Source organism: Pseudomonas sp. 05N36 (assembly GCF_056397385.1).
The window spans coordinates 1-111166 of the sequence record NZ_JBFTNH010000014.1; the positions used below are offsets into that span (position 1 = coordinate 1).

Below are 111166 nucleotides of genomic sequence, written 5' to 3' on the forward strand. Positions count from 1 at the left end.
GCCAGAGGTTTGCCAGAGGTTTCAAGAAGACTCAGGCCCTGGTAATCCTTGCCCGCAAACTCGCCCGGGTGGCGTTCGCCCTGATGAAAAACCAGAGCGAATACCGACCGAATCGACCGCTGCAGGGTTGTCCTGCAACATAGAATCTCCCACATTGGATTGATGTTGCTCAGCCAATGGTGGTTCAACTCTGGCCCCCTGTGGGAGCGGGCTTGCCCGCGAAAGCGATCTGTCTGCTGTTAAGATGCCGGCTCTTTCCCAAAGAGCCGGCATCAATGCTTTCTCCTCCCAGCGACTGGCTCCCCCATGCCCCGCTTGAGCGTCTTCATCTCGACTGGCTCGCCACCGCTGGTATCGAGGTGGCAATCCTGCGTCTGGACCGGATCGACCCGCTGATCTCCGGCAACAAGTGGTTCAAGCTCATTGAGCATCTCAGGGTGGCCCACGAGGCCGGTGCCGAGGGTGTGATCAGCCTGGGCGGTGCCTGGTCCAATCATCTGCATGCGCTGGCGGCAGCGGGTAAACGCTTTGGCTTTCCTACCGTCGGCCTGTTGCGCGGGCATCCGCAAGGCACCCCGACGGTGGAGGATTTACAGGCCTTTGGCATGCACCTGCACTGGTTGGGTTACGGCGGTTATCGTGCGCGCCACGAGCCGGGTTTCTGGCAGCCATGGCACGCGCAATACCCGCAGCTGCATCCGGTCCCCGAAGGCGGGGGCGGTCTGCTCGGTGCGCGCGGTTGCGGGCAGTTGCTGACTCAGGTCGGCGAACAGTTGAAGGCGTTGGGCTGGAATGACCATGACGGCTGGTGGCTGGCCTGTGGAACCGGCACCACGCTGGCCGGGTTGGTGCTGGCCGAGGCGGGGAGGCATCCGGTGTATGGCGTGCTGGCGGTGCCCGATGATCATGGGGTAGCGCAGCAGGTCGAGGCAATTCTCGGCGAATGCGGCTTGCCGGACGGGGGATATGAGCTGTTCGACGGCAGTTGCGGCGGATTCGCCAAAGTCGTCCCGCCGTTTCTGGAGTTTATCGAACACTGCGAGCGGGCCAGCGGTATCCCGTTGGAGCCGCTGTACACCGGTAAAGCGCTATGGGCACTCAAACAACAGGTTGATGGCGGATTTTTTGCCGCCGGCACACGTTTGATCTTCGTGCACACCGGCGGCTTGCAGGGGCGTCGGGGTTTTGCGCCGCTCAGTCAGGGCTGACGCGCTTGGGCATCATTCGCAGCAGGGTGTTATCGCGTACTACGTAATGGTGATACAGCCCGGCCACGGCATGCAGGCCGATCAGCCAATAGCCGAGGGTACCGGCCAGTTCATGCCAGCCCTTGATCTGCTTGGCCAGTGCTTTGTCCTCGCTGATCAGCAACGGCAGGTCGATGCCGTAGAACATCACCTGATGACCGTTGGCGCTGGTGACCAGCCAACCGAGAATCGGTGTGGCGATCATGAAGATATACAACGCCCAGTGCATCAGCCGGGCAAGCACTGTTTGCCATGGGGGCGATGCCGGGAAGATTTGCGGAGCGCGCCCCAGGCTGCGGGCGAACAGCCGTAACCAGACCAGTGCGAACACGGTCAGGCCGAGCATGTAGTGCGTTTCCGTGATCAGGGCTCGGCCGCCACTGCCCCTGGGAAACATCCCCCGCAGTTCGATACTCGCGTAAACCAGCGCCAACAGTACCAGCATCAACCAGTGCAGCATGATTGATACGGTGCTGTAGCGTGATTCGGAATTCTTCCAGGGCATACGGTTTTTCCTCGCTTATCAGGTCTGAAGCCCCCGTTCTTGTATGACGGAGTGGGTTAACTGTAATCCTGTTTGCGAGGATTTGCCTGAGTCAGATCAGGCTACGTACCTTATCGAGCGCTCTGCGACAGACTATTGGGTAGAAAAAAAGCGCCAGCCCCGGTTCAGGGGCTGGCGCTTTTTTTGGCACTTGACGCGGTAATCAGCTGCTTTGCGGCATCTCACCGTTGGCCAGGCGCTTGTTGATGTCGGCGATCACTTCCGGCAGATCGATGATGGTGTCGATCAAGTAGTGCGGGCGCGAACTTTCGAACAGGGCATGAATACGCTTGCGTTCGCTGGCCAGTTTGTCGCTGCCCAGCGCTCGATAGCCGTCGTAGGTCAGGCCCAGCGCGTTGCCCGAGCAGATCAGCGCGACGGTCCACATGCCGGCGCGGCGACCTTCGAGAATACCCGGCACGGTGTCGTCGATCTTCACGCAGGCGGCAACATCGTCGATGCCCAGGGCGATCACGTTGGACAGCGCTTGCGCCGGCCATGGGCGGCCATTCGGCACTTCGTCGGTGGCGACTACGTGGTCAGCCACATATCCATTGGCGGCGGCCAACTCAGCGACTTTGTCCATGACTTGCTTCGGGTAACCGGAGCACGAACCGATTTTGATCCCTTGCTGGCGCAGGTTAGTGATGGTCTCCAAGGCACCCGGGATCAGTGCCGAGTGCTCGGCGATTTTATTGATTTGCAGCGGCATGAAGCGTTCGTAGATGGCCGTCACGTCATCGTCGCTTGGCGTACGGCCGAAAACCTTGCGATAGCGTTCGGCCACTTCGGGCTGATCGCAGAGTGTACGAATGTGATCCCACTTGCCCATGCCCATCGGCCCGCGTGCCTCTTCGATGGACACCTGGACATCGAATTCGGCAAAGGCTTCGACAAAGATCCGGGTCGGCGCGAAAGAGCCGAAGTCGACCATGGTGCCTGCCCAGTCGAGGATCGCGGCTTGCAGCTTGCTTGGGTTGTTGTAGTTCATGGTAATCAAATCCTGTGGCAACTGGTTTATAGGGGAGCTGCTTTTGGTGGGAGCGAGCCTGCTCGCGATGTGGCGCTGACATTCAGCAAATGTGTTGGCTGACAGTCCGCTATCGCGAGCAGGCTCGCTCCCACAGGGACTGTGGTGAGTCAGGTATCGAGGACTTCCATTTCGCGCAGCACCTCGCCGATGGCCGCCACTGCCGCATGCATCTCGGCCTGATTGACGTGGCCGATGCAGCCGACGCGGAAGGTTTCGACCTGGGTCAACTTGCCCGGGTAGAGGATGAAACCCTTGGCCTTCACGCGTTCGTAGAACGCTTTGAACTGGTAACGCGGATCTTTCGGCGCATGGAAGGTGACGATGATCGGCGCCTGGATCGCGGCGGGCAGAAAGCTGCGCAAACCGAGTTTGGCCATCTCATCGAGCAGCACCCGGCAATTGTTTGCATAACGCTGATGCCGCGCCGGCAGGCCACCGTCTTCGTTGTATTGCCGCAGTGCTTCGTGCAGCGCCGCGACCACGTGGGTCGGCGGGGTGAAGCGCCATTGGCCGGTTTTGACCATGTAGGCGTGTTGGTCGAACAGGTCCATCGCCAGCGAGTGGGAGTTGCCGGCGGCATTCGCCAGAGCGGACTTGTTGGCGAAGACGAAACCCATGCCCGGTACGCCTTCCAGGCATTTGCCCGAGGCGGCGATCAGCGCGTCGAATGGCACGTGTCGAGCGTCGATCGGCAGTGCGCCGAAAGAACTCATGGCGTCGATGATCAGACGTTTGCCGTGCCGGGCGATGACCCGGGCGATTTCCGGCAACGGATTAAGAATCCCGGTGCTGGTTTCGCAGTGGATCAACGCCACGTGGGTGATGCTGCTGTCGGCGTGTAGCAGGCGGTCGACGTCGGCGGCGGTGGTTGGTTGGTCTTCGGCGGTTTCGAACGAACTGAAGGAACGACCGAGCACTTCGCAGATTTTCGCCAGGCGTTTGCCGTAAGCGCCATTGATGAGCACCAGCACTTTGCCGTCGCGAGGCACCAGGCTGCCGATGGCCGCTTCGACGGCGAAAGTGCCGCTGCCCTGCAACGGCACGCAGTGGTGGCTGTCGGCAGCGTTGATGATCGCCAGCAGCTGTTCGCAGACGCTGGCGGTCAATTGGTTGAAACGTTCATCCCACGAACCCCAGTCCACCATCATCGCCTGACGGGTGCGCTGCGAGGTGGTCAAGGGGCCGGGGGTGAGCAGGATGGGGGCGGCAGTACTCATTCGGGTGTTCTCGCAATCAATGGGATCAAGCTGCGGGAGATAAATTGCAATTTGCCGTTCCATCAATCAAATTGTTTGTTGTTATGCCAGCCATCAGTAAGGCCGATAGCTATGAACCTGTTCCAACTCCGTGCATTTGATGCCGTGGCCCGCGAAGGCAGCTTTACCCGCGCCGCTGCCCGTTTGTTTATCAGCCAGCCGGCAGTCACCGGGCATATCAAGGCGCTGGAGGAGCACTATCAGGTCACCCTGTTGCGGCGCACCGCGCGGCGGGTCGAATTGACGGAGGAGGGCACGAGGCTGGCGGCCATCACCCGGGCGATGTTCGGCCTGGCCGAAGAGGCGCAAGTGATGCTTGAGGCCAATCGGCAGTTGTTGACCGGTCGGTTGGAAGTGGCAGCGGACGGCCCGCACCTGGTCATGCCGATGCTCGCCAGCCTGCGTGCGCGGTATCCGGGAATCACTGTGAATTTGCGGCTGGGCAATGCTCAGGAAACCCTCGCTGCATTGTTGTCCGAGCACGCCGACGTGGCGGTGCTGACCGAGGTCGAGCCGCGCAAAGGTTTGCACTTGCAAGCCTTGAGTGAGTCGCGGATTTGCGCGCTGGTGCCGGCGGGGCACCCATGGTCGGCGCTACGCGAAGGGGTCGCGCTCAAGCAACTGGATCAGGTGATCATGGTATTGCGCGAGCCGAGCTCGATCACCCGTCGTACGTTCGATGAGGCTTGCGCCCAGGCCAGGGTCAATCCTCGGGTGCTGCTGGAGCTGGACAGCCGTGAAGCCGTCACCGAGGCGGTGGCGGCCGAGCTGGGGGTGGGCGTTGTGTCTTCGGTGGAAGTCAGCCCCGACCCGCGCGTGCGGGCAGTGCCGATAATCGGCGAAGGACTGGTCAATCGGCACATGATCGGTTGCATGGAGCGACGGCGGGATCTACGGCTGATTCAGGCGTTTTTCGACCTCGCACCGGGTACCTCGTAGCAGCTGGCGAAGCCTGCGTTCGGCTGCGCAGCGGCCGTAGAATCAGACAGTGCGGTCCTTCAGACCAACCGCGATAACAGGATTTACGACTGCTGCGCAGCCGAACGCAGGCTTCGCCAGCTGCTACATGGGGGGCGAGCATCTCAGGGGGGCGATCGTGCACCCTAGGAAGTAGCGTCCGGACGGTTCACCAGCCAGTCGAACAGCAGACGCGCTTCTCGCGGTTGGCGCTGGGCGCTGGCGGGGTTGGCGCTTTCGATGAAGCTCAGGCGTTGTTCGCTGTTCCAGTATTGCTGGAAATAATCGGCCAGCGCCACGCAATGCCCCGGATACAGCAGGCAGAGTTGTTCGGGAGTACGGGCGAACTCGCTGGCCAGGCGCTGCTTCTGTTCTATCGTCAGCGACAGGTTGCCCAGTGCCTGGCTTTTACCGGTCATCAGCACATCGTCACGGTTGAGGCTCCCCAGATCCTTGAGCCCGGGACGCGGCATGCGCACGATGTACCACGTGGTGTCGGCCAGGCGTTCGGTGGTGGCGGGAGGCCGCTCGAACAAATAGATCTCGCCGCTCCAGCCCGTTGGCGATGCCTTCCGTTCTACCGTCACCACCGGCTGCGGTTCGCCCGCTTGTGCGTCAGCGAAACCCGTGCAAAGCACTGGTCGATCAGGATCACCGTCGAGGAAACCCACGTGTACCTCGCTGCCGGCCAGTGGCAAGGTCGGGTGCCCCGTCCCTGTATGGGCGATTGGCAACCAGATGCCTGAGGAGCCTTGCCTGTCGGATTGTGCATCAGGCCACAGGCAGATGTTGATTCGCCCGTGTTCGTCGAGGTGCGGCGGCATTCCCGCCATGCCAAGGACCTCAGCCATCTGGTAACCGCTGATACGCGGTCTGGACTGTTTGAGGGCCGGGCGGAACGCGGTCGACCAGGGAATTGCCTTGAATTGATTGCGATAACCCGTTGCCTCGGACAACACCTTGTCCACGCCAGGCGTTTCGCCCTGATGCAGCACTTCGCTTAATAACCATTGATCGTTGAACGCCGGGACCGGATGCCCGGTGACTTGCAGCAGCCGCCCGCTGAGCAGTTCGGGCAATGTACTGTGGCCCTGAACCAGACGATGCAGGCTGCGCAGACGCTCGAGTTCGCGGCGACCGAGCTGGTTGCGACGGGCTTGCACCGGGTCGATTCGACCTGTCGGGTGCAGGCTGGCGAGGTAGGTCTGGTTGGCGCAGGCGTCAGGTGCAGTGGATGCGGGGTCAGCGTTGGCGTGCTGCGCAAAGGTGGTTTGCGGCCCTGTGGTCGGCCGGCTATGGCATTGAAAGAGCCGGCTGATCCGCGGCTGTTCGGCCTCCCGTGCGGAGGGGTGAAAAACGCTTTCGACCGGTCGCTGCGCAAAGCTGTCGCTGTCATCGGCGAGCACCAGCACGTGCCGGTCGTGTTGATGCTCGAAGTGATAGTGGATGCCTTCCTCTTCGCACAGCCGTTGCAGCAGGTTCAGGTCGGTTTCGTCGTACTGGAGGCAAAACGGGCGCGGCGGGTATTCACCGTTTGGCAGCTCGAAACGGTAGCTGTCGGGCGGCAGTCGATGCTCGGCCAACAACTGGCGCAAGATTTCCGGCACGCTCAGGTGCTGGAATACCCGTCGACGGCGCTGCTGCTCCAGTGTAAGCAGGCGGGGGGCGAGGTTCAGGCTGTAGCCGATCTGCTGCGCGCCGCAGTACTGCAAACCGGCGCTGTGGATGATGCCGTGGATGCCGGAGGCGGGGCTCAGGCTGAGGAATGCCGGTTGATGCAGCAGTAGGTCCAGATTCATTGCGGGCTGCGGGCCGCGCATTTCGATGTCGAATCGATAGACCTGATTGAGGGCTTCGCGACCACTGAACTGTCGAACCTGAAAGCTCAAGGCGAGTTCGGTGAGCGTCAGGATGAAGGGACTTTCCATGTCGGTGTGCATCAAACTCTCTTCTGCCATGAAGTACGGGGCACAGAGGTTACGAAACACCGGCGCTCAATAGTCACCGCAAACCTGCTTTTCAGAAAAGCCCTACAACAGGTTGTGAAGATGTCGATCGCTCACAACACTTTTTGGTCGATTGCCAACTTTTTGCCGTATAAACTTGCACAAAGCGTCGGCCAATAGATGTCTCGGCGCCACAGATCAAGAGAGTGAGTAATGGGCGCACAGTGGAAGGTTAAACACAAAGAAGCGGCAGCCAACGCCAAGGGCAAGATCTTCGGCAAACTGGTGAAGGAAATCACCATTGCGGCACGTAACGGCGCTGATGTCAGCACCAACGCGCACCTGCGCCTGGTGGTCGAACAGGCGAAAAAAGCCTCGATGCCGCGTGAAACCCTGGAGCGTGCAATCAAGAAAGGCTCGGGCCAGCTCGGCGAAACCGTGCAGTACCACCGCGTGACCTACGAAGGCTTCGCCCCGCATCAGGTGCCGCTGATCGTTGAATGCGTGACCGACAACATCAACCGTACCGTGGCAGAAATCCGCGTAGCGTTCCGTAAAGGCCAGTTGGGGGCTTCCGGTTCCGTGGCTTGGGACTTTGACCACGTGGGCATGATCGAGGCGTCCCCGGACACCCCGGATGCCGATCCGGAAATGGCCGCTATCGAAGCCGGTGCACAGGATTTCGAGCCGGGCGAAGATGGCGCGACGCTGTTCATCACCGAAGCCACCGACCTGGACTCCGTTCAGAAAGCCTTGCCTGAGCAGGGTTTCACCGTGTTGTCGGCGAAGCTCGGCTACAAGCCGAAGAATCCGGTCAGCGGCCTGACCGACGCACAAATGGAAGAAGTCGAAGCCTTCCTCGAAGGCCTCGATAACCATGACGACGTGCAGGACATGTTTGTCGGGTTGGCGGGTTAAACCGCACTGTCGATTTGTGACCTGACCTGTGGCGAGGGAGCTTGCTCCCTCGCCACGGGTTTTGTACGTGCCGTTAGTGATTTGAGTTACAGGCGGCCAACTCTTGCATGATCTCGCTGAACCCTGGACGCGCCAGCACGTCCGGCTGACAGCAGCGGCTCTGCAAATCCATCAAGCGCTCGCGGCGCTCAGCACTCAAGCCTGAGTCGATCCGCTCCAATAGCTCACCCAACAGAATCCCGAAGGCCCGCACTTCGATGCGTTGCAGCGCGCGCGTTTCAAGGGTGTCGGACGTGGCATGGAAGGACGCCGCGCCGAAGTCGCCCAACAGGCAGTCGCCGTGCTCATTCCACAACGTGTTGTGGCCGTACAGGTCGCCGTGGGTGATGCCCTGCTGATGCAGGTGCGCAGCGGCCGAGGCAATGCCGCTGGCGATTCGCAGCGCCACTGCTGCACTGAAGCGCGTGTTCTCTGCGTATACATCACGGCTGCAAGACGCCAGGCTCGGCAACGCCGCCAGATTGCGATAGCTCGGCTCGATCAGGTGCATGACCAGGCCGGCCTGAGCCTGCGGATGCCCGACAATCCGCCCCTCGACCTTGATCAGGTTGGGATGAATACCTGCGGTGATGCAGGCATTCATTTCATGCAGCGGTGAGCCGTCGCTGGTCATGTGCCCCTTGTAGAGTTTCACCGCAACCTTGCGCTCAGGCTGCGACGGTTGCTCCCACACAGCCTGGTGAATCACCCCGGAAGCGCCTTCGCCCAGTTGCTGCTGCAGGTGCAGTTGCGACCAGGGAATGTTCGCCGTGGCTTCGAGGGCAGCGGCATCGGCTTCGGTTTCCAGCGGGTTGCCGGCGTAAGCCAGCCAGGCCAGCCCGGGCAATGTCAGCAGCCACTGCGGCAATTCGGTCATGCGGTTGGCGGCGATGCGGATCAGCTCCAGCTGATGGCACTGGCTCAAGCTTGCGGGCAGGCTTTGCAGGTGGTTGCCGGCCAGCATCAATTTTTGCAGGTGCGGCCGTTCGCCCAATTCGCTCGGTAATTCGCTGATGCAGTTGTCGGTCAGGATCAGCCAGCGCAGCAGTGGCGGCAGCGCGGCGGCCGGGACTCGCTCAAGGCGATTGGCCTTGAAGCCGATCATCGTCAGTTGCGCGCATTGGCCGAGGCAGGTCGGCAGCTCGCGGAACTGATTGTCCGAGCAAAACAGCACGCGCAGATGCGTCAGGCGATGCAGGTCATCCGGCAAGCTGCTCAAGGCATTGCCGCTGAGGTTGAGCACCTCCAGGGTGTCTGCCAGGTCGAAGATTTCCCGGGGAAACTCGGTCAGGCCGCACGACAGATCCAGACGTTTGAGCCCCGCAAGCGCGCCGGCCCGCAGTTGTGCAAGGGTATGCATGAACACATCCAACCAATGAGAAGAGAACGGCAAGTCGCCCACAAAAAACGCCGCCATGATAACGGCAAAATCCGCTGCGCTGGACGCTTTATAGCGCTGGCCCGACGTCCACCAGTTGCCCCAGGCGACTGCGGGTGCGCGCCAGGTCGATGGCGTCACCGCCCAGGTGTTCACGCAGCGGTCGTTCGCCGAGCAGGATCAGGCGCTTGTCCTGGTCGTAGAGCACGTCGATCAGGTTGATGAAGCGCTGTTGGGTCGCAATCGGGCAGTCCGCCAGGTCGGGCAGTGCCTCGATGATCCAGGTATCGAAGCGTCGGCACAGTTCCAGGTAATCCATCACGGCCGTGGGTTGTTCGCACAGGTCGTTGAAGGTGAAGGCAATGGTCCGGTCCTCGCAATGCAGAGCCTGTAGCTGGCGAGTACCGACCGGCAGGACGATGGCTGAAGTGTCCGGTTGCGGCAGCTTCAAGGCCTGACGTTGCGAGGTCGTGGTTGGCCATCGGTATTCACCCTGGGTGAATACCTGCTGCGAATGGTTTTGCACCTGACTGCGATAATCGTGAGGGCCGCCGACTTCCATGACCTGCATATGTGCATGGATCAGGTCGATGACCGGTTTGAAGCGTGCATGGTAGAGCGGATTTGGCAACAAGCCCTGAGGCGGGTAGTTGGACGTGACCAACAGCAGGATGCCGCGCTGGAATAGCGCTTTGAACAAGCGTGCGATGAGCATCGCGTCGCCGATGTCATGCACGTGAAACTCGTCGAAACACAGCACCCGACAGCCCTTGAGCAGTTCATCCAGGGTGCTTGCCAGCGCATCGGTGTGTGCACGATGGCGAAACATGCCCTGATGCAGTTGCACAAAAAAATCATGGAAGTGCAGGCGTTGTTTTTCGGCCACCGGCAAGGCCCGGAAAAAACCATCGAGCAGCCAGCTCTTGCCACGGCCGACGGCGCCGTGCAGGTAGAGGCTTTGAGGTGTCTGCGCAGGGGCGCGTCTGGCCAGCAGTGCGTTCGCCAACTGGGCCATGCACTCGATCACCCGTTGCTGGCTGTGGCTGAGGGTGTAGCCCTGAGCATGGGCCTTGTGGCGAAAGTAGTCGTGGATGATTTGAGCGCTTTCACCATTGTTTTCAGGAGCGACCAGGGACTTGCCAAGGAGCCTGCGCAGGGTTGGCCAACGTGGTTTGAGTCGTGAGCGGTTTGGCGGGATAGCCAAGTGTTGTCCCCCCGTGGTCGTTATGCCGGCTCCCCCTGAGCGATGGCGGTGCAAGTTTAACCAGTCGGTGAGTTTTCCTTCCAGCTGTGTCGATGAAAGTCAGAGTGGTTCGACAAAAACAGGCGGTTGGTACAGCTTTTTACCTTTGGAGTCATGGTGCAGTCGGCCTGATTCGATGTGAGCATTAGAACTTCAGCTCTTGTTTGAGCATCTGCGTCGCCGGATCCCGGGCTTCGCTGACCATCGCGTAGTTGTACCCGGACCCCGACCAGTACTCGGCCTGCAATTCACCGTCGCTGCGACTGCCGCGTGGCAGCAGGTAGTTTTTCGGGCCTGGCGGACGGACGTAGAAACTGATCTTGCGGCCGCTCTGGTCCTCGTACATCACCATCGCTGCGGGACCTTGTTCGGTGCTCAACAACCGTCCGCTGACCGGTTTGAACCCCGAGTTGGCGAGGTTCGGCAGGCGATTGGCCTGGGAGAAGTAATGGTCAAGCCAGCCCTGCATATCGCCGTCATCGGTGACGGTGTAATCGGCCGGCAGGATGCCTTGCTGGGCGAACATCCGGTACGCCTGCAGTGCGTCGGTCATCGGTAGGGGGGCACCCACCATGGTCATTTCCCGCGCTTGCCAGCCACTCAGGCCACCGACGCTGACCGCGATCAGCAACACGGCGGCGCTGGCCAGGTGGCGGCGGGACTGTCGTTTCAGACGCTGGCGAATCACGCCGGGGTCGAGGTTCGGGTTGGACGGCTGCTGCAAGGCGCCGCTCAAGGCTGCACGCAGTTGCTGGGCGTCCTGTTGCCAGGCCTGAACCTGCTCGGCAACGTGCGGATTGGCCGCCAGGTACGTTTCCACCCGTCGCCGGTCCGCGTCGTCGAGTTGATGGTCGACGTAGGCGTGCAGGTCATTGACGCTTGGGGGCATGCTGATCATTTGAGTATCCGCAAAGAGGGGCTGGTGATTTCGCCGTCGCTGAGCTGGCGCAAGGCCTGGCGAGCGCGGGACAGGCGAGACATCACGGTGCCGGTAGGAACGTCGAGAATCTCGGCGACCTCCTTGTAACTCAAGCCTTCCACCGAGACCCAGAGCAACAGCGCGCGTTGCTCGGTGGTCAGTTTGTCGAAGGCTTGCAGCGTCGATTGCGCCAGCACCGTGCGCTCGACCGAGGGCTGGGCTTCGTCGCGACCGGTGAAGAACTCAAGCATTCGCGCATAACGCCTTGAGCGTCGATGGGCGTCGAGAAACTGTCGATACAGAATCGAAAACAGCCAGGCGCGCAAGTCGCCGTCCGGGCGTTTGTCGCCCCATCCCGACAGCGCCCGCTCCAGGCACGACTGCACCAGATCGTCAGCGTTGCTGGGGTTGCGCGTCAGCGACACGGCAAAACGCCGCAGCCTGGGGATGAGTTCACGTAACGGTTCGTCGAGATCGTTCATGGAATGCTGGCTAGTCATTACGCTTTGGATCAGGAAGACGCTCGGCAGGGGAGGTTATTCCAGCAGTGGACAAATAAATACCGGGCCATGGAATAAACCTCGGCGGGCTTCGTCTGATTGATCCTTTCCACCGGTGGCCCACGGCCCTGGAGATGTTCACATGGTTGATCGTTCACCGCCGCCACGGCCTGACAAAATCCCCTTGAGCCGCGTGAGCCTGGCTTTGCGCCTGGCCGGTATCGGCGCGGTAGTCGCCACACTGGCCGGGGCCTTTGCCTACGTCAATGGCACGTTTGACCCACAGCGTCTGACACCAAAAGCGCTGGTAGACGTGCTGGAGAAAAACAATGGCGTACACCCGGGCTTTCGGCGCAATCACGCCAAGGGCGTGTGCGTGGCCGGGTATTTTGAAAGCAGCAGCGAGGCGCGCCCGTATTCAACCGCCCAGGTCTTCAGCGCAGCGCGAACGCCGGTTGTCGGGCGTTTTGCGTTGCCCAGCGGCAATCCTTACGCGCCGGACAGCAGCGTGCCGATCCGTAGCCTGGCGTTGCGCTTCAAGCAGGCCAACGGCCAGCAATGGCGCACAGGAATGAACAGCATGCCGGTGTTCCCGGTGGGCACGCCTGAAGCCTTTTATCAGCTACAACAGGCCCAGACACCCGATCCGGCCACCGGCAAACCCAATCCTGCGAGCGTCCCGGCATTTTTTGCCACACACCCGGAAACCGCGCCGTTCCTGCAATGGATCAAGAGCGCCAAGCCATCGGCCAGTTACGTGACCGAGACCTACAACGGCATCAACGCTTTTTATCTGGTCAACGCCGCGGGTCAGCGTCAGGCAGTGCGCTGGAGCGTTGTCCCCGTGGCGCGAGATGCGGTCGGCGCCAGCGCCCCTGAAGGTGCGGACTTTCTTGAAAAGGATCTGCTCCAGCGCTTGAAGAGCGGGCCGTTGCGGTGGCAGCTGAATATCACGCTGGCCACGGCTGCCGACCCGACCAACGACGCCAGCAAGGCCTGGCTGGGTGAGCGCAAGGTCCTGAACGCCGGGACGCTGGTGCTGGAAAGCGCCCAGGCACAAAACGATGGCGAATGCCGCGACATCAATTACGACCCGCTGGTCTTGCCGAGCGGTATCGAGGGTTCCGAGGACCCGTTGCTGGCCGCACGTTCGGCGGCTTATGCCCGTTCTTACCTGCGTCGAACCGCTCAGGTCGAGCAGTTACCCACCGCCAAACAGGAGTCGCCACAATGAGCGCGCACCCTCATCATTTCGCTCCACTGGCGCGGCTGCTGCATTGGCTGATGGCGGTGATGATCATCGCCATGCTGTTTATCGGTGCCGGCATGGTCGCGTCTGTGTCCGAACGCCATGAATGGCTGATCCACCTGCACAAGCCGTTGGGCGTGGCGATTCTGCTGTTGGTGATCGTGCGTCTGTTTGTACGCTTCTCGACTCGCCAGCCGCCGTTGCCGGCAGACTTGCCGGGCTGGCAAGTACTGGCAGCCAAGGCATCGCATGGGCTGCTTTACGCGTTGATGCTGATCCTGCCGTTGCTGGGCTGGGCGATGATTTCGGCTGCCGGGGATCCGGTGATGCTCGGCAGTTCGTGGCAGTTACCCTCGATTGTGCCGGCGAATGCGCTGCTGTTCGCCTTCCTGCGCACGGCCCACGGGTATCTGGCGTACGTGCTGTTTCTGACCGTTCTGTCGCACCTGGCAGCGGCGTTGTTCCATGGCTGGGTGCGTCGTGATGGGGTGTTGCAAAGCATGTTGCACGGCAAGGATCACTGATCGGCTGGCACGATGCATCGCTCAGGTACGCCGCTTTTCAGCGTCAGCAGCCAATACACCAGCGCCACGGCATTGCCCCCTGCACCCAGCCATGGAACAGCGCCGTCGAGTGAAAAATGGCTGCACGTCGTACCGGCATGCAGCCATTTTGAGGCATCAACGCAGGGTGCCGACCATTTCTGCAATCGTCGACAACACATCCTTGCCCAGCTGCATCGAACGCTTGCCCGACCAGCCGGTGCGGGCATTCGGTGCGTCGTTGTTGTCCTTGAATGGCATCTCCAGCGTCAACGACAGGCAATCGAACTTCTCGCCGACGCTGTTGCAGGCCAGGGTCATGTTGGCTTGGCCCGGGAGGTCGCGGGTGTAGCCGTGAGTGGTCTGGAAGTCGCGGGTCAGGTGTTTCAGATGACTGCGAAAGTGCTCTTCGAGCTTGGCGATTCGCGGGGTATAGCCCGGGTTGCCTTCGCAGCCAGCAGTGAACACGTAGGGGATTTCTTCATCGCCGTGGATATCGAGGAACAGGTCGACACCGTACTTCTCCATTTGCTGTTGAACGAAGAGTACTTCCGGGCTGGTGTCCTGGCTCGCGCTCTGCCAGGCGCGGTTGAGGTCCTTGCCCATGGCGTTGGTCCGTAAGTGACCATGGAAGGCGCCGTCCGGGTTCATGTTCGGCACCAGGTACAAATCGGCACTGGCCAGCAGTTTGTTCAACTCAGGATCATTGTGCTGTTGCAGGCGTTCGATGACACCTTCCATGAACCACTCGGCCATGTGTTCGCCAGGATGCTGCTGGGCAATGATCCAGACCTTGCGCTGACCCTCGGCGCCGCTGCCTTTGCGCAACAATTGAATAGCCCGACCTTCGACGCTTTTGCCGGTGGCCAGCAGTTCGGTGCCAGCCTTGCTCAGCGCTTGGTCGATCAGCCAATCGTGGCGTCCGCGGCTGTAGGGTTCAAAGTAGGCGAACCAGGCGTGAGTTTCGGTGGCTTCGAGGCTGAAACGCAGGCAGTCGCCTTCAAAGATCGTCGGCACACGGAACCAGTTGACGTGGTCATACGAGGCCACCGCCTGGTAACCGTCCCATGCCTTGTGATAGGAAGATTTACTGGCGTTGTTCAGTCGAAACCAATGTTCCTGGCCGACGTGCAGACCACTGGCCTTGAAGTGAAACCACTGGAAATGCTGACTGCGGGTGTCGGGTTTGATGGCCAGCAGGGCCTGCAATGGATTGCTGAGGTCCAGCACCTCGATGTTGCCGCTGTCGAAGTTTGCAGTGATCTCAAAGGAGCGGTGAGCCACGGTCATAATCTATTCCTGAGTATGATTTTTATGGCTGCTACTTTACACGCAAGGGTGGGAAAACCGAGGGCAATTTGCGCGGGGATAATATGGGGGGCGTCGTCCTTGACGCAGCCGCAGCTTAGTGTTTTTGCGATTGATTCTCAAGTGCTGTTTTGGGTGGCCTAAAGCCCGTGCTTGAGCGGTTTGTTGCAAAAAGATGTTCTTTTGATATCATCCGCGCCATCGAATTCAGCAGCACCCGTCTTCATTAGCCTGAAGCCATAGCCAGAATAACTGGCAAAAAAAGACCCGGCAAAAAGCCGGGTCAAAAACCGTGATTAGCCTGATGAGGAGATATTCCAGGAGTCCGACCTAAGGTCTCTTGGTCTATCGACTGATCTCGCGATCAGCTGCATGCAATAATAATCATTATCATTTGCAAGTCAAATGTTTTCACCTGCCTTATAGGAAAATTTTTCCTGTGGCTGCCCCAAACGTCTGCGGCTTGAGTCAGATCGCAGCGTTCTCCCATCGGTTTTTCCTTTTCAATCTTTCCGGTCACCGTCCAGGGACCTGTCCACCATGGCCTTGGCCATGTCGATCATGTGTACCACTGAAAATGCCAGGTCGCGGCTTGCGCCGTGCAGGTTGTCTGCCGACTCGTAAGCGGTCGCGGCCGCACAGCGCAGCAAGTCCGATGCATGGACCAGAGCTTCTTCACTGCTGACGTTACGGTTTACATCGAAAAATCGTTCTGCGACTTCGAATTCTGAAACAGTTGGTTTCAAGTAATAATCCAGGGCGCGTTGGGCTGCCGCACAGCCCTTGAGCGAGGTGAAGTTCGTGTCGATTTCTTGTTCGGCCGTGTCTTTGCGGGTGATATCCATGATGGGTAATGCTCCGTGAGTGGGGCGATTGAGTAATTTGAATCCTAGTACAAATTGTATTTATGACGAGAAATTAAATACTACAATGTGTGTGTTGAGGGTCCGACTACGCGAAGTATTGTTCCGCCCATGGATAAATGGATTGAGTTGGTCAAGGCCAAGATGAGTGAACTCAAAATCACTCAGGAAAAGCTCGCAGAGCGTCTCGCAATGTCTCAGGGCTGCGTCGGCCATTGGCTGAACAAGCGTCGCCAGCCCAGCCTCGAGGATATGAACCGGGTGCTTCGGGAGCTGGGGCTGGGGTTTCTCGAAGTCGCCATGGTGATCAGGGAACCCGAGCTTGCGAGTGACGAGGCGCAAGAGGGCGATTACGAAGTGTCGCTGGCGCAAAAGTACAACCCGTACTTCCGTTACCCGGTCAGTGACTGGCAGGGTATCAGTGAGGTGCGCGAGGCTGCGCCGGCTGCTTACGCCAAGGGACGTCACGAGTTATCGGATTATCACGCCCAAGGCCCGGCGTTCTGGCTGGTCGTGGTCGGCGATGCGATGACCGCCCCGAGTGGCATCAGTATTGCGCAAGACATGCTGATTCTGGTCGACCCGGCGGTTGAAGCCGTACCCGGTAAACTGGTGATTGCGCAGTGGCCAGACAGCGCCGAAGCGACGTTCCGCAAATTGATCGAAGAGGGCGGTCAACGGTATCTCGTGCCGCTGAACCCGACCTATCCGAAAGCCCTGTTTACCGACGAGTGCCGAATTATCGGAGTCGTGGTGCAAGCAACTGCAAAGTTCTAGTCAGACAGGTCCTACGGCGTAGGACCTGTCATCAGACCGCGATTATTCCAGCTCCACCAACGCGCTGCCTTCGTTGACCATCTCGCCTTCCTGGCAATACAAGGCCTTCACCACACCTGCATGGGGCGCACGAATGCTGTGCTCCATTTTCATGGCTTCCAGTACCACCAGCTGCGCACCGGCTTCGACCGTTTGCCCCGGCGCCACCATTACACGAACGATGCTGCCATTCATTGGCGCGGTCAGGCCGCCCTGATGACTATGGCTGGCTTCCACCGCGGCGATAGGGTCGTAAGGTTTGATGCAGCGCAGCTCACCTTCCCATTGCAGGTACAGGGTTTCACCCTGGCGGATGGCGCGATGCTGAAGGCGCACGCCGTGATGTTCGACCAGCAATTGCTCACCGTTGAGTTCGGCGTTGCGGGTGTCGGCAGGGGCCAGGGTGATGGCCCGGTCCTGGTCTTCGCAGCTTAAGTGCAGCGTGGTTTCTGCTGGCAAGCCGGCACGGAAACCGTTGCCAACGGCCCATGGTGAACCCGGGTCATCGGCGCGTATGTGGTGTGCCTGGCTTTGCGCAAAGGCTTGAGCGGCGGCTTGCCAGAACGCATCGCTGAGTTCGTTTGGCGCTGGCAGTAATTGTTCCTGATAACGAGGGATGAATCCCGTGTCGAGCTCAGCTGCAGCGAAGGCTGGGTGTCCGATGATTCGGCGCAGAAAGCTGATATTGGTCTTCAGCCCGCCAATGGCGAACTCATCCAGCATGCTCAGTAGCCGCAAACGAGCCTGTTCGCGGTCCTCGCCCCAGGCGATCAGCTTGCCAAGCATCGGATCATAGAACGGCGAAATGCTGTCGCCTTCCTCGACACCGCTGTCGACGCGCCTGCCCGGGCCTGCGGCTGACTCGCGGTACAGCGCCAGGTGTCCGGTGGCCGGCAAGAAGTCATTACTTGGGTCTTCAGCATACAAACGCACTTCAATCGCATGGCCGAGCAACGGCACCTGCGCCTGCGTCATGGGCAGCGGCTCGCCTTGGGCGACGCGAATCTGCCACGCCACCAGATCGAGACCGGTGATGGCTTCGGTGACCGGGTGCTCGACCTGCAGGCGCGTGTTCATCTCCATGAAGAAGAACTCACCGCGCGAATCCAGCAGAAACTCCACGGTGCCTGCGCCGACATAACCGATCGCTTGCGCCGCACGGACTGCCGCTTCACCCATGGCTTTACGCAGTTCCGCGCTCAGGCCGGGGGCCGGCGCCTCTTCGACGACTTTCTGGTGACGACGTTGAATCGAGCAATCACGTTCGTTGAGGTACAGGCAGCTACCGTGCTGATCAGCGAAGACCTGGATTTCCACATGCCGTGGTTTGAGCAGGTACTTTTCCACCAGCATCCGCGAATCGCCAAACGAAGATTGCGCCTCACGCTGCGCCGAGGCCAGGGCTTCGGCCAACTGGCTGACGTCCTCGACCACTTTCATGCCTTTACCACCGCCCCCGGCAGTCGCCTTGAGCAGCACTGGATAGCCGATGCGCTCGGCGGCATCGCGGAAGGTTTCCAGGTCCTGGGCCTCACCGTGATAACCCGGTACCAGCGGCACACCCGCAGTTTCCATCAAGGCTTTGGCGGCGGATTTGCTGCCCATGGCGTCAATGGCCGAAGCGGGTGGGCCGAGGAAAATCAAGCCGGCGGCTTCAATGGCGCGCGCAAATCCGGCGTTCTCCGAGAGAAAGCCATAACCCGGGTGAATCGCCTGGGCGCCGCTGGTCTTGGCGGCAGCGAGCAGTTTGTCGATTTGCAGGTAACTGTCAGCCGCTTTGCTGCCACCCAGGTCGACGCGGATGTCTGCTTCGCGACTGTGCCGCGCATCGCGATCGGTGGCGCTGTGCACGGCCACGGTGGTCAGGCCCAGCGCCTTGGCGGTACGCATCACTCGGCAGGCAATTTCGCCACGGTTGGCCACCAGCAAGGTGGTGAGAACAGGGGCGCTCATCAACGCAGCTCCTTGGTAGTGGATTCAGGCTGCCAACTTGGCGGACGTTTCTGCAGGAACGCCCGCAAGCCTTCCTGACCTTCAGGACTGACGCGAATTCGCGCGATCGCGTTTTCGCAGTAACGGCGCAACGCCGGGTTCAGGGCACCGTTGCCGACTTCACGCAGCAGCTCCTTGCTTGAGCGCATGGCGTGTGGGCTATTGAGCAATAGATTGTTGATCCACTGTTCGACCTGCGACTCCAGTTCGCTGGCCGGATAGCTTTCGCTGAGCAGGCCGATTTCCTGAGCACGTTGGCCACTGAAACGTTCAGCGGTCAGTGCATAACGGCGCGCGGCCCGTTCGCCGATGGCTTGCACAACGAAAGGGCTGATCACCGCCGGCGCCAGGCCGATGCGCACTTCCGACAGGCAGAATTGCGCGTCATCGGCACCAATCGCCATGTCGCAGCAACTGATCAAGCCCAGAGCGCCGCCATAGGCTGCGCCCTGGACAACCGCCAGCGTCGGGATTTTCAGCTTGGCCAGGTTGTACATCAACTCAGCCAGCTCGCGAGCGTCGTCCAGGTTGGTGTGGTAATCGAGTTCGGCCGATTGCTGCATCCAGGCCAGGTCAGCGCCAGCGCTGAAATGCTTGCCACGCCCGCGCACCAGCAGAAAACGCAGGCTTGGATTGCTCTGGACCTTGTCCAGCGCGAGGATCAGTTCGCGGATCATTTCGGCGTTGAAGGCGTTGTTTTTCGCCTCGCGACTCAACCACAGCGTGGCGAAACCACGCGGGTCGGTCAGCAGTTCGAGGGTATTGAAGTCGCTCATGGTTTTCTCCAGATCACATCCGGAACACGCCGAAGCGGCTCGGTTCGATAGGTGCATTCAGCGATGCAGACAAGGCCAGGGCCAGCACGTCGCGGGTTTGCGCCGGGTCAATGACGCCGTCGTCCCACAACCGGGCGCTGGAATAGTAGGGGTGGCCCTGTTCTTCGTACTGATCGAGGATCGGTTGCTTGATCTCGGCTTCCTGGGCGTCGGAGAACGGATGACCGCTGCGTTCAGCCTGTTCGCGCTTGACCTGAACCAGCACGCCGGCGGCTTGCTCGGCGCCCATCACGCCGATTCGCGCGTTCGGCCACATCCACAGGAACCGCGGATCGTAGGCCCGTCCACACATGCCGTAGTTACCGGCGCCGAAGCTGCCGCCGATGATCACGGTGAATTTCGGCACCTTGGCGCAGGCCACGGCGGTGACCAGTTTTGCGCCGTGCTTGGCAATGCCGCCGGCTTCGTATTTCTGGCCGACCATGAAGCCGGTGATGTTTTGCAGGAACAGCAAGGGAATCCCGCGCTGGCAGGCCAGTTCGATGAAGTGCGCGCCTTTCTGCGCAGCTTCGGCGAAGAGGATGCCGTTGTTCGCAAGAATCGCGATCGGGTAGCCGTGCAGGTGTGCGAAACCACAGACCAGCGTCGTACCGAACAGCGCCTTGAACTCGTCGAACACTGAGCCGTCCACCAGTCGCGCAATCACTTCACGCACATCGAACGGTTGCTTGGCGTCGGCCGGCACCACGCCGTACAACTCGTCGCTGCCGTAGAGCGGTGCGATTGGCGTCAGTTGTTGCAGTTCGCCCAGTTTGCGCCAGTTGAGGTTGGCAACACTGCGTCGGGCCAGGGCCAGCGCGTGTTCGTCGCTGTCGGCATAGTGGTCGGCCACACCGGAAATCTTGCAGTGCACATCGGCACCGCCCAGGTCTTCGGCGCTGACCACTTCACCGGTTGCGGCTTTCACCAGCGGCGGGCCGGCAAGGAAAATTGTCGCCTGCTGACGGACCATGATCGCTTCATCGGCCATGGCCGGCACATAGGCGCCGCCGGCAGTGCAGGAGCCCATGACCACGGCGATCTGCGGGATGCCCATGGCGCTCATGTTGGCCTGGTTGAAGAAGATCCGCCCGAAGTGCTCGCGGTCCGGGAACACTTCATCCTGACGCGGCAGATTGGCGCCGCCGGAGTCCACCAGGTAGATGCACGGCAGGCGATTCTGTTGGGCGATGGTCTGGGCGCGCAGGTGCTTTTTCACCGTCAGCGGGTAGTACGAACCGCCTTTCACGGTCGCGTCGTTGGCGACGATCATGCATTCGACACCTTCGACCCGGCCGATGCCGGCGATCACTCCGGCGGCGGGGACATCTTCACCGTAGACCTCGTAAGCGGCCAGTTGGCTGATTTCCAGAAAGGGCGAACCAGGGTCGAGCAGGCGATTGATCCGCTCACGGGGCAGCAGTTTGCCGCGTGAGGTATGCCGCTCCTGGGCCTTGGCGCCGCCGCCTTGCTGGACCTGAGCGAGCAGGGTGTGCAGCGCGTCGACCTGGGCAAGCATCGCCGCGCTGTTGGCCGCGAACTCCGCCGAACGGGGGTTGAGCTGGGTGTGCAGGATTGCCATGGACAGCTCCGTTAGCGGGTTTCGTTGAAGAGTTCGCGACCGATCAGCATGCGACGGATCTCACTGGTTCCCGCACCAATTTCATACAGCTTGGCGTCACGCAGCAGACGGCCTGCCGGGAATTCGTTGATGTAGCCGTTACCGCCCAGAATCTGGATCGCATCGAGGGCCATTTGCGTGGCGCGTTCAGCGCTGTAAAGGATTACGCCGGCAGCGTCCTTGCGGGTGGTTTCGCCACGCTCGCAGGCTTGAGCCACTGCGTACAGGTAGGCGCGGCTGGCATTGAGTTGGGTATACATGTCGGCGACYTTGCCCTGGATCAGCTGGAAYTCGCCGATGCTYTGGCCGAACTGTTTGCGGTCGTGGATGTACGGGACGATSAGGTCCATGCAGGCCTGCATGATCCCGGTTGGCCCGCCGGAGAGCACCACGCGCTCATAGTCGAGGCCGCTCATCAGCACTTTCACGCCACCGTTGAGCACGCCCAGGATGTTTTCTTCCGGGACTTCAACGTCATCGAAGAACAGCTCGCAGGTGTTCGAACCGCGCATGCCCAGCTTGTCGAATTTGTTGCTGCGGCTGAAACCTTTCCAGTCGCGCTCGACGATAAATGCGGTGATCCCGTGCGGGCCCTTTTCCAGGTCGGTCTTGGCGTAGATCACGTACGTGTTGGCGTCCGGGCCGTTGGTGATCCAGGTCTTGCTGCCGTTGAGCACATAGTGGTCGCCACGTTTGTCGGCGCGCAGCTTCATCGAAACCACGTCGGAACCTGCGTTCGGTTCGCTCATGGCCAGAGCGCCGATGTGCTCGCCGCTGATCAGCTTCGGCAGGTATTTGGCTTTCTGTTCGTGGGTGCCGTTGCGGTTGATCTGATTGACGCAGAGGTTGGAATGCGCGCCGTAGGACAGGGCGACCGAGGCCGAGCCTCGGCTGATTTCTTCCATGGCCACCACGTGCGCCAGATAGCCCAGGCCGGCGCCGCCGTATTCTTCTGGAACGGTAATCCCCAGCAACCCCATGTCGCCGAATTTACGCCACAAGTCAGCCGGGAACAGGTTATCGATATCGATCTGTGCTGCACGCGGGGCGATCTCTTTGCTGACGAAGGCGCGGACCTGGTCACGCAGCATGTCGATGGTTTCGCCGAGGGCAAAGTTCAGGGTCGGATAGCTCATGGGGCACCTTCAAACTTGTTTTTATAAATGGAGAATCGGCCTGCACAGTGCGCCGAATCGACTGTCACCTTTACGTTAACGTAAGCCTGTGACGAATGGCTGTCAATCACCCTTTACGTTAACGTCAACTTGAGCGAGAGTAGAGACAGTTTCGAGGTTGAAAAACGAACCGTTTGCGTAGGAACAGCCAAGCCTGTCACCAGTAAAGGTTCAACCGTCTCACCCACTAAAAAAGACAATAGGGGTCGTCATGGATCAACACAGTGCTCCCCCACAGCACAGCTACAGCCGTGGTTCGCAGGACAAAGCCTTGCTGGCGATGACCATTGGCCAGGCGTTCGATAACACCGTCGCGAAATACCCCCAAGGCGACGCATTGGTGGTGCGTCATCAGCAACTTCGCTACAGCTGGGCGCAATTGGCCGAAGCGGTCGATTTGCACGCCAGAGCGTTTTTGGCGTTGGGTTTACAAACGGGGGACCGTCTCGGCATCTGGGCGCCAAACTGCGCGCAGTGGTGCATCAGCCAGTTTGCCAGCGCGAAGATTGGCGTGATTCTGGTCAACATCAATCCGGCCTATCGCAGTTCCGAACTCGAGTACGTGCTGAAGCAGTCCGGTTGCCAATGGCTGGTGTGTGCCGGTTCGTTCAAGACGTCCGATTACCACGCCATGCTGCAAGGCCTGGCACCGGAGCTGGCGGAGCAATCCATTGGCCGTCTGCACTCTGAGCGCCTGCCGGATTTGCGCGGCGTGATCAGCCTCGACGCACAACCGCCATCAGGCTTTTTGCCGTGGTCGCAATTGGCGGATCTTGGTGCCGGGGTGCCGGTTGAACAGCTCAAGGCACGGCAAAACAACCTGCATTTCGACCAGGCGGTGAACATTCAATACACTTCCGGCACCACCGGATTTCCCAAGGGCGCGACCCTCAGTCACTACAACATCCTCAACAACGGTTACATGGTCGGCGAAAGCCTCGGACTGACCGCCGATGATCGCCTGGTGATCCCGGTGCCGCTGTATCACTGCTTCGGCATGGTCATGGGTAACTTGGGTTGCGTTACTCATGGCAGCGCCATGATTTACCCCAACGACGCCTTCGACCCGTTGCTGACGTTGACCACTGTTGCGCAAGAGAAAGCCACCGCGTTGTACGGTGTGCCGACCATGTTCATCGCCATGCTCGATCAACCGCGCCGCGCAGAGTTCGACCTGTCGACGCTGCGTACCGGGATCATGGCCGGGGCAACGTGCCCGATTGAAGTCATGCGCCGGGTCATCAGCGAAATGCACATGAGCGAAGTGCAGATTGCCTACGGCATGACGGAAACCAGTCCGGTGTCGTTACAGACCGGTCCGTCAGACGACCTGGAACTGCGCGTCACCACGGTCGGCCGCACCCAGCCGCAGCTGGAAAGCAAAATCATTGATGAGGCGGGCAATCTGGTGCCCCGCGGGACCATCGGTGAACTGTGCACTCGCGGTTACAGTGTGATGCTTGGTTACTGGAACAACCCGCAAGGCACGGCCGAGGCGATCGATCAGGCTGGCTGGATGCACACCGGCGATCTGGCGACCATGAACGAAGAGGGTTACGTCTGCATCGCCGGACGTAACAAGGACATGATCATTCGTGGTGGCGAGAATATTTACCCACGAGAGCTGGAAGAGTTTTTCTTCACTCATCCGGCGGTAGCCGATGTGCAGATCATCGGCATTCCATGCGAGAAGTACGGTGAGGAAATCGTTGCCTGGATCAAGTTTCACCCGGGCCACCGCGCCACTGAGCAGGAGCTGCAAACCTGGTGCAAGGAGCGCATCGCGCACTTCAAGACGCCGCGTTACTTCAAGTTCGTCGAGGAGTTTCCGATGACCGTGACCGGCAAGATCCAGAAGTTCCGGATGCGCGAGCTCAGTATCGAAGAGCTGAAAGCCAATAAAGGCTAACGACAGTCCTGTGGGAGCAAGCCCGCTCCCACAGGATGCGCGGCCAAAACCCAAACACCAGACAGCACAAAGGGGAGCCGAAGCTCCCCTTTAATTTGTCGTTGCCTGCTCTTTTTTTATTATTAAGGGGCGGTCTGTTGTTGTTTTTGGCAACCGTGACCCTTTACCGCTGTTTTGGGCGACCCCCATCCGGGGTCAAGAGCAAACGTATTTTTTTGAGCGCTGATCTGCTTTTTCGCCAAGCGATCCAACCAGTTCGGGAGCTACCTGAAGGTAGTTTTATTGTTCTCTGCCCGGTTGCGGGTTACTGCAAGCAGCACCCTGAAAAGCACACCTTCTCCAAAAAAATCTGTTAGCTGCGTCTCTGCCGTGTTGTTTTTGTTATGTCAGAGTCGTTACGTCTTATTTTTATTAGGTTTGCTGCTTTTTATTCTTGTTATGCCATAGAGATAGCAGAAGCCATGCCAACTTTTAAAAGTGCTTTAAAAACAACGACTTAAAATTTTGTAGGACAAATCGTTCATGAAAATTCGGTCAGGTTGTTTCCGTGTTACTCGTTTTGTTGCGGTTGCGGTAACACCCGGATACATCACTGGGCGCTACGGGCCTTGGCCACGCGTGAACCGGTCGGGCGGCCCAGGACGTTGCAGATCTGCTGGCCGGCCAGAATCAGTTTTTCCAGGTCGACGCCGGTCTTGATACCCAGGCCGTTGAGCAGGTACAGCACGTCTTCGGTGGCAACGTTGCCGCTGGCGCCCTTGGCGTATGGGCAGCCGCCGAGGCCGGCGATGGAACTGTCGAACACCGCAATCCCTTCCAGCAGGCTGGCATAGATGTTGGCCATGGCCTGACCGTAGGTGTCGTGGAAATGCCCGGCCAGTTTGTCCCGTGGCACGTCGGCTGAAACCACCTCGAACATCTTGCGTGTCGCGCCGGCGGTGCCGGTGCCGATGGTGTCGCCGAGAGAGACCTCGTAGCAGCCCATGGCGTACAGCTCGCGTGCAACCAGGGCAACTTGCTCGGGCGCCACGTCACCCTCGTAAGGGCAGCCGAGCACACAGGACACGTAACCGCGCACACTGACCCCGTGTTGCCGGGCGGCCTCCATGATCGGCACGAAGCGCGCCAGGCTTTCGCTGATCGAGCAATTGATGTTGCGTTGCGAGAAGGATTCGGAGGCGGCGGCGAACACCGCGACTTCCTTGACCCCGGCAGCCACCGCGTCTTCGAACCCGCGCAGGTTCGGCGCCAGTGCGCCGTAGGTCACCCCGGGCTTGCGCTGGATCTGCGCGAACACCTCGGCCGAGCCGGCCATTTGCGGTACCCATTTCGGCGAAACGAAACTGCCGACTTCTATATAGCCGAGGCCAGCAGCGCTGAGCGCATCGACCAACTGCACCTTGTCCGCAACGCTGATGGGTTGGGCTTCGTTCTGCAAGCCATCGCGTGGGCCGACTTCGATCAGGCGTACGTGGGTGGGGAGGGGCATAAGGAATTCACCTGTTGTTATGAGAGCGTGGGAACGATCAGATAGCCTGCTGGCTCTTGATCGTCTGTTCCAGCGCCTGGACACAGCGTTCTTCGGCGGTGTCGAGTTCCAGTTTCATCTGCTCGATGTCCAGCAGTTGCTGTTCAAGCTGTTCACGGCGCTCGGTGATTTTCGCCAGCATGCTGTGCAGCTGTTTCTGATTGCCGCTGGTGGGATCGTAGAGCTCGATCAGCTCGCGGCATTCGGCCAGGGAAAAGCCGATGCGCTTGCCACGCAGGATCAGCTTCAGGCTGACCTTGTCACGTGGCGAATAGATACGTTCCTGGCCGCGACGCTCAGGGCTGAGCAGGCCTTGCTCTTCGTAAAAGCGAATGGCGCGAGTGGTGATGTCGAGCTCGCGGGCGAGGTCGGAAATGCTATAGGTCTGGCTGCTCATGGACGCGCTCGCAAAAAGGTCATGGCGCTAAGCTAATGTCAGGTTGACGTGAACGTCAAGGCTGTTGATCTTCATTGCCATAACCGGCCTCTTCGCGAGCAAGCCCACACTGGATCGGTGTTGAACATGGGATTTGCTGTTCGAACGGAGTTCAGTGTGGGAGCGGGCTTGCTCCGGGCGGCGATCCGACGAAGAACGATTACACGGTCTAATGTCTTACGCGTTATCCAGCTTCTTCTCATGCGCCGTCACTTGCTGGCACAACTCGATCATCTGCTCGCGCATCCAGCGGTTGGCCGGGTCCTGATCGGTGCTTTCGTGCCAGTAGAGGTGGGTCTCCACCGGCGGCACATCATTGACCGGCAGATAGAAGGCGTGCAGGTCATGACGCCGGGCAAAACGCTCGGGCACGGTCATCACCATGTCGGTTTGCTGCAACACCTGGGAGGCCATCAGGTAATGCTGCGAGCGCAGGGCGATCTTGCGCTGGATGCCCATTTTGCCCAAGGCCAGGTCGACATAACCCAGCCCGCTACGGCGGCTGGAAATGTGCACATGGGTCAGTGACAGGTAGTCGTCGAGGGTGAATTTTTCCTTGCTCGCCATCGGATGGCCCTTGCGCATGGCACACACGTAGCGATCTTCCATCAACTTGACGTGACGCACTTGCGGATCGGTGTTGAGCGGTGCATCGACGGCAAAGTCCAGGCGGCCAGCGGCGAGCTCCTTGGTGGTCTCGCGGCGTTTCGACAGAAAGCTCTCGATGATCACCGTCGGCGCCAGGCGTCGCAGGCGCTGGAACAGCGGTGGCAGGATGACCGCCTCGGTGAGGTCGGTCATGCTGATGCGATAGGTCTTGACCGCCTGCAACGGGTTGAAAATCCGGCTTTCCTGCACCGATACCCGCAGCAGCGACAGTGCGTTGCGCACCGGGCCGATGATGTTTTGTGCCATGGGTGTAGGCACCATGCCTTGCGCGGTACGCACGAACAATGGGTCGTTGAAGGTTTCGCGCAGGCGGGCCAGAGCGTTCGACACCGCAGGTTGGGTAATGCCGACAATCTGCCCGGCGCGGGTCAGGTTGGCTTCGGTGTAGATCGCGTCAAAGACGATGAAAAGATTGAGGTCGACCTTGCTTAGATTCATGGCGTTTTTGCTCTGGCTCTTGTTATAGGGGCAGGAGGGCTCGATCAGTCGATCATATATCGGTGATGAATGTTAATACACGCCGAGAATAGGCTAGGTAAATTATCAACGCTGATTTAGCATCGATTCATGGCCTCAACAACGTCTTCAACACCTCGTCAAAAAAGGTAGCTGCCCATGGATTTCGACTATTCCCCCAAGGTCCAGGAACTGCGTGAACGCGTGACTGCGTTCATGGATGCTTACGTTTATCCAGCCGAAGCGGTGTTCGAACGTCAGGTCGCTGAAGGCGATCGCTGGCAGCCGACGGCGATCATGGAAGAGCTGAAAAACAAGGCCAAGGCTGAAGGCTTGTGGAACCTGTTTTTGCCGGAGTCCGAACAGGGCGCCGGCCTGACCAACCTGGAATACGCACCATTGGCGGAAATCATGGGCCGCTCCTTGCTCGGGCCTGAGCCGTTCAACTGCTCGGCGCCGGACACCGGCAACATGGAAGTCTTGGTGCGCTACGCCAATGAAGAGCAGAAGCAACGCTGGCTGGAACCGCTGCTGCGCGGCGAGATCCGCTCGGCGTTCGCCATGACCGAGCCGGACGTAGCGTCCTCCGACGCCACCAACATGGCCGCCCGTGCGGTGCGTGATGGCGACGAGTGGGTGATCAACGGCAAGAAGTGGTGGACCTCCGGCGCATGCGATCCACGCTGCAAAATCCTGATTTTCATGGGCCTGAGCAACCCCGACGCACCGCGTCACCAGCAGCACTCGATGATCCTGGTGCCGGTGGATACGCCTGGCGTGAAGATCGTTCGTCCGCTGCCGGTGTTCGGTTACGACGATGCGCCTCACGGTCACGCCGAAGTGCTGTTCGAGAACGTCCGCGTACCTTATGAGAACGTGCTGCTGGGTGAGGGCCGTGGTTTCGAAATCGCCCAGGGGCGCCTTGGCCCGGGCCGGATTCACCACTGCATGCGCTCGATCGGCATGGCGGAGCGCGCACTGGAATTGATGTGCAAACGTTCGATCAACCGCACCGCCTTCGGTAAACCGCTGGCACGCTTGGGCGGCAATATCGACAAGATCGCCGATTCGCGGATGGAAATCGACATGGCGCGGCTGCTGACCCTCAAGGCCGCCTACATGATGGACACCGTGGGCAACAAAGTGGCGAAAAGCGAAATCGCCCAAATCAAGGTGGTGGCGCCGAACGTGGCCTTGAAGGTGATCGACCGGGCGATTCAGATCCACGGTGGTGCGGGTGTCTCCAACGATTTCCCGCTGGCCTACATGTACGCCATGCAACGTACGCTGCGTCTGGCCGATGGCCCGGACGAAGTGCACCGCGCAGCGATCGGCAAGTTTGAAATCGGCAAATATGTGCCGAATGAAATGCTGCGCAGCGGGCACTAAGCCGCGGCGCTGTACCTCACCCGCAAACACAGTGCTGCTGCGTTTGCGGGTGAGTGCATTGGCAATCCCCCCTCACATCGACAGCGCTTTCACTTCGCGGCCAAACCGCTCCCGATACACCGACGGCGGCAGCCCGACCACGCTGCGAAACGCCACGCGGAAACTCTCCACCGAACGGTAACCACATTGCAGTGCAATGGACTCGGTGTTGTGCGCGCTGCTTTCCAGTAGTTCCCGGGCGCGTGCCAGCCGTTGTTGTTGCAGCCAGGATTTGGGCGAGGCACCGGTGGCTTCGCTGAATCGTCGCAAAAAAGTTCGCTCGCTCATGGCCGCCTGGCTCGCCAGTTCGCGTACGCCCAATGGTTCATGCAGGCGTTCGCGGGCCCATTGCATGACGCGCGACAGATCGCTGCGGGGAGTGCGGCTGACGGGGGCGGGAATGAACTGTGCCTGGCCGCCAGTACGTTGCGGCGACATCACCAACCGGCGTGCCACCGAGTTGGCGACCTGGGTGCCAAAGTCCCGTGCCACCAGGTGCAGGCACGCATCAATGCCGGCGGCGCTGCCGGCGGAGGTGATCAACTGCCCCGCATCGACATACAGCACGTCGGGGTCGACCAGAATGTTCGGGAAACGCTCGGCCAGCTCCTCCGTATAACGCCAGTGAGTCGTTGCGCTCAGCCCGTCGAGCAACCCCGTGGCTGCGAGTACAAACACCCCGGAGCAGATCGACAGCAGCCGCGCGCCTCGGGCATGCGCCTGACGCAGGGCCGAAAGCAGGGCTTCAGGCACGGGTTCAGTGCGGCTGCGCCAACCGGGAATGATGATGGTCCGCGCGGTGTCCAGCAGCTCCATGCCGCCGTCGACCAAAACCTGAATGCCGCCCATGGCGCGCATCGGTCCCTGATCGACGCCGACGATCCGGTGTTCGTACCAGGGAAAGTCGAACTCTGGCCGTGCCAGGCCGAAGATCTCAACGGCAATTCCGAACTCGAAGGTGCAGAGACCGTCGTAGGCCAGAATCGCGACTAATCCGGGTTCGGTGTGCATTTGGCGGAAAATTCCCAGTGAGTGTCTTGTGCGCCACTGTAGCGGTATCGGCGAGTTGGATACAGTCCTCTCACGCCCACACACGCTTTGGAGAGCACCCATGACCAGTCTGGTTCGCGAAATTCCTGCCGCCCCATCCGCCGTTGCCCTGATGCATTTCAGCAACCGCCTGACCTTTGAAACCGACTGTTCCGACGTCTTTGGCAGCCAGCAGGCGGGTGACGTGGACTTCGTTCTGGTGGATGTACGGGGTCCACTGGCGTTCGAGCGCGGTCATGTGCCAGGTGCGATCAACATTCCTGGACGCTTGATCAGTGCTGAAGTACTGGCGGCTTACCCGAAAACCACGCTGTTCGTGGTGTATTGCGCGGGTCCGCACTGCAATGGCGCGAACAAGGCTGCGGTGAAGCTCGCGGCGCTGGAATACCCGGTCAAGGAAATGATCGGTGGAGTGACCGGATGGCTGGATGAGGGCTTTGAGCTGAGCCACCCGGTTGAACGGCCAGCCAGTGCGGCAATCGGATGCGAGTGCTGATCACGACACATGATCGAGTCAGCTCTTGTGGCGAGGGAGCTTGCTCCCGCTCGATCGAGAAGCGGTCGCAATAAAGTTGATGCGTTTATCCTGAGAGAACGCACTGACAGGTTTACGACTGCTTCGCAGCCGAGCGGGAGCAAGCTCCCTCGCCACAGGGGGACTGCTAGGCTCTGGGCGTGGCCGCACGCCACTCATCCAGCGTCGCCTGCAACCAGTCGAACACCTGGCGGTAGGCGGCGCTGTCGTCCTGATCGCGGGGCAGGGGCGATTCGTTGCCGAAGTGGGCATTGAGTAGCGCTACCGACTCGGCGTTCCATTCCGGATGAAACTGCAATCCCACGCGGGTCGAGCCGACGGCGTACATCTGCTGCTCACACTGGGCGCTGCTGGCCAGCAATCGGGCGTCGGGTGGCAGATCGATCGCATCTTCATGCCATTCCAGTACGTTCAGTGCGGACCCGTCAGCGAACGTAACCTGCGTCCAGCCGGTTTCGGTCCGGGCCATTCGCCGCACATTCCCGCCCAGGCTCAGGGCCAGCAATTGCGCACCCAGGCAAATGGCGAACACCGGCGCGCCCTGTGCGATGCTTGCCGCCAGCCACTTGCGCTCTTCTGCCAGCCACTGCGGACCTGCGTTGGCCTCATAAGGCCCGCCCAGAATGATCACCGGCGCAGCGCCTGCGGGCGGAAGCTGGCCAAGGTCCGCGCGAAACACCTTCAGCGTCAGCCCTCGGGACTCGGCCCAATCGTCAATCGCCCCGGGGCCTTCAGCGGGGTGGTGCTGGATCAGGTTCAACGAGGTCGATTGCTCGGGCATGGCGCGGCTCTCTGGTAGCGGAGGGAGGTATGGTCGGCTTTTTCCGTCGGAACGTGCGGCATCTTGACTGAAAACCAGGCGTTTCTGAAGGCCGTTGCACCGCGTTGGCGCAGGCTATTACTGCGAGAAATACCTTGGCTTATTTTCTATAACGATTTGTCGCTTAAACACAATTCGCATCTTGAGTGCAGCTCTAGACTGCCGGCCACTTCGATTTTTACCAGCCACAAGCTACTAATCGAATGCTGCCAATAAGAGTCTCCGCACACAGGAGTTATAAATGAAGAAGCTAGTGATGTTCGGTGCTCTGGCACTGTCCGTGTTGTCCCTGTCGGCCGTAGCCGAAGATGCCAAGCCGATCCGTCTGGGGATCGAAGCCGGCTACCCACCGTTCTCGTTCAAGACACCTGAAGGCAAACTCAGCGGCTTTGACGTGGACATCGGCGATGCGCTGTGTGAGCAGATGAAAGTCAAATGTACCTGGGTCGAGCAAGAATTCGATGGTCTGATCCCGGCGCTGAAGGTCAAGAAAATCGACGCGATCCTGTCGTCCATGACCATCACCGACGACCGCAAGAAGAACGTCGACTTCACGATCAAGTACTACCACACCCCGGCACGTTTCGTGATGAAGGAAGGTACCGCCATCAAGGACCCGCTGACCGAACTCAAGGGCAAGAAAGTCGGTGTGCTGCGCGCCAGTACTCACGACCGCTTCGCCACTGAAGTGCTGGTGCCGGCCGGGATCAACCTGGTGCGCTACGGCTCCCAGCAGGAAGCCAACCTGGACATGACCTCCGGCCGCCTCGACGCGATGCTGGCTGACTCGGTCAACCTTGACGACGGCTTCCTGAAAACCGACGCCGGCAAAGGCTTCGCGTTCGTTGGCCCGGAATACGAAGACGCCAAGTACTTCGGCGGTGGTGCCGGTATTGCCGTGCGCAAAGGTGATAAAGAGCTGGCGGACAAGTTCAACACGGCCATCAACGAAATCCGCGCCAACGGCAAGTACAAGCAAGTGCAGGACAAGTACTTCAAGTTCGACGTTTACGGCAAGTAATTTCACCGTTCAAAAAGGTGGCTATCGTTGACGCGGTGGCCGCCTTTTTTATGCACCTTTGAATGTCCTCGCCTCACACATTTTCTGTAGGAGCCCGCCATGCAACGTATCGACCATCAACTGCCCTGGAGCCACCTCGGCACCGAGCGCAGCCTCAGCGTGTTTCGATTTGGCGCAGGTTCGCGCAAGGTCTACATTCAGGCCAGCCTGCACGCCGATGAACTACCGGGCATGCGCACGGCCTGGGAACTGAAGAAGCGTCTCACCGAACTTGAAGCCCAGGGCCAGCTCAACGGCGTTATCGAGCTGGTGCCGGTGGCCAACCCGATTGGCCTGGACCAGCATCTGCAAAGCGCCCACATGGGCCGTTTCGAGCTGGGCAGCGGGAAGAATTTCAACCGGGCGTTCTATGAACTCAGCGGGCCGGTGGGGGAGTTGATCGGTTCGCAGTTGGGCAACGACGCCGAGGCCAACATCGCGTTGATCCGTCAGACCATGGGTCAGGTCCTCGACCGGTTGCCGGCCCCGGCGTCACAGCTGGAAGCCCTGCATCGGTTGCTGTTGCGGCATGCCTGTGAGGCTGAGATCACCCTGGATCTGCATTGCGATTTCGAGGCGGCCATTCATCTTTATGCGCTGCCGCAACACTGGCCGCGTTGGCAGTCCCTGGCGGCACGATTGAAGGCCGGTGTGGCGTTGTTGTGCGAAGACTCTGGTGGCAGTTCGTTCGATGAGTCCTGTTCGTCGCCGTGGTTGCGGTTGGCCAAGGCGTTTCCAGAGGCGTCGATTCCACCGGCCAACCTGGCGACGACCCTGGAGTTGGGAAGTATGGGGGATACGCGGGTTGATCAGGCGCAGGCCAATTGCGAGGCGATCCTCGGGTTTCTGGCAGAGCAGGGTTTTATTGCCGGGCAGTGGCCGCAAGCGCCGGATGAGTGTTGTGAGGGGATGCCGCTCGAGGGGACCGAGTATCTGTTTGCACCGCATCACGGGGTGGTGAGTTTTCTGCGTGAGGCGGGGGAGTGGGTCGAGAAGGGCGATGCGTTGTTTGAGGTGGTCGATCCGTTGAGTGATCGGGTGACGGTGGTGTGTGCCGGGACCAGCGGGGTGTTGTTTGCGCTGGATCGCGGGCGGTATACGCAGCCGGGAATCTGGCAGGCGAAGGTGGCGGGGCGGGAGACGATACGGGTTGGGAAGCTGGTCAACGATTGAGTCCGGTCTGGCTGCCCCCATCTCTTGTGGGAGCGAGCCTGCTCGCGATGGGGCCAGCCAGTCTGGCCTCAGACTCCCTTCGGCAACTCCATCAAAAACCGCGTCCATCCCTGGCCTGATTCGCAACGAATCGTCCCGCCATGGGCGCGGATGATCGACTGAGTGATCGCCAGCCCCAACCCTGCATGCTCGCTACTGCCTTCATGGCGCGCCGGGTCTGCGCGGTAGAACCGGTCAAACAAGCGCGGCAACAGCTCTTCAGAAATCCCGTTGCCACTGTTTTCAACGCTCAGGCTCAAGCCCTTTGGCTCATCGACAATCCGCACCTGAATCTCACCGTTTGGCGGGGTGAAGCGCAGCGCGTTGTCCAGCAGATTGGAGAGGGCACGGCGCAGCATGCTGCGGTCGCCACTGAGGTTGGCGCTGCCGAGGCGGGTCAGCTTGACCTGGGCGTCTTCGGCCAGTGGTGCGAAAAACTCCAGCAACAGATCCGCTTCCTCGGCCAGTTGCAGCGGTTCGCGTTTTGGTGTCAGCAAGCCGTGATCGGCCTTGGCCAGATACAGCATGTCGTTGACCAGTTGCGCCATCCATTGCAGCTCTTCGAGGTTGCCGTGCAGCGCCTCGCGGTAATCTTCCAGGTCGCGCGGGCGGGTGAGGGTGACCTGAGTGTGGGTCAACAGGTTCGACAACGGCGTGCGCAGTTCGTGGGCGATGTCGGCGGAGAAGGCCGACAGACGCTGGAACGAGTCGTCGAGACGGCCGAGCATGGCGTTAAACGTGTGAGCCAGATTGGCGAGTTCGGCGGGCATTTGATCTTCGGGCAGGCGTTGGGTCAGCGAACTGGCGGACACCCCGGCGGCCACTTCACTCATGCGTCGCAAGGGCCGCAATCCACTGCGCGCCGCCCACGCGCCGAGCAGCGCGGTGGCCAGCGCCGACAGGCCGACGGTCAACCAGATCAAATGCTGCATGCGCTGCAAAAAGTGCTGATGGTGAGTGATGTCGAGCATCAGAATCAGCTGCGCGGAATCGGTCTTGCCCGGCTCCAGCGCGGCGCTGTAGACACGATACGCCGTGTCGGCGCTGTGCAAACTGTGAAGACCGGACTGGGTTGGCAAGTCGTCGGGGAGGTTCGCGGCACTGTCGAACCACACGCGACCATCGGCGCTGCGCACCTGCAATGCCAGGTCCGGCTGATGGCTCATTTCATCCTGCAACCTGGCTTTTCGCTCGGCGAACAATCGTGGATCGTCGGCGCCGGCCAAGACACTGCGCAGGGCGATCAACTTGCCGTCGAGCAATTGCTGGTCGAGTTCAATGAAGTGCGTCTCGCTGGCGCGGCTGAACAGCACGCCGGCAAACAACGAAACCACCGCCGTGCAGGCGGCAAACAACAGCGCCAGGCGGCCGCTCAGGGACAGGCGGCGCATCAGGCGGGACGCTCTTCAAGCACATAGCCCATGCCGCGTACGGTATGAATCAACTTGTTCGGGAAGTCGTCGTCGATCTTCAGGCGCAGACGGCGGATCGCCACTTCAATGACATTGGTGTCACTGTCGAAATTCATGTCCCAGACCTGCGAAGCGATCAGCGATTTGGGTAGCACTTCGCCTTGGCGGCGCAAGAGCAGTTCCAGCAGGGCGAACTCCTTGGCGGTCAGGTCGATGCGCTGGCCGCTGCGCTCGACCCGGCGGCGAAACAGGTCCAGCCGCAAATCAGCCAGTTGCAGACTGGTTTCCTGCGACGTCGCGCTGCCGCGACGTAACAGGCTGCGCACGCGGGCCAGTAATTCGGAAAAGGCGAACGGCTTGACCAGGTAGTCGTCGGCGCCCAGTTCCAGGCCATGAACCCGGTCTTCAACGGCATCGCGGGCGGTGAGAAACAGCACCGGGATGTCCAGGCCGGCGCTACGCACCGCTTGCAATATCTGCCAGCCGTCACGGCCGGGGAGCATCACGTCGAGAATCAGCAACGCGTAATCGCCGGTCAGCGCCAGGTGCTGGCCGGTGTTGCCGTCGGCCACCAGTTCGACGTTGAAGCCGGACTCGGTCAGGCCTTGGCGCAAGTAATGGCCGGTTTTCGGTTGGTCTTCGACGATCAGCAATTTCATGGGCAGCTCGAGGTCAATGGAACAGGTGCGTTATACCGTGGCAGGCTGTCATGCAGTGCAACCTTACAAAGTTGTAATCTGGCCGTCAGCTGGCTGGCAGTGGCGCAGTAGTAGAGTTTCCCACAAGCTGAACCTTATCTTGTTGGAGGGTGATCATGTTTTTGCGTCATCGATTGGTACTTGCCGGCTGCTTGTTGGCGTTGAGCTTTCCCGTGTGGGCGTCGCCGGCACAGACCTACGATTTCGGCACACCGGCCCCGGCGGCGAAGGCTACGCGCAGCGTCGAAATCGTGATGAGCGATATGTCGTTCACGCCCAAGACGCTGGACATCAAAGCCGGTGAGACAGTGCGTTTTGTACTGATCAATAAAGGCCGGTTACTGCACGAGTTCAACCTGGGGGATGCGGCGATGCACGCTGCGCATCAACAGGAAATGCTGAAAATGCAACAGGGCGGCATGCTCACCCCGACCATGATGAAAGGCGCTTCCATGGACCACGGTTCGATGGCGGGCATGGATCACAACTCGATGCCAGGCATGGATCACGGCGCAAGCATGAAGCACGATGATCCGAACAGCGTGTTGATTGAACCGGGCAAAACCGCCGAATTGACCTGGACCTTCAAGAAAGCCAGCAATCTGCAGTTCGCCTGCAATATTCCCGGCCACTATCAGGCGGGCATGGTCGGCAAATTGACTGTCAGTCAGTAAGCACTCAAAGGCGGGAGCAAAGGCTGTTAGAATCCGCTGATTCTTCAGTCAGGTTTCCGCCATGCATCCCGCAGCCGAACATTCGCCGCTGGGCAAATCCAGCGAATACATCGCCACGTACACGCCGTCCTTGCTGTTCCCGATCCCGCGCACCGCGAAATGGGCCGAGCTGGGCCTGACGGCTGAAACCCTGCCATACAAGGGCGTGGACTTCTGGAACTGCTTCGAACTGTCCTGGCTGTTGCCATCGGGCAAGCCGGTGGTGGCCATCGGCGAATTCAGCATCCCGGCAGACTCGCCGAACATCATCGAATCGAAGTCGTTCAAGTTGTACCTGAACTCGCTGAACCAGACGCCGTTCGCCGATACCCAAAGCCTTGAAGCCACGCTGGTGAATGACCTGTCGGCCGCCGCGGGCAAGCCGGTGGGCGTGCGTATTCGCAGCTTGAACGAGGTCGAGGCTGAAGGCGTTGTAGCGCTGCCAGGCGTGTGCATCGATGATCTGGACATCAGCGTCAGCAACTACGAGCATCCGCGCCCGGAACTGCTGCGTTGCGATGATTCGCGCATCGTTGAAGAGAGCGTACACAGCCACCTGCTCAAATCCAATTGCCCGGTCACCAGCCAGCCGGACTGGGGCAGTGTCGCGGTCGAGTACCGTGGCGCGGCGCTGGATCACGCCAGTCTGCTGGCCTATCTGGTGAGCTTCCGCCAGCATTCGGACTTCCACGAGCAGTGCGTAGAACGGATCTTCCTCGACCTGCAGCGCTTGCTGAAGCCGGAAAAACTGACCGTGTATGCGCGTTACGTGCGTCGCGGCGGGCTGGATATCAACCCGTATCGCAGCACTGAAGAAGTGCAACTGCCGAACCACCGCCTGGTCCGTCAGTAAAGATCCAATGTGGGAGCGAGCTTGCTCGCGATAGCGATCCGACCATCACCTTGATGTTGAATGTGCCGCCGCCATCGCGAGCAGGCTCGCTCCCACAGGGATTGCATTGCAGGTCGCAGAAATGAAAAAGCCCCGCTATCGCTAGCGGGGCTTTTTTGTATTCGAGGAGTCAGATCCCGATGTTGCCCAGGGTCTGCACGATGTTGCGCAACACGGTGGCCAGCGCCGGATGGTCCACTTCGAAACGCTCCACGGCAAGGTTGACGCCGTCCGCCAGGCTGCTGTCCTGCGTCGCGGTTTCCAGTTTGATCTGCGCCTCAATTTTCTGCATCAGTTCTTGCAGGTGCTCACGCTCTTCCAGCGTGAGCGGCGGGTTCTGCTCCAGTTGCTCGCGCAGGGCGTTGAGCTGTTCTTGCAGTTCGCGGGCAGGCATGGCGTTCTTCCTTTTATCGATAGGCACTGGCATAGACCGCAGCGATGGGCCAAAGGTCTGCATCTGGCCTTTAGATTAATCCACTGGCGAGCGAAGTGCATGATCTTGATCAAGAACGCCCTATCAGGGCTTTTCACCCTTGTGTCGGCGCAGGCCGATGTCTGACAGGCAGGTGTCGAGTTCACCCAGGTGATCGATCACCGAATGCACGCCAAGGCCGAACAATTGCACGGTCGCCTTGCCGCGTTTGAGCTCGCGTTCCTGCTGACTCAAGGCGTGCCACTCATTGGGTGTCAGCCCGCAGAGCGAGCCACAGGACGCCAGGCCGATGGTCCAGAGCCCGGCGTTGAGGCCTGATTGCAGCAAGCGCGGTTCGCCGCTGACCAGCACGCAACCGTCCAGACGATCGATGTTCAGCGCCATCAAGGCTTGCCAGCACGCATCGGGGGACGGCCATTGCCCCCTGTTCAGCGTGTGCGGGCTGGCGGTGACCCAGTCCGGCAGCGAAGTGGCCAGCGCGAGGCTTTGCGCGTGTGGCAACTCGTCGAGCCAGGCACACGGAATGCCTTGAAGTTGCAGGCGGTTCAGCGCTTCCAGGGCGCCCGGTGTCGGGTGCGCTCGTTCAGCGGTGTCGCGGTCGTTCTGACGGCTGCGGGCGCCGAAATCCACCAGACAGCCGCTGAGACCGAAGAGCACGGCGGTCGGGTTGGGAATGCTCTGGGGGAGGGCTTGAGCGTGGGGCATTTCAACGTCCCTGAAATAATTCCGGAGATTAGGGATGCCCCATGACAGTTGAGTGACATCGGGATGAAGCGGCCGCACCAACAAGGCCGGTTCACGGGCGACTGCCTAAAAATACTTAACCACCTTATACTAGCGCGCTTATCGCCCGGGTATTGAGTCCCGCGCCAGTACGGTCCAAGGAGTTTTTTGCTATGCGCTGGAGCAATCGTCTAGCTCGACTATGTATGTGTGCCAGCGTGTTGCTGGTTCCGTTCGCTGCCCAGGCGGCGTCGGAAGATGATCCTTGGGAAAGCATTAACCGTCCGATCTACAAGTTCAACGATGTACTGGACACCTACGCCTTGAAGCCGATTGCCCAGGGCTATCAGTTCATTACGCCGACATTTCTCTCGGACGGCATTCACAACATGTTCCGTAACATCGGTGACGTCGGCAACCTGGCCAACGACATCCTGCAGGCCAAGCCGCGCGCCGCTGGCGTCGATACGGCTCGCGTGCTGATGAACACCACTATCGGCCTGGCCGGGTTCTTCGATGTGGGCACCAAAATGGGCCTGCAACGCAACGACGAAGACTTTGGCCAGACCCTTGGCCATTGGGGCGTACCGAGCGGTCCTTACGTGATGCTGCCGTTCTTCGGCCCAAGCACGCTGCGTGATGCACCGTCCATGTACGTCGATACCTACGCCAAACCCTACCGCTACATGAACGACATTCCGGCGCGCAATATGGCGCTTGGCATGAGTGTGATCGACACCCGTGCCAGCCTGTTGTCGAGCGAGAAGCTGATCACCGGCGACAAATACATCTTCATTCGCAACGCTTATCTGCAAAACCGCGAATTCAAGGTCAAAGACGGCAAGGTGGAAGACGATTTTTAAATTGTCACCCGCGCAACAACAAGAAGGCGGCCATTTGGCCGCCTTCTTTGTTTGTGTTCGTGCTCAATTCATTTTCAGGATTGTAAGCCCAAGTTTCTGGCCGCCAGCGTCCTGTTGAGTCACCCAGACCACTTCGGTCTCGGCTTCCAGGCCCTTGAGCGCCGCGTGCTCGGAATCGATGCGTACGTTCAGCGTGTCGCCCACCTGGAACGATCGGGCCGCCTGAACCTGCATACCGCTGCTCGAAAGGTCGATACAGACGGCTGGAATCAAATCGCCGGCGTGAATCAATGTGACATCCGCATCGACCCGCATGCGGATGTAGTCGCGCTTTTCACTGTAGTCACGATCGCTTTGGCTCATGGGCTCGATCCTTCCTTTGTGTTGCGGTTTTAGCTGTTCTTATAACTCCCGGTGATTTGCGATGTAAAGACGCCTGATGACCATCGGCGTGAGCTTGAAACGCCTCGCGGATGGGAGTACCGTCTGCGCCTTAGAAGGGCACCTCTGATGAACACGCTTGTAGGGCAAATGCTCGAAAGCGGTGCGACAGAGAGGCTAGAAAGCGAATCCAGTAGTGTGTGCCGGGCCGAATGCCCTGCCAGCTACGCCAACCTAATTCTGGCGCCGTTTGCCCACATGCAAAAAACCAGTGCCACGCTGCTGATAATCGATGACGACGAAGTAGTACGCGCAAGTCTCGCGGCCTATTTGGAAGACAGTGGGTTCAGCGTCCTTCAGGCCAGCAATGGCCAGCAGGGGCTTCAGGTCTTCAAGAAAAACCAACCCGATCTGGTGATCTGCGATCTGCGCATGCCGCAGATGGGCGGGCTCGAACTCATTCGTCAGGTCACCGACCTTTCGCCGCAAACGCCGGTGATCGTGGTGTCGGGTGCTGGCGTGATGAACGACGCCGTCGAGGCCTTGCGCCTGGGCGCCGCGGACTACCTGATCAAGCCGCTGGAAGACCTGGCCGTGCTCGAGCACTCCGTGCGCCGGGCCCTGGATCGTGCGCGCCTGCTGCTGGAAAACCAGCGCTATCGGGTAAAGCTCGAAACCGCCAACCGCGAGCTCGAAGCCAGCCTGAACCTGTTGCAGGAAGACCAGAACGCCGGGCGCCAGGTGCAGATGAACATGCTGCCGGTCAGTCCCTGGACGATCAACGAGTTCAAGTTCGCGCACCAGATCATCCCGTCGCTGTATCTCTCGGGCGACTTCGTTGACTACTTTCGGGTCGACGAGCGTCGGGTAGCCTTCTACCTGGCGGACGTTTCAGGGCATGGCGCTTCATCGGCATTCGTGACCGTGCTGCTGAAATTCATGACCACGCGCTTGCTGTTTGAATCCAAGCGCAATGGCACCTTGCCAGAATTCACCCCTTCAGAGGTCCTTGGTCATATCAACCGAGGCCTGATCAGCTGTAAGCTGGGCAAACATGTCACGATGGTCGGTGGAGTCATCGACGAGGAGACGGGTTTGTTGACCTATAGCATCGGCGGACACCTGCCGTTGCCAGTGTTGTACACGCCAGACAGTGTGGGTTATCTCGAAGGGCGCGGCCTGCCGGTGGGCTTGTTCAATGAAGCCACCTACGAAGACCACGTTATCGAGCTGCCACCGACGTTCAGCCTGACGCTGATGTCCGATGGCATTCTGGACCTTTTGCCAGAACCTACACTCAAAGAGAAAGAGGCTGCCTTACCTGAACGGGTAAGAACGGCGGGCGGCAGCCTGGATGGCTTGCGGCAGGTTTTTGGATTGGCCACGCTAGGGGAGATGCCGGATGATATCGCCCTGTTGGTGTTGAGCAGGAATCTTTAATGAGTACCGGTAGAATCCAGTTCGCCGAGCAGGACGGCACCTTCGTCCTGAAGTTCGTCGGTGAAGTTCGCCTGACCCTGTGTTCGGCGTTGGATGCGACTATTGAGCGGATCTTCAGCGCGTTGAATTTCAACGCGATCGTGATCGATCTGACCGAAACCCGCAGCATCGACAGCACCACCCTGGGCCTGCTGGCCAAGCTGTCGATCATGTCGCGGCAAAAGATCGGCCTGCTGCCGACCGTCGTCACCACCCACGAAGACATCACGCGGCTGTTGGAGTCCATGGGCTTCGAGCAGGTGTTCAACATCGTTGACCGCCCGATTCCGTGCCCGGAATGCCTGACCGACCTGCCTGACCAGGATCAGTCCGAAGAAGTGGTGCGGATCAAGGTGCTGGAAGCGCACAAGATCCTCATGGGCCTGAACGACTCCAACCGCGAAGCATTCCATGATTTGGTGAACGCCCTGGAGCGTCACTGATCCGCTGAATGGGTGTGGGCCTCACTGGCCCCATCGCGAGCAAGCTCGCTCCCACACTTGTCTTGCGTCGATTGCACTTGCATGGTCTGACACAGATCCCCTGTGGGAGCGAGCTTGCTCGCGATGGGGCCAGACCTGCCACCCATTGCGCTGGCGCAAAGCTCATTCAATTCCCGCGGCACAAAAAAGGGCGAACCTGTGAAGGTTCGCCCTTTTTGCGCTTGCCGGAATCAGATCACAACTTGGCTTGCAGCAACGCCTCAAGCTTTTCCTGGTCACGAGCGAACTGACGAATGCCTTCAGCCAGTTTCTCGGTGGCCATGGCGTCCTCGTTCGACGCCCAGCGGAACTGCGCTTCAGTCAGGCTCTGACGCGCTTCGCCAGCATGGCCTGGCGCCAGTTTGCGTTCCAGCTTGCCGGTGTCGGCCGCCAGCTTCTCGATCAGGTCCGGGCTGATGGTCAGGCGATCACAGCCAGCCAGTTGCTCGATCTGATTGAGGTTACGGAAGCTCGCACCCATGACCACAGTCTTGTAGTCATTGGCCTTGTAGTAGTTGTAGATGCGCGTCACCGACTGCACGCCCGGATCATCGGCACCGGTGTAGTCGTTGCCGTTGGCTTTCTTGTACCAGTCGTAGATACGGCCCACGAACGGCGAAATCAGGAACACCCCGGCCTCGGCACAGGCAACCGCCTGGGCGAAAGAGAACAGCAGCGTCAGGTTGGTCTGAATGCCTTCGCGTTCCAGTTTCTCGGCGGCGCGGATGCCTTCCCAGGTGGAGGCGATCTTGATCAGCACGCGGTCGCGGCCAATGCCGGCCTTTTCGTACAGCTCGATCAGACGGTGCGCACGCTTCAATACGGCGTCAGTGTCGAACGACAGGCGCGCATCCACTTCGGTGGAAATACGCCCCGGAATCACTTTCAGAATCTCTTGCCCGACCGCAACACCAAAACGGTCGCTGGCCAGGCCTACGTCGCCTTTGCAGTTGCTGACGCAAGCGTTCAGCAAATTCGCGTAAGCAGGAATGGCCGCCGCTTTAAGCAGCAGGGAAGGGTTGGTGGTGGCATCCACCGGTTTAACGCGAGCGATTGCCTCGAAGTCGCCAGTATCGGCCACTACGGTGGTGAATTGTTTGAGTTGTTCCAGCTTGGAAGTCATGAGCGTGCTCTATCCTGTGGGTCTGTTGACATTACCCGAGCGCTGACAGCCACTCAAGGGCGTAAATGCGTAACAACGGCCAGGGCGGCAACAACCTGAGAACAGGCGTTTGAAAGGCTTGGCGCTATCCGCTAATTACGATGTCAAAACAGACCACAGGTTCAACTGGAGTGACGGTTAACGCCCCTCCAGCAACCCCGCCGCCTGATCCAGCAACGCTAAAGGCTCTTTAGCCTTGTGAATATCCACCGACAACAACTGCCGAAACTTCCGCGCCCCCGGAAAACCGGTGCCCAAGCCCAATACATGTCGAGTGATATGGTGCATTGCACCGCCCGCATCCAGATGCGCGGCGATATAAGGCCGCAATTGCGCCAACGCTTCAGCCCGCGAAATCACCGGCGCCGTGCTGCCGAACAGTTGCTGATCCACCTCAGCCATCACATAAGGATTGTGATACGCCTCACGGCCCAGCATCACGCCGTCGAAGGTCTGCAAATGCTCGTGACAGGCCTCCAGCGTCTTGATCCCGCCGTTGAGAATAATCTCCAGCTCCGGAAAATCAGTCTTCAACTGCGCCGCCACGTCATAGCGCAACGGCGGAATGTCCCGATTCTCCTTCGGCGACAACCCTTCCAGAATCGCAATCCGCGCATGCACCGTAAAACTGGTGCAGCCGGCATCCCGAACCGTCCCGACGAAATCACACAGCTGCGCGTAACTGTCCCGTCCATTGATCCCGATCCGATGCTTCACCGTCACCGGAATCGACACCGCATCGCGCATCGCCTTCACACACTCCGCCACCAACACCGGATGTGCCATCAGGCACGCACCAATCATATTGTTCTGCACCCGATCACTCGGACAGCCGACGTTGAGGTTCACCTCGTCGTAACCGTGCTCCTGCGCCATGCGCGCGCAGGCGGCCAGGTCGGCTGGGACGCTGCCACCCAACTGCAGCGCGAGTGGATGCTCGGCTTCGTTATGGCGCAGGAAGCGCTCGTGATCGCCGTTGAGGAGCGCGCCGGTGGTGACCATTTCTGTGTAGAGCAGAGCGTGCCTGGAGAGCAGGCGCAGGAAGAAACGGCAATGGCGGTCAGTCCAATCCATCATTGGGGCGACGGAGAAGCGGCGGGTGAGGGGCGTAGGTGTAGCGATGGGTGCGGGCATCAGGGATCTGGAGTTGGTGAGGCTGGGAGGTGAGGAGTTTATCAGGAATAGGGTTGTGGAGCTGAAGTGAGTCTCGTAGTGGTTGTTCGGGCAGTTGGGTGAGGGCATGGTGGGGACAAGGCTGAATTGCTGCGAGAAAATAGATCTGTCCCTGAAGGCATAAAGAGCATGAACGCGCCATAACGAGAATTAGCTTGGATTTACGTCTGATTGAACACCGCGACGTCGGTGCGTTTTAACTTGATGTACCTGGTCCATGCGATTGCGGGGCGTTCGACAAGTATGTATGCGATGGCTGCAAAGACGATGCAGGTCGTACCGCAAGTGATAGTAGCCGGTACGTACGAAACAGTGCCAGTTGGCATGAAGCGCAGGAATAATCACAGTCACGAAACTCGCTCGATCGTATCCGAACTGCTCTTCTTTACTCCTCCATTCAAACGCATTAAAACAATTCGAACTCCCTTGTTCCAGGCGTAACGAACCCCAATTCCTCCGACGATGGCAAAGACTACCGCGAGCGCCGGTTGGTCAACGATATGACGGGCCAGGGACTGAAACTGAAAATGCGTCAAATAAATAAACAACGTTGACGATGCTATTAATGCGAGTCCCCGCGCGATGATGCCTGGTACAGGAATAGACCGGATCCAAATCAACGCGAGAACGGCAGGCACGGCCATATCAATATATTCCTTCATTGCAAATTCGTGCAATCCATGGTTGAAGATTGCCAGAATATCTTGCCCGCCCAACACAATGACAGCAACCGCGCTGACGATCAACTTTTGAATTCTTGAATTCGCATAGTTAATTGCCATTCCGAGCACCATGATCGCAAGGTAGTGCTGTGGTACTCTGTTATAAAGCTCTGCAGCATCAAACAAGTACGCGTTAATCATGACGCCAGCCACTGCCAATACGCATGATGCAATGACAAGGCAACGAAAGGGGTCGGAAGTTACTGTTTTTCTAACGCGCTCGAACGACAGGGCGAACCCAATGATTATTATCATTTGCACGAGTACTTCAATATACCAATACGCAAAGTTGTCTATGCGGTTCGGTGAGAACCAATTCGAAATCAGCAACAATGTTTGCCAGTGAATCCTGTCGAACAGCATCTGAATCAAAATAGTGTAAAGTATTGTCGGTGCGGCGATACTGGCAGCGGACTTTACAAGCGTGCGCACGTTGCCACGGTCACTTATGGTTTTAAATTGAAATCTTGCCAGGCTGAGACCGGATATTATAAACAATACCGTTGTTTCGCCTGAAACCGGCCATTTTGAAAAAATATGAAAATGCGCGACAACAATAAGTATTATAGATGTTACGCGTAAAAAAACGGGAACCTCCATTGCCCGAACTGACAGCTTCGAAACCTTGGTTTTGTTGGTCAGCTCACAAAGATCACATATTGACGTCATTTCCCATTGATCTGGCAGGTGGCCAATAAGTTCTTCAAGAACCATTGAAGCCTGAACAAACGAGAGTGAATCCCCACCCAGTTCCACGAACGATAAGTTTGCATCGGCGCGCGGGACTTCGAGTATTTCAGACCATGCATCCGCCAGTTTTAGCGCGAGTGGCGATAGAGCCTGGCGCGAGTGTACGGCAGCCGCATCCGTCTTACTGACAATCAGACGCAACGCCCTCTTATCAATTTTTCCATTCGGCGTAAGTGGAATAGCGTCCAGAAAAACGAACAACGCCGGCACCATATATTCCGGGAGTTGATTACTGACATAGTCACGCAATTCAACAGATGAAACAGACTCTATTGAAATGCAATATGCAACCAGCTTTACGATCGAACTGTCATTGACGGCCAGAGCAGTGCACTGTTTGATCCGGGGATGCCGTGATATTGCGCCTTCAATTTCAGTCAGCTCAATTCGATGACCACGAATCTTGATCTGATTGTCGCCTCGGCCCAGAAAGATGACACTGCCATCTGAAAGATAAGTGCCAAGGTCGCCGGTTCTATAGCAAATGTCGTCCTCGACATTCGCAAATGGATTCACAACAGATCTTTCCCTGGTTTGCGCAATGTCACCCCAATAACCCAGCGACAAATAGGGGCTGCGTATAAGAATTTCCCCGACTTCTCCTTCGCGGACCAATTTATTTGAGTCATCCACGACCAGCAGTTGTGCGCCTTCAATTCCTTTACCAAGCGGGATCTTGGCATTGTTGGCTTCAGGGTCTATTTGATGATACGCCATTGCCTGCGGCGTTTCCGTCGTGCCGTAAAAATTCACACTAACGGCATTTGGTGCAATGACGCGAATTTGTTCATATAACGTACTGCTTAATGCATCTCCACCCCAAAACAGGTATCGCAGAACTTTGAATTTTAGTTCATTGATTTTTGCTCCAGTTTCAATAAGCTTTCCCAGGGGGGCGTAAGGTGAATAACGGATATTCCATTTTTATGTATCCACGCCGCCAAAGCCGAAGGATCTATGACGGTTGACTGTGCCGGACAGATAATTTTTGCGCCAATGGAGAGAGGCGTAAATACGTCCCTGTATACAGGGTCATGGCCAAGCCCGGAAAGCAAGGAAAAGCAATCGTCTTTAGATAACGAATGACGCTTGGTATGCCACTCAATAAAATGAACCAAAGGCGCATGATGTGTCGCAATTCCCTTCGGTTCGCCAGTGCTGCCCGATGTAAATGTGATATACGCCGGATGACAAGGGTCAACTTCTGGCAAAACCCGTTGATCAAAGGCGAACTCATGCAGTGATTCGGTGGGAATTTCCGGGATTCTGACGACCCGCGGATAGGAACTCTCTGCCCTTGGCTCAAAGTGCTCGAGATTGAGATTGACTGTAGCCTCACCGCATAGCAGAACAACGGTAGGCTGAAGCGCTCGAATGATTTGGCCTATGCGCGCAGGTGGATATGCATTGTCGGCAACTGTGAACGTCAATCCGGCACGGGAGGCGCCGAGCATTGCATAGACCAACCCCGCACAGCGACTCGAAACAATAACAATCCGGTCGGATTCGGTAGCGCCATTTCCAATCAAGAAGGACGCAATGCCCTGACTTATCTCTTCAAGCTGACGATAGCTGCAAGTCGCGTCTTGAGAAATTACAGCAATTGCATCAGGCGAGCATCTCGCATGCTGTAAGAAGTCCATGAATATCGGACGTTCGACACAATAATCCAGACGAAGCGTTGGGTTTGGGCGGGCATCCTGCATGTTATTTTTATACTCCACCTGACCTATACGAGATTAACGTCGTGCCCCGATAATCCTGAGCGAGATGACGCTGAATTTATCGGTAGCGGTGGCAATAATATGGAGCGTCGAGCAGCCCGTTGAGTGGTTCAGGCCGTGCGATTAAACGTTAGTGCAGAGTGGCCGGCGGCGCCAGCGCGGGTCCGGAAATGGGGGCAAATTTATTTTTCTGCAGTGGCCGCTTTGGGTTTCACTCACGAACGACCGCTTTTGGCTGTGGATTGCGATTGAGAAAATTTTTACAATTGAACCCAGCTTCCAGCGCACCACACCTTCATCGGACATTTCCCGCACCCTGCATCGGTTCCAGCCGCTTTACCCCCAGTCACCTCACCGATAACCTTCCCCCCGTCGCTGCAAAATCAGCGGCCGGATGTGGAAGTCCGTTCTATCGCTAAAGGAGCCCAAGCACCCATAAATGCTCATGAAAAAGATCACCCCCAATCCCCCCGAAACCCCAGCCGATTCCACCACCCACATCTTCACCATCGCCCCCAACATCGACACCGAAACCCTGCTAATCCACGCCTCCGAAACCCTGGCATCCCTCAACGCCATGACCACCGACCTGGCCTTCGAGCTCGAAGGTTCGCGCCGTCATGTGGCGTTGGCGATGCAGCAGTTGGTGGTACTCAGCGAGTTGTTGGTGAACCGCGCCTTGGAGCACTTCGATACGCCGGACTTGGCGTCCGGGGTTTCGTCGGCTGCTCGTCACTGAGTGCTCACGCGGGTTTATTCACTGGAGGTTTTGCCATGGCTCGATACATGCCGATCACCGGCATTGATTGCACAATGGCGTCGCTGTTGATCGATACCGAAGCGCCGGTCGATGTGTTGCACGATACGGCGGCGTACCGCATTCGCAGCGTGACGCAATTGCTGGAGACGCTTTCCTTGGGCGAGGGGCTTGGTCGTGATGCGTTGCTGTTGCGGGATTTCGCGCGGGTGTTGGTGATACCGCTGCGCGATGGGTGTGATTTGATGGATGTGGTTGGGCGGCGGTTGCGGAGGTAGAGCAAAGGGGCGGCCGTGAGGTTGCCCCTTTTTGGTTGGGGTGTCCGTTCTGTAAAGCTGTCGACTCCGTGTCAGGCCCGGGCTGTGTCAGGCAATGCGTTTCTTCAAGTGAGCCGCGTACTCAGGATTTGCAAGGACTTTGTCCTCGAACGCAGCCTCGCGGGCTCGGCAGCTGCTACGGACGTAGTCGTTTTCCGTGTTTCAACTTTGTGTAGATAGCTATCGGTGCAGTCAGTGAGGGCAGGTTGATTTTTTTATAATAATTAACTTTATCTGCCCACTTGTTTTTGAAAGTGACTGATAGTCAATCTACGCTCTCATTGGCATCTCTTTCGGCCTGTTCTTTCTTTCGGTTTTTTAAATCTCTTCTGGCAGCCCAAATAAGACCGATGACTGTAACGGCGACAAGGATAATGATTTGTTCAGTAGGCATTTGCTTTCCTTCATAAAGCATTCGTTGGAATAGCGACGTCCCTGAATTCGCATAAGGTGTGTCCATGCTAATCAACGAGAGGAATGCAATTGTTAAGAATGTGTACCTCAGATGTAAAAGAATGTGATCGGAGGAGGGGGGTAATTAAAGTGTTACAGAAGTTGTAGAAAGTATGCAGGGCGGCCATTGCGGTCGCCCCTTGTTTATTTCGCGGCTTTATATCGAGCGCTGATTAACCCGCTTGCTCAATTCCTCCGCGCTTTCCTTGCGCTCCGAGTAGCGGTCGACGAGGTCGGGGCGGTCGCGTAGCAGGAGGGTGAATTTCACCAGTTCTTCCATCACGTCGACCACGCGGTCGTAGAGCGCGGAGGGTTTCATGCGGTTCTGGTCGTCGAACTCCAAGAAAGCCTTCGGTACGGAGGACTGGTTGGGGATGGTGAACATGCGCATCCAGCGCCCCAGCACGCGCAGTTGGTTGACGGTGTTGAACGACTGCGAGCCGCCCGAGACCTGCATCACGGCCAGGGTTTTGCCCTGGGTCGGGCGTACGGCGCCCATCGCCAGCGGCACCCAGTCTATTTGCGCCTTGAACACGGCGGACATCGAGCCGTGGCGTTCCGGCGAGCACCACACCTGGCCTTCGGACCACTGCATCAAGGTCAGCAGTTCCTGGACTTTCGGGTGGTCGCTGGGGGCGTCGTCCGGTAGCGGCAGGCCGGAGGGGTTGAAGATCCGCGTTTCGGCACCGAAGTGTTCCAGCAACCGGGCCGCTTCTTCCACCAGCAGGCGGCTGAACGAGCGCGGGCGGGTCGAACCGTAGAGCAGCAAAATGCGTGGCTTGGGGTTGTCGACCGCGGCGTGGTGCAGGGTGTCGGACAGCAGTGTGTCGAGGTTTGGCAGTTGATCGCTCATGCGGCGCTCCAGGCTAAAGGGTGGCGATGCGCTCGAGTTCGCGCTTGAGTGCAGCGGCGTCGAGGCGTTCGAAGGGCAACTGGAGGAAGGCGCGGCAACGAGTTTCGATGGTCGCCAGTGTGGCGTTGAAGGCGGCGGTGATTTGTTCTTCGCTACCGCTGACGTCGGACGGGTCTTCAAGCCCCCAATGCGCCTTGAGTGCGGGGCCGAAATACACCGGGCAGGTTTCGCCGGCCGCCTTGTCGCACACGGTGATGACGATGTCTGGCGGGCTGTCTGCGAAGGCGTCGTTGCCCTTGCTGCTCAGCCCGTCAGTGGCAATGCCGGCGGCCCGCAAGGTGGTCAGGCTGCGTGGCAGGACCTGGCCTTTGGGAAAGCTGCCGGCGCTCACGGCTTCGAAACCTGCCGGGGCGAGGTGGTTGAACATGGCTTCGGACAGGATGCTGCGGCAGCTGTTGGCCGTGCACATGAACAGGACTTTCATCGGTTACTCCGTAGGGCGCCGGGCCGGGGGTAGATATATGGTTTGGCGAATATACGGATTGTCGGATATCAGGTAAAGCGCGGTGAGTGACATCGGGGAGTGGATTTCATGGCCGAAACGAAAATGGGCGACCGCAACGGGTCGCCCATTTTTTCGGGATCGGCAGGGAAGGGTGACACACCGCAATGCTTCCCTGCGTGGTGCTCTGCTTTAGAGCTCCAGACCTTCCTGTATCACCGAGAGAAAGTCGTCCTCATTGAGCTTGACCGGGTCTGGTTGCGGTTGTCCGCTGCGTAGGGTTGTCTGGATCTGCCAATGGACTTCACCGTGTGCGGTCTCGGTCCGGAGTAAATACCGCTGTTGGCCTTTTGAGAGGATATCGACACGGCCCATGCCGCCAATGACGAAGCGCGCGATGGGGTCGAGGGTGATGCTGTGGTGGTTGCCCTCGATCAGCAGTTTGTCGATGGCGTAGTTGAAGGTCTCGCCGGAGGGGAGGTTTTCGATAACGTGTGTGGGGATGCGGCGAATGTTCAAGCCCGCTTCGGTCAGTGGCTCCAGCCATGCCTCAAGCTGGTGGTACATCTCATAGACCTGTATCGGCCAATGCTCAATCGCCGTGTCCGCGCAGGCTTCCGCGTCCGCACGGGTTTGTTGTTTCTGTTTCAGTTTTGCAACGAGCTCATCTGCCTTACTCATTTCGATTCCCTATCGTGATGTAAGCGTAGCGACTTCAAGGTACTTCACCTCGGTGGGTGATGACCAGTCAGAATTCGTCGCCATCAGCGGTTCGTTTTTCTGTTCATCCTGTCCAGCAGAATCTCTTCCACCAGCGGCAGTTCGTTGATCAACGGAGAACATAAGGCAACCTCAAAAGCTATTGAGCGTAGAAGCCTCAGCGTGGACTCGGCAAGGTCGCCTCAGACAGTACTTGACCGGCCAATCACCAGAATGAGACAACCAGCCGATTTGCCCCAAAGGAGAGGGTTTATGAAAAAACTGTATGCACTGGTTGCGCTCGTTGCGCTGACGATTGGCAGCGTCGGCATGAGCGACGCTCGGTCCCATCGCGATAAGCAGCAGACCGAGTCGGTGGCGGGGGTGTTTGATTACTACCTGCTGACGCTGTCCTGGTCGCCGACGTTTTGCCTGACTCATCAGAACAATCCGCAATGCTCGGGCAAAGGCTACGGCTTTGTGCTCCACGGTCTCTGGCCGCAGTACGCCAAGGGCGGTTGGCCGGAGTCGTGTCCGCCGATGGTGCCGTTGTCGCCCGCGGAGCAGAAGCAAGGGCTGACGCTGTTTGTGACGCCAAAATTGCTTCAGCATGAGTGGTCCAAGCACGGCACGTGCAGCGGTCTTGGCGCGTCGGGTTATCTGGATATGGCGGACAAGGCGGTTGGCGCGGTGAAGATCCCGGACAAGCTGAAGCCATTGAGCACCGAGATCTACTTCCCTGCGCAGGAAATTGCGCAGATGTTCCGTCAGAGCAACCCCGGGATTCCAGCGGATGGCATCGCGATTGTCTGCAACGGACCCGAGTTGTCGGAAGTGCGCGTGTGCCTGGGCAAGGACTTGTCGTTCGGGTCTTGCGGCAAGGGCGTGAAAAGTCAGTGTCGGGCGGGCGATATTCGGGTTCCGCCAATGCGTTGATAGAGGGTGTTGTCGATTTATTGGCATAAAAATGGGCGACCTCGGTCGCCCATTTTTGTGTGTTCGTTGCCTTGTAATGTGTTGCCTGTCGGTTCGTTATGCCGGCTCGCTCAGTGCCTGCACGGGCAACCCCAGCGCTGCCAGGTCTTTGCGCAGTTGCACTGCACAGGTGAACTGCAGCGCATTGAAACCTTCCCTGCGTGCACCTTCGATATTCGGCGCGTGATCATCGATAAACACCGCATGGTGGCCTTCGAACCGGTAGCGAGATTTCAGTAGCTGGAAAATCGCCGGGTCGGGCTTGATGAGGCCTTCTTCGCCGGACACCAGAATGCCCTCGAACGTGCGCAGAAAGGGAAAGCGCTGAAGGGCAATCGGGAAGGTTTCGGCAGACCAGTTGGTTAGGGCCAGCAGGCGGACGCCTTTGGCGTGCAGTTCATCGAGGATCAGCACGGTTTCTTCCAGCACACCGCCGAGTGTCTCTTCCCAGCGCTCGTGGTACGCACGAATCAGCGCCTCTTGCGACGGATGCCGCGCGATGGCTTCCTCGACCCCTTCCTGCCACGACCGGCCTGCGTCCTGGCGCTCGTTCCACTCGGGAGGGCAGACCTCGGAAAGAAAAGTCTCCATGGCCTGTACGTCTTCGCCGAAGATCTTCCGGTAAAGGTTTCTTGGGTTCCAGCGAATCAGCACGTTGCCGAGGTCGAACACAACGGTGTCGATGGTTGCGGGGCGGTTCAGAGTGTTCATGCTTTTCCTCCATGGATTGGCTTCTTAGGGAGCCCTTGTTTTACCGCATCCCAAACCGAATAACACCCTCCGTAAACAAACTGATCATCCATCTGAACGGCCCATACAGCAGCGCGCTGCCGCCTTCGATTCGGCCGGTATCGCGGTGGTTCTCCTCATCTTCCAGAATCGACTGGACCGTTTCCCAGGCCGCCACGTCGTTCCGGCTTTCAAGGTACGAGAGCTGGTTTTTCAGATGGCTCACCACGACCGACTCCACGGCCCAGGTGCAGGCCATGACGCCGCTTTTCCCGAGTAGCGCCGAGATAAAACCCATGAACCAACCCCCGGCGCCGCAGAGCCAGTAGCTCTTGCACTTGATGCCGTTGCGGCGCTGTATCTCTTCCCAGAATTGGTTCATGTGACGTTTTTCGTCTTCCATGAAGCTTTCCAGAAGAGGTACATAGTCTTTGCGTAGCAGGCGCGATACAAAGATCTGCGATCGGTAAATGTTGATAGCGCCGAATTCGCCGGCGTGGTTGACCTTGAGAATTTTTCTGGCGGTGTCCAGCGATGCGGTGCTGTCTTTATATTTCATTGGGTGTGGACATTCACTGGGCAGTATTGGTGGGAGGTATTGACGTTTCAAAGGGCATCAACAAATGCGTCGAACCTTACAGGAGAAAAGGCGCAGCGAGTTTATGACTCGCACCACAATTGCTCCTCATCGCCCCTGTAGGCTAAGCTCCCCGGCATTAAGGGATCTGGGCTTTTGCTCATGCCTTACCCTTCAAGGATGACGCTTTTGCCTACCCCCATTCACGATCCTCATTACACCCCCGGCGGCCCGCTTAAACGCTTGCCGCTGCGCAAGGCTGCGATGATGTTTGTTGCGGCGGTTTGCCTGTGTTTGTGTGGCTTGCTTTACCTGCAACTGGAACAGTCCCGGCGCTACGATTTGTCGTTGGCTGAGGTGGCGTCGTCGAACCTGACGAGGGCGATGGCGCAGCAGGCGCAGGACACGTTTCTGAGCGCGGACCTGGTGATGACCAGCCTGGTCGACTGGATTCAGGCAGAGGGTTTTGGCGTAGTGCAGAACCCGCGGCTGCAACATATCTTCGCACGTCGGGTGCAGGCGCTTGAGCAGTTACACGGGCTGTTTCTGTTCGATAAAAACGGTCAGTGGGTGGTGACGTCGTTTGAGGACTTGCCGCGTCGCGGGGGTGTGGCCGATCGCGATTACTTCAAGTTCCATCAACAGAATCCTACCTTGCTCGCGCACATTGGGCCGGCGATTCGTAGCCGGCAGAATGGCGAGTGGATCATTCCGATTTCCCGGCGGATCAACGATCAGCATGGCGAGTTCCAGGGCGTGCTGCTGGCCGGGATCAAGCTGTCGTACTTCGATCAGTTCTTCAAAAGTTTCAGCCTCGATGACAATGGCGTGATGTTTCTGGCGTTGTCGGACGGTACGCTGCTGGCCAGGCGACCGTTCGAGGAAGCGCGAATAGGCGAGTCGCTGGCACATGGGGATATTTTCCAGAAGTACCTGCCCCATGCCAGTTTCGGCAATGGGATGATCCGTTCGGTGGTGGATAACGTGATCCGGCTGTATGGCTATCGTCAGCTGGACGCCTACCCGCTGGTGGTTGCCGCGGCGACCCCGAAGGAGACGATTCTTCGGGGCTGGTACGCCAACGCCTATCAATCCAGCGTCGTTGTCGCCCTGGTGGTGCTCGGCGTGGGTTTGTTCGGTTGGGTATTTGTGCTGCAGGTTCGTAATGGTGAGCTTATCGAGTCGGATTTGCGGACAGCGCAAGAGCAGCTGGAAGTGATCGCGACTCACGATAGCCTGACCGGCTTGGCGAATCGTCGGCTGTTCGAACGGGCGCTGGACATCGAATTTGCACGGGGTGCCCGCCAACAGAGTTCGTTGAGCCTGATCATGCTCGATATCGATTTTTTCAAACGTTACAACGATGCCTACGGTCATGTGGCGGGGGATCAGTGCCTGGCGCAAGTGGCGCGCGCAGTGAAAAGTTGTTGTCTGCGCAAGTCCGACCTGGCGGTGCGTTACGGCGGTGAAGAGTTCGCGGTGCTGTTGCCCGACACTGACATTCACGGCGCCTTTACGATTGCCGAGCAGATCCGCCTCAGCGTCAAGGACAAGCACATCATCCATTCAGGCGCGCCTTCGGGGCATCTGACAGTGAGCCTGGGCTGTTATGCGTTTGTGCCCAAAGACGGGGATAGCATCGAAGTGTTTATCGAGCGGGCAGACGCGGCGTTGTATCAGGCGAAGAATTTTGGTCGAAACCGCACGGTGGTGGTGTCAATGGAAGGAAGTCCTGAAGTGGTCGTGCATCCAGAAGTGTGATGAAGGGGCGGGCGCGGTTGCACAGCGGACCCGCCTGTAATGTTTGTTTTTTATGAGGTACCGCATGAAGTATTCACCTTCGCGACGTTCATTGTTGAAGGCAGGTCTGACACTGCCGTTGATCACGCTGGTAGTTCCTGCCTGGGCTAACGCTTCAGCTGCGGATAAACCGCTGGCCGAGTTGTACAAGCAACTTGCCGAGTTGGAGAACAGTGCGAAAGGTCGATTGGGCGTTGCCTTGATCAACACTGCCAATGGTCACGAGATTCAGTATCGGGGCGGGGAGCGTTTTCCGTTCTGCAGTACGTTCAAGTTGATGTTGGCCGCGGCCGTGTTGCACAAAAGCATGGCTGAGCCGGGGTTGCTGGAAAAGCATATTGCCTATGCTGAAGCCGACCTGCTGTCTTACGCCCCCATCGCCAAACAGAATCTGAAACAGGGCATGAGCGTTGAGCAGTTGTGCGCCGCCGCGTTGCAATACAGCGATAACACTGCCGCCAACTTGTTGATCAAGGAGTTAGGTGGAGTGGCAGCAGTTAACCTGTTTGCCGAAGGCCTGGGTGATCGGGCATTCCGGCTTGATCGCTGGGAGCCAGAGTTGAATACCGCCATTCCTGATGATCCGCGCGACACCACGACCCCGGCAGCGATGGCGGYCAGCGTGCAGAAAGTGGTGTTGGGTGATGCATTGGCAGCGCCGCAGCGTGAGCAATTGGCTACCTGGCTCAAAGGCAATACCACCGGCGATGCGAGCATTCGGGCCGGCACACCGCCGGGGTGGGTTGTTGGCGATAAAACCGGTAGCGGCGACTACGGCACCACAAACGATGCAGCGGTGCTTTGGCCACAGGCAGGCGCACCCGTGGTGCTCGCGGTTTACTTCACCCAGCATCAGAAAGACGCAGAAGCGCGTCGTGATGTTCTGGCGACTGCCACCCGTTTGGTGATGGCGCACGTGTCCTGAGCAAGGAGTCATTGATGATTCAGACTGAACTGTCGAATATCGACCTCTACCTGAAGCGCCTCGGTTACGACACACCACCGTCGCCGACGCTCGACACCCTTCGCGAATTGCAGTCGCGTCATACCGCAACGTTCCCTTTTGAAACCCTGTCGACGATGTTGTGGGTTCCGGTGCCCATCGACCTGCCTTCGGTCGAGCACAAAGTCCTGCACGAAGGGCGGGGTGGTTACTGTTACGAACTCAACAACATGTTCCTCAGCCTGCTTCAGCAACTGGGGTTCGAAGCGCGGGGGATCACCGGGCGGGTGGTGATGGGCGGTCCTGAAGACGCGTTGACCGCGCGTACTCACCGTTTGAGCCTGGTCACCCTGGACGGGGTTCGTTACATCGCGGATGTCGGCTTCGGCGGCATGGTGCCCACGGCGCCGCTGCGCCTCGATACTGAAGAGGAGCAGCCGACCGGCCATGAGCCGTACTGCATCGTTCGCAAGGACAGCAGCTACGCGTTGCGCGCGAAGGTCGCGGGCGAGTGGCGGCCGATGTATGTGTTCGATCTGCAGGTTCAGTCAGACATCGATTACCAGATCGGCAACTGGTATGTCTCGACTCACCCCGACTCTCCGTTTCGGGGGCAATTGAAGGTGGCGCGCACCGGGCCAGGGGTGCGCCGCACGCTCAACAACGGCAGTTATGCCATTCACCGGATGGGCCAGGAAAGTGAACGTCGGCAGCTCGCAGACGCTGATGAAGTGATTGCGGTGCTAGAGCGCGAGTTCGACATTCGCGTGCCGCAGCATCCAGAGTTGAGGCAGGTGCTGGCGCAGCTGGTCAGCTCAAGCGAAAGACCTGACTGAGCGCTGCGTCAGGCATGGCTCAGTGTTCGAGTCGCTTTGGGTTTTGCCTTCGGGCTGTGCTCGGCTTCGAGCACCCGGTTGATTTCACTGGCTGCCGCACTCAACGTCTGCTCCAGTGATTTCAGTTCAGCAGCGGTAATTCCCTTCTTCAGGTGTTTGATGCCTGCGTCAATGGCGCAGGCAGGCGTCGGACCCTGACCTTTTGCGTTCAGCAAGGCTTGGCGCAAGGTATTGTTGATCACGGTCTGATAGCCATATCCCGCACTCTCTGCGAGCTCGCGTGCTGCCTCTATCACGGCGTCATCGAGCATGATGGTGATGCGGGTCTTGCCTTTACTGGCGGCAACCGGCCTGCGTTTGGCGCTGCTGAAATCGTATTCTTCTTTCATGGTTCAAGCCTCCAGGTATTGGCGGCGCTCATTGTGGGTGGCGATGCGAGCAGAAATGATTCGAACGAAGTTCGGATCGCGGTAGGTGTAGACAACCACCAGTACCCGGCCCACAGCATCCTTACCCATAACGATCCACCGTTGCTCATCATGGTCGCTGTCCGGGAGCGTCAGGGCATTGTTGTCGTAGAACACCGGTTCTGTGTCGGCGAGACTGATGCCCTTGTGCTTCCTTTTGTTTGCAGCGTTTTTTACTTCGTCGTACTGAATGCCGAACGTCTTCATTATGCATACTTTATATGTATAAAAAAGGCAGCGAGTGAACCGTTGATCGCTGAAGAGACTTGAAGGTTAGTCGTCGTGGGGGAGGGGCTGAGTGAAGAACTATTTCAAGGTTTTGATGTGGGACTGCAAATACCGGCCGGCAAACTGTATACAACTCTATAGACATTTGTCTTGAGTATTGAATACAGTGTGCGCATAACAAAAACCAGGGAACCCCCATACGATGAAAACGCCCTCTGTTTCACACCAACGGCCTGAGGATGAAAACCTCGGGATCGGCGCGAATATGGCTTACGGCCTGCAACACGTTCTGACCATGTATGGCGGTATCGTTGCGGTACCACTGATCATCGGCCAGGCGGCCGGGCTTTCTCCGGCGGACATCGGTCTGTTGATTGCGGCGTCACTGTTTGCGGGGGGCTTGGCGACATTACTGCAAACCCTCGGATTACCGTTTTTCGGTTGTCAGTTGCCGTTGGTACAGGGCGTTTCGTTCTCGGGCGTCGCGACCATGGTGGCGATTGTCAGCAGCGGCGGAGAGGGCGGTTTTCAGTCGATTCTGGGGGCGGTGGTCGCCGCCTCGTTGATCGGGCTGTTGATCACGCCGGTGTTTTCTCGAATTACCAAGTTCTTCCCGCCGTTGGTCACCGGCATCGTGATTACCACCATCGGCCTGACGCTGATGCCCGTGGCAGCGCGCTGGGCCATGGGCGGTAACAGTCACGCCGAAAGCTTCGGCAGCATGGCGAATATCGGGCTGGCGGCTTTGACGCTGGCACTGGTGCTGATGTTGAGCAAGATCGGCAGCGCCACGATCTCCCGCTTGTCGATCCTGTTGGCCATGGTGATCGGTACCGTGATTGCGGTGTTCCTTGGCATGGCCGACTTTTCGACGGTGACTCAAGGACCGATGTTCGGCTTCCCGGCACCGTTCCACTTCGGCATGCCGACCTTTCACTTCGCAGCAATCCTGTCGATGTGCATTGTGATCATGGTGACGCTGGTGGAAACCTCCGCGGACATTCTGGCGGTCGGTGAAATCATCGGCACCAAGGTTGATTCCAGGCGTCTGGGCAACGGTCTGCGGGCCGACATGCTGTCGAGCATGATTGCACCGATCTTTGGCTCCTTCACCCAAAGTGCCTTTGCGCAGAACGTCGGGCTGGTGGCGGTGACCGGGATCAAGAGCCGCTATGTGGTGGCCACCGGCGGGGTGTTCCTGGTGGTGCTCGGGCTGTTGCCGGTGATGGGGCGCGTGATCGCCGCCGTGCCGACATCCGTCCTCGGCGGTGCTGGTATCGTGCTGTTTGGCACCGTGGCGGCGAGTGGTATTCGTACGCTGTCCAAGGTCGATTACCGCAACAACGTGAACCTGATCATCGTCGCCACTTCCATCGGCTTCGGCATGATCCCCATCGCCGCTCCCAACTTCTATGACCACTTCCCAAGCTGGTTCGCGACCATCTTCCATTCCGGCATCAGCTCGTCGGCGATCATGGCGATCGCGCTCAACCTGACCTTCAACCACTTCACCACCGGTAACTCGGACCAGCAATCGGTCTTCGCTGCCGGTACCGAACGGACCTTGCGTTTCCAGGATCTGGCGGCGCTGCGCGAAGGGGATTACTTCAGTCGCGGCAAGCTGCATGACTGCGACGGTAACGAAATCCCGGTGGTGGTGGATTCATCCCTCGGCCCGACGGAGCATCATGCGGGGCATGCCAAAAGCAGTGAGCATGTCTGACGACACGGTGCAGAGCGGCGCCTGACCGACGACGCGCTCACCATCGATAAACAGAAGGGCAGAGGGGATCGCATCCCTTCTGCCCTTTTTGCATGGTGCGTTTCGACTGACAGTCGACAAACCTCGGTGGGGGCGCTAGGGGCGAGCGGCCTCGCTGGCGATCAGCATCATTGCCGCCGAGAGCGTGTGGCCATCGGTGATCTGGCCGGCGGTGATCATGGCCATCAGCTCCTGGCGGGTGATGAACAAAAGATCATCCACCTCGCCATCGGTTGCGTCGGTGGCTTGCGTATCGAGGTAGACCTGGCACACCGCAACCGCACTGGCAATCAGTGATGTGTTGCTGTGCAGCAAGCCCAACTCCTTGACGTTCAGCGCCTGCCAGCCCGTTTCCTCCAGCAGCTCGCGGGCCGCCGCGTCGCAGGCGGTTTCGTTCTCGTCGATGGCGCCCCGCGGGAACTCGATGGACATCCCGCCAATGGCTCGGCGCTTGAGGTTGACCAGCATCAACCGGCCGTCTTCCAGGGTTGGGACGGCCACCACGCCATTGATAGCCCGGGCTTCCTTGATGATGAAGTAGCCGTTCTCGCGGACCACGTTGAAGTATGGGGTTTCCAGCAGACACTGGGATTCGGTGACAGGCTTCATGCGCGGTATTACTCCAGAAAGCAGCGATCGAAAAGGTAGAGGTTGGCGGGTTTGAGGTTTTCCACCGTGGCTTGCGGGCGGCCGCCGTCGCCGCTCTTCTTGCGCCCGGTCTCTTGCAGGTAGCCGGCCTCGATCATCTTCAGCAGGCGCTGGCGGATGCTGGTCTTGAGCACCGGTCGTTCAAGCACCAGGGAGAATATGCCCACCGCTTCAGGCGCGCTGAACTCATTACCGAGGAACATCAGCGGCAGGCTGCTGTACAGCGACTTGGAGAACAGGCGCTCCTGCACCGAGGCCACCAGGCTGTTGTGATCGAAGGGCAGTCTGGTCGAGGCTTCGGCCACGTCCTTGAGCGGGAAAAATCCCTGGTGTTCGGCCGGCTGGACCGCCTCGCTGACGATGGCGAGGTAGAAGGTCGACGACGACCAGCAGCGCGGATCGCGGAACGCGTCGCCGACCGTGCCGACCTGCTCGATCCAGGCCAGCGGCATGCCGACTTTTTTCGAGGCACGCAGGCGCTCCACGGCGTCGTTCAGCGTGAGGTCTTCGACCCCGCCATTGACCACGATCCCGGGCAGCGCCCAATGGCCGGCGAATGGTTCGGTTTCGCGACGGTTCAGGAGGATTTCCAGCGCCTGGGTTTCCCGGCAGTAGCGCAGCACACAAAGGTCGATGGTGTGCAGGTAGGCGCTTGGATGGGGAGTGCGGTCTGGCATGTCAGCTTCCGTGGGCAGCGTAGAGGTCATAGTTTACCGGATCCATGCCGGGTGCCATCCAGTGGGTGGGCAGCGGCTCGCCCAAGGCCAGTCGTTCGCGCAGCACCGTACTGCGTACGTGGATCTGTTCTTCGACGCAGATGATGGAAAAGCGCTCCAGCAACTCCGGGCCGCGATAGAAGGTTGGCAGCAGGTCAGCCACATCCTGGCCGACTACCAGGGCAATCTGTTTGCCGTCCATGGCCAGGCTGTCGGCGAGATGGGCGAGCAGGGTGTAGCTGTAGATCGGACCTTCGACGCCGCGCGCCACGATCTGTTCGACCCGGCTGGCACGCACTTCGGCGCAGCACAGGGGCTGTACATGCTCGACGATCGATTCCAGCCAGTTCAGGCGCAGTTCATAGTCGGCCATTCGTTTGCCGTAGGGGTGCCTGAAGCTGGGGGCCACCAGCAGACGCCTGGCCTGGCATGAGGCCTCGATCATCACCTGGGCGTGCCCGGCGTGAGGGGGGTTGAAGGCGCCGCCATAGAGGGCTATTTCATACATGGCTGATCTCCCTGTTAGTGCATGACGTGTACTCTATCACTGAATCCGCTCAGGTGAAACCATCACCATTACCCTTGCGTATGTCGCATATAGGCTGGTTTCTTCGCGGAAAAATATTTTCATGGCCGGGCATTGCAACGAAAGTACATGACGTGTACCTTTTTATCCATGTAGAGGAGAGACCCGACATGAACAGCCAAACCCTGAAAACCGCTTCCTTTGATGTCGATGCGCAAAAGAGCTTCACGCCGCTGTGCCCTGATGAGCTGCCTGTGGCGGGTGGCGAGCAAATCGGCAGCGAACTGAACTTCATGGCCACCCTGGCCAGCCTGCGTGTCGGCAGCAAGGACGCTCATACGGCTCAGGCCCCGTGGGTGGTGGCCGAGCACTCGCAAATGTTCCAGTCGACCGGCCTCGAACACGCCGATCTCACCTGGGTCAGCCACTGTGTCCCCGGCACCGAAGGCTTCAGCCTGCTGGACGAATTGCCGACCCCATACGACTACGACTACTTCGTCTGGAAGGGTATCGAGCCGGACCTGCACCCCTACGGCGCCTGCTACCACGACCTGCACGGCAAGCTGTCCACCGGCGTGATCGAGTACCTGAACAGCCAGGGCGTGAAGCAGGTCATCGTCGGCGGCCTGGCGCTGGACTTCTGCGTCAAGACCACCGCCCTGCAACTGGCCGCTGCCGGTTTCAAGGTGATCATCCACTTGCCGGCCTGCCGGGCCATCAGTGAAGAGGGCGCGACTCAAGCCATTCAAGACATGCAACAAGCGGGAATCTCGGTGACTGCGACCCGCGAAGAAACCGCCAGCCTGGCAAGCGCATAAGGAAGAAAACATGGAAAGTGCATTCGATAGCAGCAACGGCGTCATCCAGAGTCTTCTGGATACCGACTACTACACCTTCACCATGATGCAGGCGGTGCTGCACCAGCACCCGAACGTCGAGGTGGAATACCAGTTCATCGTGCGCTCGAAAGAGCGGCTCGGGCACCTGATCCCGGACATTCGCAATGAGCTGGAAAAGCTCGCCGGCCTGCAGTTGCGCGAAGGTGAGCAGCGGTTTCTGTTCAATAAACGTTTCCGTGAATACCTGACACCGGACTTTGAACAGTTCCTCGGTCTGTTTCGCTTCAACCTGCGCTACATCCACGTGTCGGAAGTCGACGGCCAACTGCACATCCGCGTCCGTGGTCCGATGTTGCACTGCATCATGTTCGAGCAGCCGGTGCTGGCGATGGTCAGTGAGCTGCGCAACCGCGAGAAGTACCCGGAAGTCGAGCTGGCCGACGTTACCCGCAAGCTGTACCAGAAGTTCGAATGGCTGGAAAAAAACGCCAGCCGCGAAGAACTCGCCGAGTTTCGGGTTTCGGACTTCTCCACCCGCCGGCGCCTGTCGTTCAGGGCCCAGCGCGAAGTGGTCAACGTCATGCGCAGCGACTTCCCCGGGGTGTTCGTCGGTACCAGCAATGCTCACCTGGCCTACGAGTTCGACCTGCCGCTGATCGGCACCATGGCCCACCAATGGCTGATGGTGCACCAGCAACTCGGGCGGCTGCGCGAGAGCCAGAACGCCGCGTTGGAGAACTGGGTGCGCGAGTACCGGGGCAGGCTGGGGATTGCGCTCACCGACTGCATCAGCACTGACTTCTTCCTTAAGGATTTCGACCTGTACTTCGCCAAGCTCTATGACGGCCTGCGTCAGGACTCCGGTGACCCGATCGTCTGGGCCGACAAGGTGCTGGGGCGTTACAAGGAACTGGGCATCGATCCAAGAACCAAGGACCTGATGTTCTCCGACGGTCTCAACTTCGAGAAGTGCCTGCCGATCCTGCGTCACGTGCGTGGCAAGGCCAGATTCGGTTTCGGCATGGGCACCAGCCTGGCTTGCGATGTCGAAGGCGTCGAACCGCTGAGCATCGTCATGAAACTGGTGCGGGTGCATGGCGAACCGGTGGTGAAGTTCTCCGACGACCCGATCAAGAACGTTTGTGAAGACGCCTCGTTCCTGCGGTACGCGGCCCAGGTATTCAACGTCAGCCTGATCAATCCTCAGCTGGGAGCCTGATATGACTATGCAACAGCAAGAGCGCATTGCCCGGGAGCTGGGCATCGACCGGCAACTCGCCCGGGGCGGCGAGGCCGCTGAAATCATTCGTCGTATCGATTTCATTAAACAGGTGCTGCGCGAGTCGGGCTGCAAGGCCCTGGTGCTCGGCATCAGCGGCGGCGTCGACTCCCTGACCGCCGGCCGCCTGTGCCAGCTGGCCGTGGAGCAATTGCGCGCCGAGGATCATGAGGCGCGCTTTATCGCTGTGCGCCTGCCGTACAAGACCCAGGCCGACGAACTCGACGCCCAGGCGTCCCTGGACTTCATCCGCCCGGACCTGATCACCACCAGCAACATCGCCGACTGTGTCGACGGCCTGATGACCAATATCGCCATCGACGGCTTGCAGCCTTCGGCCGAACTCACCGACTTTGCCAAAGGCAACGTCAAGGCTCGGGCGCGGATGCTGGCGCAATACGCGATCGCCAACTTCTGCAGCGGGTTGGTGGTCGGCACCGATCATGGTGCGGAAGCGCTGATGGGGTTCTTCACCAAATTCGGCGACGGCGCCTGCGACCTGGCGCCGCTGTCCGGGTTGATCAAAAGCCAGGTGCGGTTGCTGGCCGACGCCTTGGGCGCGCCGACACATCTGGTGCGCAAGGCGCCGACCGCCGACCTGGAAGACCTGGCACCGGGCAAGCTGGATGAGGCGGCGTATGGTTGCAGTTACGAGGAAATCGATGCGTATCTGATGGGCGAAGCGGTGTCGCAGCAGGCGCAGCAGATCATCGAAAGCGCCTACATCAAAACCGCTCACAAACGCGAACTGCCTCGTGTCCCCCGGCCATAGACGTTGAAGCTGCCGCAGGTTCGGGCCGCGTCCGGACGATCTTTTGATTTTCCATCAGCCACAAAAAAGCCCCTGAATCTTTCGATTCAGGGGCTTTTCGATATTGCTGTCTGGCTCCACGACCTGGACTCGAACCAGGGACCCAGTGATTAACAGTCACTTGCTCTACCAACTGAGCTATCGCGGAATGCGCCGTATGTTACTGATTAAAAAGGACAAGTCAAGCGTCAATTGCTCGGATGGCAGATTTTCAGGTGGGCGGTGATGTTTCTGCAGGCGAGGAGGGCGTTGTCAGCCATTGGCGGTTACCAGAATCGTGGCAGAGGTCTACCATGGCCCCCCGGAAGTGGTTTCACGCGCTACCGGCCCTCAGCCGAAAAGGTACGCGTCATGACTCACCAACCATTGCTCACGTTATCAATGCTGCGCGAGGTGTTCGTATGAGCATTGCTCAGATCAGCCTGCCCAAAGGCGTCGGGCCGCATGCCGAGAAGCTCTTCGATGCGATCACTCAGGCGAGCACCGCTGATGAGCTGAATCGCGCTGGCGGCAAGGCTGAAGGGTTTGTGCTGGGGCTGGAAAGCACCAAAGCGATCAAAAGCCAGGTTGCCGAATCGTTGTATGTGGCTTATGACGACGCCGCCAGTCAGCGTTCGACCGAACTGGCAGGCTGATCGACCTTAACCGCCGAAGGTGAAGGTGCCGAGCAAGAACTTGGCGTACAGCGACGTGGCGACCAGTTGCACCAGCCACAGGGCCAGGCCGCCAAGAAATACGCCCAAGGCAACCTGCCACACCAGCCCGTTGCTGCGTTTGGTCTGGGGGCGCGGCACGAAGTGATCCAGGTCCAGGTCGTCATCGCGGTCAGCGCGTAAGTCATCGTTTTTCATGTCGGTTCTCTGAAGTATCGGAAATGCGCAGTACGTGTGCAGTCTAGAGTGCTCGTTCGCAGTGTTGATAATTATCTGCTCGCCAACGAAAAGGGGAAGCCAAGCGGCTTCCCCTTTTCTGTCGCGCGTGTGGCTTAGATCACCTGAGCGATGGCCTTGGTCACTACGTCGATGTTGCTCTGGTTCAGCGTGGCAACGCAGATGCGGCCGGTGTCCAGGGCATAAATGCCGAACTCGTTGCGCAGGCGGGTGACTTGCTCAACCGTCAGGCCCGAGTACGAGAACATGCCGCGTTGACGGCCGACGAAGCTGAAGTCCTGGTGAGGCGCGTTTTTCGCCAGCAGATCGACCATCTGCTGACGCATGCCGCGAATACGCAGACGCATTTCAGCCAGTTCCTGTTCCCATTGGGCGCGCAGTTCAGGGCTGTTCAGTACGGCCGCAACGATCGCTGCACCGTGGGTCGGCGGGTTGGAGTAGTTGGTGCGGATCACGCGTTTGACTTGCGACAGCACGCGAGCGCTTTCTTCTTTCGATTCGCTGACGATCGACAGGGCGCCAACACGTTCACCGTACAGCGAGAACGATTTGGAGAACGAGCTGGAAACGAAGAAGTTCAGGCCCGACTCGGCGAACAGGCGCACTGCAGCGGCGTCTTCGTCAATGCCGTCGCCAAAGCCCTGATAGGCCATGTCGAGGAACGGCACGTGTTTTTTCGCCTTGATCACGTCCAGCACGTTGTTCCAGTCTGCCGGGCTCAGGTCGACGCCAGTCGGGTTGTGGCAGCAGGCGTGCAGCACAACGATGGAGCCAGCCGGCAGGGCGTTCAGGTCTTCCAGCAGGCCGGCGCGGTTCACGTCGTGAGTCGCGGCGTCGTAGTAGCGATAGTTCTGAACCGGGAAGCCGGCGGTTTCGAACAGCGCGCGGTGGTTTTCCCAGCTTGGGTCGCTGATGGCAACGACGGCGTTCGGCAGCAGTTGCTTGAGGAAGTCAGCGCCGATTTTCAGTGCGCCGGTACCACCGACGGACTGGGCGGTGACAACCCGGCCAGCGGCAAGCAGTGGCGAGTCTTTACCGAACAGCAGCTTTTGCACGGCCTGGTCGTAGGCGGCGATACCGTCGATCGGCAGGTAGCCACGGGAAGCGTGTTGAGCGGCGCGAATCGTCTCGGCTTCGACAACGGCTCGCAGGAGTGGAATTCGCCCCTCCTCGTTGCAGTAAACACCGACCCCCAGGTTGACCTTATTGGTACGGGTGTCAGCGTTGAATGCTTCGTTGAGGCCCAGGATTGGATCGCGTGGTGCCATTTCGACAGCGGAGAAGAGGCTCATTATTGCGGCGGCTCTGAATGGAATGTGGAGGGACGTGTGGCGCTCCAGCCGAATGCACTAGAGCGGTGCACAAACGGGGAGCTAGTATAGAGGCCTACACCGGTCGCGGCGACAGGCGTTTCCGCTTTTCGGGCAGGTTTTTTCGGATTATTTTTCGGTCGTTAGCCTTATTGTCATGTCAATGGCTTAGGGGCATGTAGGACGTTTGCCTTGAAACTAGAGGTATTCGGCACCACATCAACGGTTATCATGATTTTTCCCTGCGACATTCGTCGTGAGCGACCTTCACCGTTCTGGCGCGCCCGTCAGCGCCGGAGTGCGTCGCTCCTTGGAAACCAATAGGTACGATATGTCTGAATTCCAGCTAGTCACCCGCTTCGAGCCAGCCGGCGATCAGCCGGAAGCCATCCGTCTGATGGTCGAGGGCATCGAGGCCGGGCTGGCGCACCAGACGTTGCTTGGTGTGACCGGTTCGGGCAAGACCTTCAGTATCGCCAACGTGATCGCCCAGGTACAGCGACCGACGCTGGTGCTGGCGCCGAACAAGACGCTGGCCGCGCAACTGTATGGCGAGTTCAAGGCGTTCTTCCCGAACAACGCGGTGGAGTACTTCGTTTCCTACTACGACTACTACCAGCCCGAAGCCTACGTGCCGTCGTCCGATACCTTCATTGAGAAAGACGCCTCGATCAACGATCACATCGAGCAGATGCGACTGTCTGCGACCAAAGCGCTGCTGGAGCGCAAGGACGCGATCATTGTCACCACGGTGTCGTGCATCTACGGTCTGGGCAGCCCGGAAACCTATCTGAAAATGGTCCTGCACGTCGATCGCGGCGACAAGCTCGATCAGCGCGCCTTGCTGCGCCGTTTGGCCGACCTGCAATACACCCGCAACGACATGGATTTTGCCCGCGCGACCTTCCGCGTGCGCGGTGACGTGATTGATATCCACCCGGCGGAATCCGATTTTGAAGCGATCCGTATTGAGCTCTTCGATGATGAAGTGGAGAAAATTTCCGCTTTCGATCCGCTCACTGGCGAAGTGATTCGCCAGCTGCCGCGTTTCACCTTTTATCCGAAGAGCCACTATGTAACGCCGCGAGAAACCCTGCTGGGGGCCATCGAAGGGATCAAGGTCGAGCTGCAGGAGCGTCTGGAATACCTGCGCTCCAACAACAAGCTGGTGGAAGCCCAACGTCTGGAGCAGCGCACCCGTTTTGACCTCGAGATGATCCTGGAGCTGGGTTACTGCAACGGTATCGAAAACTACTCGCGCTACCTCTCGGGCCGAGAGTCCGGTGAGCCGCCACCCACCTTGTTTGACTATCTGCCGGCAGACGCCTTGCTGGTCATCGACGAATCCCATGTCAGCGTGCCGCAGGTCGGTGCGATGTATAAGGGCGACCGTTCGCGTAAAGAGACGCTGGTCGAATACGGTTTCCGGCTGCCGTCGGCACTGGATAACCGGCCGATGCGTTTTGACGAGTGGGAAAGCATCAGTCCGCAGACGATTTTCGTCTCGGCGACCCCAGGTAACTACGAAGCGGAACATGCCGGTCGAGTGATCGAGCAAGTGGTGCGGCCGACCGGTCTGGTCGACCCACAAATTGAAATTCGTCCGGCGCTGACTCAGGTCGACGACTTGCTGTCGGAAATCACCAAGCGGGTGGCGCTGGAGGAACGGGTGCTGGTCACTACGTTGACCAAGCGCATGTCCGAAGACTTGACCGACTACCTTGCCGACCACGGTGTGCGGGTGCGTTATCTGCACTCGGACATCGATACGGTGGAGCGGGTCGAGATCATCCGCGATTTGCGTCTGGGCACCTTCGATGTACTGGTGGGGATCAACCTGCTGCGTGAAGGCCTGGACATGCCGGAAGTGTCGCTGGTGGCGATTCTCGATGCCGACAAGGAGGGCTTCCTGCGCTCCGAGCGTTCGCTGATCCAGACCATCGGCCGCGCGGCGCGGAACCTCAATGGCCGGGCGATTCTGTATGCCGACCGGATCACCGGGTCGATGGAGCGGGCGATTGGCGAGACTGAGCGTCGTCGCGACAAGCAAATCGCTTTCAACCTGGCCAATGGCATCACCCCCAAAGGCGTGTTCAAGGATGTTGCCGACATCATGGAAGGCGCCACCGTGCCCGGTTCGCGCAGCAAGAAGCGCAAAGGCATGGCCAAGGCAGCCGAGGAAAGTGCCCGCTACGAAAACGAACTGCGTTCACCGAGCGAAATCGCCAAGCGCATTCGTCAGCTGGAAGAGAAGATGTACCAGCTCGCCCGCGACCTGGAGTTCGAAGCCGCCGCGCAGACGCGCGACGAAATCACCAAGATGCGCGAGCGGTTGTTGACTGTCTGATTCCCGGTGCCTGAAATGGCCTCATCGCGAGCAAGCTCGCTCCCACAGTTGATCGCGTTGTCTGGGCGTGCGCGGTCCAATGTGGGAGCGAGCTTGCTCGCGATAGGGGCGCCTCGGTCTTAGTGCGCCTCGCCGGACTTCAACCCGGGCGGCAACGCCTTGGTCAGCAGGGTCGCCAGCATGCTCACCCCCAGCGCAATCCCGACAAAGTGAAACGCATCGTTGTAGGCCATGATCAAGGCCTGCTGATGGGTGATCTCACTGAGCTTGCCCAGCGCGGCCATTTCGCTGCCGAATCGATCGGTCATGCTCGCCATGCGCTCGGCCACCTGCGGGTTGGTCGGCACGATCGACTCGCGTAAATAATCGAAGTAGGTCTTGGTTCGGGCATCCAGCAGGGTCGCGAGCAGGGCGATGCCAATCGCGCCGCCGAGGTTGCGCAGGATGTTGAACAGGCTCGACGCGGAGCCTGCATCCTGCGGCAGGATGTAGGCGGTGGCGATCAGCGAAATGGTCACCATGATCAGCGGCTGGCCCAGCGCGCGGACAAGCTGGATCTGATTGAACTGTGGTCCGGCGAAGTCGGGGTTGAGCGCGCCCGAAAGAATACTCGCCAAGCCAAACAGGCCAAAGCCGAGCGTGCACAGCCACTTCGGCGAAACGAACTTCATCAGTTTCGGCACCAGCGGAATCAGGAACAGCTGCGGCACGCCCATCCACATGATCACTTCGCCGATCTGCAAGGCGTTGTAGCTCTGGATCTGCGCCAGGTACAGCGGCAGCAGATAAATCGAACCATAAAGCCCCACGCCCATGCCCAGGCTGGAAATACTCGATAAGCCAAAGTTGCGGTTGCGCAAGATGCCCAGATTGATCAGCGGATTGGGCTTGGACACTTGCACGATCACAAAGGTGATCAGGCTCAACAGGGCGATGCAGCCCAGCGTCACGATCAGGTTCGACTCCAGCCAGTCCTTGCGATGGCCTTCCTCAAGAAATACCTGCAAGCACCCCAGGCCAACGCCCAGCGTGAGAATGCCCATGTAGTCGGTGCTTTTGAGCAATTCCCAGTGGGCTGCTTTCTTCTCCAGGCCATACATGAGGCCGGCGATCATGATCAGTCCCGGCGGGATGTTGATGTAGAAGATGTACTTCCAGCCCCAGTTTTCCGTCAGCCAGCCGCCGAGGGTCGGGCCGATGGAGGGCGCGAAGGTCGCGGTCATGGCGAACATCGCCATGCCTTTGGCGCGATGGTGTTCGGGGAGTTTGATCAGCGTCAGGGTGAACGCCAGCGGAATCAGCGCGCCGCCGGTGAACCCCTGCAAGGCGCGGAACACAATCATGCTCTCCAGGCTCCAGGCCATCGAGCAGAGCAGGGAGGCGGCCAGAAAACCCAGCGAGACCCACACCGCCAGGCGTCGTGCCGAGAGCAGTTGCACCAGCCACGCGGTGAGCGGAATCATGATGATTTCCGCCACCAGATACGAGGTGGAAATCCACGAGCCTTCTTCCAGGGTCGCTGACAGCGCGCCTTGGATGTCCTTGAGCGAGGCGTTGGTGATCTGGATGTCGAGCACCGCCATGAAGGCGCCGAGCATCACGCTCATCACCGCAATCCAGTCCCTCCGGGTCGGTTCGCCGACCGGGCGGATCAGTTGATCACCGGCCATCGCCAGGGTCTTTGATGTTGACTTTGACGGTGACTGACATGCCTGGGCGGATCTTGCCGTGCAGCGGATTGTCGGCGGCAAAGGTCAGTTTTACCGGAATCCRTTGCACGACTTTGGTGAAGTTGCCGGTGGCATTGTCCGGTGGCAGCAGGCTGAACTGCGCGCCCGAGGCGGCGAACAGGCTGTCGACCCGGGCTTCGATCGGTGTGTCGCTGTAGGCATCGAAGATCAGTTCGGCTTTCTGGCCGGGTTGCATGTGACCAATCTGGGTTTCCTTGAAGTTGGCCTGAATCCAGATGTCCTGGTCCGGGACGATCGACAGCAGGTAAGCGCCCGCCTGTACGTATTGGCCATTGCGCGCTGCGCGCTGGCCGATCAGGCCGCTGATCGGTGCGTGGATTTCGCTGCGGGTCAGGTTCAGTCGGGCTTGCGCCAGATCGGCTTTGGCGTTGGCAATCTGCGCGTCGAGGCGCTTGATCTCGGCCGTCAGGGCGTTGACCTGCTGGCGCTGGCCCTGGGCGTCAGCCTGGGCCTTGGCGACTTGCGAGCGAGCGATGCGGTTGTCGGCGGAGAGGGTGGTCACCCGTTCTTCCGAGACATAACCCGGTTTGCGCAGGGTTTGCGCGCGGGACAAATCGATTTGCGAGCGGCCGAGGGTGGCCTGGCTGGCAGCGACCTGAGCTTCGCTGGCGGCGATCAGGCTGGCTTGTTGGGTCAGTTTGCTCTGGGCTTGCAGGCGCTCGGCTTCGCGGGTGGCGAGGGTCGCGTTGGCGCGGTCGACGGCGAGATGAAAGTCATCGCCTTCAAGTCGGATCAGCAGCTGGCCTTGTTCGACATGCTGGTTGTCCTGTACCAGCACTTCCTCGATGCGCGCGCCCAACTGGCTGGAGACACGGGTGATTTCACCCTGGACATAAGCGTTATCGGTGCTTTCGTAAAACCGTCCCTTGAAGAACCATTCAGCGAAGAAGCCCCCGGCAACCAGCAGGACGATCAGCAGGAAAGTGAACAGGCGACGCTTGAGTTGGGCAGGCATGAGCAGACTGTAGTCGAGAAAGTGTAAGGAGATTTATCAGTACTCGAATCTGTCATATAGCCGATAAGCGGTAAATGCCACTTATTGATAATCAGCCGTTGAGCGGTGCCAGAGCCTTTTGTAGCCCCAACGTTGGCTTAAATGCCCTGCTCACTGGAGCCGGGCGGGCAACGCCTGTTACCATTCGCCCTTTGTTTCATCTCCGCTTTTTATATTCTTTCGAGACATGCCATGACCACCGTCCGCACTCGCATCGCGCCATCGCCTACCGGCGATCCCCATGTCGGCACCGCTTACATCGCTTTGTTCAACTACTGCTTTGCCAAGCAGCATGGCGGTGAGTTCATCCTGCGGATTGAAGACACCGACCAATTGCGTTCGACCCGCGAGTCCGAACAGCAGATTTTCGATGCCTTGCGCTGGCTGGGCATCAACTGGAGCGAAGGCCCGGATGTCGGCGGCCCGCACGGTCCGTATCGCCAGAGCGAACGTGGCGACATCTACCAGAAGTACTGCCAGCAACTGGTCGATCTGGGGCACGCGTTCCCGTGCTTCTGCACCGCTGAAGAGCTGGACCAGATGCGCGCCGAGCAAATGGCCCGCGGTGAAACCCCGCGTTACGACGGCCGTGCGCTGTTGCTCTCCAAGGAAGAAGTGGCGCGCCGTCTGGCTGCTGGCGAGCCGCACGTCATCCGCATGAAGGTCCCGACCGAAGGCGTCTGCGTGGTGCCGGACATGTTGCGTGGCGACGTCGAGATCCCGTGGGATCGCATGGACATGCAAGTGTTGATGAAGACCGACGGCCTGCCGACCTACTTCCTCGCCAACGTGGTCGACGACCACCTGATGGGCATCACCCACGTCTTGCGCGGCGAAGAATGGCTGCCATCGGCACCGAAGCTGATTCTGCTTTACGAGTACTTCGGCTGGGAGCAACCAGAGCTGTGCTACATGCCGTTGCTGCGTAACCCGGACAAGAGCAAGCTGTCCAAGCGCAAGAACCCGACCTCGGTCACGTTCTACGAGCGTATGGGCTTCATGCCGGAAGCGATGCTCAACTACCTCGGTCGCATGGGCTGGTCGATGCCGGACGAGCGCGAGAAGTTCTCGCTGCAGGAAATGGTCGACAACTTCGACCTGAAACGCGTTTCCCTCGGCGGGCCGATTTTCGACATCGAGAAACTGTCGTGGCTCAACGGCCAATGGCTGCGTGATCTGCCGGTGGAAGAGTTTGCCAGCCGCGTGCAGGCCTGGGCGCTGAACCCTGAATACATGATGAAGATCGCACCGCACGTGCAGGGTCGTGTTGAAACCTTCAGCCAGATCGCACCGTTGGCCGGCTTCTTCTTCGCTGGCGGCGTGACCCCGGATGCCAAGCTGTTCGAATCCAAGAAGCTCTCGGGCGATCAGGTTCGCCAGTTGATGCAGTTGATCCTGTGGAAGCTCGAAAGCCTGCGTCAGTGGGAAAAGGACAGCATCACGGCGACCATTCAGGCGGTTGTCGAATCCCTGGAGCTGAAGTTGCGTGATGCCATGCCGCTGATGTTCGCGGCCATCACTGGCCAGGCCAGCTCGGTGTCGGTGCTGGATGCGATGGAAATCCTTGGGCCGGACCTGACGCGTTTCCGTCTGCGCCAGGCGATCGACTTGCTCGGTGGCGTGTCGAAGAAAGAAAACAAAGAGTGGGAAAAGCTCCTGGGCGCTATCGCCTGAGGTGTTTGACCCCGTGCAGGAGTCGCCGGAGGCTGCGATCTTTTGATCTTGCTCTTCGGCGTCACCCCCATTTTTCGGGGGGAGGGCGGTAAGTGATTGTTATGGCGGCAAAAAATTTTGAAAATTGTTAAAAATAAGTTTGACAGCTTTCCGATCCGCCATTAAGATTCGCCCCGTCCTCAGCGATGAGGGGCTATAGCTCAGCTGGGAGAGCGCTTGCATGGCATGCAAGAGGTCGACGGTTCGATCCCGTCTAGCTCCACCAATTTACACTTCAAGGCCTGGCCACACCGGCCTTGAAGCGATCAACACTCAGCGTTGGTCAGTTGTATAGAAGGGTTTGCGTCCCCTTCGTCTAGTGGCCTAGGACACCGCCCTTTCACGGCGGTAACAGGGGTTCGAGTCCCCTAGGGGACGCCAGTTTTACAGAAGTGATGTTGCAAGACATCGCTCCGCCGCGAGGCGAAAAATCCGGGGCTATAGCTCAGCTGGGAGAGCGCTTGCATGGCATGCAAGAGGTCAACGGTTCGATCCCGTTTAGCTCCACCAATTTTACAGTTCAAGGTCTGGCCACACCGGCCTTGAATCGATCAGTACTCAGCACTGATCAGTTGTATAGAAGGGTTTGCGTCCCCTTCGTCTAGTGGCCTAGGACACCGCCCTTTCACGGCGGTAACAGGGGTTCGAGTCCCCTAGGGGACGCCACGATTACCCGCTCTGCGGGATTTATAAGGGTCATTCAATTATTGAATGGCCCTTTTGTTTGTCTGGCGTTTGGCCAATCCCTCATTCTCCCCACACTGTTCTTCTGACCAATGGTCATATCAGCGACTTGCGAATAATTATTATGAGAATAATATTCTATTCGTAATATTCGGAGGCAACGATGAACGATAAAAAAGCTCAAACCCGTGAACGCATTCTCCAGGCCGCCAGCTCTGCGCTGATCCAGCGCGGCCCGGCAGAGCCTAGTGTGGGTGAAGTGATGGGCGCTGCGGGCCTTACCGTCGGCGGGTTCTACGCCCACTTCGAAAGCAAGGACGCCATGATGCTGGAGGCCTTCACGCAATTGCTCGGCCAGCGTCGGGCGCTGATCGCCGAAATGGACCCCTCGCTGACCGGCGAAGAACGCCGGGCGCTGGTCGCTGCGTTTTACCTGTCACGCAAACACCGAGACTCCACCGATCACGCCTGCCCGATTCCGGCGTCGATAGGGGAACTGGGGCGTCTGCCGGACGATTTTCGTCTGGCCTTGAATGAACACATCGAGCTGATGGTCGCGCAGTTGGCCGCCAGCCCGGAAGACACCGACAAAGCGCTGGCTGACTTGGCGCTGATGGTCGGTGGTTTGGCCCTGGCACGGGCGCTGGGTGCCGGTGAGTTGTCCGATCGATTGCTGCGTGCCGCCAAGTCGGCGGTGCTATGACCTGAAGCACAAGCCTTTGGAGATGAGCGATGAGCACGTTAAGTTGGGTTCGTGGCGTTAACGGCACCTTGGGCTGGGTTGCGCCGCAATGGGTGGCAAGCAAGATGCGTTCGGTGTTCATGACGCCGCGCGAGCTGCCTTTGCGTGATTGGGAAATGCCGCTGCTGGCGAACTCCGAGCGGATCACCCTGCGCTTCGGCCTTTCAGCGTTGCGCTGGGGGCAGGGCCCGACAGTGCTGCTGATGCACGGCTGGGAAGGTCGGCCGACACAATTCGCCAGCCTGATCACGGCGCTGGTAGATGCCGGCTACACCGTGGTCGCGCTGGATGGTCCGGCTCACGGTCGCTCGCCCGGTCGCGAGGCCAACGTCGTGCTTTTTGCTCGGGCGATGCTTGAAGCGGCGGCAGAGCTGCCTCCCTTGCAAGCGGTCATCGGCCACTCCATGGGCGGTGCCAGTGCGATGCTTGCCGTTCAGCTGGGTTTGCGCACAGAAACCCTGGTCAGCATCGCCGCACCGGCACGGATTCTTGCCGTGTTGCGCGGTTTTGCCCGCCATGTTCGCATGCCGCCCAAGGCGCGTTCGGCGTTTATCCGCAAAGTCGAACGGGATGTGGGTATCCAGGCGTCGCGACTGGATGTCGCCCACTATCAACTGGATATGCCGGGGTTGATCGTACATGCCGAAGACGACGTCTTTGTCTCGGTCAATGAGTCGCAATTGATTCACGACGCCTGGTTCGACAGTCGCCTGTTGCGCCTGGAGGAGGGTGGGCATCAGCGGGTGCTGGCGGATCCGCGAGTGATCGAAGGCGTGCTGTCGCTACTGTCCGGTCGTAGCTTGCAGGCGCGCCAATCGGCCTGATCATCCGTTACACTGCCCCGGTCGAATAATCTGACCGGGAGTGGGGCATGGGCTGGGATCGGGCAACGCCGTTTATCATTGACCTGCAGGTTGCTGCCGAGGACATCGATGGGCTGGGGCACGCCAATAACGCGGTGTATGTCACCTGGCTCGAGCGCTGCGCCTGGCGCCACTCGCAGCGTCTGGGGCTGGACCTGACCGAATATCGGCGGCTGGACCGGGCGATGGCTGTGGTGCGCCACGAGATCGATTACCTGTCCGCTGCCTATGAGGGTGATGAGTTGCAGTTGGCGACCTGGATCGTCGACTGGGATCAGCGCCTGAAGATGACCCGGCACTTCCAGCTGAAACGCCCGAGCGACAACGCCACACTGCTGCGGGCACAAACCACGTTTGTCTGCATCGAGCTGTCCAGCGGCAAGCCCAGGCGCATGCCGGCGGAATTCATCGAAGGCTACGGCCCGGCGTTGATCCAATGTGGGAGCGAGCCTGCTCGCGATGAACGATAACGCGGTGTACTTGATAAACCGCGCCGCCTGAATCGCGAGCAGGCTCGCTCCCACAAGGGATCAGCGATGTCCTGCGAATTCCTCGCGTAATCCAGTAAACTGCCGCACGTTTTTCGTTGAGTGTTTTCCATGCAAATTGCTTTGGCGCCCATGGAGGGGTTGGTCGACAACATCCTGCGGGACGTGTTGACCCGTGTTGGCGGTATCGATTGGTGCGTGACCGAGTTCATTCGGATCAACGATCAACTGCTCACGCCTGCCTATTTCCACAAATTCGGCCCTGAACTGCTGAACGGCGCCAAGACCGCTTCAGGCGTGCCGTTGCGCGTGCAATTGCTCGGTTCCGATCCGGTGTGCCTGGCAGAAAACGCGGCGCTGGCCTGTGAGCTGGGTTCGGAGGTGATCGACCTGAACTTCGGTTGCCCGGCCAAGACCGTTAACAAGTCGCGTGGCGGTGCAGTACTGCTCAAGGAGCCGGAGCTGCTCAACGAAATCGTCGAACATGTGCGCCGCGCAGTGCCGGCACACATCCCGGTGACGGCCAAGATGCGTTTGGGTTTTGACAGCCCCGACGGCGCTCTGGTCTGTGCCACCGCGTTGGCTGAGGGCGGTGCTGCGCACATCGTCGTGCACGCACGGACCAAGACGGACGGCTACAAGCCGCCAGCGCATTGGGAGTGGATCCCGCGGGTGCAGGAAGTAGTCAAGGTGCCGGTGTTCGCCAACGGCGATATCTGGAGCGTTGAAGACTGGCGCCGTTGCCGCGAAATCAGCGGCGTGGAAGACATCATGCTCGGGCGTGGCCTGGTGTCGCGCCCCGACCTGGCGCGGCAAATCGCTGCCGCACGGGCCGGTGAAGAAGTGCTCGAGATGACCTGGGCCGAGCTGCTGCCGCTGCTTCAGGACTTCTGGCTGCAAGCCAAGGCGCAGATGACACCGCGCCAGTCACCGGGTCGTTTGAAGCAGTGGCTGGCGATGCTGACCCGCAATTATCCCGAAGCGGTGGAGCTGTTCACCGTCCTGCGTCGTGAAACCGAGCTGGATCAGGTCTCGCGCTTGCTAGGTCTACAGGCGTGCGAAGCAGCCTGAAACCTGTGTTAAAAAAAACACAAAATAACCTCTTGAAATGCAGTCGGCGGTCCTTATCTAAGGATTACGCGATGCCGAATTCGGGTCGCGGAGACAAAAAACTTGCTGATTGTTTTCAGGAGATTTGAATCATGAGTACTGCATTTTCCATGGCTCCACTGTTCCGTTCCTCGGTGGGCTTCGACCGTTTCAACGATCTGTTCGAGTCGGCGCTGCGCAATGAGCCAGGCAGCACCTATCCACCGTACAACGTCGAAAAGCATGGCGACGACGAATACCGCATCGTCATCGCGGCGGCCGGCTTCCAGGAAGAAGACCTGGAGTTGCAAGTGGAGAAAGGTGTGCTGACCATCAGTGGCGGCAAACGTGACACCAATGAAGCTGTCACCTATCTGTACCAGGGCATCGCCCAGCGCGCCTTCAAGTTGTCCTTCCGGCTGGCGGACCACATTGAAATCAAGTCCGCGGGCCTGAGCAACGGCCTGTTGAACATCGACCTGCTGCGGGTCGTGCCGGAGGAAGCGAAAGCCAAGCGTATCCCGATCAACGGGACGCAAAAACCGGCTCTGGAACACTGAGTCATCGCGATGAGAAAGGGCGCCACTGGCGCCCTTTTTTGTGCTCGTCATTTGAGCAGTTTCAGGAAACCCTCCAGCGGCAGCGGCTGACTGTGCAGGTAGCCTTGATACAAGTGGCAGCCCAGCCCTTGCAGGAACTCGAGCTGTTCGGTGGTTTCGACCCCTTCGGCAATTACCGTCAACTCCAGGCTGCGGGCCATGGCCACGATGGCGCGGATGATTTCCGCGTCGTTCGGATCGCTGGTCGCATCGCGGATGAACGACTGGTCGATCTTCAAGGTGTCCACCGGCAGGCGCTTGAGGTACGTCAGCGAGGAGTAGCCGGTGCCAAAATCGTCCATGGCGAAGCTGACGCCAAGTTTCTTCAGGCGACGCATCTTGCTGATGGTGTCGTCCAGGTTCTGAATCACGATGCCTTCGGTGACCTCCAGCTTGAGCAGCGAATACGGCAGTCCATGACTGCTCAGGGTTTGTTCAATCCGTTCGACAAAGTCGTTCTGGCGAAATTGCCGTGGGCTGATGTTCACGCAAAGGCTGAAGTTCAGCGGATCGATCAGGCCTCTATCGATCAATTGCCTGAAGGCCTGGCAGGTCTCATCGAGGATCCAGGCACCGACCTCAAGAATCAGCCCGCTGTCTTCCAGTACCTTGATGAATTYGCTGGGCGATTGCTCCCCCAGCCGCGGGTGGCGCCAGCGCACCAAGGCTTCGGCGCCGATAATGCGACCGTCCAGAGCGTCCACCTGAGGCTGGTATTGCACGCTGAACTCACCACGCGAAAGGGCCAGGCGCAGGTCGGTTTCCATCCGCAGGCGTTCACTGGCCGCTTTTTGCATGGTGTTGTGGAACATCTGCGTGGCATTGCGTCCCGAATCCTTGGCTCGGTACAGGGCAATGTCGGCACGCTTGAGCAGGTCGGTGGGGGTTGAGCCGTGATCGGGGATCAAGGCCACGCCGATGCTCGGGGTGACTTGCAGGCGCTGACCGTCGAGGAACATCGGCTCGGACAACAGCTCGCGCAGCGTGTCGGCCAACTCGCGAACCTGTTCGCTGACTTCGTTGCGCGTACCTTCCAGGCCGCTCAACAGCACCACGAACTCATCGCCACCGAGTCGCGCCACGGTGTCTTCCATGCGCACACTGGCTTCGAGGCGTGCAGTGATGATTTTCAGCACGGTGTCGCCCACCGGGTGACCGAGCGAGTCGTTGATGTGCTTGAAGTGGTCGAGATCGAGGAACAGCAAGGCGCCGCGCAGGTTGTGGCGTTTCAGCAGGGCGATCTGCTGGCTCAGGCGATCCATCAGCAGGGCGCGGTTGGGCAGGTTGGTCAGTGGGTCGTGGTAGGCGAGGTGACGGATCTGCGCTTCGGCGTTTTTCAGCAGGCTGACGTCCCGGGCGGTCATCAGCAGGCAGGCGGTTTCGTTCAGGGTGATGGGTTCGATCGAGACCTCGACGGTGAGAATTTCGCCGCGCTTGTTGCGACCAAGCATTTCGTGGTGATGTACCCGGCCTTTGGCCTTCAACTCGGCCAGCAGGGTTGAGCGTTGTTTTTCTTCGGCCCAGATGCCGACCTGATAAACGGTTTTACCTACTACTTCGTCGGCGCTGTAGCCGGTCAAGCGGCAGAAGCCGTCGTTGACCTCCAGGTAGCGGCCGCTGTCGCGCTCGGTGATGGTGATGGCGTCGGGGCTGGAGTGAAACGCCTTGGCGAATTTCTCTTCACTGGACTTCAGTGCAGCTTCGGAGCGCTGCTGCTGGGTGATGTCGCGCAAGGTGGTCACGATGCATGGCTCGTTGCCGACGCTGATCTGACGGCTGGAAATCACGCAGGTCAAGGGCTGCCCGTCCTTGTGGTGAACGATGATCGCGACGTTGTTCAGCGCCTGTTCGCGAATCACCTGCTCGATGCGTTGCTGACGCTTCACCGAAGCGTCCCAGAGGCCGATCTCGTCGGCACTGCGGTCGATGACGTCGGTGGTGGTCCAGCCGAAGGTCTGAGTGAAGGCGGGGTTGATCTCGATGAACTGGCCGGTGTCCTGGCGCGTCACGCAGATCGGGTCCGGGCTGACCTGGAACAGGCTGGCGAATTTTTCTTCGGAGGTGATCAGGCGCTGCTCGCGCTCCACCTGGTCGGTGATGTCGAGCAACGTACCGGCCATGCGCACGGGAACGCCGGACTCATCGCGATAGAGCCGTGCACGGCTTTCCAGGTAGCGCGAACTGCCGTCGGGCAATTGCACACGGTAGGTCAGTTGATAATTGCCGGCCGGGCCTTCGCGGAGGCTGCGGTAGGCGTCACGCATGCTGTCGCGCTCATCGTCGGGAACGCCTTCGAAAAACGCATCGAAGGGCTCGTGGAAGGGCACCGGGTCCAGGCCATGCAGCTGTGCGGCACGGGCCGAGCCATAGAGCATGCCGCTGGGAATGTGCCAGTCCCACGTGCCCAGTTGCGCCGAGTCGAGGGCCAGGTCCAGGCGCTCCTGACTGTCTTTGAGCGCTTGCTCGGCGAGTTTGCGTTCGCTGGTGTCGAGGAAAGTGCTGAGCAGGTAGGGCTGGCCTTCGAGTTCAACCTTTTGCGCGCTGAGAATGCCATCGTGGACCTGGCCGTTGCTGGCGCGAAACTGCACCTCCATGCTGACCAGTTCGCCCTTGGCCTTGGTTGCCTTGACCAGTTTGGCGCGTTGTTGCGGGTCTACCCAAAGGCCCAGTTCCAGTGTCGTGCGGCCGATCACGCTGTGCACGGGCCAGCCAAACAGGCTTTCGAAGTATTGATTGGCTTCGCTGATCAGACCGTCTTCCTGACGGGTCAGCAACACCATGTTCGGGCTCAGGTGAAATAGTGTTGCGAAACGTTTCTCCGAGCTGCTCAGGGCCTGTTCGCGCTGGCGTTGATGGGTGATCTCGCGAATCACCCCGATCATCCGTGGCCGGCCTTGTTTATCCGGTATCAGGCTGCCGTTGATCTCCAGCCAGTGCAGGCTGCCGTCGGGCCAGCGGACCCGGTGATGCATCGCCTGTTCAAGCGGTGCGCCGGCAACCACGGCGTTAAAGGCTCGCAGGGTCTTGGCTCGATCCTCCACCGGCAACAGATCCAGGTATTCCATGTCGGCCGGCAGTGGTTTTTTTGGGTCAAACCCGAACAGGGCTTGAGTCCCCCGCGACCAGCTGATCAGCCCGCGTTCAATGTCCCAGTACCAGGCGCCCAGGCGTGCACCGTTCAAGGCGGCGAGCAGTTGTGGCGCGCTCTCCCAAATCTGCTCCGAGGTCCGCGGGTCGAGCGCCTGAATGCGCGGCATTGGGGGCGTGCGTGAGCGAGTGCGGTCAGCAGATTTGGGCATGGGTAACAAGCCTTGGGCTGAATTGGGTGTTTGGCGCTGGGAATTTCAACCTTAAAGGATTAGCACAACTTAGCCGTGAGTCCGTGGCAAATCGATTTGTGCGTCCAACAAGGCCATGAAAGCCCGTGCAGCATTCGACAGCGTCCGTTCGGTGTGCACGATATAGCCTAGCTGGCGAGTGAGTTGTATGCCCGGTAAAGGAATGCGTGCCACTTGATCGTCGAGCATGGTGCGCGGCAATACGCTCCAGGCCAGGCCAATGGAAACCATCATCTTGATAGTTTCCAGATAGTTAGTGCTCATCGCGATGTTCGGCGTCAGCCCCTGGGCTTCGAAAAGTCGTTGCACGATGTGGTGGGTAAAGGTGTTGCCACCGGGGAAAACCGCCGGATGGCCGGCGATATCGGCCAGGCTGACCGCGCCATTGTTGATCAGCGAATGCTCCGGGGCCGCGACGAAGTCCAGCGGGTCGTCCCATACCGGTGTGGCTTTCACCAGAGTGTGCGGCTCGGGTGCCAGGGTAATGACCGCCAGTTCGGCACGGCCGTGAAGAATTTCCTCGTAGGCGACTTCCGAATCGAGGAACTGAATATCCAGCGCGACCTCGGGATAGCGTCGGGTGAACGCCCGCAGCAACGGGGGCAGGCGGTGCAGGCCAATGTGATGACTTGTCGCCAGTGTCAGGCGGCCAGTCACTTCGCCGGTCAGGTTGGTCAGCGCCCGGCGCGTGTCATCCAGCACATTCAGAATCTGATAGGCGCGCGGCAGCAGGGCGCGCCCGGCCTCGGTCAGGCCGACTTCCCGGCCCAGTCGATCAAACAGTCGCACCTTCAACTGCTGCTCCAGCCCGGCGATGCGTTTGCTGATGGCGGGCTGGGTCAGGTGTAGCCGTTCGCCTGCGCCGGAGAAGCTGCCGGTCTCGGCGATGGCTATAAAAGCATTGAGGTTGGCCAGGTCCATGGTTGCATTCCAGTTGGTTATCCAAAGCATAAAAAATATGAATTTGAGTTATTTAATGTAACCCCATAGGATCGACCTCACAAGCCAAAGGGTTATTGAGTCGCTTCAAGCCCGGGGCATAGAAACAAGCTGATGAGGAAACGTCTGATGGCCGGCAAAACGCTCTACGACAAGCTCTGGGATTCGCATTTGGTCAAGCAGCGCGACGATGGTTCGGCGCTGATCTACATCGATCGTCACATCATTCACGAAGTGACCTCGCCGCAAGCCTTCGAAGGTCTGCGTCTGGCCGGGCGCAAGCCGTGGCGCATCGATGCCAACATCGCGACCCCGGACCACAACGTACCGACGACTCCTGAGCGCAAGGGCGGCATTGCTGCCATCGCTGACGAAGTCTCGCGTTTGCAGGTTCAGACCCTCGATGACAACTGTGACGAATACGGCATCGTCGAATTCAAGATGAATGACGTGCGTCAAGGCATCGTCCACGTCATCGGCCCGGAGCAGGGCGCAACCTTGCCGGGCATGACCGTGGTCTGCGGTGACTCCCATACCTCGACCCACGGCGCGTTCGGCGCGTTGGCTCACGGTATCGGCACTTCCGAGGTCGAGCACGTGCTCGCCACCCAGTGCCTGGTCGCCAAGAAAATGAAGAACATGCTGGTCCGCGTTGAAGGCAAATTGCCGTTCGGCGTGACTGCCAAGGACATCGTCCTGGCTGTTATCGGCAAGATCGGCACTGCTGGCGGTAACGGCCACGCGATCGAATTCGCTGGTAGCGCGATTCGCGAGTTGTCGGTCGAAGGCCGCATGACCATCTGCAACATGTCCATCGAAGCCGGTGCGCGGGTTGGTTTGGTTGCCGCTGACGAAAAGACTGTTGCCTACGTCAAGGGTCGTCCGTTCGCACCGAAAGGTGCTGAGTGGGATATGGCTGTCGAAGCCTGGAAAGACCTGGTGTCCGATGCGGATGCCACGTTCGACACCATCGTTGAGCTCGACGCTGCGCAGATCAAGCCGCAAGTCAGCTGGGGCACGTCCCCGGAAATGGTCCTCGCCGTCGACCAGAACGTGCCGGATCCGGCTAAAGAGATGGATCTGGTCAAGCGCGACTCTATCGTCCGCGCCTTGAAGTACATGGGTTTGACCGCCAATCAGGCGATCACCGACATTCAACTGGACCGCGTGTTCATTGGCTCCTGCACCAACTCGCGGATCGAAGATTTGCGCGCTGCGGCAGTGATCGCCAAGGGTCGCAAAGTGGCTTCGACCATCAAGCAAGCCATTGTGGTGCCGGGTTCGGGCCTGGTGAAGGCGCAAGCCGAAGCCGAGGGGCTGGACAAGATTTTCCTCGAGGCCGGTTTCGAATGGCGTGAGCCGGGGTGCTCGATGTGCCTGGCAATGAACCCGGACCGTTTGGAGTCCGGCGAGCATTGCGCATCGACCTCCAACCGTAACTTCGAAGGCCGTCAGGGCGCTGGTGGCCGTACGCACCTGGTGAGCCCGGCAATGGCCGCCGCCGCCGCTGTCAACGGCCGTTTCGTCGACGTCCGTGAATTGATCTGAAGGAGCGCAGCATGAAAGCTTTTACCCAGCACACTGGTCTTGTCGCGCCTTTGGATCGTGCCAACGTCGACACCGACCAGATCATTCCCAAGCAGTTCTTGAAGTCGATCAAGCGCACCGGTTTCGGTCCGAACCTGTTCGATGAGTGGCGTTACCTGGATGTCGGGCAACCGTATCAGGACAATTCCAAGCGTCCGCTGAACAAGGATTTCGTGCTCAACGCCGAGCGTTATCAAGGTGCCAGCGTGTTGCTCGCCCGGGAAAACTTCGGCTGCGGTTCGAGCCGCGAGCACGCGCCGTGGGCCCTGGAAGAGTACGGTTTCCGCAGCATCATCGCGCCGAGCTACGCCGACATCTTCTTCAACAACAGCTTCAAGAACGGCTTGCTGCCGATCATCCTGAGCGACGCTGAAGTCGACGAGTTGTTTGCGCAAGTGGAAGCCAATCCGGGCTACCAGTTGCAGATCGACTTGCAGGCCCAGACCGTGACCCGTCCTGACGGCAAGGTCCTGAGCTTCGAAATCGATGCTTTCCGCAAACACTGCCTGCTCAACGGCCTGGACGATATCGGCCTGACCTTGCAGGACGGCGATGCGATTGCCGCGTTCGAAGCCAGGCACCGCGCGAGCCAGCCGTGGTTGTTTCGCGACGCGTGATTTTGCGTAAGGCGTAATAAAGCCATCGCGAGCAGCCGAGCGTCGGCCGGCTGCTCCCACACTGGATTTGCGGTGTTCACAGAACCCCTGTGGGAGCGAGCCTGCTCGCGATGAGGCCCCAATAAACACCACAAGACTCACCCCTTAAGGACGTCACCATGACCAGCACTGCCCAGCACAGCGACGTAGTACAAAAGCAATTCGGTGAACAGGCTGCCGCCTACCTGAGCAGCGCTGTACATGCCCAGGGCACCGAATTCGCGCTGCTACAGGCCGAGCTGGCAGGTCGCGGTGATGCACGAGTGCTGGACCTGGGTTGCGGCGCCGGTCATGTGAGTTTTCATGTGGCTGCGCTGGTCAAGGAAGTGGTCGCCTACGACTTGTCGCAGCAGATGCTCGACGTGGTAGCTGGCGCTGCGGTTGATCGTGGTCTGAACAATGTGACCACCGTGCTCGGTGCGGCGGAGCGCCTGCCGTTTGCCGAGGGTGAATTTGATTTCGTCTTCAGCCGTTATTCGGCGCACCATTGGAGCGACCTCGGCGTGGCCCTGCGCGAAGTGCGCCGAGTGCTCAAGCCGGGTGGGGTAGCAGTATTTATTGATGTCTTGTCGCCGGGCAGTCCGTTGTTCGACACTTACCTGCAAAGTGTCGAGGTGCTGCGCGACACCAGCCACGTGCGTGATTATTCCGCCGGGGAGTGGTTGCGCCAGGTCAGCGAGGCGGGGTTGCATACCCGTAGCACCACGCGCCAGCGGCTGCGCCTGGAGTACAACTCCTGGGTCGAGCGCATGCGTACACCCCAGGCGTTGCGCGTGGCGATCCGCGAGTTGCAGCAGGCGATGGGCAATGAAGTTCGCGAGTATTTCGAGATTGAAGCCGATGGTTCGTTCAGCACCGATGTACTGGTGCTGATGGCTGAACGATAAGCGCCAAGCGCTGGAATTTTTCCGGGCGCGCCCATGAGCGCGCCGACTGATGACATGAGGAACGCATGAGCAAGCAGATTCTGATTCTCCCAGGTGACGGTATTGGCCCGGAAATCATGACCGAAGCGGTCAAGGTGCTGGAACTGGCCAACGACAAGTTCGCACTGGATTTCGAGCTGAGCCACGACGTGATCGGCGGCGCCGCCATCGACAAGCACGGCGTGCCGTTGGCCGACGAAACCCTGGCCCGTGCGCGCGCTGCCGATGCGGTGCTGCTGGGTGCGGTGGGCGGTCCGAAATGGGACGCCATCGAGCGTGACATTCGTCCAGAACGCGGTTTGTTGAAGATTCGTGCGCAGTTGGGCCTGTTCGGCAACCTGCGCCCGGCAATTCTTTACCCGCAACTGGCTGAAGCATCGAGCCTGAAAGCTGAAATCGTCGCGGGCCTGGATATACTGATCGTCCGTGAACTGACCGGCGGTATCTACTTCGGCGCGCCACGTGGTGTGCGCGAGTTGGAGAATGGTGAGCGTCAGGCGTACGACACCCTGCCATACAGCGAAAGCGAGATCCGCCGGATCGCCCGCGTCGGTTTCGACATGGCGCGCGTACGCGGCAAGAAACTCTGCTCGGTCGACAAGGCCAACGTTCTGGCGTCCAGCCAGCTGTGGCGCGAAATCGTCGAGCAAGTGGCCAAGGATTACCCGGATGTCGAACTGAGCCACATGTACGTCGACAACGCCGCCATGCAGCTGGTGCGTGCACCGAAGCAGTTCGACGTGATCGTCACCGACAACCTGTTCGGCGATATCCTGTCCGACGAAGCCTCGATGCTCACCGGTTCCATCGGCATGTTGCCGTCGGCCTCGCTGGATGCCAACAATAAAGGCATGTACGAACCGTGCCACGGTTCGGCGCCGGACATCGCAGGCAAAGGCATCGCCAACCCGTTGGCGACGATTCTGTCGGTGTCGATGATGCTGCGTTACAGCTTCAATCAGGTGGTGGCCGCGGACGCTATCGAAAAGGCCGTCAGCCTGGTGTTGGACCAAGGGCTGCGCACAGGGGACATCTGGTCGCCGGGTTGCGCGAAAGTAGGTACGCAGGAAATGGGCGACGCAGTAGTCGCAGCGCTGCGGAATCTGTAATCTCTCTGGCCCCGCTTGCCGCTGATGTCGGCAAGCGAGCCCACTTTTTGTAAAAGGTGTAGTTGCGATGAAACGTGTAGGTCTGATCGGTTGGCGCGGTATGGTCGGTTCCGTGCTCATGCAGCGGATGTTGGAAGAGCAGGATTTCGATCTTATTGAGCCGGTGTTTTTCACCACTTCCAATGTCGGTGGCCAAGGCCCGTCCGTGGGTAAGGATATTGCTCCGCTCAAGGACGCTTACAGCATTGAAGAGCTGAAAACCCTCGACGTGATTCTGACCTGCCAGGGTGGCGACTACACCAGCGAAGTCTTCCCGAAACTGCGCGAAGCCGGCTGGCAGGGTTACTGGATCGACGCCGCTTCCAGCCTGCGCATGCAGGATGACGCGGTGATCGTTCTGGACCCGGTGAACCGCAAGGTCATCGACCAGCAGCTCGACGCGGGCACCAAGAACTACATCGGCGGCAACTGCACCGTCAGCCTGATGCTGATGGGCCTGGGCGGTCTGTTCGAAGCCGGTCTGGTGGAGTGGATGAGCGCCATGACCTATCAGGCGGCCTCCGGCGGCGGCGCGCAGCACATGCGTGAACTGATCAAGCAAATGGGTGTGACCCACGCCGCTGTCGCCGATCAACTGGCCGATCCGGCCAGCGCCATCCTCGACATCGACCGTCGCGTCGCCGAAGCCATGCGCAGCGACGCGTACCCGACCGAAAACTTCGGCGTGCCATTGGCCGGCAGCCTGATCCCGTGGATCGACAAGGAACTGCCGAACGGTCAGAGCCGCGAAGAGTGGAAGGCCCAGGCCGAGACCAACAAGATCCTCGGTCGCTTCAAGAGCCCGATCCCGGTGGATGGCATCTGCGTGCGCATCGGCGCCATGCGCTGCCACAGCCAGGCGCTGACCATCAAGCTGAACAAAGATGTGCCGATCGCCGATATCGAAGGGCTGATCAGCCAGCACAACCCGTGGGTCAAGCTGGTGCCGAACCAGCGCGAAATCAGTATGCAGGAGCTGAGCCCGACCAAGGTCACCGGCACCCTGAACGTACCGGTTGGCCGTCTGCGCAAGCTGAACATGGGTTCGCAGTTCGTCGGTGCTTTCACCGTTGGCGACCAGCTGCTGTGGGGCGCGGCCGAACCGCTGCGTCGCATGCTGCGGATTCTGCTGGAGCGTTGATTCGCTAACGCAATGAAATAACCCGCGCCTTGAAAGGGGTGCGGGTTTTTTATTTTGGGGCCGATCAGTTCCCGTAGCAGCTGCCGAAGGCTGCGTTCGGCTGCGCAGCAGTCGTAAAATCTGAGTGCGCAGTTCTCCAGAATGATCGGCGCGATCGCATAGGCGAGGACTTTGTCCTCGAACGCAGGCTTCGCCAGCTGCTACAGGTATCGTCTATCAATTGCCTGCATTCAATGCGCCCGGTAAAGTGCCGCTCCCCCCGTTTCGCCTGAGGTAGAACCATGAACCAGTCCTTTGATATCGCCGTCGTCGGCGCCACCGGTACTGTCGGCGAAACACTCGTCCAGATTCTTGAAGAGCGCGACTTCCCGGTTGCCAACCTGCACCTGCTGGCCAGCAGTGAATCGGCAGGGCATTCGGTGCCGTTTCGCGGCAAGAATGTACGGGTGCGGGAAGTCGACGAGTTTGATTTCAGCAAGGTCCAGCTGGTGTTCTTCGCCGCCGGCCCAGCAGTCACCCTGAGTTTTGCGCCGCGTGCCACGGCCGCCGGTTGCGCGTTGATCGATTTGTCTGGCGCCTTGCCAGCGGAGCAAGCACCGCAGGTGGTGCCGGAAGCCAACAGCCAAGTGTTGGCCGGCTTGAAAAAGCCGTTTCAGGTGAGCAGCCCAAGTGCATCGGCGACCACCCTGGCCGTGGTGCTGGCGCCATTGCGCGAATTGCTCGACCTGCAGCGAGTGACCGTCACTGCCAGCCTGGCCGTTTCCGCCCAAGGCCGCGAAGCAGTCAGCGAGCTGGCCCGGCAGACGGCAGAGCTGCTGAATGTTCGCCCGCTGGAGCCGCGATTCTTTGATCGGCAAATGGCCTTCAACTTGCTGGCGCAAGTCGGCACGCCGGATGCTCAGGGCCATACGCTGCTGGAAAAGCGCCTGGTTCGAGAGCTGCGCGAGGTCATGGCGCAGCCTTTATTAAAGATTTCTGTCACTTGCATTCAAGCCCCGGTGTTTTTCGGCGATAGCTTTAGCGTGACCTTGCAGTCAGCCAAGGCTGTCGACCTGGCGGCGGTGAATGCTGCGCTCGAGGCGGCGCCGGGTGTCGAGCTGGTCGAGGCGGGCGATTACCCGACACCGGTCGGCGATGCGGTAGGGCAGGATGTGGTCTACGTTGGTCGGGTTCGCAGTGGTATCGACGATCCGGCGGAACTTAACGTGTGGCTGACGTCAGATAACGTACGCAAAGGCGCTGCACTCAACGCCGTGCAGGTGGCTGAGTTGTTGATAAAAGACCTTGTGTAAAAGATACTTGGCAACAATTTGCAAATTGATTCTAGTCGTACAGGCCGCAAGGCCTGAATGCTGGAGGCGAGCCGCCATCAGGGGCTTCCAAGGGCATCAGTGAAATAAGCGCGCGCAGAGACTCTTCGAGGCTGCGCGCAATGCCTTACGGCAGCGGTATCAACACCTTCTCGCTTGCCGAGGAAAGTTCAACAAAGGATGAGGCTATGGTTCAAGTTCGCAAACTGGTGTTAGCAATAGCGGCCGCCTCGGCGCTGTCCTCCGGTATGGCGCATGCACTCGGGCTTGGGGAATTGACCCTGAAGTCGACCCTGAACCAGCCCCTGGTAGCAGAAATCGAGTTGCTCGACGTCAAGGATCTCACCGCTGCCGAAGTGGTGCCGAGCCTGGCATCGCCCGACGATTTCGCCAAGGCCGGGGTTGATCGCCAGGCGTTCCTCAACGACCTGACATTCACGCCAGTGCTCAATGCCAGCGGTAAAAGCATCCTGCGGGTGACTTCAAGTCAGCCACTCTCCGAGCCGATGGTGAAATTCCTGGTTCAGGTGATGTGGCCAAGCGGCCGACTGCTGCGCGACTACAGCGTACTGCTCGATCCGTCCAAATTCTCGCCGCAGACGGCTGACGCTGCTGCGCAATCCGCACCGGCTCAAGCGCCGGCGATCAATGCACCGGTGACTGGCGCGAGCAAGCCTAAGCAGCACGTCACGACGCCGCGCGACACCTTGTGGGAAATCGCCGCGAAGGCGCGCAATGGCGGCTCGATCCAGCAAACCATGCTGGCGATTCAGGCCCTGAACCCGGACGCCTTCATCGATGGCAACATCAACCGGCTGAAGACCGGTCAGGTCTTGCGCCTGCCGGACGCCACGCAAAGCACCAGCCTGCCGCAGCCTAAAGCCATTGCCGAAGTCGCTGCGCAGAACACGGCCTGGCGTCAGGGGCGTCGCTCGGTTCACCGGGTGCAGGCGCAACAGCTTGATGCAACCAAGCGCGGGCATGATGTGGTCGCGCCGCAGGGGACTGCCAAGGACCGCTTGAGTCTGGTCTCGGCCGAATCCGGCAAGAAAGGCGGCAAAGGTGCAGCGGGCGATAGCAAGGCCATCGGCAACAAGCTGGCGGTAGCCCAGGAAGGCCTCGATACGACTCGTCGTGACAATGCCGAGCTGAAAAGCCGCATAACTGACTTGCAGAGTCAGATGGACAAACTCCAGCGCTTGATCGAGCTGAAGAATAATCAATTGGCCAAGCTGGAGGCAGAAGGCTCGGGTGCAGGTGCTGGTGCTGCTAAACCTTCGGCGCCGATGTCGGCTGATCTGGTTGCCCAGCCGGCGGTGCCTGCACCCGCGGCAGCGCCAGAGGCAACGCCGGCCGCAGTGCCTGCCGAGACGCCGATTCAGGCAGCCCCGGCAGCGAGTGACGAGCAAAAGTACAACGAACTGCTGACCAATCCGATACTCCTGGGTCTGGTGGGTGGCGGTGCCGTGGTGGTGCTGTTGCTGCTGTTGTTGCTGGCGCGTCGGCGCAAGGCTCAGCAGGAAGCCGAGAAGCACAAGCGCATGGCGAAGGCGCTGGCTGAAGAGTCGGACTTGACGCAAGACCTCGATCTGCCGGAAAGCAGCTTCGAAGGCCTTGAGGTGCCGCCGCCAGCCGTCAAGCTTGCAACGGCTCCAGCTCCAGCTCCAGCTCCAGCCGTGGCGCCGGTGGTAGTGACACCGCCGATTGCTGCGCCGTTGGTCGCGCCGGCGGCCGAGCGTTCGGACGATGTACTGGCGCAAGCCCAGTCGCACATCAATGCCGGGCGTTTGAACCAGGCCGCCAGCCTGCTTGAAGACGGCATCAAGCAAGAGCCGCAACGCAGCGACCTGCGCTTGAAGCTGATGGAAGTCTACGGCCAGCAGGGCGATCGCAGTGCGTTCGTGGCGCAAGAGCGTCAGCTGGTGGCCAATGGCAAAAATCATGCTGACGTTGAACAATTGAAAAGCCGCTTTCCGGCGATGGTTGCCGTGGCAGCTGTTGGCGGCATCGCTGCCGCAGCGGTGGCTGCCGAACTGGATGCGCAGTACGTCAAGGACCTGCTGCACGAGGAGCCCAAGGCGCCGGAACCTGAAGTTGCACCGGCCGATGATGACTTCGACAGCGCCTTCGACCTGAGCCTGGATGATCTGGAAGCAGCGTCGCCAGCAGTTGTTACACCAGAGCCGGCGTTGGATCTGGACGCTTTTCCGCTCGATGACGAACTGAGCTTCGAATCTGTTCTGCAACAGCAGACCGAAGCCAAGGACAGCCTGGACGATCTGTCGGATTTCGACCTTGACCTGGGCGGCGACGTACCGGGATCGACCCTGTCCGACGACGAGTTCCTGCTCAACCTCGACGACGATCTGAAAGACCTGCCAGCGGTCGAATCGCCGGCAGTCACTGAAGCGGCGCTTGACGATCTGGAGTTGCCGGCCGATTTCGATTTGTCGCTGGCAGAGGAAGCCGACGCTCACGCCAAGCCTGAGCCGGACGACTTCATGTCCGAGCTGGACGACGTCAATGCCGAGCTGGATCGTTTGTCCGGTAGCCTGGAGCATCCGCCTATCGCCGAACCAAGCTTCACCGCTGAAGACGCGGCGGCGGGGATGGATATGGGTGAGCCCGATTTCGATTTCCTCTCGGGCACTGACGAAGTCGCGACCAAGCTGGACCTGGCGCAGGCTTACATTGACATGGGTGACAACGATGGCGCGCGGGACATCCTCGGTGAGGTCCTCAGCGAGGGTAATGACGGCCAGAAGAGCGAAGCCAAGGAAATGCTCGCGCGTATGGCCTGATTGACCGATAGCGCATAACAAAAACGGCAGCCCATCAAGGCTGCCGTTTTTGTTTCAGGCCAGCAAATCTTCGTAAAACGCACCGAACGGTCGGGTAGGGTGGGCCAGCTGGATTTCGAGAATCCACAGTCCCACATTCGGGCAGGCGTCAAAATTGCCCAGATCCCCTGCGCGATAGATTGCGTGGGGGAAGTCGCTGACCCTGTGACCCTTGATGTCCAGGTTCAATACCCAGCCCATCGCGGATGCCTGTTCTTCTGCGTAGCGATACAGCTCGGGGCCGGCAACCTGGTGGGTTCGCCAATAATCGTGGACCTGATCGAACAGGCTTTTGGCGGCTGCTGCGCAGGCCTGCATTTCAGGGTCGTTGCCGGTGGTGAACGTGGCGCCACAGTCGCCTTCGTGGCGATCCCATACAACACCGAGGTCGATGAAGAAAATATCGTTTTCACCCAGCACCGGATCGCCGCTCGAAGGCTGCTTGAAGGTTTTCAGGGTGTTCTCGCCGAAGCGGATCTTGGTCGGGTGCCAGATGCGGTCCATGCCCAGTTCGGTCAGTACTTCAAGCCCCATCTGCAGGGCTTCGGACTCCAGCATGCCGGGCTTTATCCGGCGAGCCATTTCTTCGATGGCCTCCCAGGTCTTGCGTTTGGCGTGGAGCATTCCCTCCAGGCTGTAGGCCAATCCAACGGCTTCCTTTTGTATGGCGCTCATGTGTCAGGTCTCGTCAGGCTTTTGGTTTTCGTTATATGTTTGTCTATATAGCGAAACTGCGACGGCGCATGCAAATGTCAAATCGCTTATCGGGGGGGGGCGAACAAAAAACACCATGAACATGGCGTCCCGGCCCTGCGGCCTTATAATGCACGCCTTTGCGTAGATCAGCAGGCTGTCATTCCTTGGCAAATATAGATAACCCGGCCGCCGAAATGGCGGCCGACGGCTTTTTCCGGATCGCGTTGGGCGTTGAATACAAAGGCTCGCGCTATCGCGGCTGGCAGCGTCAGGCGTCCGGTGTGGCCACCGTGCAGGAAATCCTCGAAACGGCGCTGTCGAAGGTCGCGGACTCGCCGGTGTCCTTGCACTGCGCGGGTCGCACCGACGCCGGCGTGCATGCCTGTGGCCAGGTGGTGCATTTCGATACGCAAGTCGACCGCTCGTTGAAGGCCTGGGTCATGGGCGCCAACATCAACTTGCCGCACGACATCAGCGTCAGTTGGGCCAAGGTCATGCCGGCGCATTTTCATGCGCGTTTCAAGGCGATTGCCCGGCGTTATCGGTATGTTATCTACAACGATCAGATCCGCCCGGCGCACCTCAACGAAGAGGTCACCTGGAATCACCGGCCGCTGGATGTCCAGCGCATGGCCGACGCGGCGCAGCATCTGATCGGTACCCACGACTTCAGCGCTTTTCGCGCCGGACAGTGCCAGGCCAAGTCGCCGATCAAGGAAATCCATCACCTGCGTGTCACCCGGCACGGCAAGATGATCGTGCTGGATATCCGCGCCAGTGCGTTCCTGCATCACATGGTGCGCAATATCGCCGGTGTGCTGATGACCATCGGTGCCGGTGAGCGTCCGGTGGAATGGGCCAAGGAAGTGCTGGAAAGCCGGGTCCGTCGTACCGGTGGCGTCACGGCCCATCCATTCGGGCTGTACCTGGTGCAGGTCGAATACCGTGACGAGTTCGAGTTGCCCGAGCGTTACATCGGTCCGCACTTCCTGACCGGCTTCTCGGAACTTGACGGCTGACGCCCTCGAATGCATTTGCTACCATCCGGGACTTTCCCGGATTTGCCCTGAGGTTCAAACGACATGTCAGCCGTTCGCAGCAAAATTTGTGGGATTACCCGCATTGAAGATGCGTTGGCAGCGGTTGAAGCCGGGGCGGACGCAATTGGTTTTGTGTTCTATGCCAAAAGCCCGCGAGCAGTGACGGTGCAACAGGCTCGGTCGATCATCGCCGCGTTGCCACCATTCGTGACCACGGTGGGCTTGTTCGTCAACGCCAGCCGCTGCGAACTCGGTGAGATTCTCGACGCGGTGCCGCTGGACCTGTTGCAGTTCCACGGCGACGAAACCCCGGCCGATTGCGAGGGTTACCATCGGCCGTACATCAAGGCATTGCGGGTCAAGGCGGGCGACGACATCGCTGCCAGTTGCAATCTTTACGCTAAAGCCAGCGGCATTCTGCTCGATACCTATGTCGAAGGTGTTCCCGGTGGAACCGGCGAGGCCTTTGACTGGTCATTGATACCGCAAGGTTTGAGCAAGCCGATCATCCTTGCAGGCGGGCTGTCGGCGGCCAATGTGGTCGAGGCCATTGCCCGGGTTCACCCGTACGCGGTGGACGTCAGCGGTGGGGTGGAGCAGAGCAAGGGCATCAAGGATCACGCGAAGATTCGCGCGTTTATACAGGCAGTACGCACTAGCGTGTAGTCGATGTGACGGCTGGCAGTCTGCCGCCGTCCATTGCACTGTTACGAAACAGGTGTACTGCATAAGGCAGGCATGGCTGAGGGTTGTTGGGTTGTACGAAGGTCAGTCTTGCTGACCCGGCTATCCACCGATCATCGCCGCACACATGAATTTAGCTCAAGGGCATACGCGGGGCTGCGAACCAGAGCGTTCGAGCCGCCGGTACTGGAGAAAGAAAGCATGAGCAACTGGTTAGTAGACAAACTGATCCCTTCGATCATGCGTTCCGAGGTGAAGAAAAGCTCGGTGCCTGAAGGCCTGTGGCACAAGTGCCCGTCCTGCGAGGCGGTGTTGTATCGTCCAGAGCTGGAAAAGACCCTGGATGTTTGCCCCAAGTGCAACCACCACATGCGCATCGGCGCACGTGCGCGGATCGACATCTTCCTGGACGCCGAAGGCCGTGCCGAACTGGGCGCTGACCTGGAGCCGGTTGACCGTCTGAAATTCCGCGACGGCAAGAAGTACAAGGATCGCCTGACTGCTGCGCAGAAGCAGACCGGCGAAAAAGACGCACTGATCTCCATGAGCGGTACCCTGCTGGGCATGCCGGTTGTGGTGTCGGCGTTCGAATTCTCCTTCATGGGCGGTTCGATGGGCGCGATCGTCGGCGAGCGCTTCGTGCGTGCGGCCAACTACGCGCTGGAAAACCGTTGCCCGATGATCTGCTTCGCCGCTTCCGGTGGTGCGCGGATGCAGGAAGCGCTGATCTCGCTGATGCAAATGGCCAAGACCTCCGCGGTACTGGCGCGTCTGCGCGAAGAAGGCATTCCGTTCATCTCCGTGCTGACCGACCCGGTCTACGGCGGTGTTTCCGCCAGCCTGGCGATGCTCGGCGACGTGATTGTCGGCGAGCCAAAAGCCCTGATCGGCTTCGCCGGTCCGCGCGTTATCGAGCAGACCGTGCGTGAAAAACTGCCGGAAGGCTTCCAGCGCAGCGAATTCCTGCTGGAGCACGGCGCAATCGACATGATCATTGCGCGTCAGGAGCTGCGTCCGCGCCTGGGTAACCTGCTGGCACAACTGATGGGCCTGCCGACGCCTGAGTTCGTGGCTGCGCCCGTCGAGCCGATCGTGGTTCCGCCGGTGCCTGCAAACCTATGACCGAACGTACCCTTGGCGACTGGCTCGCCTACCTTGAGCAGTTGCATCCGTCAGCCATCGACATGGGGCTTGCGCGTTCGCAAGAGGTAGCCTCCCGGATGGGATTGGGCAAGCCGGCGCCTCGGGTGATCACGGTCACCGGCACCAACGGCAAGGGATCTACCTGTGCGTTCGTGGCGTCATTGCTGCGGGCGCAAGGGCTCAACGTCGGTGTCTACAATTCTCCGCACCTGCTGCGTTACAACGAGCGGGTGCAGATCAATGGCGTCGAAGCCACTGATGCGCAGTTGTGCGAAGCCTTTGCGGCAATCGACGCAGGGCGCGGTGAAATTTCCCTGACGTACTTCGAGGTGGGTACTCTGGCGGCGTTCTGGCTGTTTCAGCGTGCTGATCTGGATGCGGTGGTGCTGGAAGTCGGCCTCGGCGGACGCCTGGATACCGTCAATCTGGTGGATGCCGACGTCGCGCTGGTCACCAGCATTGGTGTTGATCACGCCGATTATCTCGGCAATACCCGTGAATCCGTTGCCTTCGAAAAGGCTGGCATTTTCCGTCAGGGCGCACCTGCGTTCTGTGGTGACCTCAATCCGCCTCAACCCCTGCTGGATAAAGTGCGCGAGCTCGATTGCCCGTTCTTCCTGCGGGGTCGTGATTTTGATTTGGGCATTACCGAGCAGAACTGGCAGTGGCGGGGTGTCGATCCGCAAGGGCGTGCGATAGAGCTGCATGACTTGCCGCTGCTTGATCTGCCGATGGAAAACGCCGCGCTGGCGTTGCAGGCTTATGCGCTGCTGGGTTTGCCATGGCAGGCCGAGCAAATTGTCGCTGCATTGAAGGCGACGACAGTGGTCGGGCGTCTGGATCGCCGCCAGTTCAACTGGCACGGCAAGCGCCTGAGCCTGATGCTGGATGTGGGGCATAACCCGCATGCGGCCGAGTATCTGGCTCAGCGTTTGGCTCGCCGGCCAATAGCCGGTCGACGGTTGGCGGTATTTGGCTTGTTGGCTGACAAGGATCTCGATGGAGTTGTCGGCGAATTGAGTGGTAGTGTCCAGCATTGGGCTGTCGCCCCGCTCGATTCTGCACGCGCGCGTCCGGTTGCGGATTTGCAGGCTGCGTTGCAGAACCTTGGGGCGTCGGTAGCATCCTATGCAAGTGTCGCGGATGCCCTGGAAGGGCAGTGCGAACTGGCAACGGCGGAAGATGAAATTCTGCTGTTCGGATCATTTTATTGTGTTGCCGAAGCCCTCGAATGGTTGGCTCGGCGCTCCACGGAGGAAGCTGCACATGGCTTTGCTGGATAACGCGTACAAGCAGCGAATGGTTGGGGCCCTGGTTCTGGTGGCATTGGCGGTGATTTTCTTGCCAATGCTGTTTTCCCGGGAAGATGAGCAGCGTCAGGTGGTGGTTCATGCCCCGGCTGCACCTCAAGCCCCGGCAATGCCGCAGGTACAGATCGAGCCCGTGGTGGTGCCGGAGCCGCAAGCGTTGCCGCAGGAGCCGGTTCCAGGTGATGACGAGATTGCTGCCGAGAAAGCCCCTTCCAGGCCGGTTGCCCCCAGTGCTCCTGTCGCACCAGCCCCGGTTGCCGCCAAACCGGTAGCGCCGGCTCCTGCCGCCAAGCCAGCACCGGCACCGACTCCAGCGCCGGCGCAACCGATCGCTGCGGCGCCGAGCAAGCCTGATACCAGTCAGAGTCGCGTCGATGCCAATGGCCTGTCGGTCAGTTGGTCGGTGCAGTTGGCCAGCCTGTCGAGTCGTGAAAGCGCCGAAAGCTTGCAGAAAACCCTGCGCAGCCAGGGTTACAACGCCTACATCCGTACCGCCGATGGCAAGAATCGGGTGTTTGTCGGGCCGTTGATCGAGCGTGCAGAGGCTGATCGCCTGCGTGACCTGCTGGGGCGGCAGCAGAACCTCAAGGGTTTTGTCGTTCGCTTCCAGCCTGAACGCGGCTAACGCTAACTGACTGATTTCAAATGCACTTGCAATCGCAGCTTACCGACAGCCATAGGCTCTGCTAAAATGCGCCGCCTTATCCGTCTGTAGGCTGCACTGTGCCATTTACCTGGGTTGACTGGGCGATCGTCGCGATCGTCGCCATCTCCGCTTTGATCAGTTTGAGCCGCGGCTTCGTCAAGGAAGCCTTATCGCTGCTGACCTGGATCATCGCAGGAGCTGTTGCCTGGATGTTCGGTGGCTCACTGTCCGAGTACCTCACCGGATACATCGAAACACCGTCGGCTCGCGTGATCGCGGGCTGTGCCATCATTTTTGTCGCCACCTTAATAGTGGGCGCAATGATCAATTACCTTATCAGCGAACTGGTTCGCGTCACCGGCCTGTCCGGGACCGACCGTTTTCTTGGCATGGCCTTCGGTGCGGCGCGTGGCGCGCTGCTGGTGGTCACCGCCGTCGGGCTCTTGAGTCTGGGCCCGGTACAGCAGGATAAGTGGTGGCAGGAGTCAAGGCTCGTGCCACAATTTCTATTGGTTGCAGACTGGTCCAAAAACCTCATATTAGGGTGGAGCAGTCAGTGGCTGGCCAGCGGTATCAGCGTACCCGCTGACATACCGTTCAAGGAGCACCTCTTGCCGACGGCCAAAACGCCGCAGTGAGATGTGTTCAGTTCAGTTTCATTAAGTAGGGGTTGCGTCGCATGTGTGGCATCGTCGGTATCGTCGGTAAGTCGAACGTCAATCAGGCGCTGTATGACGCGCTAACCGTCCTCCAGCACCGCGGCCAGGACGCTGCCGGTATCGTGACCAGCCATGATGGCCGGTTATTCCTGCGCAAGGACAACGGTCTGGTTCGTGACGTGTTTCATCAGCGTCACATGCAGCGCCTGGTCGGTCACATGGGCATTGGCCATGTGCGTTATCCGACTGCAGGCAGCTCGACTTCGGCCGAAGCTCAGCCGTTTTACGTCAACTCGCCGTATGGCATCACCCTGGCGCACAACGGTAACCTGACCAACGTTGAACAGCTGGCCAAGGAGATTTACGAATCTGACCTGCGCCACGTCAACACCAACTCCGATTCGGAAGTGCTGCTCAACGTGTTCGCTCACGAACTGGCCCAGCGCGGCAAGTTGCAGCCAACCGAAGAAGACGTGTTCGCGGCCGTCACTGACGTGCACAACCGTTGCGTGGGTGGTTACGCGGTCGTGGCCATGGTGACCGGTTACGGCATCGTCGGTTTCCGTGACCCGCACGGCATCCGCCCGATCGTTTTCGGCCAGCGTCATACCGACGAAGGCGTCGAATACATGATCGCCTCCGAAAGCGTTTCCCTGGACGTGCTCGGTTTCACCCTGATTCGCGACCTCGCGCCGGGCGAAGCGGTCTACATCACTGAAGACGGCAAGCTGCACACCCGTCAGTGCGCGACCAACCCATCGCTGACTCCATGCATCTTCGAGCACGTCTACCTGGCGCGTCCGGATTCGATCATCGACGGCGTTTCGGTTTACAAGGCTCGCCTGCGCATGGGTGAAAAGCTGGCCGAGAAGATCCTGCGCGAGCGTCCGGAACACGACATCGACGTGGTCATCCCGATTCCGGATACCAGCCGCACTGCAGCGCTGGAGCTGGCGAACCATCTGGGCGTGAAGTTCCGCGAAGGCTTCGTGAAGAACCGCTACATCGGCCGGACCTTCATCATGCCGGGCCAGGCTGCACGGAAAAAATCCGTACGCCAGAAGCTCAACGCCATCGAGCTGGAATTCCGCGGCAAGAATGTGATGCTGGTGGACGACTCGATCGTTCGCGGCACCACCTGCAAGCAGATCATCCAGATGGCTCGCGAAGCCGGCGCCAAAAACGTCTACTTCTGCTCGGCTGCGCCGGCTGTGCGTTACCCGAACGTATACGGCATCGACATGCCAAGCGCCCACGAGCTGATCGCCCACAATCGTACGACTCAGGACGTGGCTGATCTGATCGGCGCTGACTGGCTCATCTATCAGGACCTGCCGGACTTGATCGAAGCAGTCGGTGGCGGCAAGATCAAGATCGAGAATTTCGATTGTGCGGTGTTCGACGGCAAGTACGTCACCGGCGACGTCGACGAGGCTTACCTGAACAAGATCGAGCAGGCACGTAACGATGCCTCCAAGGTCAAGACGCAGGCAGTCAGTGCGATCATCGATCTGTACAACAACTGAGTTTCTACCGGCCCTGAGGGGCCGGTTTTGTATCTACCCATAAAGAACAAGGCAAGGAGTGACAGCATGAGTCAGGAGTGGGATGCCGGTCGGCTGGACAGCGACCTCGATGGCGTAGCGTTCGATACCCTGGCCGTACGCGCCGGTCAGCACCGTACGCCGGAAGGCGAACACGGTGATCCGATGTTCTTCACTTCAAGCTACGTGTTCCGTACCGCTGCCGATGCGGCGGCACGCTTCGCTGGCGAAGTACCGGGCAACGTTTACTCGCGCTACACCAACCCGACCGTTCGCTCGTTCGAAGAGCGGATTGCCGCTCTCGAGGGTGCCGAGCAGGCCGTGGCAACGGCCACCGGCATGGCCGCGATCCTTGCGGTGGTGATGAGCCTGTGCAGTGCTGGCGATCATGTGCTGGTCTCGCGCAGCGTGTTCGGCTCGACCATCAGCCTGTTCGAAAAGTACTTCAAGCGTTTTGGCATCGAAGTCGATTACGTACCCCTGGCGGAGCTTTCCGGCTGGGATGCGGCGATCAAGGCCAACACCAAATTGCTGTTCGTCGAATCACCGTCCAATCCGCTGGCTGAGCTGGTGGATATTGCTGCGTTGTCGAAAATCGCTCACGCCAAGGGCGCGATGCTGGTGGTCGACAACTGCTTCTGCACGCCAGCCTTGCAGCAACCGCTGAAGCTCGGCGCGGACGTGGTCGTGCATTCGGCTACCAAGTTCATCGACGGCCAGGGCCGTTGCATGGGCGGCGTAGTGGCTGGTCGCAGTGAGCAGATGAAAGAAGTCGTCGGCTTCCTGCGTACCGCCGGGCCGACCTTGAGCCCGTTCAACGCCTGGATCTTCCTCAAGGGGCTGGAAACGTTGAGCCTGCGCATGAAGGCGCACTGCGCCAATGCCCAGCAACTGGCCGAGTGGCTGGAGCAGCAGGACGGCATTGAGAAAGTCCATTACGCCGGCCTCAAGAGCCACCCGCAGCATGAGTTGGCTCAGCGCCAGCAGAAGGGTTTTGGCGCCGTGGTGAGTTTCGAGGTCAAGGGTGGCAAAGACGGCGCCTGGCGCTTTATCGATGCCACGCGTTTGATTTCGATCACTGCCAACCTCGGTGACAGCAAGACCACCATTACCCATCCGAGCACCACCTCTCACGGTCGCCTGGCGCCGCAAGAGCGTGAGGCGGCGGGGATTCGCGACAGCTTGATCCGCATTGCGGTCGGCCTCGAAGACGTAGCTGACCTGCAAGCGGATCTGGCGCGCGGGCTGGCTGCCTTGTGATCGAGTTGTCCACGCCTGCAAGTGGCACTAATGGCCGGGTTGCACTGGTCACCGGTGCTGCGCGCGGCATCGGTCTGGGGATTTCCGCCTGGCTGGTCAGCGAAGGCTGGCAGGTGGTGCTGACCGATCTGGACCGGGTGCGTGGCTCAAAGGTTGCCAGGGTGCTGGGTGACAACGCCTGCTTTATCGGCATGGACGTGGCCGATGAACAGCAGGTGGCTCAGGGCGTCGCCGAGGTGCTTGGGCAGTTCGGTCGCATCGATGCGCTGGTGTGCAATGCGGCCGTCGCCGATCCGCACAACATCACGCTGGAAAGCCTCGATCTGGCGTACTGGAATCGTGTGCTGGCGGTGAACCTCGGCGGGCCCATGTTGCTGGCCAAGCACTGTGCGCCTTATCTGCGTGCTCACAGCGGCGCCATCGTCAATCTGGCCTCGACCCGAGCGGCGCAGTCGGAGCCGGATACCGAGGCTTACGCGGCGAGCAAGGGTGGTTTGCTGGCATTGACTCACGCCTTGGCCATCAGCCTGGGGCCGGAGATTCGGGTCAATGCGGTCAGTCCCGGCTGGATCGATACGCGTGATCCGGCGGCGCGACGTGCCGAACCGCTGAGCGATGCAGATCATGCTCAGCATCCGGCGGGCAGGGTAGGGACGGTCGAGGATGTGGCGGCGATGGTGGCCTGGCTGCTGTCGAAGAATGCCGGGTTTGTCACGGGCCAGGAGTTTGTGGTCGACGGTGGCATGACCAAGAAAATGATTTATAGCGATTAATCGGAGTGCCGGGGCAGGGCTGGAGACGGCTTGAGGTTGGGGGTGTCACCGATTGGCGCCCGGGGAGATGACATGATTTTGTCTTTTTCAGAAAAACTTCAAGCAGGCTATTGACTTAGCTTCGGTATCTGCGTAAATTTCGCGGCCTCAGAGAAGCAAAGGGTGATTAGCTCAGCTGGGAGAGCGTCTGCCTTACAAGCAGAATGTCGGCGGTTCGATCCCGTCATCACCCACCACTTCTTGAGTCTTGCGAAAGCAGGAAGGAAGCTGTAAAAAGCCTCCACCGACGCGCAGCGGTAGTTCAGTCGGTTAGAATACCGGCCTGTCACGCCGGGGGTCGCGGGTTCGAGTCCCGTCCGCTGCGCCATATTTTCCAGATCGGGTTTTCCCGGTTTGAGATTGAAAAGCCTGCAAGCTCTTCAATCCGACAAAGGTTCACACAGACGCAAGTCTGAGCGATACGCAGCGGTAGTTCAGTCGGTTAGAATACCGGCCTGTCACGCCGGGGGTCGCGGGTTCGAGTCCCGTCCGCTGCGCCATATCTGCCTCAAGGCCCGCTGAACGCCTTGAAGCACGAAGAGAGCCACTGGCTACTTCGAATCGATAGCAAAAACCCTGGTCGAAAGACCGGGGTTTTTTGTTTCTGGAATTTGGAGTCCGGATGTTGGCTCCCGCCATGTCAAAGTGGTGCTCAATTGCTCTTTCATAAAAAAACCGCCTGTGCAGGCGGTTTTTTGTGGGCGCTATAAATCAGAAATCGAACTTGTCTCGCAGGCCGTAATACCACGCGCCTAGCGCCGCAAACGGTGTGCGCAACAACTGGCCGCCCGGGAAAGGGTAGTGTGGCAGGTCGGCAAAGGCATCAAAACGCTCTGCCTGGCCACGCAAGGCTTCCGCCAGGACTTTGCCTGCCAGGTGTGTGTAAGTCACGCCATGGCCGCTACAGCCCTGGGAGTAATAGATGTTGTCGCCCAGGCGTCCGACCTGCGGCAAGCGCGACAAGGTCAGCAGGAAGTTGCCGGTCCAGGCGTAGTCGATCTTCACATCCTTGAGTTGCGGGAAGGCCTTGAGCATCTTCGGTCGAATGATCGCTTCGATGTTGGCCGGATCCCGGGCGCCGTACACCACGCCGCCACCGAAGATCAGGCGCTTGTCACCAGAAAGGCGATAGTAGTCGAGCAAGTAGTTGCAGTCCTCGACGCAGTAATCCTGAGGCAGCAGGCTCTTTGCCAGCTCTTCACTCAAGGGTTCGGTGGTGATCACCTGGGTGCCGCACGGCATTGATTTGGCAGCCAGCTCTGGAACCAGATTGCCCAGATAGGCGTTGCCGGCGACGATGATGAATTTGGCCCTGACCTTGCCTTGAGGCGTATGCACCACCGGATTGGCGCCACGCTCCATGCGTACGGCAGGTGACTGTTCGTAAATCGTCCCGCCCAGCGACTCGACGGCCGCGGCTTCACCCAGGGCCAGGTTGAGCGGGTGGATGTGGCCGCCACTCATGTCGAGCATGCCGCCCACGTATTGGTCGCAGGCGACGACTTCGCGAATGCGGCGCTTGTCCAGGAGTTCCAGCTGAGTGTGGCCGTAGCGCTCCCATAGGCGCTTCTGCGACTCCAGATGGCCCATCTGCTTGCGGGTGATGGCGGCAAACACGCCGCCGTCTTTCAGGTCGCACTGGATCTGGTATCTGGCCACGCGGTCGCGAATGATCTTGCCGCCTTCGAAGGCCATCTGACCGAGCATTTGCGCTTGCTTGGGGCCGACGCTGCGTTCGATCACATCGATATCGCGGCTGTAGCTGTTAACGATCTGGCCACCGTTGCGACCCGAGGCGCCGAAGCCGACTTTGGCTGCCTCCAGGACCGTCACCCGAAACCCGTTCTCCAGCAGAAACAGTGCGCTGGACAGGCCGGTATAGCCTGCACCGATGATGCAGACATCGGTCTCTACATCATCCTGCTGCAATGGGCGCGACGGGGCGGCGTTGGCCGACGCGGCGTAATAGGATTCCGGGTAAGGGATGTGCGCCATCCGGCAACCTCTGTTTAATATATTTTACGAGTGCGCCGATCCTACCTGAGTTGAAAATCGACTGCCAGCTACCCCGAAAATCTTCTTTGCCGGACCAAAATTAAATATTTTGCATATTCATAGGGTTAGGTGAAAAAAAGGTGTTGACACCCCTCCGGAATTCCGTAGAATGCCGCCTCACAGCAGGCACGTAGCTCAGTTGGTTAGAGCACCACCTTGACATGGTGGGGGTCGTTGGTTCGAGTCCAATCGCGCCTACCAAACAAAATCCGCTCTGCTGGGCGGTCTAGAAGGGCTCACCGAAAGGTGAGCCCTTTTTTGTTGCCTGCGATTTTTCAAAACTTTTGCAAGCCACCACTGCGATACACCTTCAAGTCGGCATTGCCTTCGCAAATGGCTGAGTTCGAAGCCTTCAAGGGGGGGTAGCATAAGAGTCGCAAGCGAGGCGAATACACTGGATTGAAAAGGGCCTTATGGACGGTACCGGGGGTGGCAGCATGACCCAGGTTCAGCGTTTCACAATCAACACCGCGGGCCGCGACTTTGCCGTGGGTGATATTCACGGCCATTTCACCAGGCTTCAGGCAGCACTTGATGCTGTCGGCTTCAACCCCGCAACCGATCGTCTGTTCAGTGTTGGCGACATGGTCGACCGTGGCCCTGAATCTACCGAGGTTGATGTGTGGCTGGCCAAGCCGTGGTTCTTTGCCGTGCAGGGCAATCATGAGCAAATGGCGGTCGATGGCCATCGGCTCAGCCATAAAGGCCAGGCCAGTTACCTGCACATAATCAACGGTGGTACCTGGCTGTACGGTCTGTCCAGCGCTGAGCAGACCTTCTATGTCGATCTGTTCACCGAATTGCCTATCGCAATTGAAGTAATGACGCCCATGGGGCCGGTGGGAATCGTGCATGCCGATTGCCCGTTCGATGATTGGGCGCAAATGCTTGGCGCCCTTGAGCGGGAGCAAGGCTCGACGCGGCGTAGTGTTCAAACGATCTGCCAGTGGTCGCGTACGCGCATTACCACTGAAAACAACACGGGCGTCACTGGCATCAGGGCGGTGATCGTCGGCCACACGGTGGTCCTTCAGCCGACCGTGCTGGGCAACGTCTACCACATCGACACTGGCGGCTGGATGGGCGGCCATTTCACGCTGATTGATCTGGCTACTCTCAAGTGTGTGCCGACGGTCAATCCAGAAATGCGCGGCCGGTGAGAGGGTTACGGGGCTGAGGAGGTTGTGTACTCCAGATACAGTCTTTCGAGAGCCTCTTGGTATTTATCTCCTGTTAAAGACTTTTTCAGGGTTTCCACGACTTCGAGTGCTGAAGCTGCAGCCAGGGCTTCGTTATCTCCCCGGCTTGCAGCGCGCAGTCGTGCTGCTGCAATGATCGCATCTTCAGTCGTTTGCATGATGTTGCCCTCGAAGTGCATCGGTTTCACTGATGCCGGCAGTCCACAATTAATTTTACCCCCGAGATCTGCCATGACAACCGGGCGGCCTGACCGCGAGGCAATCGAGTGCACCTGCCGATCGGGATTGCTCTCACGCTAAAGATGGCTTTGGCCTGCGTATGCGACAATTCATCCGTCCACCAAGTCATGGAGCGTATACACATGGTGCAACTGCTTGCGATCTCAGGAAGTCTTCGCGCAGCCTCTTCAAACTCCGCGTTACTGCGTGCTGCCGAGAGGCTCAGTCCTGAAGGGATATCGATCAGGCACTACCAGGAGGTGGGTCAATTACCTCATTTCGATCCGGATCTGGCTGACGATCCTCCGCAGATCGTCGCAGAGTTGCGTGGGATTATTGCCGAGGCGGACGGCATTCTGATTTCGTGCCCTGAGTACGCTCGTGGAATTCCGGGGTCGTTCAAGAATGCACTGGATTGGCTCGTGGCCAGTCAGGACTTTCCCGGCAAGCCGGTAGCACTTTTCAACGCATCGCCGCGGGCGAGTCATGCTCAGGCGGCGCTAAGGCTGGTGCTGGAAACGATGTCCGCGGTTATTGTCGAGCCCGCCTCGATAACAGTCGACTTGCTGGCAAAAGGAATGGATGAGGCAGACATCGCAGCGAGCCCGCAGATCAGTCAGCAAGTCGTTTCGGCCTTGGGCGCATTCAAAAATCAAATTGAGGGTGGTCTTTCTGGCACTGTTCCTGTCTGAGCCCGAATGTTTTTGGCCGATTGCCGATACTCGGAATGACAGCCTGTCGGTATCGACCTGAGGTTGTTGGGGCGGTGTGCGCCAACTGCCAACTCAAGTGCGGCATGTGCGTGGTTCGGGCGTAAAATAGCTGGGCTACCTCATCAAAAGGAGCCGCATATGAACTCCGACCAAATGAACAGACGTACGGCTGGAGAAAGGGTCGTTTGGGATCAGTATTTTTGTGCTGCGCTGATAGCCGAAAGCAATCTCACGGCGCCGACGATAGGGGGGTCGAAGTCGAGTCACGATGAGTGGCAGAGTCTATTGGTCGACAGGGCCAGGATTCTTGCTGACAAGATGATGGAACACCGGCAATAAACTGAGCCCAGCCATCGTGCTGGGCTCTTCACATGTGTCGGGTAACGAGCATTGCGCAGGCGAAAAAAAACCCGCAGGTGGGCGGGCTTTTGATCGATAGGGGCGTTGATCCTTCAACTGACGCAAGTGTGCTCTGCGGCTCAAGCCCAATCAACTGAATGGCGACGAAACGCAGTAATAAAAAAGCGGCATCGAGGCGTTGGCCGTGAGTATAGGTAAAGCGCGTCGAGTTTCTGTAGGAGTCGAAGTCTTACAGGCTGCTGATGAACGCGTTAATGCTTTTTGTGGCGTTATGAGGCGCTGCCTGAAGTGCGCAATGTGGAGCGTCCAGGTCGGTTATCCGTATATCCGGTTTTAGCTGCGAGATCAGCGCAGAGGCTGTCGCAAGTACCAGTCGATCATGAGTTGCGCGCAAGTAAAGGGTTGGAACGCTGACACACGAGAGCTCTTTTGCCACGTCAATAGTCAGGACGGCGCGCAACCGTGTACGCATCACCGAAGGTGAAACCAGCGATATCGCCCGATGCAATGAGCGGCGTAGCGCAGGGGTGGAAAAATGGCCCAGTAATAGTGCGCTGATCAAGCCGATAGGCACGTAGTGCAGTGGCAGGATATCCAGCAGAAAACTCAAGCCACGTAGTCGCGGTCGCGGGTTGCGTACAAACGTGCTGCACAATACGAGCCCTTTGAGTTGAGAGGGTTGCCGCGCTGCCAGTGAAATGGCAATCGGCCCCGAGAACGATTCGCCAAGCAAGACAAAAGGGCTGTCGGTTGGCAATGTCTTGAGCACGATTGACTGCAGCTCGACATAACTCAAGGGCTGGTCGTTGGGGTAACTCACGACGAGCGTGTTGAATTGCCCTTCCAGTGCCGAGAGTAAAGGTTCGAACAGTTCGCCTGTGCCATCCATCCCCGGGAGGAGAACCAGTGTGAGTGTTCCTGATGAATTCATCCCTGATGAGTTCATGCTCCGTTATCCCTGTATTGAGTGTGTGCATTCTCACCGATATTCACGTGTCCCCGATTTAAAAATTGCAGGTTTTCCTTGGGGAGTTCCGAGGTGCGTGCCTGCGAAGCCAGGCGTTTTGGGCTACTACTGACAGGCTGATTATTTTTCGTCTTGAAGGGGGGCAATTCGATGCTGGTTCACTGGTTTCTCGCCGCGGTCCATCTCTTGGCTTATGGCCTGGCGCTCTGGGGTGTTCTGACGCGTGGCATGGCTTTTCGTCGAGTGGATGCGGAGGGTGCGGGGGCTCGTAGTGTTTTGCTGGCAGATAACGTTTGGGGCGTCTGCGCATTGATTCTTCTGGTTACTGGCGGGATCCGTGCCTTTGGCGGGTACGAAAAGGGCGCGGACTACTACCTGCATCAACCGCTGTTCCATCTGAAAATGACGTTGTTCGTCATCATCCTGCTGCTTGAGATTGCACCGATGATGGCGTTGATCAAATGGCGGATCGCTTTGAGTCGAGGTACGCCGGTTGATGTCGGGCGGGTCCGTCTCTTTGCGCGGATCAGTCATATCGAGGCACTGTTGATTATCCTGATGGTCGTGGCCGCGACAGGCATGGCGCGAGGTGTGACGTTTGGATAGTCGGCTAGCGTTGCGCTATGACTTGGTGTGTCCAGGCCGGCTGTGAGGTTTTCACCGGGCTGAATCCGAATCGTCTGACAGTAAGGCTCATGGCGATGTCGTTAGTATCGGTATCACCGGCGTGTTGTTGCTGCGCCGTTGTCATGGAGAAGGCAGGGGTAGGCGCGCAGAATCTTTAGCCAGCCGTTGTCGTGAGAGAAAGGGCTGGCTACTGATTGCTGACGGGCTCAGGGGGTTTCGCGCTTGTCCGGCGCAGTAAGGCCTGCCTGGATACGTTGGTAGATTTCTTCGCGATGCACCGCAACGTCTTTCGGGGCATTAATGCCGATTCTGACCTGCTGGCCGCTAACGCCCAGAATGGTGATGGTGATGTCATCACCGATGTTTATGCTTTCACCGACTTTGCGGGTGAGTATCAGCATGATCTTCTCCTTGATAGCTTTGTAGGGCACCTGACTCAGACAATGCAGATGTCGGTAGTACCTATAGATTAGTGCGAAGTGTCACGGTTTGGGTGCCTCTTTCTGACGTGCAGACGCTGCATTAATTCCCAAGGTGCGACTATACAGAGGCGAGAAACATCATTCTCGTTGTTTTGAGGCCTGTTTACCGGGTAGCGAAGCATTTTCGGGTGATAAAATCCCGGCTTTTGGCATTCAGAGGGGAAGATTGTGCGCAAAATGGCGTTGGTGGTCGCGGTATTGGTATTGGCCGGATGTGGTCAGGAAAAGGCCGGGGAGTCGAAAAAACCTCAGGCGCCGGTCGTTTCTGCACCCGCTGTGGCGGCTGCCCCGCAATGGGATGTTCTGGTTCAGGGCGAGACCGTGCAGGCGATCAGCGATCTCACTGGCTGGCTGATCGAACACAGTTTTGTTTCCTACGTGGTCACGCAGGATGGTAAACAGCGCGTGCTGGTCGGGCCGTTCAACTCGAAAGCCGAAGCCGAGGCAAGGCAGGTCGAGCTGACTGCAGCACTGGCCAGGGCGAAGAAGATGAATATCGAATCAATGGTCATCGAGCACAGCACGGCTCAGTAATTGACGCCGCCTGATCAACCGCATGCCTTCATGTCGACGGGGCCGACGAACTGATTGCCGCGCCCCATCACGCACGCGACGCGCTGATTGCGTTGGCGCTCCCAGCTTTGTGCCGGGTAAGTCTTGTTCCAGGCTTCGTAGAGTTGCCGATCCTGTTTGGACAGTCGCAAACCGTATTGCTTGCTCATGTAGAAATAAGTGCGGGCGATCATCCCGCGAATGGACGGGCGGGGCATGACCTTCCTGGCCTTGAAGTCGACCTGGGTCAGGCACGAACCGTATTGCCCGGATTGCACGGGGAGCCAGCCGAAGCTGAAATTGCTGCGGTCCCCATTGACCTCGCCGATGCTTGGCACCAGGTTGTGCAGATCGGCCTCGGCACGCTGATAGGTCGGGTCGTGACGTGTGCAGTTCTGGCGACCACCCTGTTGCCAGCACTGGCGTTGGTGACCGATTTGCCATGCCGGAACGATGTGCTCCCATTCGATGCGTGCAGCGCGCTTCGCGTTTTTACGTGGCACGTAACCGCAGGCTTTGAGGTCGACCCGACTGCCCGTGTATTTGCAACCACAATAGAACTCTGTGGACTGTGGGGCGTAGAGTGTCCAGGCGACCTTTTTCGCTTCGTTGAAAGTGCGTGGCGCATCCGCCTGAGCACTGACGACAATGAAGAGCAACAACAGCAAAGCAAAACAGCGAACAATCATTGACTCAGTCTTCCTTCGGCACAACCCAGAAAATCTGCACGCCGCCATCGTCGCGATAAGCGAGGGTGACGTTGTCGTTCTCGGCGATTTCCTCGAGCAGGCGTTCCCATTCATCTACCGGCTCGTCGGGGAGACGGAAGATCAGGGCGGCCTTGGCTTTTTGGGCGGTCGGGGAGTTGATGATTTTTTGAACGCGCAAACCGAGTCGTTCGTAAGAGCCTGGAGGGTTAGTCGCTGCTGAAGAGGTCGTGGCCACGGGGTAATCCTTATTAAGCTGTACGTGCATACAGTATTTAACTGTAGGCGATTTCGCAACTGCTTAAAGTTCAAGAAATTCCTCTGACAGCGATTTTTTCCGTTTGCTGTAAACCGATTGGTGATTATTCAGAAGTAATGGCAGGGAAGGCGGGAGGGTAGATCACTCGCCCGAGCGGGCGAGTGGGGGGGGGCAAGCGTCCGACCGGATCCGGCCGGACGTAATGAATCAGTACTCCCAGAACATCCGTTGCAGCTCTTTACTGTCCGAGGTCTTGGTCAGTGCAACCATCGTCAGGATGCGGGCTTTTTGCGGGTTCAGGTCATGCGCAACGACCCAGTCATACTTGTCGTCTGGCTGTTCGGCGTTACGCAGGACAAAGCCGCCAGCATTGACGTGGGAAGAGCGAATGATCTGCACGCCATCCTTGCGCAGTTCCTGCAAGGTTGGAACCAGGCGCGAAGATACCGAGCCATTGCCGGTGCCGGCATGGATGATGGCTTTGGCGCCCGACTGGGCCAGGGCCTTGTAAGCAGTGCCGTCGACATTGCCATAGGAATAGGCGATTTCGACGTCAGGCAGGCTCTTGATGTTTTTGATGTCGAATTCCGAATCCATGGTGTGGCGCTTGGCTGGCAAGCGGAACCAATAGGATTTGCCTTCGATCACCATGCCCAATGGGCCCCATGGGCTTTTGAACGCTTCGGTCTTGAGGTTGACCATTTTGCTGACATCACGACCCGACTGAATTTCGTCGTTCATGGTGACCAGCACGCCTTTGCCGCGAGCATCTTTGCTACCCGCTACGGCGACGGCGTTGTACAGGTTGAGCATGCCGTCAGCCGACATCGCGGTGCCTGGGCGCATCGAGCCGACAACGATGATTGGCTTGTCGGTTTTTTCCACCAGGTTCAGGAAGTAGGCGGTCTCTTCCAGGGTGTCGGTGCCGTGGGTAATAACGATGCCGTCGACGTCTTTGCTGTCGGCCAGTTCGGCCACGCGGCGGCCCAGTTGCAGCAGGTTTTCGTTGGTGATGCTCTCGGAGGCGATTTGCATCACTTGCTCGCCGCGAACATTGGCCAGTTGGCTCAGTTCAGGGATGCCGGCGATCAACTGCTCGATCCCGACTTTTGCGGCCTGGTACGTAGCGCTGTTGGCTGAGCTGGCGCCAGCACCGGCAATCGTGCCGCCTGTAGCGAGGACGACCACGTTTGCCAGTTTCTGTCGGGTTTCGACTTCTTTTGCTTGCAGTGCAGTGGGGAGGAGCAGCAGGAGGGCCAAAGCGCCCGGAATAAAGGTGTTGAAGGCAGATTTCATTGTTTTCTCTCTAATAGTGATGACGGTGCTGATGCAGGTTCATCTAGAAACACCCCAAGCACATCTGTATGCCGGGGTACCCAATAAGAGCAGGATCTGTACCAGTCATATCCTGGATTTGAAATTCTTTTAACCTTTTGATTTTTATAGATTTATTTTTTTTGGTGGTGATGCTCAAGGCGATAGTCGTCCGGGTTTCCGAATATGTGCAATGGAAGCGTTCGGCTGTCCGAAATCTCCTACAGTGCAAATCTAGGATTTCCCACATTTTTGAATGGGAATTAATGCTAAAGAAAACCGCTCAGGGGTCGATGATCCTTTCAGGATCATTTTTTGTGCAGGAGCTTATATGTCCATTTCAGTTGGTTTTCCAAACGCGGGCGGCATCACGATTGGCGGTAAATCGCTCGCTACGATCAAGGCATTGAACGACGCGACGACAGACGCCGCGACGCAACTGGCGGGTGGCAAGGAAGGTGACAGCAAGCAAGTCAGGACAGGCCCGGTAGGGCAAACCCCAGATGCGGAGACCCAAGCGGATGACGGTGGTAACCAAAGCATCACGGTGAAGATGCTGCTCAAGCGTATGAAGGAACTGCAAGAACAATTGCGCCAGCAACAGCAGCAACTGGAGGCTGCCCAAGCGGCGTCATATCCGACACCGGAAGCCAAGACCACCGCGGTCATGGCGATTCAGGGGCAGATCGCTGAAACCAACGGTGCGCTGATGGAAGTAGCCAGCAGCCTGGTCAAGGAACTGGCCAAGGGAGCCGGTAGCGGATCGGTGGTCAAC

The 111166-nt window shown here is 59.1% G+C and carries 107 protein-coding genes, 9 tRNA genes and 2 pseudogenes (1 of these 118 cut by a window edge); 65 read left to right on the forward strand and 53 right to left on the reverse strand.

Going from position 1 to position 111166, the window contains the following annotated elements; translation table 11 throughout:
* Positions 1-143, forward strand: a pseudogene (locus AC1DIH_RS18135) (IS110 family transposase); the annotation flags it as partial.
* A gap of 132 nt (positions 144-275) precedes the next feature.
* Positions 276-1208, forward strand: a complete 933-nt coding sequence (locus AC1DIH_RS18140; RefSeq protein ID WP_477772739.1) for a 1-aminocyclopropane-1-carboxylate deaminase/D-cysteine desulfhydrase — start codon at positions 276-278, stop codon at positions 1206-1208.
* Here the strand turns inward: AC1DIH_RS18140 and AC1DIH_RS18145 are convergent.
* From AC1DIH_RS18145 to AC1DIH_RS18155, 3 genes are all read right to left on the reverse strand, one after another.
* Positions 1195-1752, reverse strand: a complete 558-nt coding sequence (locus AC1DIH_RS18145) for a cytochrome b (protein ID WP_477772740.1) — start codon at positions 1750-1752, stop codon at positions 1195-1197. The genes AC1DIH_RS18140 and AC1DIH_RS18145 overlap by 14 nt on opposite strands.
* 202 nt (positions 1753-1954) lie before the next feature.
* On the reverse strand, positions 1955-2782 hold the full coding sequence (gene phnX, locus AC1DIH_RS18150; protein ID WP_477772741.1) for a phosphonoacetaldehyde hydrolase: 828 nt from the start codon (positions 2780-2782) through the stop codon (positions 1955-1957).
* Positions 2783-2931: 149 nt separating this feature from the next.
* A complete protein-coding gene (locus AC1DIH_RS18155; protein WP_477772742.1) occupies positions 2932-4041 on the reverse strand; it encodes a 2-aminoethylphosphonate--pyruvate transaminase in 1110 nt (369 codons plus the stop codon).
* Between the two features lie 111 nt (positions 4042-4152).
* Between AC1DIH_RS18155 and AC1DIH_RS18160 the strand changes: the two genes are divergently transcribed.
* Positions 4153-5019 carry a LysR substrate-binding domain-containing protein gene (locus AC1DIH_RS18160; protein WP_477772743.1) on the forward strand — a complete coding sequence of 289 codons (867 nt, stop codon included), beginning with the start codon at positions 4153-4155 and terminating at the stop codon, positions 5017-5019.
* A 164-nt stretch (positions 5020-5183) separates the two neighbouring features.
* Here the strand turns inward: AC1DIH_RS18160 and AC1DIH_RS18165 are convergent, their stop codons facing one another.
* Positions 5184-7025: a type VI secretion system Vgr family protein gene (locus AC1DIH_RS18165; protein ID WP_477772744.1), complete on the reverse strand. Its 1842-nt coding sequence runs from the start codon at positions 7023-7025 to the stop codon at positions 5184-5186.
* 171 nt (positions 7026-7196) lie between these two features.
* Here AC1DIH_RS18165 and AC1DIH_RS18170 point away from each other — a divergent pair, with 171 nt between their 5' ends.
* Positions 7197-7901 (forward strand): YebC/PmpR family DNA-binding transcriptional regulator, encoded by a 705-nt coding sequence (locus AC1DIH_RS18170; RefSeq protein WP_347927353.1) that lies wholly within the window; start codon positions 7197-7199, stop codon positions 7899-7901.
* 73 nt (positions 7902-7974) lie between these two features.
* On the opposite strand, the gene AC1DIH_RS18175 is transcribed toward AC1DIH_RS18170, so the two are convergent.
* The 4 genes from AC1DIH_RS18175 to AC1DIH_RS18190 all read right to left on the reverse strand — a co-directional run bounded on the left by AC1DIH_RS18175 (position 7975) and on the right by AC1DIH_RS18190 (position 11962).
* Entirely contained in the window at positions 7975-9300 is a 1326-nt protein-coding gene (locus AC1DIH_RS18175; RefSeq protein ID WP_477772825.1) for a leucine-rich repeat-containing protein kinase family protein, read from the reverse strand.
* Between the two features lie 88 nt (positions 9301-9388).
* Positions 9389-10522, reverse strand: coding sequence for a cell division protein ZapE (zapE, locus tag AC1DIH_RS18180; RefSeq protein ID WP_477772745.1), 1134 nt, complete (start codon positions 10520-10522; stop codon positions 9389-9391).
* Positions 10523-10706: 184 nt separating this feature from the next.
* Entirely contained in the window at positions 10707-11459 is a 753-nt protein-coding gene (locus AC1DIH_RS18185; RefSeq protein WP_477772746.1) for an anti-sigma factor family protein, read from the reverse strand.
* Positions 11456-11962, reverse strand: coding sequence for an RNA polymerase sigma factor (locus AC1DIH_RS18190; RefSeq protein WP_103316169.1), 507 nt, complete (start codon positions 11960-11962; stop codon positions 11456-11458). The genes AC1DIH_RS18185 and AC1DIH_RS18190 overlap by 4 nt, the downstream gene beginning before the upstream one ends.
* A gap of 160 nt (positions 11963-12122) precedes the next feature.
* Here AC1DIH_RS18190 and AC1DIH_RS18195 point away from each other — a divergent pair, with 160 nt between their 5' ends.
* Together AC1DIH_RS18195 and AC1DIH_RS18200 are read left to right on the forward strand one after the other, a co-directional pair.
* The gene (locus tag AC1DIH_RS18195; RefSeq protein WP_477772747.1) at positions 12123-13214 is read left to right on the forward strand and encodes a catalase family peroxidase; all 1092 of its coding nucleotides are present in this window, start codon (positions 12123-12125) and stop codon (positions 13212-13214) included.
* On the forward strand, positions 13211-13753 hold the full coding sequence (locus tag AC1DIH_RS18200; RefSeq protein WP_477772748.1) for a cytochrome b: 543 nt from the start codon (positions 13211-13213) through the stop codon (positions 13751-13753). The genes AC1DIH_RS18195 and AC1DIH_RS18200 overlap by 4 nt, the downstream gene beginning before the upstream one ends.
* Positions 13754-13909: 156 nt before the next feature.
* Here the strand turns inward: AC1DIH_RS18200 and AC1DIH_RS18205 are convergent, their stop codons facing one another.
* Both AC1DIH_RS18205 and AC1DIH_RS18210 read right to left on the reverse strand, forming a co-directional pair.
* Positions 13910-15061, reverse strand: a complete 1152-nt coding sequence (locus AC1DIH_RS18205) for a M14 family metallopeptidase (protein WP_477772749.1) — start codon at positions 15059-15061, stop codon at positions 13910-13912.
* Positions 15062-15582: 521 nt separating this feature from the next.
* Entirely contained in the window at positions 15583-15924 is a 342-nt protein-coding gene (locus tag AC1DIH_RS18210; RefSeq protein ID WP_477772750.1) for a DUF6124 family protein, read from the reverse strand.
* Positions 15925-16053: 129 nt separating this feature from the next.
* Here AC1DIH_RS18210 and AC1DIH_RS18215 point away from each other — a divergent pair, with 129 nt between their 5' ends.
* Positions 16054-16719, forward strand: coding sequence for a LexA family protein (locus AC1DIH_RS18215; RefSeq protein WP_477772751.1), 666 nt, complete (start codon positions 16054-16056; stop codon positions 16717-16719).
* Positions 16720-16761: 42 nt separating this feature from the next.
* Here AC1DIH_RS18215 and AC1DIH_RS18220 read toward each other — a convergent pair whose 3' ends face one another.
* Genes AC1DIH_RS18220 through AC1DIH_RS18235 form a run of 4 tightly spaced genes read right to left on the reverse strand, consistent with a single transcriptional unit; the run spans position 16762 to position 22322 of the window.
* Positions 16762-18711: an acetyl/propionyl/methylcrotonyl-CoA carboxylase subunit alpha gene (locus AC1DIH_RS18220; RefSeq protein ID WP_477772752.1), complete on the reverse strand. Its 1950-nt coding sequence runs from the start codon at positions 18709-18711 to the stop codon at positions 16762-16764.
* A complete protein-coding gene (locus tag AC1DIH_RS18225; RefSeq protein ID WP_019689590.1) occupies positions 18711-19526 on the reverse strand; it encodes a gamma-carboxygeranoyl-CoA hydratase in 816 nt (271 codons plus the stop codon). The genes AC1DIH_RS18220 and AC1DIH_RS18225 overlap by 1 nt, the downstream gene beginning before the upstream one ends.
* A gap of 13 nt (positions 19527-19539) precedes the next feature.
* A complete protein-coding gene (locus AC1DIH_RS18230) occupies positions 19540-21147 on the reverse strand; it encodes a carboxyl transferase domain-containing protein (protein ID WP_477772753.1) in 1608 nt (535 codons plus the stop codon).
* 11 nt (positions 21148-21158) lie between these two features.
* Entirely contained in the window at positions 21159-22322 is a 1164-nt protein-coding gene (locus tag AC1DIH_RS18235) for an isovaleryl-CoA dehydrogenase (protein WP_054596570.1), read from the reverse strand.
* Between the two features lie 250 nt (positions 22323-22572).
* Here AC1DIH_RS18235 and AC1DIH_RS18240 point away from each other — a divergent pair, with 250 nt between their 5' ends.
* Positions 22573-24270, forward strand: a complete 1698-nt coding sequence (locus AC1DIH_RS18240; RefSeq protein WP_477772754.1) for an AMP-binding protein — start codon at positions 22573-22575, stop codon at positions 24268-24270.
* Positions 24271-24859: 589 nt separating this feature from the next.
* On the opposite strand, the gene AC1DIH_RS18245 is transcribed toward AC1DIH_RS18240, so the two are convergent.
* The 3 genes from AC1DIH_RS18245 to AC1DIH_RS18255 all read right to left on the reverse strand — a co-directional run bounded on the left by AC1DIH_RS18245 (position 24860) and on the right by AC1DIH_RS18255 (position 27341).
* A complete protein-coding gene (locus tag AC1DIH_RS18245) occupies positions 24860-25759 on the reverse strand; it encodes a hydroxymethylglutaryl-CoA lyase (protein ID WP_477772755.1) in 900 nt (299 codons plus the stop codon).
* 37 nt (positions 25760-25796) lie between these two features.
* Positions 25797-26195: a MerR family transcriptional regulator gene (locus AC1DIH_RS18250; protein WP_103316179.1), complete on the reverse strand. Its 399-nt coding sequence runs from the start codon at positions 26193-26195 to the stop codon at positions 25797-25799.
* Between the two features lie 216 nt (positions 26196-26411).
* Positions 26412-27341 carry a LysR family transcriptional regulator gene (locus AC1DIH_RS18255; protein WP_477772756.1) on the reverse strand — a complete coding sequence of 310 codons (930 nt, stop codon included), beginning with the start codon at positions 27339-27341 and terminating at the stop codon, positions 26412-26414.
* 177 nt (positions 27342-27518) lie between these two features.
* Here AC1DIH_RS18255 and AC1DIH_RS18260 point away from each other — a divergent pair, with 177 nt between their 5' ends.
* On the forward strand, positions 27519-28748 hold the full coding sequence (locus AC1DIH_RS18260; RefSeq protein ID WP_477772757.1) for an acyl-CoA dehydrogenase: 1230 nt from the start codon (positions 27519-27521) through the stop codon (positions 28746-28748).
* A gap of 72 nt (positions 28749-28820) precedes the next feature.
* Here the strand turns inward: AC1DIH_RS18260 and ftrA are convergent, their stop codons facing one another.
* On the reverse strand, positions 28821-29798 hold the full coding sequence (gene ftrA, locus AC1DIH_RS18265; protein WP_477772758.1) for a transcriptional regulator FtrA: 978 nt from the start codon (positions 29796-29798) through the stop codon (positions 28821-28823).
* A gap of 100 nt (positions 29799-29898) precedes the next feature.
* Here ftrA and AC1DIH_RS18270 point away from each other — a divergent pair, with 100 nt between their 5' ends.
* Complete coding sequence (locus AC1DIH_RS18270; protein ID WP_145015239.1) at positions 29899-30333, forward strand: rhodanese-like domain-containing protein; 435 nt, start codon at positions 29899-29901, stop codon at positions 30331-30333.
* Positions 30334-30499: 166 nt separating this feature from the next.
* On the opposite strand, the gene AC1DIH_RS18275 is transcribed toward AC1DIH_RS18270, so the two are convergent.
* Positions 30500-31153, reverse strand: a complete 654-nt coding sequence (locus AC1DIH_RS18275) for a type 1 glutamine amidotransferase (RefSeq protein ID WP_477772759.1) — start codon at positions 31151-31153, stop codon at positions 30500-30502.
* A 280-nt stretch (positions 31154-31433) separates the two neighbouring features.
* Between AC1DIH_RS18275 and AC1DIH_RS18280 the strand changes: the two genes are divergently transcribed.
* Positions 31434-32213, forward strand: a complete 780-nt coding sequence (locus tag AC1DIH_RS18280) for an ABC transporter substrate-binding protein (RefSeq protein ID WP_477766363.1) — start codon at positions 31434-31436, stop codon at positions 32211-32213.
* A 99-nt stretch (positions 32214-32312) separates the two neighbouring features.
* The gene (locus tag AC1DIH_RS18285; protein ID WP_477772760.1) at positions 32313-33425 is read left to right on the forward strand and encodes a succinylglutamate desuccinylase/aspartoacylase family protein; all 1113 of its coding nucleotides are present in this window, start codon (positions 32313-32315) and stop codon (positions 33423-33425) included.
* Between the two features lie 68 nt (positions 33426-33493).
* Here the strand turns inward: AC1DIH_RS18285 and AC1DIH_RS18290 are convergent, their stop codons facing one another.
* Both AC1DIH_RS18290 and AC1DIH_RS18295 read right to left on the reverse strand, forming a co-directional pair.
* Positions 33494-34855: a heavy metal sensor histidine kinase gene (locus AC1DIH_RS18290; RefSeq protein WP_477772761.1), complete on the reverse strand. Its 1362-nt coding sequence runs from the start codon at positions 34853-34855 to the stop codon at positions 33494-33496.
* Complete coding sequence (locus tag AC1DIH_RS18295; RefSeq protein ID WP_477772762.1) at positions 34855-35535, reverse strand: heavy metal response regulator transcription factor; 681 nt, start codon at positions 35533-35535, stop codon at positions 34855-34857. The genes AC1DIH_RS18290 and AC1DIH_RS18295 overlap by 1 nt, the downstream gene beginning before the upstream one ends.
* A 155-nt stretch (positions 35536-35690) precedes the next feature.
* Between AC1DIH_RS18295 and copI the strand changes: the two genes are divergently transcribed.
* The gene (gene copI / locus AC1DIH_RS18300) at positions 35691-36248 is read left to right on the forward strand and encodes a copper-resistant cuproprotein CopI (protein WP_477772763.1); all 558 of its coding nucleotides are present in this window, start codon (positions 35691-35693) and stop codon (positions 36246-36248) included.
* A gap of 61 nt (positions 36249-36309) precedes the next feature.
* Positions 36310-37140, forward strand: coding sequence for an NADPH-dependent 7-cyano-7-deazaguanine reductase QueF (queF, locus tag AC1DIH_RS18305; protein ID WP_054593164.1), 831 nt, complete (start codon positions 36310-36312; stop codon positions 37138-37140).
* Positions 37141-37309: 169 nt separating this feature from the next.
* On the opposite strand, the gene AC1DIH_RS18310 is transcribed toward queF, so the two are convergent.
* Both AC1DIH_RS18310 and AC1DIH_RS18315 read right to left on the reverse strand, forming a co-directional pair.
* Positions 37310-37573, reverse strand: coding sequence for a DUF4404 family protein (locus AC1DIH_RS18310; protein ID WP_054593163.1), 264 nt, complete (start codon positions 37571-37573; stop codon positions 37310-37312).
* 123 nt (positions 37574-37696) lie between these two features.
* A complete protein-coding gene (locus AC1DIH_RS18315; protein WP_477772764.1) occupies positions 37697-38317 on the reverse strand; it encodes an HAD family phosphatase in 621 nt (206 codons plus the stop codon).
* Between the two features lie 191 nt (positions 38318-38508).
* Here AC1DIH_RS18315 and AC1DIH_RS18320 point away from each other — a divergent pair, with 191 nt between their 5' ends.
* Positions 38509-39198, forward strand: coding sequence for an MlaA family lipoprotein (locus AC1DIH_RS18320; RefSeq protein ID WP_477772765.1), 690 nt, complete (start codon positions 38509-38511; stop codon positions 39196-39198).
* A 63-nt stretch (positions 39199-39261) separates the two neighbouring features.
* On the opposite strand, the gene AC1DIH_RS18325 is transcribed toward AC1DIH_RS18320, so the two are convergent.
* Positions 39262-39561, reverse strand: a complete 300-nt coding sequence (locus tag AC1DIH_RS18325) for a PilZ domain-containing protein (RefSeq protein ID WP_477772766.1) — start codon at positions 39559-39561, stop codon at positions 39262-39264.
* 276 nt (positions 39562-39837) lie between these two features.
* On the opposite strand from AC1DIH_RS18325, the gene rssB reads away from it, so the two are divergent.
* Positions 39838-41019 carry a two-component system response regulator RssB gene (gene rssB, locus AC1DIH_RS18330; protein WP_477772826.1) on the forward strand — a complete coding sequence of 394 codons (1182 nt, stop codon included), beginning with the start codon at positions 39838-39840 and terminating at the stop codon, positions 41017-41019.
* Entirely contained in the window at positions 41019-41501 is a 483-nt protein-coding gene (gene rssC, locus AC1DIH_RS18335; RefSeq protein WP_427530924.1) for an anti-sigma factor antagonist RssC, read from the forward strand. The genes rssB and rssC overlap by 1 nt, the downstream gene beginning before the upstream one ends.
* A gap of 235 nt (positions 41502-41736) precedes the next feature.
* On the opposite strand, the gene tal is transcribed toward rssC, so the two are convergent.
* The 3 genes and pseudogenes from tal to AC1DIH_RS18350 all read right to left on the reverse strand — a co-directional run bounded on the left by tal (position 41737) and on the right by AC1DIH_RS18350 (position 47053).
* Complete coding sequence (tal, locus tag AC1DIH_RS18340; protein ID WP_477772767.1) at positions 41737-42663, reverse strand: transaldolase; 927 nt, start codon at positions 42661-42663, stop codon at positions 41737-41739.
* Positions 42664-42840: 177 nt separating this feature from the next.
* Positions 42841-43836, reverse strand: a complete 996-nt coding sequence (dusA, locus tag AC1DIH_RS18345) for a tRNA dihydrouridine(20/20a) synthase DusA (RefSeq protein WP_477772768.1) — start codon at positions 43834-43836, stop codon at positions 42841-42843.
* A gap of 386 nt (positions 43837-44222) precedes the next feature.
* A pseudogene (locus AC1DIH_RS18350) lies at positions 44223-47053 on the reverse strand (amino acid adenylation domain-containing protein).
* A gap of 463 nt (positions 47054-47516) precedes the next feature.
* Here AC1DIH_RS18350 and AC1DIH_RS18355 point away from each other — a divergent pair.
* Positions 47517-47810 (forward strand): DUF6124 family protein, encoded by a 294-nt coding sequence (locus tag AC1DIH_RS18355; protein ID WP_429538341.1) that lies wholly within the window; start codon positions 47517-47519, stop codon positions 47808-47810.
* Between the two features lie 35 nt (positions 47811-47845).
* The gene (locus AC1DIH_RS18360) at positions 47846-48106 is read left to right on the forward strand and encodes a hypothetical protein (RefSeq protein ID WP_477772769.1); all 261 of its coding nucleotides are present in this window, start codon (positions 47846-47848) and stop codon (positions 48104-48106) included.
* A gap of 304 nt (positions 48107-48410) precedes the next feature.
* On the opposite strand, the gene AC1DIH_RS18365 is transcribed toward AC1DIH_RS18360, so the two are convergent.
* The 4 genes from AC1DIH_RS18365 to AC1DIH_RS18380 form a co-directional block, all read right to left on the reverse strand.
* On the reverse strand, positions 48411-48539 hold the full coding sequence (locus AC1DIH_RS18365; protein ID WP_477772770.1) for a hypothetical protein: 129 nt from the start codon (positions 48537-48539) through the stop codon (positions 48411-48413).
* Between the two features lie 216 nt (positions 48540-48755).
* Positions 48756-49451, reverse strand: coding sequence for an arsenical resistance protein ArsH (gene arsH, locus AC1DIH_RS18370; RefSeq protein ID WP_145022549.1), 696 nt, complete (start codon positions 49449-49451; stop codon positions 48756-48758).
* 13 nt (positions 49452-49464) lie between these two features.
* Positions 49465-49935, reverse strand: coding sequence for an arsenate reductase ArsC (locus AC1DIH_RS18375; RefSeq protein WP_477772771.1), 471 nt, complete (start codon positions 49933-49935; stop codon positions 49465-49467).
* A 210-nt stretch (positions 49936-50145) separates the two neighbouring features.
* Positions 50146-50634 (reverse strand): hypothetical protein, encoded by a 489-nt coding sequence (locus AC1DIH_RS18380; protein ID WP_477772772.1) that lies wholly within the window; start codon positions 50632-50634, stop codon positions 50146-50148.
* A gap of 291 nt (positions 50635-50925) precedes the next feature.
* Here AC1DIH_RS18380 and AC1DIH_RS18385 point away from each other — a divergent pair, with 291 nt between their 5' ends.
* Positions 50926-51588, forward strand: coding sequence for a ribonuclease T2 family protein (locus AC1DIH_RS18385; protein ID WP_477772773.1), 663 nt, complete (start codon positions 50926-50928; stop codon positions 51586-51588).
* Between the two features lie 96 nt (positions 51589-51684).
* Here the strand turns inward: AC1DIH_RS18385 and AC1DIH_RS18390 are convergent, their stop codons facing one another.
* The gene (locus AC1DIH_RS18390) at positions 51685-52338 is read right to left on the reverse strand and encodes an HAD family hydrolase (protein WP_477772774.1); all 654 of its coding nucleotides are present in this window, start codon (positions 52336-52338) and stop codon (positions 51685-51687) included.
* 40 nt (positions 52339-52378) lie between these two features.
* The gene (locus AC1DIH_RS18395; RefSeq protein WP_477772775.1) at positions 52379-52915 is read right to left on the reverse strand and encodes a demethoxyubiquinone hydroxylase family protein; all 537 of its coding nucleotides are present in this window, start codon (positions 52913-52915) and stop codon (positions 52379-52381) included.
* A 207-nt stretch (positions 52916-53122) separates the two neighbouring features.
* Between AC1DIH_RS18395 and AC1DIH_RS18400 the strand changes: the two genes are divergently transcribed.
* The 3 genes from AC1DIH_RS18400 to AC1DIH_RS18410 all read left to right on the forward strand — a co-directional run bounded on the left by AC1DIH_RS18400 (position 53123) and on the right by AC1DIH_RS18410 (position 56512).
* A complete protein-coding gene (locus AC1DIH_RS18400) occupies positions 53123-54694 on the forward strand; it encodes a sensor domain-containing diguanylate cyclase (protein WP_477772776.1) in 1572 nt (523 codons plus the stop codon).
* A gap of 64 nt (positions 54695-54758) precedes the next feature.
* Complete coding sequence (bla, locus tag AC1DIH_RS18405; protein WP_477772777.1) at positions 54759-55658, forward strand: class A beta-lactamase; 900 nt, start codon at positions 54759-54761, stop codon at positions 55656-55658.
* Positions 55659-55672: 14 nt separating this feature from the next.
* Entirely contained in the window at positions 55673-56512 is an 840-nt protein-coding gene (locus tag AC1DIH_RS18410; RefSeq protein ID WP_477772778.1) for an arylamine N-acetyltransferase family protein, read from the forward strand.
* Positions 56513-56520: 8 nt separating this feature from the next.
* On the opposite strand, the gene AC1DIH_RS18415 is transcribed toward AC1DIH_RS18410, so the two are convergent.
* Complete coding sequence (locus tag AC1DIH_RS18415) at positions 56521-56901, reverse strand: BrnA antitoxin family protein (protein WP_477772779.1); 381 nt, start codon at positions 56899-56901, stop codon at positions 56521-56523.
* A gap of 3 nt (positions 56902-56904) precedes the next feature.
* Positions 56905-57186, reverse strand: a complete 282-nt coding sequence (locus AC1DIH_RS18420) for a BrnT family toxin (RefSeq protein WP_477772780.1) — start codon at positions 57184-57186, stop codon at positions 56905-56907.
* 223 nt (positions 57187-57409) lie between these two features.
* On the opposite strand from AC1DIH_RS18420, the gene AC1DIH_RS18425 reads away from it, so the two are divergent.
* On the forward strand, positions 57410-58930 hold the full coding sequence (locus tag AC1DIH_RS18425) for a nucleobase:cation symporter-2 family protein (RefSeq protein ID WP_477772781.1): 1521 nt from the start codon (positions 57410-57412) through the stop codon (positions 58928-58930).
* Positions 58931-59065: 135 nt separating this feature from the next.
* On the opposite strand, the gene AC1DIH_RS18430 is transcribed toward AC1DIH_RS18425, so the two are convergent.
* The 3 genes from AC1DIH_RS18430 to AC1DIH_RS18440 are packed head-to-tail and all read right to left on the reverse strand — an operon-like array spanning position 59066 to position 60841.
* Positions 59066-59578: an NUDIX hydrolase gene (locus tag AC1DIH_RS18430; protein ID WP_477772782.1), complete on the reverse strand. Its 513-nt coding sequence runs from the start codon at positions 59576-59578 to the stop codon at positions 59066-59068.
* A gap of 8 nt (positions 59579-59586) precedes the next feature.
* Positions 59587-60294, reverse strand: coding sequence for an NUDIX hydrolase (locus tag AC1DIH_RS18435; RefSeq protein ID WP_477772783.1), 708 nt, complete (start codon positions 60292-60294; stop codon positions 59587-59589).
* 1 nt (position 60295) lies between these two features.
* On the reverse strand, positions 60296-60841 hold the full coding sequence (locus AC1DIH_RS18440) for an adenylyltransferase/cytidyltransferase family protein (RefSeq protein WP_427530972.1): 546 nt from the start codon (positions 60839-60841) through the stop codon (positions 60296-60298).
* A 188-nt stretch (positions 60842-61029) separates the two neighbouring features.
* Here AC1DIH_RS18440 and AC1DIH_RS18445 point away from each other — a divergent pair, with 188 nt between their 5' ends.
* The 3 genes from AC1DIH_RS18445 to nadE are packed head-to-tail and all read left to right on the forward strand — an operon-like array spanning position 61030 to position 63749.
* On the forward strand, positions 61030-61677 hold the full coding sequence (locus tag AC1DIH_RS18445; RefSeq protein ID WP_477772784.1) for an isochorismatase family protein: 648 nt from the start codon (positions 61030-61032) through the stop codon (positions 61675-61677).
* A 10-nt stretch (positions 61678-61687) separates the two neighbouring features.
* Complete coding sequence (gene pncB / locus AC1DIH_RS18450; protein WP_477772785.1) at positions 61688-62917, forward strand: nicotinate phosphoribosyltransferase; 1230 nt, start codon at positions 61688-61690, stop codon at positions 62915-62917.
* 1 nt (position 62918) lies between these two features.
* Complete coding sequence (nadE, locus tag AC1DIH_RS18455) at positions 62919-63749, forward strand: ammonia-dependent NAD(+) synthetase (RefSeq protein ID WP_477772786.1); 831 nt, start codon at positions 62919-62921, stop codon at positions 63747-63749.
* Between the two features lie 111 nt (positions 63750-63860).
* On the opposite strand, the gene AC1DIH_RS18460 is transcribed toward nadE, so the two are convergent.
* Positions 63861-63936, reverse strand: a tRNA-Asn gene (locus AC1DIH_RS18460).
* A gap of 253 nt (positions 63937-64189) precedes the next feature.
* On the opposite strand from AC1DIH_RS18460, the gene AC1DIH_RS18465 reads away from it, so the two are divergent.
* Complete coding sequence (locus tag AC1DIH_RS18465; RefSeq protein ID WP_019692692.1) at positions 64190-64423, forward strand: hypothetical protein; 234 nt, start codon at positions 64190-64192, stop codon at positions 64421-64423.
* Between the two features lie 6 nt (positions 64424-64429).
* On the opposite strand, the gene AC1DIH_RS18470 is transcribed toward AC1DIH_RS18465, so the two are convergent.
* Together AC1DIH_RS18470 and AC1DIH_RS18475 are read right to left on the reverse strand one after the other, a co-directional pair.
* Positions 64430-64639, reverse strand: a complete 210-nt coding sequence (locus AC1DIH_RS18470) for a hypothetical protein (RefSeq protein ID WP_477772787.1) — start codon at positions 64637-64639, stop codon at positions 64430-64432.
* Between the two features lie 134 nt (positions 64640-64773).
* Positions 64774-65970 (reverse strand): amino acid aminotransferase, encoded by a 1197-nt coding sequence (locus tag AC1DIH_RS18475; protein ID WP_477772788.1) that lies wholly within the window; start codon positions 65968-65970, stop codon positions 64774-64776.
* A 349-nt stretch (positions 65971-66319) separates the two neighbouring features.
* Between AC1DIH_RS18475 and uvrB the strand changes: the two genes are divergently transcribed.
* Positions 66320-68335, forward strand: a complete 2016-nt coding sequence (uvrB, locus tag AC1DIH_RS18480; protein ID WP_477766361.1) for an excinuclease ABC subunit UvrB — start codon at positions 66320-66322, stop codon at positions 68333-68335.
* Between the two features lie 119 nt (positions 68336-68454).
* Here uvrB and AC1DIH_RS18485 read toward each other — a convergent pair whose 3' ends face one another.
* Together AC1DIH_RS18485 and AC1DIH_RS18490 are read right to left on the reverse strand one after the other, a co-directional pair.
* Positions 68455-70005 (reverse strand): MDR family MFS transporter, encoded by a 1551-nt coding sequence (locus AC1DIH_RS18485; RefSeq protein WP_477772789.1) that lies wholly within the window; start codon positions 70003-70005, stop codon positions 68455-68457.
* Positions 69995-71041 carry an HlyD family secretion protein gene (locus AC1DIH_RS18490; protein WP_477772790.1) on the reverse strand — a complete coding sequence of 349 codons (1047 nt, stop codon included), beginning with the start codon at positions 71039-71041 and terminating at the stop codon, positions 69995-69997. Before AC1DIH_RS18490 ends, AC1DIH_RS18485 begins: the two co-directional genes overlap by 11 nt.
* A gap of 231 nt (positions 71042-71272) precedes the next feature.
* On the opposite strand from AC1DIH_RS18490, the gene gltX reads away from it, so the two are divergent.
* From gltX to AC1DIH_RS18540, 10 genes are all read left to right on the forward strand, one after another.
* Complete coding sequence (gene gltX, locus AC1DIH_RS18495) at positions 71273-72754, forward strand: glutamate--tRNA ligase (RefSeq protein ID WP_216744591.1); 1482 nt, start codon at positions 71273-71275, stop codon at positions 72752-72754.
* 189 nt (positions 72755-72943) lie between these two features.
* A tRNA-Ala gene (locus AC1DIH_RS18500) sits at positions 72944-73019 on the forward strand.
* 79 nt (positions 73020-73098) lie between these two features.
* Positions 73099-73174, forward strand: a tRNA-Glu gene (locus AC1DIH_RS18505).
* A gap of 53 nt (positions 73175-73227) precedes the next feature.
* Positions 73228-73303 (forward strand) — tRNA-Ala (locus tag AC1DIH_RS18510).
* A gap of 80 nt (positions 73304-73383) precedes the next feature.
* Positions 73384-73459, forward strand: a tRNA-Glu gene (locus AC1DIH_RS18515).
* A gap of 181 nt (positions 73460-73640) precedes the next feature.
* Positions 73641-74180: a TetR/AcrR family transcriptional regulator gene (locus tag AC1DIH_RS18520; protein WP_477772791.1), complete on the forward strand. Its 540-nt coding sequence runs from the start codon at positions 73641-73643 to the stop codon at positions 74178-74180.
* 29 nt (positions 74181-74209) lie between these two features.
* Positions 74210-75043, forward strand: coding sequence for an alpha/beta fold hydrolase (locus AC1DIH_RS18525; RefSeq protein WP_477772792.1), 834 nt, complete (start codon positions 74210-74212; stop codon positions 75041-75043).
* Between the two features lie 47 nt (positions 75044-75090).
* Positions 75091-75552 (forward strand): acyl-CoA thioesterase, encoded by a 462-nt coding sequence (locus AC1DIH_RS18530; RefSeq protein WP_477772793.1) that lies wholly within the window; start codon positions 75091-75093, stop codon positions 75550-75552.
* Between the two features lie 129 nt (positions 75553-75681).
* Entirely contained in the window at positions 75682-76641 is a 960-nt protein-coding gene (locus AC1DIH_RS18535; RefSeq protein ID WP_477772794.1) for a tRNA dihydrouridine synthase, read from the forward strand.
* Between the two features lie 131 nt (positions 76642-76772).
* Positions 76773-77219, forward strand: a complete 447-nt coding sequence (locus tag AC1DIH_RS18540; RefSeq protein WP_477772795.1) for an Hsp20 family protein — start codon at positions 76773-76775, stop codon at positions 77217-77219.
* A gap of 47 nt (positions 77220-77266) precedes the next feature.
* On the opposite strand, the gene AC1DIH_RS18545 is transcribed toward AC1DIH_RS18540, so the two are convergent.
* Positions 77267-80557, reverse strand: coding sequence for a PAS domain S-box protein (locus AC1DIH_RS18545; protein ID WP_477772796.1), 3291 nt, complete (start codon positions 80555-80557; stop codon positions 77267-77269).
* A gap of 69 nt (positions 80558-80626) precedes the next feature.
* Positions 80627-81517: a LysR family transcriptional regulator gene (locus AC1DIH_RS18550; RefSeq protein WP_477772797.1), complete on the reverse strand. Its 891-nt coding sequence runs from the start codon at positions 81515-81517 to the stop codon at positions 80627-80629.
* 147 nt (positions 81518-81664) lie between these two features.
* Here AC1DIH_RS18550 and leuC point away from each other — a divergent pair, with 147 nt between their 5' ends.
* The 7 genes from leuC to AC1DIH_RS18585 all read left to right on the forward strand — a co-directional run bounded on the left by leuC (position 81665) and on the right by AC1DIH_RS18585 (position 91104).
* A complete protein-coding gene (gene leuC, locus AC1DIH_RS18555) occupies positions 81665-83083 on the forward strand; it encodes a 3-isopropylmalate dehydratase large subunit (protein WP_477772798.1) in 1419 nt (472 codons plus the stop codon).
* 11 nt (positions 83084-83094) lie between these two features.
* On the forward strand, positions 83095-83739 hold the full coding sequence (gene leuD, locus AC1DIH_RS18560) for a 3-isopropylmalate dehydratase small subunit (RefSeq protein ID WP_054596619.1): 645 nt from the start codon (positions 83095-83097) through the stop codon (positions 83737-83739).
* 158 nt (positions 83740-83897) lie between these two features.
* Positions 83898-84665, forward strand: coding sequence for a class I SAM-dependent methyltransferase (locus AC1DIH_RS18565; RefSeq protein WP_477772799.1), 768 nt, complete (start codon positions 83898-83900; stop codon positions 84663-84665).
* A gap of 65 nt (positions 84666-84730) precedes the next feature.
* Entirely contained in the window at positions 84731-85813 is a 1083-nt protein-coding gene (gene leuB, locus AC1DIH_RS18570; RefSeq protein ID WP_477772800.1) for a 3-isopropylmalate dehydrogenase, read from the forward strand.
* Between the two features lie 67 nt (positions 85814-85880).
* Complete coding sequence (asd, locus tag AC1DIH_RS18575; RefSeq protein ID WP_054596622.1) at positions 85881-86993, forward strand: aspartate-semialdehyde dehydrogenase; 1113 nt, start codon at positions 85881-85883, stop codon at positions 86991-86993.
* A gap of 281 nt (positions 86994-87274) precedes the next feature.
* Positions 87275-88285, forward strand: coding sequence for an aspartate-semialdehyde dehydrogenase (locus tag AC1DIH_RS18580; protein WP_477772801.1), 1011 nt, complete (start codon positions 87275-87277; stop codon positions 88283-88285).
* 206 nt (positions 88286-88491) lie between these two features.
* Positions 88492-91104 (forward strand): motility hub landmark protein FimV, encoded by a 2613-nt coding sequence (locus AC1DIH_RS18585; protein WP_477772802.1) that lies wholly within the window; start codon positions 88492-88494, stop codon positions 91102-91104.
* Between the two features lie 54 nt (positions 91105-91158).
* Here the strand turns inward: AC1DIH_RS18585 and AC1DIH_RS18590 are convergent, their stop codons facing one another.
* Positions 91159-91818 carry a M24 family metallopeptidase gene (locus tag AC1DIH_RS18590; protein ID WP_477772803.1) on the reverse strand — a complete coding sequence of 220 codons (660 nt, stop codon included), beginning with the start codon at positions 91816-91818 and terminating at the stop codon, positions 91159-91161.
* Between the two features lie 215 nt (positions 91819-92033).
* On the opposite strand from AC1DIH_RS18590, the gene truA reads away from it, so the two are divergent.
* The 12 genes from truA (at position 92034) to AC1DIH_RS18650 (ending at position 101437) form a co-directional block, all read left to right on the forward strand.
* Entirely contained in the window at positions 92034-92858 is an 825-nt protein-coding gene (gene truA, locus AC1DIH_RS18595; RefSeq protein WP_103319176.1) for a tRNA pseudouridine(38-40) synthase TruA, read from the forward strand.
* 63 nt (positions 92859-92921) lie between these two features.
* Positions 92922-93545 carry a phosphoribosylanthranilate isomerase gene (locus tag AC1DIH_RS18600; RefSeq protein WP_477772804.1) on the forward strand — a complete coding sequence of 208 codons (624 nt, stop codon included), beginning with the start codon at positions 92922-92924 and terminating at the stop codon, positions 93543-93545.
* A 219-nt stretch (positions 93546-93764) separates the two neighbouring features.
* Positions 93765-94685: an acetyl-CoA carboxylase, carboxyltransferase subunit beta gene (accD, locus tag AC1DIH_RS18605; protein ID WP_054596628.1), complete on the forward strand. Its 921-nt coding sequence runs from the start codon at positions 93765-93767 to the stop codon at positions 94683-94685.
* Positions 94682-95989 carry a bifunctional tetrahydrofolate synthase/dihydrofolate synthase gene (gene folC / locus AC1DIH_RS18610; protein ID WP_477772805.1) on the forward strand — a complete coding sequence of 436 codons (1308 nt, stop codon included), beginning with the start codon at positions 94682-94684 and terminating at the stop codon, positions 95987-95989. The genes accD and folC overlap by 4 nt, the downstream gene beginning before the upstream one ends.
* Positions 95973-96641, forward strand: a complete 669-nt coding sequence (locus AC1DIH_RS18615; protein WP_477772806.1) for an SPOR domain-containing protein — start codon at positions 95973-95975, stop codon at positions 96639-96641. The genes folC and AC1DIH_RS18615 overlap by 17 nt, the downstream gene beginning before the upstream one ends.
* A 98-nt stretch (positions 96642-96739) precedes the next feature.
* A complete protein-coding gene (locus AC1DIH_RS18620; RefSeq protein WP_054596631.1) occupies positions 96740-97300 on the forward strand; it encodes a CvpA family protein in 561 nt (186 codons plus the stop codon).
* A 41-nt stretch (positions 97301-97341) separates the two neighbouring features.
* Positions 97342-98847 (forward strand): amidophosphoribosyltransferase, encoded by a 1506-nt coding sequence (gene purF, locus AC1DIH_RS18625; protein ID WP_054596632.1) that lies wholly within the window; start codon positions 97342-97344, stop codon positions 98845-98847.
* 66 nt (positions 98848-98913) lie between these two features.
* A complete protein-coding gene (locus AC1DIH_RS18630) occupies positions 98914-100125 on the forward strand; it encodes an O-succinylhomoserine sulfhydrylase (RefSeq protein ID WP_477772807.1) in 1212 nt (403 codons plus the stop codon).
* Complete coding sequence (locus AC1DIH_RS18635) at positions 100122-100898, forward strand: SDR family oxidoreductase (RefSeq protein WP_477772808.1); 777 nt, start codon at positions 100122-100124, stop codon at positions 100896-100898. Before AC1DIH_RS18630 ends, AC1DIH_RS18635 begins: the two co-directional genes overlap by 4 nt.
* A 160-nt stretch (positions 100899-101058) precedes the next feature.
* Positions 101059-101134 (forward strand) — tRNA-Val (locus tag AC1DIH_RS18640).
* Between the two features lie 54 nt (positions 101135-101188).
* A tRNA-Asp gene (locus AC1DIH_RS18645) sits at positions 101189-101265 on the forward strand.
* 95 nt (positions 101266-101360) lie between these two features.
* Positions 101361-101437 (forward strand) — tRNA-Asp (locus AC1DIH_RS18650).
* A gap of 211 nt (positions 101438-101648) precedes the next feature.
* Here AC1DIH_RS18650 and AC1DIH_RS18655 read toward each other — a convergent pair.
* On the reverse strand, positions 101649-102932 hold the full coding sequence (locus tag AC1DIH_RS18655) for an NAD(P)/FAD-dependent oxidoreductase (RefSeq protein ID WP_477772809.1): 1284 nt from the start codon (positions 102930-102932) through the stop codon (positions 101649-101651).
* Positions 102933-103116: 184 nt separating this feature from the next.
* On the opposite strand from AC1DIH_RS18655, the gene AC1DIH_RS18660 reads away from it, so the two are divergent.
* Together AC1DIH_RS18660 and AC1DIH_RS18665 are read left to right on the forward strand one after the other, a co-directional pair.
* Positions 103117-103193, forward strand: a tRNA-Val gene (locus AC1DIH_RS18660).
* Between the two features lie 236 nt (positions 103194-103429).
* Positions 103430-104152: a metallophosphoesterase gene (locus tag AC1DIH_RS18665; RefSeq protein WP_477772827.1), complete on the forward strand. Its 723-nt coding sequence runs from the start codon at positions 103430-103432 to the stop codon at positions 104150-104152.
* 5 nt (positions 104153-104157) lie between these two features.
* On the opposite strand, the gene AC1DIH_RS18670 is transcribed toward AC1DIH_RS18665, so the two are convergent.
* Positions 104158-104349: a hypothetical protein gene (locus tag AC1DIH_RS18670; protein WP_477772810.1), complete on the reverse strand. Its 192-nt coding sequence runs from the start codon at positions 104347-104349 to the stop codon at positions 104158-104160.
* A gap of 204 nt (positions 104350-104553) precedes the next feature.
* Between AC1DIH_RS18670 and AC1DIH_RS18675 the strand changes: the two genes are divergently transcribed.
* Both AC1DIH_RS18675 and AC1DIH_RS18680 read left to right on the forward strand, forming a co-directional pair.
* On the forward strand, positions 104554-105102 hold the full coding sequence (locus AC1DIH_RS18675; RefSeq protein WP_477772811.1) for an NADPH-dependent FMN reductase: 549 nt from the start codon (positions 104554-104556) through the stop codon (positions 105100-105102).
* 159 nt (positions 105103-105261) lie between these two features.
* Positions 105262-105462, forward strand: a complete 201-nt coding sequence (locus AC1DIH_RS18680; RefSeq protein ID WP_054596642.1) for a hypothetical protein — start codon at positions 105262-105264, stop codon at positions 105460-105462.
* A 250-nt stretch (positions 105463-105712) separates the two neighbouring features.
* Here AC1DIH_RS18680 and AC1DIH_RS18685 read toward each other — a convergent pair whose 3' ends face one another.
* Positions 105713-106429, reverse strand: coding sequence for an alpha/beta fold hydrolase (locus AC1DIH_RS18685; RefSeq protein WP_477772812.1), 717 nt, complete (start codon positions 106427-106429; stop codon positions 105713-105715).
* A gap of 171 nt (positions 106430-106600) precedes the next feature.
* On the opposite strand from AC1DIH_RS18685, the gene AC1DIH_RS18690 reads away from it, so the two are divergent.
* Complete coding sequence (locus AC1DIH_RS18690; protein ID WP_477772813.1) at positions 106601-107056, forward strand: DUF2214 family protein; 456 nt, start codon at positions 106601-106603, stop codon at positions 107054-107056.
* A 227-nt stretch (positions 107057-107283) separates the two neighbouring features.
* Here the strand turns inward: AC1DIH_RS18690 and csrA are convergent, their stop codons facing one another.
* Positions 107284-107478: a carbon storage regulator CsrA gene (gene csrA / locus AC1DIH_RS18695; RefSeq protein WP_007920550.1), complete on the reverse strand. Its 195-nt coding sequence runs from the start codon at positions 107476-107478 to the stop codon at positions 107284-107286.
* A gap of 249 nt (positions 107479-107727) precedes the next feature.
* On the opposite strand from csrA, the gene AC1DIH_RS18700 reads away from it, so the two are divergent.
* On the forward strand, positions 107728-108093 hold the full coding sequence (locus AC1DIH_RS18700) for an SPOR domain-containing protein (RefSeq protein WP_427531027.1): 366 nt from the start codon (positions 107728-107730) through the stop codon (positions 108091-108093).
* Between the two features lie 14 nt (positions 108094-108107).
* Here the strand turns inward: AC1DIH_RS18700 and AC1DIH_RS18705 are convergent, their stop codons facing one another.
* The 3 genes from AC1DIH_RS18705 to AC1DIH_RS18715 form a co-directional block, all read right to left on the reverse strand.
* Positions 108108-108800, reverse strand: coding sequence for an endonuclease (locus tag AC1DIH_RS18705; RefSeq protein ID WP_477772814.1), 693 nt, complete (start codon positions 108798-108800; stop codon positions 108108-108110).
* A 4-nt stretch (positions 108801-108804) separates the two neighbouring features.
* A complete protein-coding gene (locus AC1DIH_RS18710; protein ID WP_103319777.1) occupies positions 108805-109086 on the reverse strand; it encodes a DUF1654 domain-containing protein in 282 nt (93 codons plus the stop codon).
* Positions 109087-109284: 198 nt separating this feature from the next.
* Positions 109285-110373, reverse strand: a complete 1089-nt coding sequence (locus tag AC1DIH_RS18715) for an asparaginase (RefSeq protein WP_103319779.1) — start codon at positions 110371-110373, stop codon at positions 109285-109287.
* A gap of 349 nt (positions 110374-110722) precedes the next feature.
* Here AC1DIH_RS18715 and AC1DIH_RS18720 point away from each other — a divergent pair, with 349 nt between their 5' ends.
* Positions 110723-111166, forward strand: the 5' portion of a protein-coding gene (locus tag AC1DIH_RS18720; RefSeq protein WP_477772815.1) for a hypothetical protein. The gene runs 12 nt beyond the window's last position; only the first 444 of its 456 coding nucleotides appear in the window; it begins with the start codon at positions 110723-110725; its stop codon lies beyond the right edge, outside the window.

Excerpts from the sequence above, each read along its gene's own strand:
- AC1DIH_RS18140 (WP_477772739.1), top strand. The coding sequence starts at position 276 with ATGCTTTCTCCTCCCAGCGACTGGCTCCCCCATGCCCCGCTTGAGCGT.
- AC1DIH_RS18145 (WP_477772740.1), bottom strand. The coding sequence starts at position 1,752 with ATGCCCTGGAAGAATTCCGAATCACGCTACAGCACCGTATCAATCATG.
- phnX (WP_477772741.1), bottom strand. The coding sequence starts at position 2,782 with ATGAACTACAACAACCCAAGCAAGCTGCAAGCCGCGATCCTCGACTGG.
- AC1DIH_RS18155 (WP_477772742.1), bottom strand. The coding sequence starts at position 4,041 with ATGAGTACTGCCGCCCCCATCCTGCTCACCCCCGGCCCCTTGACCACC.
- AC1DIH_RS18160 (WP_477772743.1), top strand. The coding sequence starts at position 4,153 with ATGAACCTGTTCCAACTCCGTGCATTTGATGCCGTGGCCCGCGAAGGC.
- AC1DIH_RS18170 (WP_347927353.1), top strand. The coding sequence starts at position 7,197 with ATGGGCGCACAGTGGAAGGTTAAACACAAAGAAGCGGCAGCCAACGCC.
- AC1DIH_RS18175 (WP_477772825.1), bottom strand. The coding sequence starts at position 9,300 with ATGCATACCCTTGCACAACTGCGGGCCGGCGCGCTTGCGGGGCTCAAA.
- AC1DIH_RS18185 (WP_477772746.1), bottom strand. The coding sequence starts at position 11,459 with ATGATCAGCATGCCCCCAAGCGTCAATGACCTGCACGCCTACGTCGAC.
- AC1DIH_RS18190 (WP_103316169.1), bottom strand. The coding sequence starts at position 11,962 with ATGAACGATCTCGACGAACCGTTACGTGAACTCATCCCCAGGCTGCGG.
- AC1DIH_RS18195 (WP_477772747.1), top strand. The coding sequence starts at position 12,123 with ATGGTTGATCGTTCACCGCCGCCACGGCCTGACAAAATCCCCTTGAGC.
- AC1DIH_RS18200 (WP_477772748.1), top strand. The coding sequence starts at position 13,211 with ATGAGCGCGCACCCTCATCATTTCGCTCCACTGGCGCGGCTGCTGCAT.
- AC1DIH_RS18205 (WP_477772749.1), bottom strand. The coding sequence starts at position 15,061 with ATGACCGTGGCTCACCGCTCCTTTGAGATCACTGCAAACTTCGACAGC.
- AC1DIH_RS18210 (WP_477772750.1), bottom strand. The coding sequence starts at position 15,924 with ATGGATATCACCCGCAAAGACACGGCCGAACAAGAAATCGACACGAAC.
- AC1DIH_RS18215 (WP_477772751.1), top strand. The coding sequence starts at position 16,054 with ATGGATAAATGGATTGAGTTGGTCAAGGCCAAGATGAGTGAACTCAAA.
- AC1DIH_RS18220 (WP_477772752.1), bottom strand. The coding sequence starts at position 18,711 with ATGAGCGCCCCTGTTCTCACCACCTTGCTGGTGGCCAACCGTGGCGAA.
- AC1DIH_RS18225 (WP_019689590.1), bottom strand. The coding sequence starts at position 19,526 with ATGAGCGACTTCAATACCCTCGAACTGCTGACCGACCCGCGTGGTTTC.
- AC1DIH_RS18230 (WP_477772753.1), bottom strand. The coding sequence starts at position 21,147 with ATGGCAATCCTGCACACCCAGCTCAACCCCCGTTCGGCGGAGTTCGCG.
- AC1DIH_RS18240 (WP_477772754.1), top strand. The coding sequence starts at position 22,573 with ATGGATCAACACAGTGCTCCCCCACAGCACAGCTACAGCCGTGGTTCG.
- AC1DIH_RS18245 (WP_477772755.1), bottom strand. The coding sequence starts at position 25,759 with ATGCCCCTCCCCACCCACGTACGCCTGATCGAAGTCGGCCCACGCGAT.
- AC1DIH_RS18250 (WP_103316179.1), bottom strand. The coding sequence starts at position 26,195 with ATGAGCAGCCAGACCTATAGCATTTCCGACCTCGCCCGCGAGCTCGAC.
- AC1DIH_RS18255 (WP_477772756.1), bottom strand. The coding sequence starts at position 27,341 with ATGAATCTAAGCAAGGTCGACCTCAATCTTTTCATCGTCTTTGACGCG.
- AC1DIH_RS18260 (WP_477772757.1), top strand. The coding sequence starts at position 27,519 with ATGGATTTCGACTATTCCCCCAAGGTCCAGGAACTGCGTGAACGCGTG.
- ftrA (WP_477772758.1), bottom strand. The coding sequence starts at position 29,798 with ATGCACACCGAACCCGGATTAGTCGCGATTCTGGCCTACGACGGTCTC.
- AC1DIH_RS18270 (WP_145015239.1), top strand. The coding sequence starts at position 29,899 with ATGACCAGTCTGGTTCGCGAAATTCCTGCCGCCCCATCCGCCGTTGCC.
- AC1DIH_RS18275 (WP_477772759.1), bottom strand. The coding sequence starts at position 31,153 with ATGCCCGAGCAATCGACCTCGTTGAACCTGATCCAGCACCACCCCGCT.
- AC1DIH_RS18280 (WP_477766363.1), top strand. The coding sequence starts at position 31,434 with ATGAAGAAGCTAGTGATGTTCGGTGCTCTGGCACTGTCCGTGTTGTCC.
- AC1DIH_RS18285 (WP_477772760.1), top strand. The coding sequence starts at position 32,313 with ATGCAACGTATCGACCATCAACTGCCCTGGAGCCACCTCGGCACCGAG.
- AC1DIH_RS18290 (WP_477772761.1), bottom strand. The coding sequence starts at position 34,855 with ATGCGCCGCCTGTCCCTGAGCGGCCGCCTGGCGCTGTTGTTTGCCGCC.
- AC1DIH_RS18295 (WP_477772762.1), bottom strand. The coding sequence starts at position 35,535 with ATGAAATTGCTGATCGTCGAAGACCAACCGAAAACCGGCCATTACTTG.
- copI (WP_477772763.1), top strand. The coding sequence starts at position 35,691 with ATGTTTTTGCGTCATCGATTGGTACTTGCCGGCTGCTTGTTGGCGTTG.
- queF (WP_054593164.1), top strand. The coding sequence starts at position 36,310 with ATGCATCCCGCAGCCGAACATTCGCCGCTGGGCAAATCCAGCGAATAC.
- AC1DIH_RS18310 (WP_054593163.1), bottom strand. The coding sequence starts at position 37,573 with ATGCCTGCCCGCGAACTGCAAGAACAGCTCAACGCCCTGCGCGAGCAA.
- AC1DIH_RS18315 (WP_477772764.1), bottom strand. The coding sequence starts at position 38,317 with ATGCCCCACGCTCAAGCCCTCCCCCAGAGCATTCCCAACCCGACCGCC.
- AC1DIH_RS18320 (WP_477772765.1), top strand. The coding sequence starts at position 38,509 with ATGCGCTGGAGCAATCGTCTAGCTCGACTATGTATGTGTGCCAGCGTG.
- AC1DIH_RS18325 (WP_477772766.1), bottom strand. The coding sequence starts at position 39,561 with ATGAGCCAAAGCGATCGTGACTACAGTGAAAAGCGCGACTACATCCGC.
- rssB (WP_477772826.1), top strand. The coding sequence starts at position 39,838 with ATGCAAAAAACCAGTGCCACGCTGCTGATAATCGATGACGACGAAGTA.
- rssC (WP_427530924.1), top strand. The coding sequence starts at position 41,019 with ATGAGTACCGGTAGAATCCAGTTCGCCGAGCAGGACGGCACCTTCGTC.
- tal (WP_477772767.1), bottom strand. The coding sequence starts at position 42,663 with ATGACTTCCAAGCTGGAACAACTCAAACAATTCACCACCGTAGTGGCC.
- dusA (WP_477772768.1), bottom strand. The coding sequence starts at position 43,836 with ATGCCCGCACCCATCGCTACACCTACGCCCCTCACCCGCCGCTTCTCC.
- AC1DIH_RS18355 (WP_429538341.1), top strand. The coding sequence starts at position 47,517 with ATGAAAAAGATCACCCCCAATCCCCCCGAAACCCCAGCCGATTCCACC.
- AC1DIH_RS18360 (WP_477772769.1), top strand. The coding sequence starts at position 47,846 with ATGGCTCGATACATGCCGATCACCGGCATTGATTGCACAATGGCGTCG.
- AC1DIH_RS18365 (WP_477772770.1), bottom strand. The coding sequence starts at position 48,539 with ATGCCTACTGAACAAATCATTATCCTTGTCGCCGTTACAGTCATCGGT.
- arsH (WP_145022549.1), bottom strand. The coding sequence starts at position 49,451 with ATGAGCGATCAACTGCCAAACCTCGACACACTGCTGTCCGACACCCTG.
- AC1DIH_RS18375 (WP_477772771.1), bottom strand. The coding sequence starts at position 49,935 with ATGAAAGTCCTGTTCATGTGCACGGCCAACAGCTGCCGCAGCATCCTG.
- AC1DIH_RS18380 (WP_477772772.1), bottom strand. The coding sequence starts at position 50,634 with ATGAGTAAGGCAGATGAGCTCGTTGCAAAACTGAAACAGAAACAACAA.
- AC1DIH_RS18385 (WP_477772773.1), top strand. The coding sequence starts at position 50,926 with ATGAAAAAACTGTATGCACTGGTTGCGCTCGTTGCGCTGACGATTGGC.
- AC1DIH_RS18390 (WP_477772774.1), bottom strand. The coding sequence starts at position 52,338 with ATGAACACTCTGAACCGCCCCGCAACCATCGACACCGTTGTGTTCGAC.
- AC1DIH_RS18395 (WP_477772775.1), bottom strand. The coding sequence starts at position 52,915 with ATGAAATATAAAGACAGCACCGCATCGCTGGACACCGCCAGAAAAATT.
- AC1DIH_RS18410 (WP_477772778.1), top strand. The coding sequence starts at position 55,673 with ATGATTCAGACTGAACTGTCGAATATCGACCTCTACCTGAAGCGCCTC.
- AC1DIH_RS18415 (WP_477772779.1), bottom strand. The coding sequence starts at position 56,901 with ATGAAAGAAGAATACGATTTCAGCAGCGCCAAACGCAGGCCGGTTGCC.
- AC1DIH_RS18420 (WP_477772780.1), bottom strand. The coding sequence starts at position 57,186 with ATGAAGACGTTCGGCATTCAGTACGACGAAGTAAAAAACGCTGCAAAC.
- AC1DIH_RS18425 (WP_477772781.1), top strand. The coding sequence starts at position 57,410 with ATGAAAACGCCCTCTGTTTCACACCAACGGCCTGAGGATGAAAACCTC.
- AC1DIH_RS18430 (WP_477772782.1), bottom strand. The coding sequence starts at position 59,578 with ATGAAGCCTGTCACCGAATCCCAGTGTCTGCTGGAAACCCCATACTTC.
- AC1DIH_RS18435 (WP_477772783.1), bottom strand. The coding sequence starts at position 60,294 with ATGCCAGACCGCACTCCCCATCCAAGCGCCTACCTGCACACCATCGAC.
- AC1DIH_RS18440 (WP_427530972.1), bottom strand. The coding sequence starts at position 60,841 with ATGTATGAAATAGCCCTCTATGGCGGCGCCTTCAACCCCCCTCACGCC.
- AC1DIH_RS18445 (WP_477772784.1), top strand. The coding sequence starts at position 61,030 with ATGAACAGCCAAACCCTGAAAACCGCTTCCTTTGATGTCGATGCGCAA.
- pncB (WP_477772785.1), top strand. The coding sequence starts at position 61,688 with ATGGAAAGTGCATTCGATAGCAGCAACGGCGTCATCCAGAGTCTTCTG.
- nadE (WP_477772786.1), top strand. The coding sequence starts at position 62,919 with ATGACTATGCAACAGCAAGAGCGCATTGCCCGGGAGCTGGGCATCGAC.
- AC1DIH_RS18465 (WP_019692692.1), top strand. The coding sequence starts at position 64,190 with ATGAGCATTGCTCAGATCAGCCTGCCCAAAGGCGTCGGGCCGCATGCC.
- AC1DIH_RS18470 (WP_477772787.1), bottom strand. The coding sequence starts at position 64,639 with ATGAAAAACGATGACTTACGCGCTGACCGCGATGACGACCTGGACCTG.
- AC1DIH_RS18475 (WP_477772788.1), bottom strand. The coding sequence starts at position 65,970 with ATGAGCCTCTTCTCCGCTGTCGAAATGGCACCACGCGATCCAATCCTG.
- uvrB (WP_477766361.1), top strand. The coding sequence starts at position 66,320 with ATGTCTGAATTCCAGCTAGTCACCCGCTTCGAGCCAGCCGGCGATCAG.
- AC1DIH_RS18485 (WP_477772789.1), bottom strand. The coding sequence starts at position 70,005 with ATGGCCGGTGATCAACTGATCCGCCCGGTCGGCGAACCGACCCGGAGG.
- gltX (WP_216744591.1), top strand. The coding sequence starts at position 71,273 with ATGACCACCGTCCGCACTCGCATCGCGCCATCGCCTACCGGCGATCCC.
- AC1DIH_RS18520 (WP_477772791.1), top strand. The coding sequence starts at position 73,641 with ATGAACGATAAAAAAGCTCAAACCCGTGAACGCATTCTCCAGGCCGCC.
- AC1DIH_RS18525 (WP_477772792.1), top strand. The coding sequence starts at position 74,210 with ATGAGCACGTTAAGTTGGGTTCGTGGCGTTAACGGCACCTTGGGCTGG.
- AC1DIH_RS18530 (WP_477772793.1), top strand. The coding sequence starts at position 75,091 with ATGGGCTGGGATCGGGCAACGCCGTTTATCATTGACCTGCAGGTTGCT.
- AC1DIH_RS18535 (WP_477772794.1), top strand. The coding sequence starts at position 75,682 with ATGCAAATTGCTTTGGCGCCCATGGAGGGGTTGGTCGACAACATCCTG.
- AC1DIH_RS18540 (WP_477772795.1), top strand. The coding sequence starts at position 76,773 with ATGAGTACTGCATTTTCCATGGCTCCACTGTTCCGTTCCTCGGTGGGC.
- AC1DIH_RS18550 (WP_477772797.1), bottom strand. The coding sequence starts at position 81,517 with ATGGACCTGGCCAACCTCAATGCTTTTATAGCCATCGCCGAGACCGGC.
- leuC (WP_477772798.1), top strand. The coding sequence starts at position 81,665 with ATGGCCGGCAAAACGCTCTACGACAAGCTCTGGGATTCGCATTTGGTC.
- leuD (WP_054596619.1), top strand. The coding sequence starts at position 83,095 with ATGAAAGCTTTTACCCAGCACACTGGTCTTGTCGCGCCTTTGGATCGT.
- AC1DIH_RS18565 (WP_477772799.1), top strand. The coding sequence starts at position 83,898 with ATGACCAGCACTGCCCAGCACAGCGACGTAGTACAAAAGCAATTCGGT.
- leuB (WP_477772800.1), top strand. The coding sequence starts at position 84,731 with ATGAGCAAGCAGATTCTGATTCTCCCAGGTGACGGTATTGGCCCGGAA.
- asd (WP_054596622.1), top strand. The coding sequence starts at position 85,881 with ATGAAACGTGTAGGTCTGATCGGTTGGCGCGGTATGGTCGGTTCCGTG.
- AC1DIH_RS18580 (WP_477772801.1), top strand. The coding sequence starts at position 87,275 with ATGAACCAGTCCTTTGATATCGCCGTCGTCGGCGCCACCGGTACTGTC.
- AC1DIH_RS18585 (WP_477772802.1), top strand. The coding sequence starts at position 88,492 with ATGGTTCAAGTTCGCAAACTGGTGTTAGCAATAGCGGCCGCCTCGGCG.
- AC1DIH_RS18590 (WP_477772803.1), bottom strand. The coding sequence starts at position 91,818 with ATGAGCGCCATACAAAAGGAAGCCGTTGGATTGGCCTACAGCCTGGAG.
- truA (WP_103319176.1), top strand. The coding sequence starts at position 92,034 with ATGGCGGCCGACGGCTTTTTCCGGATCGCGTTGGGCGTTGAATACAAA.
- AC1DIH_RS18600 (WP_477772804.1), top strand. The coding sequence starts at position 92,922 with ATGTCAGCCGTTCGCAGCAAAATTTGTGGGATTACCCGCATTGAAGAT.
- accD (WP_054596628.1), top strand. The coding sequence starts at position 93,765 with ATGAGCAACTGGTTAGTAGACAAACTGATCCCTTCGATCATGCGTTCC.
- folC (WP_477772805.1), top strand. The coding sequence starts at position 94,682 with ATGACCGAACGTACCCTTGGCGACTGGCTCGCCTACCTTGAGCAGTTG.
- AC1DIH_RS18615 (WP_477772806.1), top strand. The coding sequence starts at position 95,973 with ATGGCTTTGCTGGATAACGCGTACAAGCAGCGAATGGTTGGGGCCCTG.
- purF (WP_054596632.1), top strand. The coding sequence starts at position 97,342 with ATGTGTGGCATCGTCGGTATCGTCGGTAAGTCGAACGTCAATCAGGCG.
- AC1DIH_RS18630 (WP_477772807.1), top strand. The coding sequence starts at position 98,914 with ATGAGTCAGGAGTGGGATGCCGGTCGGCTGGACAGCGACCTCGATGGC.
- AC1DIH_RS18655 (WP_477772809.1), bottom strand. The coding sequence starts at position 102,932 with ATGGCGCACATCCCTTACCCGGAATCCTATTACGCCGCGTCGGCCAAC.
- AC1DIH_RS18665 (WP_477772827.1), top strand. The coding sequence starts at position 103,430 with ATGACCCAGGTTCAGCGTTTCACAATCAACACCGCGGGCCGCGACTTT.
- AC1DIH_RS18670 (WP_477772810.1), bottom strand. The coding sequence starts at position 104,349 with ATGCAAACGACTGAAGATGCGATCATTGCAGCAGCACGACTGCGCGCT.
- AC1DIH_RS18675 (WP_477772811.1), top strand. The coding sequence starts at position 104,554 with ATGGTGCAACTGCTTGCGATCTCAGGAAGTCTTCGCGCAGCCTCTTCA.
- AC1DIH_RS18680 (WP_054596642.1), top strand. The coding sequence starts at position 105,262 with ATGAACTCCGACCAAATGAACAGACGTACGGCTGGAGAAAGGGTCGTT.
- AC1DIH_RS18685 (WP_477772812.1), bottom strand. The coding sequence starts at position 106,429 with ATGAACTCATCAGGGATGAATTCATCAGGAACACTCACACTGGTTCTC.
- AC1DIH_RS18690 (WP_477772813.1), top strand. The coding sequence starts at position 106,601 with ATGCTGGTTCACTGGTTTCTCGCCGCGGTCCATCTCTTGGCTTATGGC.
- csrA (WP_007920550.1), bottom strand. The coding sequence starts at position 107,478 with ATGCTGATACTCACCCGCAAAGTCGGTGAAAGCATAAACATCGGTGAT.
- AC1DIH_RS18705 (WP_477772814.1), bottom strand. The coding sequence starts at position 108,800 with ATGATTGTTCGCTGTTTTGCTTTGCTGTTGTTGCTCTTCATTGTCGTC.
- AC1DIH_RS18710 (WP_103319777.1), bottom strand. The coding sequence starts at position 109,086 with ATGCACGTACAGCTTAATAAGGATTACCCCGTGGCCACGACCTCTTCA.
- AC1DIH_RS18715 (WP_103319779.1), bottom strand. The coding sequence starts at position 110,373 with ATGAAATCTGCCTTCAACACCTTTATTCCGGGCGCTTTGGCCCTCCTG.